A 108,107-nucleotide genomic window follows, 5' to 3' on the forward strand; every position below is an offset into this window, starting at 1 on the left:
GTGGATTTGAGCTTGGACAGCTGACGCCAGTCGAGGATTTTGCCTGCGATCTCCGCACCCTGGGCCTTTAGCTGCTCCAATATGGTGACGTCGGTGGAATAAGCGCCGGACTTGCCCTTCTTCCCCCCCTTATAGCCCATCTTGTCGAACAGGATCGCCCCCAATTGCTGCGTCGATCCGATGGCGAAGGGCTGGCCCGCGATTTCGTGGATCTGGCCTTCCAGCTTGGCGATTTCAGCGGTGAATTCGGCGGAAAGGCGGGAAAGGGCCTCGCGATCGACCTTGATGCCTTCATGCTCCATGCGCGCAATGACGGAGACGAGCGGGCGATCGACCAGTTCATAGACGCGGGTCGCGCCTTCATTGGCGATGCGGTTCTTGTAGATTTTCCACAGGCGCAGCGTCACGTCCGCGTCCTCGGCGGCATATTCGGTGGCCTTGTCGAGCAGCACTTCGGCGAAGCTGATCTGGCTCTTGCCGGTGCCGCAGACATCCTTGAAGCTGATGCATGTGTGATTGAGGTGAACCTTCGCCGCCTCGTCCATACCGTGGCCGGCAAGGCTCTGCCCGGCGTCGAGGTCGAAGCTCATGACGATGGTGTCGTCATAGGGCGCGATTTCGATGCCGTGGCGGCGCATGACCGTCAGGTCATATTTGAGATTCTGGCCGATTTTAAGGACGCTATCGTCCTCCAGCAGCGGTTTCAGCCTGGCGAGGACGAGGTCCTTGGGGAGCTGTTCGGGCTTTTCCGCAAACATGTCCTTCCCGCCATGACCCACCGGGATGTAGCAGGCGGCGTTCGGCCCCACGGCGAGGCTGACGCCGACCAGCGCGCAGGACACACAATCGAGCATGTCGGTTTCGGTATCGACCGCGACAAGGCCCTCCGCATGAGCGGCCGCGATCCAGCGGTCGAGCGCTTCCTCCGTCACGACCGTTTCATAGAGGCTGCGATCGATCGGCGGCTCTTCTTCCAAGACCGGCGCGGCGGGCGCAGTCGCCTCAGTGACGGCAGCGGCCGCCGTTGCGATCGCCACAGCGGCCGCGGGCGCACCCAGCCGGGCGAGCAGTGACTTGAAACCATGATGTTCGAGGAAATTCTGAAGCGGTTCGGACGGGATGCCCTTCAGCGTCAGTTCTTCAAGCGGCTCGGGCAGGTCCATGCCGTCGTGCAGCGCCACCAGCTTGCGCGACAGGCGGGCCATGTCGGCATGCTCGATCAGATTTTCCTGCATCTTCGATTTCTTCATGCATGGCGCGGCTTCGAGCGCGGCTTCCAGGCTGCCATATTCGGTGATGAGCTTGGCGGCGGTCTTGGGGCCGATACCCGGGATGCCGGGGACATTGTCGACACTGTCGCCCATGAGCGCGAGGACGTCGCCCAATTGCTCCGGCTGGACGCCGAACTTGGTCATCACATAGTCCGCGCCGCGCCGCTCATTCTTCATCGTGTCGTACATATCGACGCCGGGCTGGATGAGTTGCATCAGGTCCTTGTCGGAACTGACGATAGTGACATGCCATCCCGCCGCGACGGCGGCCTTGGTATAGCTGGCGATGATGTCGTCGGCCTCAAAGCCCGCTTCCTCGATGCAGGGGAGAGAGAAGGCGCGGGTCGCGTCGCGGATCATCGGGAATTGTGGGACCAGATCCTCCGGCGCAGGCGGGCGGTTCGCCTTATACTGGTCGTACATATCGTTGCGGAAGGTATGGCTGCCCTTGTCCAGCACGACCGCCAAATGAGTCGGCCCTTCCGCCTTGCCCAATTCGTCGGCCAGCTTCCATAGCATGGTGGTATAGCCATAGACTGCGCCCACCGGCTGGCCATGGCGGTTGGTGAGAGGCGGAAGCTGGTGATAGGCGCGGAAAATATAGCCGCTGCCGTCGACAAGGTAGAGATGATTCTGGGGCATGGCGGACGGGATAGCCGGTTATCCCGGAGCGCTCCAGTGCGGTTGTTGCACAGCAGCCACATGGCCCTGAAATGATAATCGAACCAATTGGCTTCTCTATCGTTTCCTAAGTCACCAATATGGAGACGAACCATGCGGAATGTAATTTTGCTTGTTGCAGGTTTGGCAGCTGCTGCCAGCGTAGGCGGCTGTTCGCGCGAAACGACGCGTGATGGCTTGCGTGGCGCCGGTATCGGTGCGGTCGGCGGTGCCGTTGCAGGGGCTATCGTTCCTGGTCTGGGCGTCGCAGAAGGCGCGGCGATCGGCGCGGCTGGTGGCGCAGCGGTCGGTGTCGCTACGTCGGACGGTGAACGCCGCTGGCATCGCGATAGCCGTGGACGCGAATATTATATCGATCGCAACGGCAACCGCGTTTACCGTTAAGCGGCAGGCCGCCGTGCCAGGTGCACGGACCTTATCGAAATGAGAAGTCATTGGGCGCAGCGATGGCCGGGGCGGGGTAAGATCGCTCCGGCGATCGCGGCGCTCTTTGTCAATCTCATCATCGGTTATGCGTTGATCATGGGACTGCGCGCCGCTCCGTTGTTGCGGGCGGTGGATGATGCGCGATTGACTCTGTTTAATCTCAAGCCGCCGGTGGAGGAGAAGCTTGAGCCCGTCAAACCGGAGCAAGCGCGCGTAGCGCGGGCCGAAGGTGGTGCTGCGCCTCCTTCGCCGCGTCGTCGTGGTTTCGAGGATGATGTCGTGAACAAACCGGTGGTCGCGCCCGCTCCGGCCATCGTTGTGCCCGCACCGGCCCTGCCCGCCGCAACGCTGCCGGTCGGGACCGTGGATGGCGTGGGCGGGACCGGAGAAGCTGGTGTTGGAAATGGTCGCGGTTCAGGCGGTACCGGCAATGGGACGGGCAGTGGCGCCGGTTCTGGAGCCGGTGCTGGCGACGGTGGCGCCTTTTCCCGCGCCAAGCAGACAGGCGGACGCTTTCGCAACTCGGACTTTCCGAATTGGCTGCGGGGGGTGGGGCGCGTGAAGATCGGCGTCCGTTACGCCATCGGCCCGTCAGGCCATGTCGACAATTGCGAGATCATCGAAAAGAGCGGCTATGCCGAGGTGGACGCTATGACCTGCCGCATCATCATGGAGCGTTACCGTTTTCGCCCCGCGCGCGACCCGGACGGATATGCGGTCACCGAGGTGCGGGAGGAGGATTATCGCTGGCGGGTGCGGTAAGGAGGCCGACACTTCCTTCTCTGCTTCGTCATCCCGGGCCCTTCGACAAGCTCAGGACCGGCTTGATCCGGCATCCCGCTGCTGGACCCTTGGATCAGATCCAGGGCGACGGTTCTCAGTTGAGAACTTCGCTCGCCCGCTCCGGTGGGCGGGCGATGACTGCGCCCTTTTCTGTAATGACGATGGCGCGCTCGATCAGGATCGGATGGGCGGCCATGGCGTCGAGCACAGCCTTGTCGTCGCTGACGTCCAGGCCGATCTCCTTGACGACCGCTTCACCCCTGCGGACGGCTTCGGATGGGCGGACGCCTGCCTTTGCCAGCACCGCTTCGATCTCGGCGCGGCTGGGCGGGGCCTTGAGATATTCGACGACCTCGACCTCAACCCCTGGAGCGGCTTCCAGTATCGCGAGCGCGGCCCGCGATTTGGAGCAGCGGGGATTGTGCCAGATGGTCGCCTTCATGACTGATCCTTACCGCGTCCGTTCAACCGGGTTGCCGGGCTGATACAGCTCGACTTCCATGTTCGAGAAGAAATATTTGAAGTTCCAGTATGCATAATAAGGCAGCGCAAGGCCGAATGTGATCACGCTTAGAAGAAGAAGGCCCAGCGACATGACGAAATATTCCATGAAGTGGCCGGTGAAGATGATCTTGCCCTTTTGCATCTGGTGTCCCCCCGTTGTTCTTTTCCAACCCGCAAGGTCATGCCCCCATGACCTTGTCTAGGCGTCGTCACGCTCCAACCATTCTTCCAGCCACTTGATGGTGTAATCGCCGTTCAGGAACTCAGGGTCCTTCAGCAGCTTCTGGTGGAGCGGGATCGTGGTCTTCATGCCTTCGATCACATATTCCTCCAGCGCGCGCTTCAGCCGCATGATCGCGCCTTCGCGGGTGCGGCCATAGACGATCAGCTTGCCGATCATGCTGTCATAGTAAGGCGGAACGCGGTAGCCCTGGTAGAGGCCGCTATCGACGCGGACATGCATGCCGCCCGGAACATGATAGCTGGTGACGGTGCCCGGCGACGGCGCGAAAGTGCGCGGGTCTTCGGCGTTGATGCGGCATTCGATGGCGTGGCCGTGGAACTCGATATCCTGCTGCTCGACCGAAAGCGGCTTGCCTTCCGCCACGCGGATCTGTTCGCGCACCAGGTCGACGCCCGTGATCATTTCCGTCACGGGATGCTCCACCTGCAGGCGGGTGTTCATCTCGATGAAGTAGAACTCGCCGTTTTCCCACAGGAACTCGATCGTGCCCGCGCCGCGATAGCCCATGTCGGCCATGGCCTTGCGCACCACTTCGCCCATCCGGTCGCGCTCGGCGGCGGACAGGACAGGGGAGGGGGCTTCCTCCAGCACCTTCTGGTGGCGGCGCTGGAGCGAGCAGTCGCGCTCGCCCAGGTGGATGGCGTTGCCGTTACCGTCGCCGAAGACCTGGAATTCGATATGCCGGGGGTTGCCCAGATATTTTTCCATGTAAACGGTGTCGTCGCCGAAAGCGGCCTTGGCCTCACTGCCAGCCTGCTTCATCAGCGTTTCGAGCTGGTCTTCGGACGGCACGACCTTCATGCCGCGACCGCCGCCGCCCGACGCTGCCTTGATGAGGACGGGGTAGCCGATCTTCGCGGCCACTTCCTTCGCTTCCTCCACGCTGGAGAGCGCGCCGTCGGAGCCGGGGACGAGCGGCAGGCCGAGCGCGCCTGCGGTGCGCTTTGCCTCGACCTTGTCGCCCATGATGCGGATATGTTCGGGCTTCGGACCGACGAAGGCGATATTATGCGCCTCCACGATTTCCGCGAACTGGGCGTTTTCCGACAGGAAGCCATAGCCAGGATGGATCGCGTCCGCGCCGGAGATTTCGGCGGCGGAAATGATCGCGGCGACGTTCAGATAGCTGTCCTTGGCCGCAGGCGGGCCGATGCAGATCGCTTCGTCGGCAAGGCGCACATGCATGGCATCGGCGTCGGCGGTCGAATGGACCGCCACCGTCTTGATGCCCATTTCATGGCAGGCGCGATGGATGCGCAGGGCGATTTCGCCCCGGTTCGCGATCAGCAGCTTTTCGATGGCCATGTGTCGCGCGGCCTTATTCGATGACGATCAGCGGCTGGTCATATTCGACCGGCTGGCCGTTATCGACCAGCACGGCCTTGACCGTGCCGGCGTTGGGCGCGGTGATGGCGTTCATGACCTTCATGGCTTCGACGATGATGACCGTGTCGCCCGCCTTCACGGTCGAACCGACCGGCGCGAAGGGCGCGGCGCCCGGCTCTGCGGCGAGATAGGCGGTGCCGACGATCGGCGAGCGCACGGCATTGGCGGCTGCGGCGGGCGCGGCCTCGGCTGGCGCTGCTGCGGCAGGAGCGGCGGCGACCGGGGCCGCTGCCACGGGGGCGGGCGCGTAGGCGATGGCGTTGCCGCCGCTGGCGGCCTTGCGCGCGACGCGGATCTTGCGATCGCCGTCCTCAACCTCGATTTCCGTCAGGTTGGTGTCGTCGAGCAGTGCGGCGAGATCCCGCACCAGTTGTACGTCGACCTGCATTGCGCCCTTTTCAGCCTTGTCGTTCATTTGAAGTCCCTGGACGGTGAATTATCGTTACTGTTGCCCGCGCCTATGCGCATTTGGGTCCAAGCGCAACTTTTGAGCGATGAGTTACAATTCGAGCGCGGCTTCGAGCGCGAGCATATAGGACATTGCGCCAAAGCCCGCTACCGTTCCCTTCGCAGCCATGCCGACATAGCTTTTATGGCGGAAAGGTTCGCGCGTGTGCGGATTGGACAGATGCACTTCGATCACCGGCACGCTGATGCCCTTGATCGCGTCGTGCAACGCGATGGACGTGTGGGTAAGGCCGCCCGGATTGATGATGACGGCATGCGCGCCTTCGGCATGTGCCTCCTGCAGCCAGTCGATCAGATGGCCTTCATGATTGGATTGGCGGAAATCTATTTCCACATGGGCGCGCTGCGCCGCATCCTCCATGCGCTCGGCAATGTCGTCCAGCGTGTCGTAACCGTAGATTTCCGGCTCCCGCGTGCCCAGCATGTTGAGGTTGGGGCCGTTCAGCACAAAGATTTTACGCGCGTCGGCCATGACAATCCCCCTTAGCATGTTGCGGCGGGGACGTGGCGGCCCCTATATGCGCGGTGATCTTTAGCCTTTCGTGTCGCGCCAAGTCGAGACACCTTCTTTGCCGGGAACAGAGCATTGCACGTCGACGGGACCCTATCCATCCACATCAATGGCGAGCACCGCAGGGTGCGCGCGGGCATCACGTTGGCGGAACTGGCCAGCGAATTGGGGTTCGTGCCCGAAAAGGTCGCGGTGGAACGCAATCTGGAGGTCGTGCCGCGATCGACGCTGGCGCAGGTTCTGGTCGAGGATGGCGACGAGCTGGAGATCGTGCATTTTGTCGGCGGTGGCGACCATCCTGTCGCGGGGGGCGGCGGCGATGTTTCCGCCGTGGATGACGACAGCTGGACGGTTGCGGGCAAGGCTTTCCGGTCGCGCCTGATCGTCGGCACCGGCAAATACAAGAATTTCGAGCAGAATGCGGCGGCGGTCGAAGCGTCGGGGGCGGAAATCGTCACCGTGGCTGTGCGGCGAGTGAACGTATCGGACCCCAAGGCGCCGATGTTGACCGACTTCATCGATCCCAAGAAGATCACTTATCTGCCCAATACAGCGGGCTGCTACACTGGCGAGGAAGCGATCCGCACCCTGCGGCTGGCGCGCGAGGCGGGCGGCTGGGACCTCGTCAAGCTTGAGGTGCTGGGCGAGGCGCGGACGCTCTATCCCGACATGGTGGAAACGCTGCGCGCGACGGAGATATTGGCCAAGGAAGGCTTCAAGCCGATGGTCTATTGCGTCGATGACCCGATCGCCACCAAGCGGCTGGAGGATGCGGGCGCGGTGGCGATCATGCCGCTGGGCGCGCCGATCGGGTCGGGGTTGGGCATCCAGAACCGGGTCACGATCCGGCTGATCGTCGAGGGTACGAAGCTGCCGGTGCTGGTCGATGCCGGCGTGGGAACCGCGTCCGAAGCTGCCGAAGCGATGGAGCTGGGCTGCACGGGCGTGCTGATGAACACCGCCATTGCCGAGGCGAAGGACCCGGTGCTGATGGCCGCGGCCATGAAGGCGGGGGTTGAGGCGGGCCGGATGGCCTATCGCGCCGGGCGGATGGGCAAGCGCATGTATGCTGATCCCTCCAGTCCGCTGGCTGGGTTGATCTGAACGAACGGAGTTCAGTAGAAGTCCATACTTTCGCCGCCGCAGCAAATTGACGCTGCGGCTGCTTCCTCTTATGGCCTAAGCCGGGTTCAGGAGGAGAAGTGCGATGGTGAAGAAGCTCTATCCCGATGCTGCATCTGCGTTGGAGGGCCTTCTTTTCGACGGCATGCACCTTTGCGCGGGTGGTTTCGGCCTGTGCGGTATTCCTGAACGGCTGATCGACGCCATCCGCGATTCAGGCGTCAAGGACCTGACCATCGCTTCGAACAATGCCGGTATCGACGGCGAGGGGCTGGGCAAGCTGCTGCGCACCCGGCAGGTCAAGAAGATGATCTCCTCCTATGTCGGCGAGAACAAGGAGTTCGAGCGGCAATATCTGAGCGGCGAACTGGAGGTGGAGTTTTCGCCTCAAGGCACGCTCGCCGAACGCTGCCGCGCTGGCGGGGCGGGCATTCCGGGCTTCTACACCAAGACGGGCGTCGGCACGGCCGTGGCGGAAGGCAAGGAGGTCAAGGTCTTCGACGGGCAGGAATATATATTGGAGCGCGGCATCTTCGCCGACCTGTCCATCATCAAGGGGTGGAAGGCGGACGAGAGCGGCAACCTGATCTTCCGCAAGACCGCCCGCAACTTCAACGCGCCGATGGCGACGGCCGCGAAGATCTGCGTGGCGGAAGTGGAAGAGGTGGTGCCTGTCGGCAGCCTGGACCCCGACACGATTCACCTGCCGGGCATTTATGTGAAGCGCATGATCGTCGGCGCGCCCTATGACAAGAAGATCGAATTCCGCACTGTGCGCCAGAGGGAGACCGCCTGATGCCCTGGACTCGTGACGAGATGGCCGCGCGGGCGGCGAAGGAGCTGAAGGACGGCTTCTACGTGAACCTTGGTATCGGCATTCCAACGCTGGTGGCGAACCATATTCCGGCAGGGGTGGAAGTTACGCTGCAGTCGGAAAACGGCATGCTCGGCATCGGCCCCTTCCCCTATGAGGGTGAGGAGGATGCCGACCTCATCAATGCGGGCAAGCAGACGATCAGCGAGCTGCCGAATACCGTCTATTTCTCCAGCGCCGACAGCTTCGCCATGATCCGCGGCGGGCATATCGACCTGACCGTGCTGGGCGCGATGGAAGTCGCGGAAAATGGCGACATCGCCAACTGGATGATCCCAGGCAAGATGATCAAGGGCATGGGCGGCGCGATGGACCTGGTCGCGGGCGTCAAGAAGATCATCGTCGTCATGGAACACACCTCCAAAAATGGCGATCCCAAGTTCATTCCGGGCTGCACCCTGCCGCTGACGGGCAGGAATGTGGTGGACATGATCGTCACCGACCTTTGCGTGTTCCAGCGGCCGGACCATGACAGCCCCTTCAAGCTCATCGAACTCGCGCCGGGCGTGACGGCGGAGGAAGTCGCCGCTAAGACTACGGCTCACTATCTGAGCTGAGGAACAGCGGCATGAGCCTGGACGGCACCTATGACGAAGCCAATGTCTTCGCCCTGATTCTTCAGGGGAAAATCCCTTCGACCAAGCTTTACGAGGATGAGCACACATATGCCTTCCTTGACATCCAGCCGCAGTCGAAGGGGCACAGCCTGGTCATTTCCAAATGGTCCAAGGCGCGCAACATTCTGGAAGTCGAGGATGAGGCGCTGGCGCAGGTGATGGCGACGGTGAAGAAGGTGTCGATTGCTCTGCGCAAGGCACTGGGACCCGACGGCATCCATGTCGCGCAGTTCAATGGGGCGCCCGCGGGACAGACCGTCTATCATCTGCATTTCCATATCGTGCCGCGATGGGTGGGCGGGCCGACCGGCTTTTCCGCCCATGCACAGGGCAATTTCGCCGACCCGGCGGCTCTGGAAGCGCTGGCGGAAGAGATTCGTGCCCAATTCTGAGCTGTCTGCTTCATTCCATGACCGGTCAGTTGCGAACCAAGGGGCTTTGACATGGCGCTGAAGCCGTTCAAGGCGCCCGGCGCGCGGCTGGCGCTGCGGTCCAAGCCCGCCAGCCAATATTTCGCTGCGGGAGAGGGCGAGGCGGAGGTCATCCTTGACATCTCGCGCCTGCTGTCGCGCAGCTTTCATGCCGCGCCGACCGGGATCGACCGGGTCGAATATGTCTATGCGCGCGAACTGCTGGAGCGGATGCCGGACAGGCTCGCCTTCGCGGCGGTGCATCCGGCCGGAGGCTATTATGGCCGGCTGAACGAGGCTGCGGTACGCCAATTCCTCGCCTTCACCGCCGCGCGCTGGCGCAACAGCAAAGTGAAGGATGAAGCGGCGAGCAGGGCGGCGGTGATCCGCCACCTGATTGCGCTGCGGCCGCGTCCGGTGCCCCGCGCAACGGGCCCCCGCGTCTATCTGCAGGTGTCGCCGCACCATCTGGACGATGCCGATCAGGTCGGTGCGATCCTGCGGGCCGAAGGCGCGCGCTTCGTGACGTTGGTGCATGATGTGATCCCGCTCACCCACCCGGAATTCGCGCGGCCGCAGGGGGCGGTGGAGCATCTGCGGCGCGTGCGCACTATTGATCGCTACGCGCATGGCATCATCGGCAACAGTCAGGCGACCATCGATGCGCTGGCCCCGCATATGGCGCGCGGGCTGGATGGACGGAGCCTCTGCGTCGCCCATTTCGGCGCGGACCCGCCCGACCTTGTGGGCGGCGAGAGCCATGCCGTGCCCTCGCGACCCTATTTCGTCTATATCTCCACCATCGAGCCGCGCAAAAATCACCTGCTGCTGCTGAATGTCTGGCGGCGGTTGATCGAGCGGCTGGGCGACGAGGCGCCGATGCTGGTACTGATCGGCCGGCGCGGATGGGAAAATGAAAATGTCGTCGATATGCTGGAGCGGGCCGAGATATTACGCGGCCATGTGATCGAGGCAGGCAGCGTGCCCGACACGGAGATGCACGCGCTGGTCGCGGGTGCGCGGGCGATGCTGATGCCCTCGTTCGAGGAAGGTTTTGGCATTCCGGTGATCGAGGCGCTTTCGGTCGGAGTGCCGGTGATCTGCAGCGATATCGTCGCCCATCGTGAAGTCGGCGGGGCAGCACCGGACTATCTTGATCCGCTCGACGGGCTCGGCTGGATGCGGATGATCGAAGCTTATCGCCGCGCGGATTCGCCTGAGCGTGCGGCGCAGATGGCGCGCATCGAAACATGGCGTGCGCCGCGATGGTCCGATTATTTCGACATCATCACGCGCCTGCTGGACGATGTGACGGCTTGCGCCTTCGCTTGACGTCCTTGTCGGGGGCAACCATGAAATCCTTGTGCATATCTGCTTCTCCGCTGCTTGTTGCGCGAGCTTCCTAGAATGAAGGCGCTGCCCTTTTTGCGGTCGCCGCCCTTTCCCGGCATTGCGCCATCGGTCGCGGCGGTGAGCGCCATGAGCAGCGCGGCTGTCGACGCAGCGGCCGTGCCTGACAGCCTGCTGGAACAGATCGCGCAGGCGCGGGTGGGCGGAGCGTTCTGGGGCCAGCGCCGCGAGGGCGTCAAACTGGTCGGGCGGGCGGGCTGTCCGGCGGATATCAAGGGGCTGGGCAAAGCGGAAGTCCTGATCCTCCCCACACGCGAGACGGCAAAACCTATCGATCCGTGGAGCGCGATTGCGGGAGCGCGGGCGGTTCATGCCGATGCGGATGATGAACTGGCCATCATCGCGGGTTTGCTGGGCGTGCCGGTCTATGGACCTGACAGCGCGCTGATCCCGCCGGAGCGGCTGCGCGACGCGGCGAAGCAGGCGATCGCTTCCGCCGCCTATCGCGACTGTTTCAGCGGCGCGCCCGCCACTGCGGACGCCGTGGTGGCGCATCTGGCCGATTGGCGGCGGCATCTGGACGGGAACCGCGACATTGCCGCGGCCAGCGGTATGGCCTTTTGGAAGAGGGAGGCGATGCGGCGCTTCCTGTGGGACGGGACGCGATCGCCGCCTTTTCTTTCACCATCCGCGGGGTTGCGCCGGGCGCGGCGCGCGGGTGGGTCGCTGGCGGTCTGGCCCTCGCGCGTGCCTGCCGCGCTGCTGGACGAGGCGGGGGAGACGGCCGTGCCAGTCGCTCGTGTAGAGGATGGCTTCCTCCGGTCCAAGGGGCTGGGTGCTGCGCTGACGCCGCCGGGATCGGTGGTGATCGATCGATCCGGCATCTATTATGACGCGTCGCGGCCAAGCGATCTGGAAAGCCTGATCGCCACGCATGATTTTTCGCCTGCGTTGCTTGATCGCGCGCGGCGGCTGCGCGCCATGATCCGGGCGTCCGGGGTCACCAAATATGGCCAGGAGGCGGGGCGGATGCTCGACCTTCCGACCGCCAGGCGGACGGTGCTGGTGGTGGGGCAGGTGGAGGACGACCTGTCTGTGCAACTCGGCGGGGCGGGCGTCACGGGTAATCTGGACCTGCTGAGCCGTGTGCGGCGGGCCGAGCCCGACGCCCATATCATCTATCGCCCGCATCCCGATGTGCATGCCGGGCTGCGGCGCGGGCACTTAAGCGATGCGGTGGTGCATCAGCATGCCGACGCGCTGGATAGCGGCGCGCCCCTCATGACGCTGGTCCAGGCGGTGGACGAGGTGCATGTGCTTTCCTCGCTCACCGGGTTCGAGGCGCTGCTGCGCGACCGGCCGGTGACGGTGCACGGCATGCCCTTTTACGCCGGTTGGGGACTGACGCGGGATCTGGCCGAACCTAACGCGCGGCGAAGGCGTCAGCTGACCATCGATCAGCTTGTCGCCGCCGCCTTGATTCTCTATCCTCGTTATCTGGACCCGGTAACCCGGTTGCCCTGCGGCCCTGAGATCATGGTGGGACGCCTGGGCAGCGGATCGACGTCACCTATTTCATGGCTCATCCGGCTACGGACGCTACAGGGGAAAATGCAAAGATTTATGACTTTGTCCGCCGAGTATCTCCATGGCTGACGGCCAGGCCAAAACCTTCCTTTTCCTCCAGGGTCCGCACGGACCGTTCTTCGCGATGCTGGCCGACGCGCTACGGGTGCGGGGGCATGAGGCGCTGCGGATCAACATCAACGGCGGCGACAAGGTCGATTGGCCTGGAGAGGCGGCCGATTATCGCGGCTCCTTCCGCAACTGGCCGCTCTTCTTCGATGATTTCATCGTCCAGCATGGCGTCACAGACCTGATCCTCTATGGCGACTGCCGCCCCTATCATGCCTCGGCGCACAAGATGGCGCGGTTGCGCGGCCTGCGGGTGCATGTGCTGGAGGAAGGCTATATCCGCCCGGACTTCATGACGTTGCAGGAAGATGGGGTGAACGGCAATTCCACCCTGCCGCTCGATCCGCAATGGTATCTGGATCAGGCGTGCAACCTGCCGCCGGAGGGCGGGCGGGAGCCGCAAATCCCTTCGACCTTCCGCCAGCGGGCGGTCAATACGACGAGGAACGGGTTGGCGTCGGCGATGATGTGGCCGATTTTCCCCTTCTACCGCACGCACCGGCCCCAAAGCTTCCTGCTGGAGGCCGCCGGATGGTTCAAGAAGCTGATGCTGCGCAAGCGCGATATCCGCGCGTCGCGGGTCGAATGGGAGCGGGTGAAGGACAAGCCCTATTTCACCCTGCCGCTGCAGCTCGATTCCGATTATCAGATCCGCGTCCATTCGCCCTTCGGCAACATGCGTGCGGCGTTGCGTTTCGTGATCAAGAGCTTCGCTCGCTACGCGCCGGAGGGCACGTCCCTGCTGGTGAAGCGGCATCCGCTCGATTCGGGGCTGGTCGCCTGGGAAAGGCTGACACGCCGTCTGGCCGCCCATTATGGTGTGGAGGACCGGATCTTCTACCTCGCCGACTGGGATATTGCCGAAGTGGTCGGCCGGTCGCTCGGCGTCGTCACGGTGAACAGCACGGTGGGAACGCTGGCCCTCAACCGGGATAAGCCGGTGCTGGTTCTGGGGCATGCCGTCTATAAGGTGCCGGGCGTCGTATATAAGGGCACGTTGGACGAATTCTGGCTCGATCCGGGGTCGCCGGACCAGACGCTATATGCCGCTTTCCGCCGGGTGCTGATCGATCGTTGCCTGATACGCGGCGGCCTGCTGAGCGATCAGGGTCTGGCGATGCTGGTGGGCAACGCTGTCGACCGCCTCTGCGCCCCACCGCATCGGGCCGAGGGCGCTTGGCACGGGCGTATGCGGCGGGGCAATCTGGCCAGCGTCAACTGAGCGTCGGGAGCCCGGCGGTGCGCAGAGCCTGATTGAGATAACGGTGAAAAGCGCGGCTGCGGACGGGTGGACGCGCACGAAGCCAGGCGAGCGCGACGACGGGTCGCCATAGGTTGAGTTCACTGATGCTGGTCCCACTTGCGTCCCGATAGGCGCGGCTCAGATGGCGCGCGGCCCAATCGCGCCACAGGGCCGTGATCGGGTCGGCAGGGCCTTCTCCGAAACGCATGAGCATTTCGCTGCGAACCACATCGGCTGCGGGAGCGCCCATGGCCGCCTTTGCCCAGTCGAGGATGATCAAATCGCCGTCACTCAAGAGGATGTTGTCGATGTGAAAATCGCCGTGCAGCAGATGATCCCCATCCGGCAGATGCGCCAGATATTCTATCGCCACCTTTTTGATCGCGTCGGGGGCAGGACCATAATCGATATCGGTCGCCAACACTGTCTTTACCTGGCGCAGGCCCGAAATGGTCGGACTATGTATAGTGCGAAGCAAGTCAGCCATTTTGGTAAGCAAGGTTGCAGCGGAAAACGGCTCCTTCCGGACAGCAGAGGCCACGGAGACGCCATATATTTCCGGGTATATGAGCGCGGACTTTTCCTTGACGCTTACACGGCTGCATGGCGCTACCGTCGGCAGGCCGAGCGATGCCGCCAGCCCTGCCGCCATCATTTCTCGCTGGATCATTTCTTCTGAAACGGCGGAATGATAAATTTTGATGATCTTCCCATTTCCGATGCTGAGCACCTCTGAACTTTTGCCGCGTCCAATCAGCGTCCAGCCCGGCTTTCCACCATCACCCCTATCGCCTTGCGCCTTTTGGTCAGGCGCATGGATTTGCCCTTCGGCAAATTGATGGTAGCTGCGGTGCACAAAATGCAAATCTACAATCCCTTGGAAAGTTTCGGGAGCTTGCCCCTATGAAAGAGTTGATCGCCTTTGATCTCGACGGAACGCTGGCGGAAAGCAAGCAGCCTCTTGGCGAAGAGATGGGCGAAGCGATGGCCGACCTGCTGACCGTGGCCCATGTCGCGGTGATTTCCGGTGGGGATTGGCCGCAGTTCGACAAGCAGGTGGCGAGCCGTCTTCCGGGCCGCGCGGATCGGTCGCGGCTGTGGCTGATGCCGACGACCGGGACCAAACTCTATACCCATCGCGAGGGCGGTTGGGCGCCGGTCTATGCTGAACTGTTCGATGATGGACAGAAGGAGAAGATTCTCGCGGCCTTTGACCAGGCGCTGGAAGCGACGGGCTTCGTTCCGGAGCAGACCTGGGGCGAACGGATCGAGGATCGTGGCAGCCAGATCACCTTTTCCGCGCTTGGGCAGCAGGCCCCCATCCATGCGAAGGAAGGGTGGGACCCGGACTTCGCCAAGCGCCGCATCATCCAGGCGGATTTGCGGGAGCGTCTGCCCGGCCTTTCCATCAACATGGGTGGCGCGACATCGATCGATATCACGCGAGAGGGTGTGGACAAGGCCTATGGCCTCAAGAAGCTGCGCGATGCGAGCGGTATCGCACTCGACGCGATGATGTTCATCGGAGACGCGATCTTCCCCGGTGGCAACGACTATCCGGCGAAACAACTCGGCCTGGACACGGTGCGCGTGCGCGATCCGCAGGAAACGCTTTCGGTGATCGCCGCAATCGTCTCCTGCCAGAAGTAACCTGTCCCGCTGATCCGTTTCATGGCGGTCATTCGAACGCTTTGTGGTCAGTGCGCGGTCGGGTGCGGTCTGCGCGCGGTAACCGGGGAGGGGCGGGATGTGTCCTTCACCGGCGATCCGGTGCACCCGGCGAATGCCGGACTGCTCTGTGCGCAGAGCGATGCGCTGACGGCGATGTTGCCCTTGGAGGGGCGGCTGCTTCATCCCTTGGCGGAGGGGCAGCGTGTGACTTGGCAGCGCATGATCGCGCTCACCGCCAAGCGGCTGAAGGATGTGCTTGCCCGGCACGGTCCGCGCAGCGTGGCGATGCACGTTGCAGGCGATCTGCTGACGGAAGATTATTATGTCGCCAACAAGCTGATGAAGGGATTCGTCGGCTCCGCGCATATCGACAGCCCGTGCTGGGACGATGACGGCATGGAAGCGGCCTATCGCGAGGCGCTGGGTGAGGACGTCATGGCTGGTGCCTATGAGGATTTGGAGCAGGCGGACCTGATCCTCGTCCTGGGCGCGTCCGCCCTTTCGCGCCACCCGGTCCTGGCGGAGCGGATTGAGATGGCGCGGGCGGAGAGAGGCGCGCGTCTCGTCCTTCTCGCCGAGCAAGATGATGCGCCTGAGTTGGGCGCTGACTTCCGCCTGAATATAGCGCCGGGGAGCGCGGCTGCGCTGCTGAATGGATTGCTGCTGCACGCCCATGACCGGAGCCTGCTGGCCGACGCCTACATGGCGCGGCATGTGAATGTGGCGGAGCAATTCTGGATAAGGCTACGACGAGACCATGACCTCTGGTCCGTCGCACGCCGCTGTGGTCTGTCCCATGGAGAGGTTCGCGCCTTTTACGACCTGTTCGCGCCGGCAGAGCGGGTGGTGACGCTCTTTGGCCCGGCTCCGGGTGAAGACCGTCCGGACCTGCCGCGGGCGATCCTCAATCTGCATCTGGCGATGGGCTGGATCGGCACGCCCGGCGCAGTGCCCATGGGCATTGCGCGCGTGCCTAACGCCATGGGTGCCCGAGAAGTCGGTAGCGATAACCAGCAACTCGCCGCGCACCGGGATTTTTCGGCCCAAGCCCTGGCGCAGACCGCGCGCTTTTGGGGAGCGCGGCAGATAGCGGGGGAGGCCGGTTTGGCTGGCGCCGCGCTGGCCGAGGCAATAGAGGACGGCCGGATCAAGGCGCTGTGGCTGCTGGGCGGCCTGCCGCCTGCAGGCCATCCCCTGCGCGCCGTGCTGGCGAAGGTGCCGCTCGTCATCCTGTCCACCGCCTGGCTTGAGCAAGGGCTCGCCCTGGATCATGTTCTTGCTCTACCTGCGCCCGTCTGGGTGGAGAAGGATGGGACTGTCACGAGCGCGGATCGCTTGATCAGCCGCCAGCGGCGCTTGTTCCCGCTACCCGGCGAAGCCAAGCCTGACTGGTGGAGCCTGACGCAGATTGCTCGCGCTATGGGGTGGCATGACGCCTTTCACTATGAGCGGCCCGCCGAGATTTACCGCGAGCATGTGCGCCTGACCGCTTATGAAAATGGCGGAGAGAGAGTGCTGAACCTCCGGCGGCACGCGCCGATTTCGAACCCGGCTTATGATGAACTGACGCCGTGGCGCTGGGGCGAAATCCCTTTCGATGGGGGACGTTTCCCAACCTGCGATGGCAAGGCTCGGCTGCTGATCTAGGGCATGTCCGATTGGATCGGATATGCCCCCATTCCCCTATGATCGCCGCATTTTCCCGGCCAGCAGATGATGCCATCTGCTTCGAACATGCTCTAGCCGCTGCGCGCAATGCCCTTCAGATGGTGAAGCAGCAGGTCGCCATTGGCTTCCCAGGTAAAGCGCAGAGCAGCGTCCCGCACCGCCTCGCGCTCGGGCGGGTGGGTGAGCAGGTCGCCGATGGCGGTAGCGATGGCGTCAGGATCGCGATCGACGATATGGCCTGCCTCGGGACGGTCGAGCAGTTCGCGCGCGCCGCCTACATCGCTGATGACGATCGGCGTCCCGCAAGCGAGCGATTCGACCCAGGCGTTGGCAAGCCCCTCCGATGAGGACGGAAGCGCCATCACATCGGCGGCGGCGTAGATGCGCGGCAGCCGATCGTGCGGGACGGAGCCCAGAAAGCCTATGCGGCGATCGACCCCCAGTTCTTCCGCCTGCTTTTCCAAGGCGCGGCGATATTGGCCCTGACCAGCGAAAAGAAGGGTGACGCCGGGAAGGCGGGGGAGCGCCTGCACCAGAAGTTCCTGGCCCTTGCGGGGGATGAGCGCGCCGACGCAGAGGATCAGCGGACCTTCAAAACCCAATGCTTCCTTGGCAGCGGCGCGATCGGCAATCTCGAACCGGTCGAGATCCACGCCGGTGTAATGGACGCGGATCTTGTCGGCCTCCATGCCCATCTTCACCATCGACCGGCGCATCGCGCTGGACACGGCGAGCAGACCTGCGGCGTCTTCACCGGCGCGTCGGACCATGCGGCGGGTGTCCCGGCGCTTGCCCCAATAATGAATGTCGGCGCCGCGTGCCTTCACCGAATAGGGGATACCGAGTGCGCGGGACAGGCGCTGCGCAACGGGGCCGTCGGGGAAGAAGAAGCTTGCGTCGATGACGTCGAAGGGCTGCTGTTCATGCAGATGCCGCACCAGCGGCAGGATGGCCCGCGTCATGCTGCCGACGTTGAAGCGCGCACCAATCTTCGGGATTGTAGAGAAGAGGGGGCGGTACACGGTCATGTCCTGCCACCTTTCCTTGCGCGGCAGCGCCCGGAGCGGAGCATAGCGGCTTGCAAGACCGATTGGCCAGATCGGTACGCCGAGCGGCGCGATTACCGTCACCTTCACATCCGGGCGGCTGGCCAATTCTCGAGCCTGCCGTTCGACGAACACCCCGAAATTGGGGCGGCTCATGTCGGGGAACAGGGTCGAGAGCGTAAGGACATTCAGCGTCATGCCGCCTCCCTTAAGGCATCGCGGTTAATCGAGAGTTAGGGGTGAAGCAGGGCCTTGGCTATAATTGTCTGACTAGCTGGACCGCGACGGCGCCCCAGGGTGGGTCACTGATCACTTGCTGGCGGCTACCGCTGCCCAGCGGCAGAATGTGCAGCCGATCCCCTTCGCGTCCGATCAGCCGGCCAAAGACGAAACGTCCGGCATGGCGGGGCAGCAGCATGTCCCGGTTGAGGGCGCTTGCAAATTCGTCCGGCCCGATGCGGCGGCACCAGATTTCGTCGCCGCTGCGGTAATCGCCAATGCTGGCCGACACCTGAACCCCAATCATGGCGTCCGCAGGCACGGGTGGCGGGAAGGAGAGGCTGCGCGTGGGGGCGCGCGCCCCTTCCGGCCCGAGCAGTGCGGCCACGGGCACGACGCTTTGGCCAGGCAGGGCCACAAGTTCGGACGATCCCACGCCCAGCGCCTCTGCGATACGATTAAGCCAGTTGACCGATACGGTTCGCGTGCCCGTTTCCAGCCTGCCAATGGTCTGCGCGGTGGTCGGGGGCTGGCAAAGGGCGGCCACCTGCTCCAGCGTCAACCCTTTGGCTTTGCGAACCTCTCTGATGCGGGTAATCATGCTTGTTCCAGATTTCACCTATTTGGTTTTTCTTCTTTCCTACAATTGGTTCGTCATGGCAAGGCCCTTCCTGAGGTTCATCCAAAAGGAGTCATCGATGCGAAACCAGTTTGTGGAGCAGAAGATCGAAGACCCAGCAGGCCATGTCCAGATAGTGGCGGTGAATATCGGCGAATCGCCGCTCTCCTGGCTCCATGCGCGCGGACATGTGACCGATCGGCAATATCGCGCGGGCGACCTGTTGCGGAGTGATTGGGAGAAGGCGGGGCTGGGGCCGAGGGTCACGATGCGGTGGGAGGCGGCGCCTGTGAGCGGCGGGCGCCGAGCTGGGGCGGCAGCGCCCGATCCCACCGTGATGCAATTGTCGGCGCGTGACCGCTTTCACGCCGCCATCGCGGCTGCAGGGCCGGGGCTCAGCGACATATTGTGGCGCGTTGCCTGCGCGGGCGAAGGACTGGTGTCTGCGGAGCGGGCGTTAGGTTGGCCCAGTCGTGCGGGCAAGCTGGTGTTGACGCTCGCCCTGGATCGGGTAGCGGATTGGTACAGGGTGGCGTAACAGCCTAACGAGCGAGTTCTCCACCCAGCAACAGCAGCAGCTTCACATCGATGGCGTAGCCTTCGGCCCGCCAGGCGGCGACCCGGCGGGGCACATCGTCGAAGGGCACGCGGTGGACGCGAATATCCTCGCCGTCAACGCCGCCGCCTTCGCCCGTCTTTTGCAGATCATGAGCACGGAAGAGGCAGAAGCTTTCCGACACCATGCCGGGCGAGCTGTAGAAGTCGCCTGCCGCTTCCATCCGCCCAGCGCGGTAGCCTGTCTCTTCCTCAAGTTCACGCGTGGCGGCGAGGACGGATTCCTCGCCTTCTTCATTGTCCCCGACGAGGCCCGCAGGCAGTTCGATGCAGCGTCGGCCCAACGGGACGCGGAATTGATCGACCAGCAGCACATGGCGCGTGCCGTCTGCATCCTCGTCGATCGCCAGGATGACGGCGGCATGGATTCCGCGCGCCCGTCCCACATATTCCCACCGGCCGCGGCGTTTAGCCGTGATGAAGCGGCCCGCCCACATGATTTCCTCTGCGGCGGCCATATCCTGTTCGCTCATAATTCGATCAGCCTGTCAGGCAATTCGTTGACGTCATCTTGCTCGCGCGGGAAATGCAGCGCCAGAACGGAGCCGACCTGGCGCACGGCCTGCGCAAGCCCTTCCCCGGCTTTTCCGGATCGGATGGAGTCGATCAGTGCCGCCATGGCGTCGCCCCAGGCTTCCGGTTTGACCTTCTCGTTGATCGCGCGGTCGGCCACGATTTCGGCGCGATGTTCATCAAGCGAGAGATAAATGAGGACGCCGGTGCGCCCGCGCGTTCGCGCTTCAGCGGCGGTGCGGAAAAGCAGGATCGCGCGGCGCCGGACGCGCCTGGCCTTGGTTGCGCGCGGTGTCACCAGCATCCGGAGCGGCATGATCGCGAGTAGGTAGCGCACCGCCAGGAATTTCAGGATGAGCAGGCCCGTAAGCCCCATCAGCAGTTTCCAGTCCGCCAGTTCATGTTCCCAGTCGAGCAACAGCGAGGACAGGAAGGCCCGAAGCTGAGCGGGAAACGCCGCCATCAGTGTCAGGGCGAGGAATATGGCCGCCGCCGCCCAGCTGAGGCCGACATCATGATAGCTGTCAGAACGCCGAGCCACGATGGTGACGATCTCACCGGATGTATGCGCTTCCGCTTCTGCCACCGCAGCGGACACGAGGTCATGATCGGCCTGACTAAGGAGCAGTTGCATCACCAGCTCCCCGACGCGCCGCCGCCGCCGAAGCTGCCGCCGCCTGAAAAGCCACCACCGCCACCGCCGTCGCTCCAGCCGCCGCCACCGCCGCTTCCCCAGCCCGAACCTAAACCGGGTCCCCACAGAATGACGGGAGCGCTTATTCCGCCGCGCCGATAGCGTCTGCCGCCGCGCGCCCGCGACATCAGCGGCAATATGATGAAGAACAGGAAGAACAGGATGATCCAGAAGCCGGCGATACCGTTGCCGCCATCGTCTTGCTGCCGCGCCTGCGCCTCCGCTTGGGCGGCGCGGGCCCTGGCCTCGTCAGGTGGGAGGGCGAGGATCGCCGCGATCTGGTCTATCCCTGCATTGACGCCGCCCGCCATATCGCCGGCCTTGAAACGAGGCGTGATCACGTTGCGAATTATCTGAGACGACAAGGCGTCCGTCAAAACGCCTTCGACGCCATAGCCTGCTTCGATCCTGACCTTCCGCTCATTGGGCGCAACGATCAGCAGGGCGCCTTGGTTATTCTTGTCGCCAATCGCCCAGGCTCGGCCGAGCCGATAGCCATAATCGGCGATGTCATAGCCTTGCAGATCGGGAATGGTCGCCACCACCAAGGCTCGCCCGCTCGCTTGCTTTTGCGCGATCAGCTTCTGGCTGAGCGCCTGTTCCTGAGCCGGATCGAGGATGTTGGCCGCATCCACCACGCCCTTTTCATCGAACTTCGGAAAGGTCTGCCCCTGCGCGGCGGGTATCCAGACCAGCAGCGCAAGGATCAGGAGCAGGCGGCGGAGCATGGCGCCTTAATTGCCGAAATCGACCTTCGGCGCTTCTTCTGCGCCGGGAGTCGTCGCCTGGAAGGGCGTCATCGGCTTGGCCCCATGAATGATCTTCGCGCCGATCGCGTCGGGGAAGGTGCGGATACGCGTGTTATAGGCGCGAACCGCCTCATTATAGTCGCGGATCGCCACGGCGATGCGATTTTCCGTGCCTTCCAGCTGCGACTGCAGGTCGAGGAAATTCTGGTTGGTCTTGAGGTCGGGATAGGCTTCCACCGATGCGAGCAAGCGGCCCAGCCCCTGGCTGAGTTGCGCCTGCGCCTGCTGGAACCGCTGCACCTTGGCCGGATCGGACAGATCCTCCGCATTGACCTGGACCGATGTGGCCTTTGCGCGCGCCTCGGTCACCTTGACCAGCGTGTCCTGCTCCTGCTTGCCAGCGGCCTTCACGGTCGCGACCAGATTGCCGACCAGATTGGCGCGGCGCTGATATTGCGCCTGAACATCGGCCCATTTGGCCTTGGCAACCTCCTCGGCGGCGGGGACGCTGTTGATACCGCACGCCGACAGCGCGAAGGCCGACAGCAGCGGAAGGAGAAAGGCAGGGAAAAAACGGCGCAGGATCGTCATGGAACATCCTCGGCTTTGTTACGAAGACGGAAATAGGTGGTTGTGGATGCAGGCGCAACGCCTCATCCTGTCAAACACGCAATCAGGACAAGGGGTTCGTAAATGGGGCTGATTTCTGAATTCAAGGCCTTCATCAACCGCGGCAATGTGATCGATCTGGCCGTCGGCGTGATCATCGGCGGGGCCTTTGCCACCATCACCAAGTCGTTGACCGACGATCTCATTATGCCGGTCATAGGCTTTCTGTTCGGGGGTGCTGACTTTTCCCGCTACTTCATCCGGCTTGGCGATATTCCGGCCGGGTTCAAAGGCAACCCGGAAAGCTATGCCGACCTGAAAACTGCTGGCGTCGCGATGCTGGGGTGGGGCGAGTTCCTGACGGTACTGGTCAATTTCCTGATCCTGGCCTTCATCATCTTCCTGTTGGTGAAGACTGTGAACAGGCTGATGCCCAAGCCCGAAGAAGGACCTGCCGCTACTCCGGAAGAGATAATGCTGCTGCGGGAAATCCGCGACAGCGTCAGAAAATAAGTCGTTTCTGCGACGAAAGGAGCGTGCGGTGGGAACCATCCGCCGTGCGACCAGTTGATCGCGGTCAGAGTTCCGGGCGCACTGTGCGGCCGGGCCTCTTGCCGAATGACGTCAGCCCCTGGGGGGCGCAACAGGAGAAAACGCCGTGAAAACCATCGTCTCAGTCCTTGGCCTTGCCAGCTTGATCGCGCTTGCTGCGTGCGATTCCAAGCAGGAAAACAAGGTCGAGAACGCATACGAGAATCAGGCGGACGCCATCGACAACCAGGCCGAGAATATGGAAGCGATGGCCGATAATCTGTCCGGCAATGCCGAAGCCGCTGCTGAAAACGCCGCCGACACCCTGGAGAACAAGGCTGACGCGACGCGTGAAGCTGGCGAGAAGGCGGCTGATGCTGCTGAAAAGAAGGCGGACCACTAAGCCTTCCGCTTTCCAGTTCGAAAAGGGCGTCGCGATGAGGGTCGCGGCGCCCTTTTTGCTGCGGCTTCAACGTCTTTAACGGGCCTTTAACCACGCCATCCCCATGGTGCCGTCGCGCGCATCCGTGAAGGCCAAGGGAATGGACGAACTACTTCAGGAATTCATAGCCGAGACGCAGGAAACGCTGGAGGCGCTGGCGGGCGAAGTTGTCGCCTGGGAAGCCGACCCCAGCGATCGCGACCGGCTGGACGCGATCTTCCGTTTCTTTCACACGGTCAAGGGCAGCTGCGGTTTCCTGAACCTGCCGCGCTTTGAACGGTTGAGCCATGCGGCAGAAGATGTGCTGTCTGAAATTCGCGCGGGCAACCGCAGCGCTGATCCGGCGACGGTCAGCGCCGTCCTCGGCATCATGGATCGCATCGCCGAACTGGCTGAAGCCGTCGCGATCGGTGCCGCGCTCCCCGACGAGAATGACGATTATCTGATAGGCGCGCTCGCCCAGCGCGATGAAGCAGCCGTGTCACAAGAAGCCGCCCCCGCCGTCGAGACGACGCGTCAGGGCGGGGTGCAGGCGGTGCCGCGCACCATCCGCCTGCCGCTGTCACTGATCGACCAGCTGATGAACGGCGTGTCGGACATGGTGCTGGCGCGCAACGAACTGTCGCGCAAGCTGCGCGAGCGGTCGGGTGATCCGGAACTGGAAAGCGCGTTCGAGCGGCTATCGACCTGCGTGGCGGACATGCGCGACGCGATCTCCAAAACCCGCATGCAGCGCGTCGATCGGCTGTTCACCGCCATCCCCCGCATGGTCCGCGACCTTGGCCGTGAACTGGGCAAGAGGATTGACCTGATCCTGGAAGGCGGCGACGTCGAAATGGATCGCGAAATGGTGGAGATGGTCGTTGATCCGCTCACCCATATCGTGCGCAACAGCATCGATCATGGCATCGAGACGCCTGAGCAGCGCCGCGCGCTGGGCAAGCCTGAAGCGGGCACGCTGAGGCTGCAGGCGCGCCAGTCCGGCAACCAGATCGTGATCGAGATCAGCGACGATGGCCGGGGCATAGATACCGGGCGGCTGGTGGAAAAGGCGGTTGCGGCAGGCAAGCTGTCCCGCGACGCAGCGGTCAAGATGAGCGAGGCCGAGAAGCTGGACCTCATCTTCCAGCCCGGATTGTCCACGGCGCAGGCCGTCACGGCGATTTCCGGCCGGGGCGTGGGCATGGACGTGGTCCGCGCCAATGTCGAACGGATCGGCGGCGTGATCGCGCTTCACAATCAGCCCGGCCGTGGTCTGCGGATCGTCCTGCGCGTGCCGTTGACGCTGACGATCATTCCGGGGCTCATCATACGATCGGGCGGATTGCACTTCGCCATCCCGCGTGCGGCGGTGGTCGAAATCCTGCACGACAATAATGAGACGCTGCATGTCGCCGAGGTGGGCGGCGCCAAGATCGCGACCATCCGGTCGGTCCGTCACTCCATGATCGATCTGGAAGATGTGCTGGGAATGGCCAAGCCGGACCAGGCTGGGCCGCGCGCCATCATGGTCGTGCGATCCGCCACCGGAGTGCCCTTCGCCCTGGGCGTCGCTGCTGTCGATAATCATGAGGAACTGGTTATTCGTCCCGCCTCTCCGCTCGTGATGGCCACTGGGGTCTATGCAGGGATGACGCTGCCCGACAATGGCAAGCCCATGCTGTTGCTGGACGCGGCGGGCCTCGCCAACGCCGCCTGCCTGCCAAACATCGCCGACGAGCGGGAAAGCCGCCAAGCGGAGGAAGAAGAGGAGCGTGCGGCGAGGATCGAAATGGTCCCGGCGCTCCGCTTTGAGGAATTGTCGGGCGAGAAACGGCTCATCAAGCTGTCGCTCGTCGAGAGAGTGGAGGATATCGACGTGGCGCTGTTCGGCCGGTCGGGGGCACAAGCGTTCGTGCGCCTCGACGGCAGGCTGGTTCCGGTCGCCAATGGGGCTCACAGCTTTGCCGCCGGACATGTCTCTGCGCTGCGCCTTCGCGATGGCAGGCAGGAAGCCTGCTACCCGGTGGCGGCCGTTCTCGACATCGTGGAAATGCCTGCCGTGCCGGATATGATCGCGATGCACGGCTTGTTGAGCGGCGTTGCCGTGATCGAGGGCGAACATCTGGAAGTCCTCAACCCCTTCGCCTTGTTCGCTGCCTTGCCGGACGGTCCGCTCAAAGAGCATACGCGCGGGCGGTGCGTGCTGGTCGACAGCCAGGATGGCTGGACGCGGGAGATTTTGGCGCCGCTGTTGCGGCAGGCGGGGCATGAGGTCGTTCTGGGTCTGCCCGAGGAGGCCGCCGTGGATCCTGCCGATGTAGTTCTATGTTCGGATGGCGACCTATCGCAGGCAGCCGAGATACTGGGTTGCCGCGTCGTACAGTTGCGCGCCTCACCACGTCCGGCAGGACCGCAGGACAGCAGCATCTATCGCTATGATCAGGACGCACTCATGGCGGCCATCAGCGGCGCCCGGCGTTAAGGAGACGGCCCATGGACCAGCTTTATCTTCTTGCGACACTGGCAGGCACTCGCGTCGCCGTCGCCGCTCAAGAGGTGGAGGCGGTGGTGAAGCTCGCCGACATTTCACCCGTTCCGGGCATGCCCGCGCATGTGGCGGGACTTTCGGCCCTGCGCAGCCGCGTGCTGACGATTATAGACGTTCCTGCCCTTATCCGTGGCACGCCGACGGCGCTGGCTGAGCGAGGATTGGCCATCATCGCGGACATTAGCGGGCACAGCTATGGCCTGATGGTCGATGCCGTGCACGACATCTGTCAGGTGCCGGAAGGCGACCTGCCCCTGCGCGGGCAGCTTGATCGCGCCTGGGCCCCTTACGCCTTGGCGATAGTCGAACAGGACGGGCAACCTCACCTGCTGGTGTCGCTCGCCAGCTTCATCGAAACCGGCCTGCTGGCGCAGGCTGCATAATTTTCCGACCCGTTTACGAATTACTCGGCTTTGGCGGCTAATCACTTCTTCACGGAAGAAAAATCTAAGGGACGCTTCATGAAAAACTGCCTGGTAGTGGATGATTCCAAGGTCATTCGCAAAGTTGCGCGACATATATTGGAATCGCTCGACCTTACGGTGAGCGAGGCGGTCGATGGGCAGGACGCGCTGACCCAGTGCGAAGCGGCCGCGCCTGATGTGGTTCTGCTCGACTGGAACATGCCGGTCATGAGCGGGATGGAATTTCTCCAGGCGCTGTCTACCGCAAAGGTGACTGCGCGACCCAAGATCATCTTCTGCACCACCGAAAATGGCATCAGCCACATCAAGGCGGCGGTGGAAGCGGGGGCCGACGAATATGTGATGAAGCCTTTCGATCGCGAGACGCTGGAGAGCAAGCTGGCCATCGTCGGCGTCATCTAGATCTCGCCTGCCTCTTCGCTTCTTTCCTTTTCATTCCGTTCGAAAGTCCCTCGATGACCGCCGTTACGCCGATCATGGCAAGCCACAGCAGACCGCAGGTCCGCGCGATGGTTGTCGATGATTCGGTTGTCGTGCGCACGGTCATCGAGCGGATATTGAACAGCGATCCCGCCTTTTCCGTGGTCCATAAGACCAACAGCGCTGAACATGCTCTAGGGTATCTGGCCGGGCATGAGGTCGATCTGGTCCTGCTCGATATCGAACTGCCGGGGCAGAGCGGTCTTTCGGCTCTGCCGGCCTTCCTGCGCGCCAATCCGCTCGGGAAAGTGGTCATCCTGTCGGGCAATTGTGAAGAGGGCAGCGCAGCGGCGATCGAGGCTTTGGCGCTTGGGGCCAGCGACATCTTCGCAAAGCCGGGCAGCGGCAGTTTCGGCGAAGCATTCCCCCGATCGCTGATCGATCGGCTGTCCCGCCTGTTTGGCGCCAATCCCGTGCCGGCTGAGGATGCGCCGCCCGTTTCTATGGCGACGGCTCAAGCAAGCGCTCCATTGGCTTGCCTGGGAATCGGCGCATCGACCGGTGGCATCCACGCGCTGGGACAGCTGTTTGCGGGCATGTCGGAACCTCCCGGTGTCCCCATTCTGCTGACCCAGCATCTGCCGCTCAGCTTCACTTCCTATTTCGTGCAGCAGCTTGCCCGCATGACCAGCCTGCGGGTGAAGGTGGGCGAGCAAGGCGAATTGCTGGCGCCCGACACGGTCTATGTCGCGCCCGGCGACGCCAATTTGCAGATCCGCCGCGGTCTTTACGGGCGAGTGATGGTGACGCTGAACCCTCAGCGCACGGCTGCGGGCAATCTGCCGGGCGTTGATCCGATGTTCAGCAGCATGGCCGAAGCTTATGGCCCGGGGGCGGCGGGCGTAGTTCTTACCGGAATGGGACGGGACGGAACGGCCGGCGGGCGTGACATCGTCGCGGCGGGTGGCTGGATCGTGGCGCAGAATGAAGCCAGCAGTGTCGTCTGGGGCATGCCCGGATCGGTGACTGCGGCAGGCCTGAGCTGCGCACTTCTGGACCCCTATGCCATCATGGATTTTGTCGCACGGCGCGGAAAGAGCAGAGGTTAAACACATTGACCCTTTCGACTGAATCATCCTCTCGCGGCGCAGCCCGCATCTTTTCCGCCCTGCTGGAAGCGCGCACCGGACAAATCTTGTCCGAAAGCCGAGCGTGGCGGATGGAAACCGCGCTGAAGCCCGTATTACGCGCAAATGGGCTTGCCGATATGGACGAACTGGCGTCCCGTCTGCTCGGCAATCGCGACTCTGCGCTGGAGGAAGAGGTGGTAAACGCGCTGCTCAATAATGAGAGCAGCTTCTTCCGCGACCTCCAGATTTTCGACCTAATCCATCGTCATATTCTGCCGACCTTCCACGCGGATCGGCGGGACAGGGTATTGCGCGTGTGGAGCGCTGGCTGCTCCACTGGTCAGGAAGTCTATTCCCTCGCGATCCAGCTGCGTAATGATATGGCCCGCTGGCGTGGCTGGCGCATCGAAGTTCTGGCGACCGACATTTCGACTGCCGCCATAGACCAGGCGCGTAACGGCATGTTTTCGCAGATGGACGTCCAGCGCGGCCTGGCCGTGGGCGATCTTATCAAATGGTTCGAGCCCGTCGGGGAGAATTGGCGCGCCAGCCCGGATCTGCGACGGATGATCGATTTTCGCACCGACAATCTGTTCGATCCCAAGGCTCCGTCGGGCGAGTATGACCTGCTGTTCTGCCGCAATGTGCTCCTCTATTTCACGCCCGAACGGCGGCAGCATGTGTTCCGCCTCCTGACCCGTCACAGCCATGAAAAGTCCGTGCTGCTGCTGGGCGCGGGCGAGACGGTGATCGGCCACAGCGACGATTTCATTCCCCATCCGGAGTTCCGCGGCGCCTACGCGCGCAGGCAGCAGCAGTGCGGAAACGAATATCTTCGCCGCGCCGTCTGACTCCGTTTGGACGGTGTGAACTTCGGGCGGTCTCATGCTTGATCGGCCGTCCGCTCTCGGCCATTGTCCACTCCAGCAGCCAAGTTGCGCTGCGGTGAGATAGACGGGTGATGTGACGGGCTTTCCGATGAGCGATATTCCGATAATCGACACCCCGTCGCCCAATTTCGACGACCGCAAGCTGCCCATATCGATGCTGGTGCTGCACTATACCGGCATGCCCGACGCGCCGAGCGCCATCAACTGGCTGGCGAGCGAAGAATCGAAAGTGTCGGCGCATTATGTCGTGACTGAAGAAGGCGACATCGTCCGCATGGTCGATGAAGCCAAACGCGCCTGGCACGCCGGCCGGTCGCACTGGCGGGGCATCGATGACGTGAATTCGGCGAGTATCGGGATCGAAATCGTCAATCCGGGCCACGAATGGGGCTATCGGCTGTTTCCCGACGCCCAGATCGGAGCGCTGATCCCGCTGATGCATGAGATCGTGCAACGCCATGGCATCACGCGCGGCAACATCGTCGGGCACAGCGACGTCGCGCCTGCACGCAAGCAGGATCCGGGTGAGCTTTTTCCCTGGGGACAGCTTGCCCGGTTGCGGCTGGCGCTGCCGCGTCCGACCAAGAATCTCATGGATCCGCTTTGGAGCGACAGCGCCTTCATGCTGGCGCTCGAACGCTTTGGCTACGACATTGCGGAGCCTGAGGCGGCAGTATTGGCCTTTCAGCGGCGCTTTCGTCCGGAACTCATCGACGGGGTCATCGATGGGGAGTGCAGGGCCATCCTGCTCGCCTTGTTGCTGCCAAAGCCGAGGGGGGATGACTGAAAGACAAAGAGTCTGTATAGCGCTCGGCGCCAGAGGGTCGGGCGGCCGCGGCGTGGCGGGTAACTTCCACGGCGAGGAAAGTCCGGGCTCCACGAAATAACGGTGCCGGCTAACGGCCGGCTGGAGTGATCCAAGGGACAGTGCAACAGAAAGCAGGTCGCTAAGGCTTAGGCCCAGCGAAATTGAAAGGGTGCGGTAAGAGCGCACCGCGTCTCCGGCAACGGAAGGCGGCACGGTAAACCCCACCGGGAGCAAGACCGAATAGGGGCGGCGCGCAGCATGACTGCTAGGTCTGTTTCGACTGAGACCGCCCGGGTTGGTTGCTTGAGGGTCGGAGCAATCCGTCCCCTAGAGGAATGGTCGCCACCCCTGCGCAAACAGGGGGACAGAACCCGGCTTACAGACCCTCTGGCATAGATACTGTTCTGACCTGATATAATTTTCATTCCTCGCCGGGGTGGCGTTCCGCCTACGGCCTGCCTAATTTGGAACGATGGCAAGAAGCAGCCGATCAAATGACTGGGGCTTTCCCCGCTGGCGCAGCTATGGCGCATCGCGTGAGGCGCAGAAGGTGCGCCTGTGCGACCGGCATGGCTGTGACAAGCCTGGCGAGTGCCCCGCGCCCAAGTCGCCCAACAGCCGTGAGCGCTGGTATTTCTGCACCGATCATGCGGCAGAATATAACCGCAACTGGGACTATTTTCAGGGCCTGGATCAGGAAGAGCGGGAGCAGCGCGAGCGGGCCGAGCGCCGCGATGCAAGTGGTTTTCAGAGCAGCGCCTATCATGGATGGGGCGGTCCAGGCGATGGCAGCCGCTCGCGTGACGAACTGCATGCGCTCAAGGCGCTGGAGCTGGAGGACGACGCGGACTTCGAAGCGGTGAAGAAGAGCTGGCGTCGTCTGGCGAAGGAAAATCATCCGGACGTGAAGCCGGGCGATACGGAGGCTGCCCTCCGTTTCCACACGATCCAGGCCGCCTATGAGGTGTTGCGCGCGGCCGAGGAACGACGCAGCTGGAAGCCGCGGGAGCCGGCGGATTGAAGGATCATGTCCGGTCCAACTGGCAGAACGCAGTGCTGGTCTGCCGCAAATGCTCCAAAAAGCTGGATGGTGGTTTCGGTCCGGATGGGGGCGAGCGACTGGCCAAGGCGCTGCGTAAGCAGTTGTCGCTGAAAAAGGGACGCAAGGCTGCGGCGGGCATTATCGAGGTGAATTGCCTGGGTGTCTGCCCCAAAGGCGCGGTGACCGTTGTCAACGGTGCGCAAGCGCGCGAATGGCTGTTGGTACGGCCGGATGCCGATCTGGAGGACCTTGCCCGCAGGCTGGACCTTCGAACCGGCGGTGAGGTCGGTTAGGGCGCCACACCGCTCAGCCAAAGGGTTCAGGCGGTATCGCTAATGGGCCTGTTAGCACCCGAGGCACGCTCCACGAGCGGGTACAAAAGGCGTTCCTCCTTGTCGATACGGCGAGTCAGAGCCTTCAGGATTTCGCGTGTTTCTGCGCAGAAGCTGAGCCATTCCTGTGCGATTCTTTCATCGGTCCAGCGTGCCATATAGGCGGAGAAGGCATCGGCCAAAGGCCCCATCTCTTCTTCCAGGCGCCGCGCCGTGTCGCGGATGTGTTTGTCGGCAAGGCGTTGAACGGCGGGATAGAAAATCTTGTCCTCCAGCGCGAGGTGCCCGATCAGTTGGCGGGCCATCTTCCATCGCAGCGGAGCCACGTTTTGGGCTGCTCTATCATCGGCGATCGCGGATGACAGCTCTGATACGGTTTGGCTTAGTTCCTCATGCTGCCTGCGAAGATTTCCGATATCCATATTATGTTCCTTGCAAACCCGAGGCTTAGGATGCCTGATGTGGATTAAGGAATCATTGTATCGGGGCTGCAACAATGGGGGCCGCCCACCGCCCGAGCCGAGCGGGGGCGGCAGTAGGATCAGCCCGGCTGGTCGGCGCGGCTCACGCCTTCACCATCCAGATTCTGGGCGACAAAGTCCCAATCGATTGCTTCCTTCAGCACTCGATCGGCATAGTTGGGGCGCAGATTGCGATAGTCGATATAATAGGCATGTTCCCACACATCGAGGATCAGCAGCGGCGTATGGCCATGCGCGACCGGCGTGTCGGCATCGTGATAGCTGGTCACCTCCAGCTTGCCTTCGTTCAGGATCAGGGCGGCCCAGCCGCTGGCGAAATGGCCGACAGCTTCAGCCTTCAGCTTTTCAAGCAGCGCATCGACCGAGCCGAAGCCTTCGTTAATGAGGTTGAGCAGCGTGCCGCTGGGCTGCTTCTTTTCGGGCGAAAGCGACAGCCAGTAAAAGGTGTGGTTCCAGATTTGCCCGACCTGGTTGAACAGCGCGCCCTTGCTGGTGCGGATCAGTTCGACCAGCGACTTGCCCTGGAGGGCAGGGTCGGCGGCGACCAATTCATTGGCCTTCGTCACATAGGCATTGTGGTGCTTACCATGATGGTAGTCGAAGGTTTCGGCCGAAAGAATGTCGCCAAAGGCGTCCTTGGCATAGGGAAGGTCAGGCAGAACAAAGGCCATGTCGAAACTCCTCGGGTTCTTGGATGGATGGCCGCTCAACGACGGGGCGGCCGGAAGGCTCCCCGCCACTAGCAGCCTTATTGCGCTGCGGAAAACAGGATATTTTCTTTAAACATCACGGAAATATCCATGTGACAGGGGCGTAATGATGACCTAGCATTACCGGTCAGGCCGACCCGGAAGCGGCGGCCCGAAATGGGGGTAGGATCAATGGCAAAATTCTTCGGTAACTTGCATCTTGTGCTGGTTGCGGGCCTTGTGCTCGCGCTGGTCGTGATTTTCGCAGTTCCTGCGAATACGATTCCGGAACAGGCCATTCTGCGCTGGCTTCACCTGTTTTTCGGCATCACCTGGATCGGCCTATTATACTATTTCAATTTCGTTCAGATCCCGACGATGCCCAAGGTGCCTGCGGAGTTGAAGCCCGGAGTATCCAAATTCATCGCGCCTTCGGCCCTTTTCTTCTTCCGTTGGGGTGCTGCGCTCACTGTGCTGACCGGCGTAATCATAGCCTGGCGTAGCGCCTATCTGCTGGAAGCGCTGACTTTCACCACCGGCTTCGTGTTGATCGGCATTGGGATGTGGCTGGCTCTGATCATGGCGTTCAACGTCTGGTTCATCATCTGGCCCAACCAGAAAAAGGCGCTCGGGATTGTGCCTGCGGAAGATGCGGTCAAGGCCAAGGCGGCCACCACTGCCATGATCTTTTCGCGCACTAATACGCTGCTTTCGCTGCCCATGCTCTACTGCATGATCAACTTCAACGGCGGCTGAAAAGCGGCTTCTCCATAGGACGGGCGGGGCCATCTTCGACTTCGCCCGTTCCTATGCGTTGGGTGTTTCTTAACCCTGCGGAGGGGTGGTTTCGCCGATTTCCTCGCTGTCGAGTGTCTTGCCGAGAGCGAGGCCGTGGCGCATCAGCATGGGGATATTCGCGGCGGCGAAGAGGATCGATACGATCGTGACGCCCCACACCTTGATCGCCAGCCAAGCGTCGAAGCTCATCGAGCGGCGCATTGCTTCATTTGCGATCGCCATCGCTATGAAGAAGAAGGCCCAATTGCGTGACAGCTTGCGCCAGCCTTCGTCCGTCAGGCCGTCATACGCCGCTTGCAACAGATATTTGAGCAGCGCCTTGCCGCGCAACAGGCCGCCGAACAGCATCAAGGCGAAGAAGCTGTAGATGATCGTCGGCTTGATCTGAATGAAGCGCTGGTCGTGAAAATAGATGGTGAGGCCGCCGAAAAAGAGGATCAGCATCGCCGACAGCCACAGCATCGGCGACACGCGGCCAAGCTTCACCTTGGAAATGATGACGGCGATGACAATCGCGGCCATGAAGGCTGCGGTGCCGATCGACATGGCCGTGATCGGATTATTGGCGCCCCAAAGCCAGCCTGCGCCCTTGTATGTCAGGAAGAAGACGAGGAGCGGACCGAAATCGAGCGCCAAGCTGAGGTTGCCGTTATGGGGGGGGCTAGTGTCGGCCATTTCGCGCTTACTCCGTCATCCCAGCACAAGCCGGGATCTCGTGCGGCAGGACAGTGCCCGGAAGGGACGAGCCACCAGCGTACGCTGGGGCGACGGAAATGGACTCAGCGGGCATATGCCGTCCCCGCGATCGCCCGTGCCATATCGCCGGGGTCGAAAGGCCGCAAATCCTCGATCTTTTCGCCAACGCCGATGGCGTGGATAGGCAAGCGATACTTCTCCGCCGCCGCGACCAGGACGCCGCCGCGCGCCGTGCCGTCCAGCTTGGTCATGACCAAACCCGTCACCTGCGCGACTTCCTTGAAAACTTCGATCTGGCTCAAGGCATTTTGTCCCGTGGTCGCATCCAGCACCAGGACAACGTCATGCGGTGCTGCCGGGTTCAACCGGCCGAGGACGCGGCGAATCTTCGCCAGTTCGTCCATCAACTCGGTCTTGTTCTGCAGGCGTCCCGCGGTATCGACGATGAGGACGTCGATACCGGTCGCGGTAGCCTGCTTCACCGCGTCGAACACGATACCGGCAGCATCGCCGCCTTCCTTGCCAGCGACAATCGGAATGCCGAGCCGCTCGGCCCAAATCTTGAGCTGACCGATTGCGGCCGCGCGGAAGGTGTCGCCCGCCGCGAGCATCACGCCATAATCCTGCTCAAGGAACAGGTTGGCGAGCTTTGCAATGGTCGTGGTCTTCCCCGATCCGTTGACACCGATGACCAGGATGACCTGGGGGCGGGGAAAGGCTTCGATTTCCAGGGGACGGGCTACGGGGGCGAGGACCTTCTCGATCTCCTCGGCTATGATTTCCCGCAGATAATCCTCAGTCAGTTCCCTGTTATAGCGGCCTTCCGACAGGCGATCGCGAACGCGTGCGGCCATTGCGGGGCCGAGGTCGCTGACGATAAGCGCTTCCTCGATCTCGTCCAATGTCTGGTCGTCGAGCGCCGCCTTGGTGAAAAGGCCGGTCAGATTTTCGCCGAGCTTGTCGGATGTGCGCTTCAACCCGCCGAAGAGGCGGTCGCGCCAGCTGGTGCTGGGTTCAGTCATTAGCGGCCTCTTGCGCGATCAGGACGCCATTCTCAAGGGCCGTGATGCGTGCTGAAATGATGGACGACGGGGATTGTGGCGCAACGAAACGCACTGGCGCGAAATTTTCGGCATGTCCCGAGAGGCCGTTCCGCTCCACCAGCACGGACTGCACTGAGCCGACGAGGCCCTCAAGCCAGCTTTGGCGCCGCGCCGCGCAAGCGGATCGCAGACGGGCGGCGCGGGCCTTTATGATAGTATGATCGACCTGCGGCATGCGTGCTGCAGGTGTGCCCTGGCGGGGTGAATAGGGAAAGATGTGGCCGTGCACGATCGAGCATTGCTCGACCAGCCTCAGGCTGTTTTCGAACATTGCTTCATCTTCCGTCGGGAAGCCTGCGATGATGTCCGCGCCGATGCTGATATCCGGACGGACGGCCTTCAGCCGCTCTACGACGCGGATGGCATCGGCCCGGCTGTGGCGACGCTTCATGCGTTTGAGGATCATGTCGTCGCCCGCCTGTAGCGACAGGTGCAGGTGCGGCATCATTCGCGGCTCATGCGCCAGCAGGTCGAAGAGCCGCTCATCGATTTCCACGCTGTCGAGCGAGGAGAGGCGCAGGCGCGGCAGCCCCGGCACGGCGTTCAGGATGCGCTCTATCAACAGGCCGAGCGAGGGCGATCCGGGCAGGTCGGGCCCATAGCTGGTGACATCCACGCCGGTCAGAACGATTTCCTGATAGCCTGCGTCCACCAGTTCGCGGGCCTTGTCGATCACGGCGCCTGCCGGGACAGAGCGGCTGTTCCCGCGTCCATAGGGGATGATGCAGAAGGTGCAGCGGTGATCGCAGCCATTCTGCACCTCTAGAAAGGCGCGGGCATGTTCGGCGAAGGCGCTTGCCATATGAGGGGCGGTTTCGCTGACGGCCATGATGTCGGAGACTTGGACTTTATCCGTGATCTCAAGGCCATTCGTTACTCCAGAGAAAGCTGGGGTCTCGTGTGAGGAGTCAAGAATTGCTGCCTGAAATCCGAGCTTTCGCTGGGATGACGAATAGTGATGGGGCTCCATCTTCTCCCGATTGCCGACAACCGCATCTACCTCGGCCATGTTGGCAAAGGTTTCCGGTTCCGTCTGCGCCGCGCAGCCTGTCACTATGACGCGGGCGTCGGGCCGCTCCCGTCGCGCGCGCCTGATCGCTTGGCGCGTCTGGCGTACGGCTTCGGCCGTGACGGCGCAGCTGTTGACGACGATCAGGTCATCCCTATCGCCCGCCATTTCGCGGATCGCCTCGCTTTCGGCGATGTTGAGGCGGCAGCCCAGGGTGATGATCTGCGGCCCGCCCATCTTCAAAAGCGCGCCCAGTCAGCCTCGCCATCGAAGACATGGGTGGCGGGACCCGTCATGCGGATCGTGCCGCCCGGAGCCCATTCGATCAGCAGATCGCCGCCAGGCAGGGTGACGCGAGTCGGCCCGCTCACGAGCTTCCGCCGAACGGCTGCCACGGCCGTCGCGCACGCGCCCGTGCCGCACGCGCGCGTCAATCCTGCACCACGTTCCCAGACGATAAGGCGGATGTGGTTCTCTCCGACGACCTGCGCGAAGTTCACATTCACACGTGCGGGGAAGAGCGGGTCGGTCTCGATCATCGGCCCCAAACGCTCGAAGTTCACACCGTTCATATCGTCAAAAAAGAAGATGACATGCGGGTTGCCGACATTGACTGCGACGGGGGCGGGAAGATCTTCCCAACTTACCGGCATGGTCAGCGTGTCCATCGCATAGGCGAGGGGGATGGCGTCCCATTCGAGCCGGGGCTGGCCCATATCGACGCTTGCGCCGCCATCTACTCCCTTGGCGTCGAGCAGCCCGGCCCTTGTTTCGATCAGCACATCGCGTCCGACGAACAGGGGGACGCAGCGGGTGGCGTTTCCACAGGCTTCCACTTCGCTGCCGTCGCTGTTGAAGATGCGCATCGACACATCCGCGCGATCCGACTGGCCGATGAGGATCAGCTGGTCGCAGCCGATCCCGGCATGGCGGTCGGCGATCGCCTGCGCGCGCGTGGGCGTCATTTCGACGGCTGCTTCCCGCGCGTCGATGACGACGAAATCATTGCCGAGGCCATGCATTTTGGAGAAACGTCCCATAGTCGCGCGCATGTAGGGCGTGTGTGGGGAAAAGGCTAGAGCGGCGCTCTTCATCCGTCATCCCGGCCTTGAGCCGGGATCCCGCTCTCTTGCGCGGCGTTGAGAAGCGGGACCCCGGATCAAGTCCGGGGTGACGAGTGAAGGGAAGTGGTTGCCATCATTGCATCCTGATCCCCTTTCCGCTAAAGGGCCCCTCGCAATCAGGCGGCTTGCCGTTTGATACCCTGACAAATCCATGGCGCCCGAGCGGGGCACCGGATGGACGCTGGCCGGCGAGGTTTCGCCCGTCGGCGATTTTGTCGTTTGGCGGGGTAGCAAGCTTTTCCGGGCTTTCGGGCCCAAATGAGGTGATGATGTTCGATTCGCTAAGCGATCGTCTCGGTGGGGTATTCGACAAGCTGCGTGGGCGCGGTGCGCTGACGGAGGACGATGTCCGCGCCGCGATGCGCGAGGTGCGAATCGCGCTGCTGGAGGCGGACGTCGCGCTTCCGGTCGTGCGCCAGTTCGTCGATCAGGCGACCGAGCGCGCGGTGGGCAGCGATGTGCTGCGCTCCGTCACGCCGGGACAGATGGTCGTCAAGATCGTCTCCGACACGCTCACTGAAACGCTGGGCGCTGAAACGTCCGAACTGCTGATCGACGTGACCCCGCCCGCCGTCATCATGATGGTCGGCCTGCAGGGGTCGGGTAAGACCACCTCCACCGCGAAAATCGCCAAGCGGCTGAAGGAAAAAGAGCGCAAGAAGGTGCTGATGGCGTCGCTGGACGTCCAGCGTCCGGCCGCGCAGGAGCAGTTGGCCGTGCTCGGTACGCAGACTGATGTTGCGACCCTGCCCATCGTGCCGGGGCAGCAGCCGGTCGAGATCGCCAAGCGCGCGCTTCAGGCGGCGAAGCTGCAGGGCTTCGATGTGGTGATGCTCGATACCGCGGGCCGTCTGCACGTCGATCAGGCGCTGATGGACGAGATGAAGGCGGTGGCCGAGGTCTCCAACCCTGCGGAAATCCTGCTGGTGGTCGACTCGCTGACTGGTCAGGACGCGGTGAATGTCGCGACCAGCTTTACGGCACAGGTTCCGCTGACCGGCGTGGTGCTGACCCGCATGGACGGCGATGCGCGCGGTGGCGCGGCGCTCTCGATGCGGGCCGTTACCGGCCGCCCGATCAAGTTCGCGGGCACCGGCGAAAAGCTCGACGCGATCGAGCCTTTCCATCCGGCGCGCGTGGCGCAGCGCATCCTTGGCATGGGCGACGTCGTGTCGCTGGTGGAGCGCGCGGCGGAAACCATTGACGCCGAGGAAGCCGACAAGCTCGCCAAGAAAATGGCGAAGGGTCAGTTCGACATGAACGACCTGCGTTCGCAGCTTAACCAGATGCGCCGTATGGGTGGCTTGGGCGCGCTGGCAGGCATGCTGCCGGGCCTCAAGAAGGCGCAGGCCGCGATGGCGGCAAGCGGCGCCAATGACAAGACGCTGATCCATCTCGACGCGATGATCGGATCGATGACGCCCAAGGAGCGGGAGAAGCCCGCGCTGATCAACGCCAAGCGCAAGATCCGTATCGCCAAGGGTTCCGGCCGTACCGTGCAGGAAGTCAACAAGCTCCTGAAAATGCATCAGGAGATGGAAACGGCGATGAAGAAGATCCGCAAGATGGGCGGCCTGAAAGGGCTGGCCAAGATGTTCACCGGCGGCGGCATGGACAAGATGCTCGGCGGCGCAGGCGGCACACCGGACCTTGGCGGTTTGGGTGGCCTGGGCGGGGGCGGCAACATGCCCAACCTGCCGCCCGGCTTTCAGAATTTCATGAAGAAGTGAAGTAGCCCGTCATCCCAGCGCAAGCTGGGATCTCACTTCTCTCCAGAGGGCAGAGAGATCCCAGCTTTCGCTGGGATGACGAAGTTGGAAAATATGTAGTTTAGTACAGAAAGGTAAGGTCAAGGTTCATGGCAACGTCCATTCGTCTTTCGCGCGGTGGTTCCAAGAAGCGTCCCTATTATCGCATCGTCGTGGCTGACAGCCGCGCACCGCGTGACGGCAAGTTCATCGAGCGCATCGGCAGCTACAACCCCGTCCTGCCCAAGGGCGATGAGAAGCGCGTCGTGATCGACGTCGAGCGCGCGAAGCACTGGGTTGCCGCTGGCGCCCAGCCGACCGACCGCGTCGCCCGCTTCCTCGACGCCGCTGGCGTGAAGGAACGCGCTGCGCGCAACAACCCCAAGAAGGCTGAGCCGGGTCAGAAGGCCAAGGATCGCGCCGAAGACCGCGCTGCCAAGGCAGCCGAAGCCGCTGAAGCTGCTGAAGCCGCCAAGGCTGCCGCTGCTGAAGCCGCTGCCGCTCCGGCCGAAGCGCCCGCTGAAGAAGCTGCTCCGGCTGAAGAATCGGCTGAAGGCTGATCGACTTGACCGACAAGCCCGTCACTCTCGCCGTCATCATCGGCGCGCATGGGGTGACGGGCGAAGTCCGTCTGAAGCTGTTTGGGGAAGGGGCTGAGGCCCTTAAATCCTATAAGAGCTTCGATGCGGCGGGGCGCGTTCTGACGTTAAAGTCGGTGCGCCCCGGTCCCAATGGAGCGGTAGCGCGGTTCGTCGAGATTGGCGATCGCGGCGCTGCCGAAGGCTTGCGCGGGACCGAACTCACCGTGCCCCGATCGGCCCTGCCTCCGTTGGAGGAGGGCGAATATTATCATGCTGATCTGATCGGTTTGCCCTGCTTCTCTACGGAGGGGGAAGGGCTAGGCAATATCGTCGCGGTCGAGAATTTCGGCGCAGGTGACATCATCGAGGTGGAGCGGCCGAATGGCAAACGCTTCATGGCGCCGATGCATGCGGTGACGATCGCTGATGAGCGCGCGGTTATCGATGCGGCGTTTGCGGTTTGATGCAATTGTCTTCCTGAACTTGTTTGGTCGCGCGGGCCATCGGCTCAAAATTCAGTGCCTCCAGGAAACTACGGTGCCTGAGGCGAAATAGATGCTGAAACAAGCTCAGCATGACGAAGTGGTGTGAGGCAGCGCTAATGCCCAAAATTCTTGCCGCTCTTTATTTGCTGCTGATGGTTGCCGCTGGCTGGCGGCTGTTCGGCATGGGATGGTCGCGGGGGCTCAAGATCGCGGCTGCGGTCGCTCTGGTCATTCCCATTCCGATGTTCTTCCTGCTCCCATCGCTGCTTCACCCCGACCGGCCCTTCGCGGACCTGCTGCGCGCCATCGGTATGGCGCTGATGGCGGGAGGCGCGGTGTCGCTGCTGGGCGGCATGGCGGGCGCCTGGCTCAAGGCGCGCAAGGCGTGAGCTTTCGCGCTCAGATATTGACGCTTTACCCTGAGATGTTTCCGGGACCGCTTGGGCTGTCGCTCGCCGGGCGAGCGCTGGCGGAGGGGAAATGGGCCTGCGATCCCATCCACATCCGCGACTTTGCCACGGACAAGCATCGCACCGTAGATGACACGCCTGCGGGCGGCGGCGCGGGCATGGTGCTGCGCGCAGATATTCTGGGCCTTGCCATCGACCATGCCGTGGAGAGGGCACCGGACCTGCCCCTGATTGCGATGACGCCGCGGGGCGCGCCGATCACGCAAGGGCGCATTCGCGAGCTTGCTGGCGGTCCTGGCGCGACCATCCTGTGCGGCCGGTTCGAAGGCTTTGACGAACGCATTTTCGAGGCCCGGCCGATTGAACAGATCAGCATGGGCGACATCATTCTTTCCGGCGGAGAGATGGGCGCGTTGATGCTGCTGGATGCTTGCATTCGCTTGCTTCCCGGAGTAATGGGCGCGGCTTCCAGTGGGGATGAAGAGAGCTTCGAAAGCGGCCTTCTTGAATATCCGCACTATACCCGACCCGCTGAGTGGGAAGGGCGCACGATCCCTGAAGTGTTGCGATCGGGGGATCATGCGAAGATCGCCGCCTGGCGGAAACAAAGGGCGGAAGAGGACACACGGCTAAGGCGGCCGGACCTTTGGGAACGTCATATCGGCGTTCGGGACCAGTCGCCCTCTGGTGCGCAACGCGAAAGTAAGGACTGAGTTAGATGAACTTGATCCAGCAGATCGAGGCCGAAAACATCGCGGCTCTCGCCAAGGATATTCCGGATTTCCGTCCGGGTGATACGCTGCGCGTCGGCGTGAAGGTCGTCGAAGGCGACCGCAGCCGCGTCCAGAACTATGAAGGCGTTTGCATCGCCCGCTCCAACAAGGGCATGGGCAGCAACTTCACCGTACGCAAGATTTCGTTCGGTGAAGGCGTGGAGCGTGTTTTCCCGCTCTACTCGCCGAACATCGATTCGATCACCGTCGTCCGCCGCGGCGTCGTGCGTCGTGCGAAGCTCTACTATCTGCGCGGCCGTACCGGCAAGCGCGCTCGTATTGCCGAGCGCCGCGACGTGCGCAGCGAGGATTGATTTTCCTCGCGGCTTGACGGCCGAGACAAAGAGAGGCGGCGTTCCGATGGGACGCCGCCTTTTTTCCTGCTTGATCCTCCTCAAGCCTGTTTGGGGAAGGGGCTGTCGGCCTGGCCCATGGTGAGCGGAAGGGGTGGCGTTGTGCTATTTCCCCTCCACCATGCTACGCATGGTCCCCCCTACCCCTGCGCCAATGGGGAGGATCTAGGCGGGGTTCCGGCTGGTAAACCAGAGCCCGCCAAGGCTGATCGCCGCTGCCGCCGACATGTAAAGCCCGACCAGTTCCACGCCCTGCACCTGGATGAGCCAGGTCGCGACGATGGGCGCCAGCGCGCCGCCGATGATGCCGCCGAGGTTGAAGGCGAAGGATGCGCCGGTATAGCGCAGCTGAACCGGGAAAAGATGCGGCAGATAGGCGCCCAGCGGGCCATAGACGAAACCCATGAGGAACAGGGCGAGGCTCAGGATCAGGAAGATCGGCAGCAACTGACCCGTGCCCATGGCAGGGCCAAAGATGATGCCCATCATCACCGTGCCGATGCAGCCGGCAACCAGTACGCGGGTTGGGCTGCTCTTGTCCGACCACCAGCCGGCGATGATGATGCTGAGCGCCATGAATAGGATCGCGCCCAGCTGAATGGCGAGGAATGTCTCGCGATCGATCTTGAGCGTGGTCGTGCCGTAGCCGAGCGCGAAGGCTGTCGCGATATAATAGACGGCGAAGCAGGCGACCACGGCGAATGTCCCGGCGACCGCCGCGCCAAGATGATTGGATAGCAAGGTCGCGAGTGGCAGCGCGGGCGGCGGCGCTTCGGCTTGAGCGGCCGCAAATTCGGGAGTCTCGGTGAGTTTCAGGCGGACCCAGAGGCCGAGGAACACCAGTACCGCGCTTCCCAGGAAGGGTAAGCGCCAGCCCCAGGCGAAGAAATCCTTGTCGGTGAGGAACGTGCCCAGGATCAGGAACAGGCCATTGGCGGCGAGGAAGCCGACCGGTGCGCCCAGTTGCGGGAACATGCCGAAACGCGCGCGCCATCCTGGCGGCGCATTCTCCACCGCCAGCAGCGCCGCGCCGCCCCATTCGCCTCCCAGGCCGAAGCCTTGGCCGAAGCGCAGGATGCACAGAATCAGCGGGGCCCACCAGCCGATCGACTGATAGGTGGGCAGGAAGCCGATGGCGAGCGTCGAACCGCCCATCAGCATGAGAGAGGTGACCAATGTCGCCTTGCGACCGATGCGGTCACCATAATGCCCGAACACCGCCGCACCCAGAGGTCGGGCGAAGAAAGCGAGGGCCAAGCTGCCATAGGCGGCGAGCAGCTGCGCGGAGGGAGACGAGGCGGGGAAGAAGAGGGGGCCGAATACCAGGCTCGCGGCGGTGGCGTAGATGTAGAAGTCGTAGAACTCGACCGCCGTGCCGATGAGGCTGGCCGCCAGCACCCGCTTGTGGCGCAGCATCGCGCCTATTCCTTCGTTCGCCATCGTCCTCTTTACCCCCTGCAAATCGGTCAGCCTGTTTATCCGCCGCTCGCCGCAAGGGCCGTCTTTTTCCATGGAAAGAGAGGGGGCTTCGACAAGCTCAGCCCGAACGGTTGAGATGCTCGGCCTTGCTCTATCGTTTCGCCCGTTTCTGGTTCAGCAGTTCATAGGCCATCACCGCGCAGGCGACGGCCGCGTTCAGGCTGTCGGCCTTGCCGAGCATCGGCATTTTCACCAGCAGATCGCATTCGGCCTCATAGGCTTCGGGCAGGCCCTGCGCTTCATTGCCGACCAGCAGGAAGCTGGGGCTTTGATAGCGTGGTTCCTGATAATCATGCGTTGCTTTGAGGCTGGTGCCGATCAGTTCGCCCGGCCCTTCGCGCAGCCAGTGCATGAACTCCCCCCAGCGGGCCTGGGTGATCGATTGCGTGAAGAGGGCGCCCATGGAGGCGCGCACGGATTCGACCGAAAAGGGGTCGACGCAATCGTCTATCAGGATGAGCCCGCCCGCGCCGACCGCGTCGCCGGTGCGCAGGATGGTGCCAAGATTGCCGGGATCGCGCAGCGATTGGGCGACGATCCAGATGTCCGCCTTGGTCCGGTCAAGCTTGGCGAGCGGGGTCAGCCGGTCGCGATAGACGCCCACAACCGCCTGTGGATTGTCCTTCCCCGATATCTTCGCAAGAATGTCGGGCGTCGTTTCGATCACATCTGCCCCGGCATCTTCCATCGCGGCGATCAGATCGGCGGCGAGGGGGTGGCTGGAGCCCGCATGGAACAGCATTTCGGGCAGCACGCCTTCCTCGCGCGCTTCAGTGAGGATGCGGAGCCCTTCGGCGAGGAAGAGCCCTTCAGCCTTGCGGAATTTCTTCTCACGCAAGCTGCGGACGCGCTTCACCAGCGGGTTGGAAAATCCGGTGATTTCGCGTGCCACTGCGCCTGCTTTCCTCCTGGAACGAGGCGGCCTCTCTATCGGGCTAGGGCGATGGGAGAAAGAGCTATTCTTCGCCGAACTTGTCTTCGACCAGCGTCACCAGCTTGCCCAGCGAATCCGCTGCGTCCGGCCCGGTCGCGCTGATGACGATGGAGTCGCCCAGCGCGGCGCCGAGCATCATCAGGCCCATGATGGACGTGCCTGTCACTTCGCTGCCATCCTTGCGCACGGTGATTTGTGCGGGAAGGCCACTTGCCAAGGTCACGAATTTCGCACTGGCGCGGGCATGGAGGCCGCGCTTGTTGCTGATCCGGACTTCCCGGCTGATTTCGCTCATGTGGTGCTACCCAATAGTTCCGATGCTACGCTGATATATTTCTGCCCCGCCTCTCGCGCCGCGGCTACTGCCTGACGCACGTCCATCACCTTGCGCGCGCTTTCCAGGCGGATGAGCATAGGGAGGTTGATGCCCGCGATCACTTCGATTTCGCCTGCCTTGAGCAGCGATATGGCGAGGTTCGACGGGGTGCCGCCGAACAGGTCGGTCAGCAGGATGACGCCCGATCCGTCATTCACGCGTGCGACGGCCGAGGCGATGTCCGCGCGGCGCACTTCCATATCGTCTTCCGGGCCGATGCAAATGGTTTCGATCTGCTGCTGCGGACCGACCACATGCTCCATCGCCACGACGAATTCCGTCGCCAGCGACCCATGGGTGACGAGTACCAGTCCAATCATCTACTTACCGGCCCAACTTGTTTCATGATTGTGCTTTCGGGCCTCCCGGTTCGCGCTTCTCCAGGCTGTCCTGCGGCGCTGATTCCATATTGCGGTGCGAGACCGTGGGCGAAAAGCCCGCATCTTGCAAGTATTTGGCTACGCGTTCGGCGACATGGACCGACCGGTGACGTCCGCCGGTACAGCCGAAAGCGACCGTGACATAGCTTTTTCCGCTCTCCGCATATCGCGGGAGAAGCAGGGCCAGCAGCTCCTCTATGCGGCGCAGCGATTCCTCATAGGCCGGGTCTTCCACGATATAGGCGGAAACGTCGGGGTCCAGCCCGGTTTTGGGACGAAGATCGGCCTCCCAATGCGGATTGCGCAAGAAGCGCATGTCAAAGACGAGGTCGGCGTTGAGCGGAACCCCGCGCGAAAAGCCGAACGACATGATCGTCAGCACCGGCGCGGAGAGGCCGTCGCGGGAGAATCGGTTGCGGATTTCCTGCTGCAGCCCGTTGCTGGTCAGGCTGGTGGTATCGATGACGTGGGTGGCCCAGCGGCGCAGGGGATCCGTAAGTTCGCGTTCGCGTGCAAGGCCGTGGGCGGCGGGCCGGTCCGACGCCAGTGGATGGCGGCGTCTTGTCTCGGCGAAGCGGCGCTCCAGTTCCATGTCGGAACAATCGAGGAAGAGCGTTTCGACATCATGGCCGCGACGGGAGCGCAAAGCCTTGATCCGCTGCACGATCGCCTGGGCGTCGAAGCCACGGGTGCGCGCATCGATGCCCAGTGCAAGCGGCCGGTCGTCAATATCCTCATGGCCGGCGGGCACCGGCGTGTCGAGCAGCCGTTCGAGGAGAAGGAGGGGGAGGTTGTCCACCACTTCCCAACCCATATCTTCCAGCGTCTTGAGCGCGGTCGTCTTGCCCGCGCCGGAAAGGCCGGAAACGAGCAGGATGGTCTTCGGCGTAGGCGCGTTCATGCAAGGCCCACAGTCTTGAGCGCCAATTCGACCTTGATGGGGGCTGAGGGTTCCAGCGCGGCGAGGCGAACCACCGGGACCCCTGCGCCTGCGATCAGCCGTTCTTGCGGGTCGGCGGGCATGCGGTCGATATCGTTGGATAGATCGATGATAAGGGCGACGCGGGCGTAATCGACGCAGGGCATGTCAACGACGCCAAGTCCGCGGACTTCCATCTTGCCGGTTATGGTTTGCGGAGCGGTCGCTTCCAGCCGTCCGTCGACCCATTTCACCACGGTGTAATCGTCGCTGATCAGGATAGCGCCGCGGTCGATGAGGCGCAGCGCCAGGTCGGACTTGCCCGCGCCGCTCGGCCCGCATAGCAACACCGCGCGTCCACCAATGGCGACGCTTGTCGCGTGCAATGTTTCGCTTTTTTCTTCCCGCACCATACCCGCTTCCTTCTTTAGACCTAGTGCGGGCCGGTGGGAAATGAATTGCAGTGATATGCCGGCTGCGGCGGCAAAAAACTTAGCGAAGACGTCCTATTCCGAGACAATGCCCGGATCACGCTCGACCGCCATGGGCAGGCGCAACATGAAGCAGGCGCCGCGTTGATTATCTTCGCGATCGGCGATGCTGATCTTGCCCTGATGCCCTTCGACGATGGATCGGGCGATGGCGAGGCCCAGGCCCGAATGCTTGCCGAAGCTTTCCGTCTCCGGACGGACGCTGTGGAAGCGGCGGAAGACATGTTCCCGCTGGGACTCAGGCACGCCAGGGCCTTCATCCTCGACGCTGACTAGCACTTCATTGTCGGCGACCGTGGCGAGGATCTGCACCAGGCCCCCATCGGGCGAAAAGGAGATGGCGTTGTCGATGAGGTTGTCGAGCACGCGCAGCAGGCGCTGTTCCTCGCCAAGGACGACCGCCACATTCTTGCGGGGGCGCGCAAAGGCGAGGCGGATGCCACGGGGAACGCCACGCGCCTCCCGGGCGACGACCATCTTTTCGATCAGCAACCCCAGATCGATCGGTTCGAAACGGGTGCGGGAAAGCTGGGCGTCGATGCGAGATGCTTCGGCAATGTCGGTGACGAGGCGGTCCAGGCGTCGCACATCATCCTGAGCGATCGCCATCAGCTGAGCGCGCAAATCCGGCTTGTCCACCCGGTCCAGTGCGTCGAGGGCGGATCGGAGCGAAGCGATCGGGTTCTTGAGTTCATGGCTCACATCGGCGGCGAAAGCATCGGTGGCGTCGATGCGCTGGCGGAGCGCATGGCTCATGTCGGAGAGCGCGCGCGCCAGCATGCCGATCTCGTCGCGGCGCTCTGGAAGGCGCGGCACCGTCACCTCGCGGGCGCGGCCTAGGCGGACACGCACGGCGGCGCGGGCGAGACGCTGAAGAGGCTGGACTATGGTGCGGGCGAGGAAGAGCGAGAGGAGTACCGACGCCAGCACGGCGGCGGCGATGACGATGCCCAGCCTCAGCCGCTCCGCCCTGACGATGCGGGTGATGTCGCGGGCATTTTCCGTCGCGAGCAGGCTGCTGCCGTCCTGCACATTGGCGGCGGCGGAAATCATGAAGGTGCGATCTGGCGCATAGCGGTTCATCGCCTGCGGCTGGCCGGTCTTGCGCGCCAATGTCAGTTCCGGCCAGGCGTCGGCCCGATCGTCCGCAGGCTCTTCAAAATTGGGCGGGCGGTCGGCGAATACGACGCGATCGACAGCCTTGTCGAGGAAGCGGGCGACATGGCGCTGCCAGCCTTCTTCCGACGGCAGGCGCAGGCGATAGCGCGGCGCGTCCATCGTGAAACTGTCCGCGATCAGCCGTCCATCGCGCCCGTAGCGACGGACGCGGTCGCCGGTCTGGCGCGCATAGGCGGCGATGAGGGCGTTATCACGGTCCGGCGGAGCTGTTTCGAGCCCAAGGGCGAGCAGCTTCAACTCCCGCGCAGATTGTTCGAGACGCGCATCCACGATGCGGGTGCGGTAGCTGTCCAGATAGAAGAAGCCGCCCGCCAGCAGCGCCAGCGCGAACACATTGACCGCCAGGATGCGTGGCGTCAGGCTGATACGGCCCGACCAACGCAATCCCGCGTCGCGCGGATCATTCTTCCGAAAAGCGATATCCGGCGCCATAGAGGGTGTCGATTGCATTGAATTCAGGGTCAACCTCGCGGAATTTGCGGCGGAGACGCTTGATGTGGCTGTCGATGGTGCGGTCGTCGACATAGACGTCATCCTGATACGCGGCGTCCATCAATTGGTTGCGGTTCTTCACCACGCCCGGGCGCGTCGCAAGCGTTTCGAGGATCAGAAATTCCGTCACGGTCAAGGTGACGTCCTGCCCCATCCATTTTACCCGATGGCGGGCAGGGTCCATTTCCAGACGGCCTCGAACGATCGGTTCGGCGGCTGGCTCGCTGGCGGAATCGGGGGTCCGGCTTGCTTCCGATCGGCGCAATATCGCGCGTATCCGCGCGATCAGCAGGCGCTGAGAGAAGGGCTTTGCGATATAGTCGTCCGCGCCCATGGCCAGCCCGAGCGCTTCATCCAGCTCGTCCGTCTTCGACGTCAGAAAGATGACGGGCATATGGCTCTTTTCCCGCAAGCGGCGGAGCAGTTCCAGCCCGTCCATGCCCGGCATCTTGATATCGAACACGGCAAGATCCGCCGGATTGTCGATAAGCGCCTTCAGCGCGGCCTCCGGGTCGGAATAGAGGCGCGTCAGGAAACCTTCGGCCTGCAGCGCGATCGACACGGAGGTCAGGATATTCTTGTCATCATCCACAAGGGCGATGGTCGGAGTCATGCGTCTTTCCAAAGGTCATGGCCACTAAATCAGGGCCTTCCTTCAAGCGTTAGACGATGCCCGCGCCGCCCGCAAGAAAGGGGTAGGAAGGTGCAAATGCGGTTTTTGCCTCCTAATTTGGGATAATCGGCTTGCCGCCGGGGTTTGACGCTGGGGGTGCAAAAGCTTATTGCCCCTCCAATCTGCAAGAATGACGCCGCGCAAAAGGGATCGCGGCGCTGAGGGGCGGATCGGTCGCGGGCGGTTGTTGCCGCGGTCCGGGATTATCACATCAGGAGCTAAGGCGTGCAGGCCAAATCCTATATCACCCTGGATCAGCAGGGCATTTCGACGAACGCTGAACAATATTGGAATCTGGGCACCGCGCCGCTCGTTGAAGCTGCAATCGCCAATGGCGAAGGCATCCTGTCGAAAGATGGCCCGCTGGTGGTCAAGACGGGCAAGCACACCGGCCGTTCGGCCAGCGACAAGTTCATCGTCAAGGACGCCGAAACCGAATCCACCGTCTGGTGGGGTAAGACCAACGTCCCCATGACCCCGGAACATTTCGCGGCACTGAAGGAAGATTTCCTGAAGGCGCTGGGTCAGAAGGCCAAGCTCTATGTCGCTGACCTGTTCGGCGGATCGCAGCCCGAACATCGCGTCAGGGTGCGGGTCATCAACGAACTGGCATGGCACAATCTGTTCATCCGCACGCTGCTGGTACGTCCCGGCCGGGAAGAGTTGAGCGGTTTCGCGCCCGAATATACGATCATCGACCTGCCCAGCTTCCAGGCTGATCCTGCCCGTCACGGCACGCGCAGCGAGACGGTGATCGCGGTCAATTTCAGCGAGAAGCTGATCCTGATCGGCGGCACCAAATATGCCGGCGAGATGAAGAAGTCGGTCTTTGGCATCCTGAACTATCTGCTGCCGACCAAGGGCGTCATGCCGATGCACTGCTCGGCAAATATCGGTCCCGATGGCGACACCGCGGTCTTCTTCGGCCTGTCGGGCACTGGCAAGACCACCCTTTCGGCCGACGCAAGCCGTACGCTGATCGGCGACGACGAGCATGGCTGGTCGGACACCGCCGTCTTCAATTTCGAAGGCGGTTGCTATGCCAAGATGATCAACCTGTCGGCCGAGGCCGAGCCGGAGATCTTCGCCACCACCAAGCGGTTCGGCACGGTGCTGGAAAATGTCGTGATCGACGAGGAAACGCGCGAGATCGACCTCGACGACAACAGCCTCGCTGAAAACAGCCGTGGTTCCTATCCGATCGACTTCATCCCGAATGCGTCGGAAAAGAATCTGGGTCCGGTGCCCAAGAACATTATCTTCCTGACCGCGGACGCCTATGGCGTGCTGCCGCCGATCGCGCGGCTGACGCCGGATCAGGCAATGTATCACTTCCTGTCGGGCTACACCGCGCGGGTGGCGGGCACGGAAATCGGCGTGACGGAGCCGACCGCGACCTTCTCCACCTGCTTTGGCGCGCCCTTCATGCCGCGTCACCCGTCGGTGTACGGCAATCTGCTGAAGGAGCGGATCAACAAGGGTGGCGTCACCTGCTGGCTGGTCAACACCGGCTGGACCGGCGGCAAATATGGCGTGGGCAAGCGCATGCCGATCAAGGTTACTCGCGCTCTGCTCAATGCGGCGCTGGACGGCAGCCTCAACAATGCCGAATTCCGGACCGATCCGAACTTCGGCTTCCAGGTGCCGGTGGCCGTGCCGGGCGTCGATACGACGATCCTCGATCCGCGCGCGACCTGGGACGACAAGGCAGGATATGACGAAACTGCCGCCAAGCTGGTGAAGCAGTTTGTCGATAATTTCGCGCAGTTCGAAGAGCATGTCGATGCTTCGGTACGCGAGGCTGCGCTGACGGCAGCCTGACTGGCGCGACAGCTTTCACGATAAACAGGAGCCGGCGGTGTACCCGCCGGCTCTTTTGCTTTCGGCTGGGGCGGCGGGATGCTATCCTGGCGCAAAGAGCAACGGGATCATGGCGATGTTTGACGAACTTCTGAATTCTGTAGGCGGGCTGGAAGCTGTCGCGGCCAAATTGGGCTTGTCAGCCGAGCAGATGCAGGCGCTCATGGCCGAGATCGGCGGCAAGATCGCAGCGGGTGAGACCGATGTGGCGGCGCTGGCGACCACCGCGGCGGAACATGGCGTATCGGCGGACAAGCTGCAGGAGCTGTTTGCGCAGTTCGGCGGCCCGGAAGCGGTGCTGAGCAAGATCGGCGGTCTGTTCGATCGGGACGGCGACGGCAATCCCTTCGGTGAGCTCAGTCGTCTGGCCAAGGGGCTTTTTGGCTGAACGTCCGTCTGGCGGCACCTGCATATGATCGTCAGCTATCGGGCCGAATAGTTTTTTCACCTTGCCTTCGGCGGGTCGAAAAGGCATTTCGCGCCCCATCACTTATTGCGAAAGCCACGCAACTAGCGTTCCTGCCGGGACGTTGGCGAATTGGATTTGGCAGGAGATAAAGGTTTTGAGCGACGTGACGATCGAAAAGCCGGTGCTGGAGCCGACCGGCGCCCTGAGCGTGGAAACCGTGCTGTCGGTCCGCCATTGGAACGAACATCTGTTCAGCTTCCGCATCAGCCGCCCGGCAAGCTTCCGCTTCCGTTCGGGCGAGTTCGTGATGATCGGCCTGCAGGGTGACAATGGCAAGCCGTTGCTGCGCGCCTATTCTGTGGCCAGCCCCGCCTGGGACGAGGAACTGGAGTTCCTGTCGATCAAGGTGCAGGACGGTCCGCTGACCTCCAAGCTGCAGCTGATCCAGCCCGGCGACCAGATATATCTCGGCCGCAAGCCGACCGGCACGCTCGTCACCGACGCGCTGCTGCCGGGCAAGCGGCTGTTCATGCTCTCGACCGGCACTGGTTTGGCCCCGTTCCTCAGCCTGGCGCGCGACCCGGACGTCTATGACTTTTACGAGGAAGTGGTTGTCGTTCATTCGGTGCGCCGTGTGAGCGACCTGGCTTTCCATGACGAACTGGAAGGCAAGCTGGCGGAGGACCCGCTGGTGTCCGAACAGGCGGCAAACCAGTTCCATTATGTCCCGACCGTCACCCGCGAGCCGTTCCGCAACAATGTGCGGATCGACAAGCTGGTCGAGAATGGCGCGCTGTTCGAAGGGATCGCGGGGGACAAGAAGTTCAACCCCGAGACCGACCGCATCATGATGTGCGGCAGCATGGAGATGATCAAGCAGTTCGCCGCCTATTTCGAAGGCGAAGGCTTTGTCGAAGGTTCCAATGCGGCGCCAGGCGCTTTCGTGATCGAGCGGGCGTTTGTCGGCTGATTGCTTGCATCAGGATTGAAGCAGAGGGCTGGCGGCGACGCTGGCCCTTTTGCTTTGTAGGGATGTGCAGAGGATTAGAGTGCGTCCAAACCCGAGTTCCTCTCCCGCCAGCGGGAGGGGAACAATCGGCGATCGTCTTGCGGCTTTTAAACCAGCTCCACCTTCAGCACTGACGCTTCGGCTCCCACGACGCGCACGCGGGCACCTGCTGGGGCGTCCGGTCCACGACAGGACCAGACGCTGTCGCCCACCTTCACTCGCCCCCGTCCGTTGTCGATCGGTTCGACCACGGTGACGATCTCGCCCACCAGCCTTGCGGTGCGGTCATTGAGCAGGGGGTCTTGGGAATCCACAGGATTGGCGGCATACCAGCGACGCCCGCCCCACACCGAAATCAGGCAGAGCAGGGCGAAGATCAGCAACTGGATCGATACTGAAACGGGCAGGAGGAGCGCGATGAGGCCCGTTACCGCCGCTGCCAGCGCCACCCAGATCAGGAACACGCCCGGGATCACAACTTCCGCCATGCCGAGCAATGCGGCGAAGACGAGCCAGGCCCAATGATCGTCCAGCATGCCAAACCAGTCCATCAGCCTTGGCCCTGTGCAAAGGGACTGCGGCGGGGCGGCGCGGGGGGAGAGGGCGGCGTGCCGTTATCGCCCAGCGCTTCCTTGGCCAGCGCGCCGATGCCGCCAAGCGTGCCGATAAGCTGCGTCGCTTCCACCGGGAAGAGGATGGTCTTGGCATTGGGCGAGCTGGCGAATTGGCTCACCGCTTCGACATATTTCTGGGCGACGAAATAGTTGATGGCCTGGGCGTTGCCGTTGGCGATGGCGTCGGACACCATCTGCGTCGCCTTCGCTTCAGCTTCGGCTTCACGTTCGCGTGCTTCGGCGTCGCGGAAGGCGGCTTCGCGGCGGCCTTCGGCTTCCAGGATTTGGCTTTGCTTTTGGCCTTCGGCTTTCAGGATTTCGGAGGCGCGCAGCCCTTCGGATTCGAGTATCAGCGCGCGCTTTTCACGCTCCGCCTTCATCTGACGGCCCATGGCGTTGACGATGTCGGCAGGCGGGCGGATGTCCTTCAGCTCCACGCGCGTGATCTTGATACCCCAGGCGTTGGTCGCATGATCGACCACCGAGAGCAGCCGTGCGTTGATTTCGTCGCGTTTGGACAGCGTCTCGTCCAGGTCCATCGACCCCATGACCGTGCGCAGGTTGGTGGTGGCAAGCTGCATGATGGCGACGTAGAGTTCGGACACTTCATAGGCCGCCTTGGCCGCGTCAAGCACCTGGAAGAAGACCACGCCGTCGACCGACACCATGGCGTTGTCCTTGGTGATGATTTCCTGCCCCGGAATATCGACCACCTGTTCCATCATGTTGATCTTGCGGCCGACCGCATAGAAAAAGGCGGGGTAGAAGTTGAGGCCGGGGCGCGCGACTTCGGTAAAGCGGCCGAAACGTTCTATGGTATATTGATAGCCCTGGCGCACTACCTTGACGCTTACGGCCAGGTAGAAGAGCACCAGGAACGTTACCGTCAGCGCAAAGGTCGTCAGCATCATTTTCTCCCCCTAAGAAGCTTGACTATGACGCGGAATCGTTAACGGGAAAAGTCAAACCGTCATAAGGCCATGCGGCCGATCCAGGAGACTTGCCATGTTGCTGCGCCACGCTCGATCGCTGCTGTTCCTGCCCGCTTCGAACAAGCGGGCAATCGCGAAGGCGCGCACGCTGCCGTGCGACATGGTGATACTGGACCTCGAAGATGCCGTGCCCAATGATCGCAAGGAAGAGGCGCGCGCCAACGCGATCGAAGCAGCGGCGGAAGGGTTTGGCGGGCGGCTGTGCGCGATCCGGATCAATGTGGAAGGCACGCCGTGGCACGGGCCGGAGATGGTCGCGATCAAGCGGTCGCGCGCTGACTATGTGGTGCTGCCCAAGGTCGAGAGCATGAAGCAGGTGAAGGACGTTTTCAGCGTCTGCCAGAGGCCCGTCATCGCCATGATCGAGAGCGCCGCCGGGGTGCTGGCCGCCACGTCGATTGCGGCGGAGGAGGGGACTGCGGGGCTCTTCATGGGCACCAACGATCTACGGCAGGATCTAGGCATACCGCCGTCGGCAGGCCGGGAAGGGCTGTCCTTTGCCCTGCAGTCGGTGATCCTGAGCGCTCGCGCCGCCCGCATTGCCGTGTTCGACGGCGTGTTCAATCGGCTGGATGACGAAGCGGGGTTCGAGGCCGAGTGCGCGGCGGGCCACGCGATCGGCTTCGATGGCAAGACGCTGATTCACCCAAGCCAGGTGCCGGTGGCGAACCAGGTGTTCGGACCCGATGCGCAGGCGGTGGCCGATGCACGGCGGCTGATCGAAGCGGCGACGGGCGGCGCTGAACGCTTTGAAGGACGCATGGTCGAGAGCATGCATGTCGAGGAAGCGAAGGCGCTGGTGGCGAGAGCTGACGCCGTTATTTCCTGACAGGGGCGGCAGTCTCAGACGCTATGGGAGGTTGCGTCCCAATGCGCCTGTACGAAGCGCTGCAACTCGCTCGACAGTTCGAGGTCTTCGGGCGCGCCGCCGCCAAAGCCGCCATGGGGCATGCCTTCGAAGATGTGCATTTCGACGGGCACATCGGCACGGAGCAGAGCGCGGTGCATCCTGACCGCATTGGACAGGAACAGGTCGCGCGTTCCCGCTTGCAGGAAGGTGGGAGGGAAGCCCGCTGAAAAATCGCCGAACAAAGGGGAGAGATAGGGGTGCGCCAGGTCGTGCCCGGCGGCATACAGCAAATTGGCGTTCATCAGCGGCCGTGGCAGCATGACGTCCACCAATTGATTAGTTTCGAAACTGTCGCCGGATTCGGTGAGGTCCAGCTCCGGCGTCAAAAGGATAAGGGCCGCTGGCAGAGGCAAGCCTTCGTCACGCGCTCGCAGCACCGCCGCCGCCGCCAGATTGCCGCCCGCCGATGCGCCGCCCAGGATGATGTTGTCCGGGGCATATTGGCTCAAAAGCTCTCGATAGACCGCGACGCAGTCGTCCAGCGCCGCGGGATAGGGATGTTCAGGGGGCATGCGATAATCCACCGCATAGCAGGTCACCCCATGTTGATCAGCAATGCGGCGCGCCCCCGTTCGGCAGAACTCGCCTTCGCCATGGACCAGGCCGCCACCATGGATGTCGAGATAGGCGCGATTGCCCGGCGCAGGATCGGCGGGGGTCGCCAGATAGACGCGAACGCCCGCGATTTCGATGGTGTCGACGCTTGATCGCAGATTGGGCGACAGGGCGGCGGAGAAGTCGGCCATGAACTTGCCAGCCGCTTCCTTGGACTTCGCCCAGCCCTCCAGATCGTCAGGTGCTGGTCGCGGCATGGCGTTCAGAGGCATGCCGTCAGGTCCCACCATGGATGCAAGGAAGGCGCGGGCCTGGGGGCTGATGGACTTGGGGAAAGGCACTGTTCGGCCGCTTATGCTTACGCCTCTGGCATCGTCCATCATGTCTCTCCTTGTCTATCGGGACATGATGAGCGGCCTATGGGCGGGAGGCAAGCGGTTGGTGGCCGGCTATGCGGGGATGTCCTGCGTCGGGGGTCAGCCAGCCGGGTGGCGGGCGGTCAGGAGATAGTTGATCGCCTTGTTCGAGGAAAGGATGAAGCCCTTGCGCGGATCGAAGGAAAGGCCGGTCGTATCCGTGATCTCCAGTCCGGCATCGGTGATGAAGCGGGAAAGCTCTTCGGGGGTGAGGAATTTGTCCCAGTCATGCGTGCCCTTGGGAATGCCGCCGATGCTTTCCCCGATACCGATCATCGCAAGGCGTGAAAGCGGCGTGCGGTTGGGGGTCGACATGATCAGCAAGCCGCCGGGCGCGAGTTTGGCCGCCAGCGCCCTTACGAACTGGGCCGGGTCGGCGACATGTTCGACCACCTCCATCGAGGTGATGAGATCAAAGCCGCTTGCGTCCAGCTGTTCGACGGGCGTCACCTGATAATCCACCAATAAACCCTGGCTTGCGGCATGGGCGCGGGCGACGGCGATATTTTCTTCCGCTGCGTCCAATCCGGTCGCCGTCGCCCCCAGCCGAGCCAAGGGCTCAGTCAGCAGGCCAGCCCCGCATCCGACGTCCAGCGCGCGCTTCCCTTCGAGCGGACGGAAGCTGCTTTCGTCGCCCAGCCAGCGGCGGTCGATCGCATCACGGATGTAGCGCAGTCGCACCGGGTTCAGCTTGTGCAGCATCGCGCTGCTGCCGTGGGGGTCCCACCAGTCTGCAGCCATGGCGCCGAAATGCGCCGCTTCGCGGGGGTCGATCGTGCTGGTAGCTGTGTTGGCCATGCGCCTGACTAACAATGTCCGCGCCACCGCGCCACGGACATTTACTTCTTGCGCGGCGGCGGACCATCGCCGTCCAGATATTTATCCTCAGCGTTGAGGTCGCGACGCAGTTCGCGCGTAGCTGCTTCGGTGCGGGCCATTTCTTCGGGCGATCTGTGCCGACGGTTGCTCATCATCACATAGATGAGGACCGCGGCGAGCAGGATCGGACCGCCGATCGTGAACAGCCCATAGAGAATGCCTTCCATTTCGTCCTCCATCCGTTCATGCCTTGAGGAATGAGCGGCTGGGGCAAGAGTTCCAAAACTTGCCATATCGGCGGGCGCTGCTATAGGGGCGCGGCTTCGCTCGCGGGTGTAGTCCCCGGGCGATTTTTCTACTCTTTCAGCAGGCGGGTTCGACAGGCAAATGGCGCGCATCGTGATGAAATTCGGCGGCACCTCCATGGCGGGGATGGAGCGAATTCGCAACGTGGCCGCGCGAGTCAAACATGTCGTCGAGCAGGGCCATGAAGTCGCCGTCGTCGTGTCCGCCATGGCGGGCGAGACGGACCGGCTGGTCGGTTTCTGCAAGGAAGCCTCGCCGCTGTACGATCCGGCAGAATATGACGTCGTGGTCGCGTCCGGCGAGCAGGTGACGAGCGGCCTGTTGGCCATGACGCTGAAGGCCATGGGCGTGGACGCGCGCAGCTGGCTCGGCTGGCAGCTTCCCATCCGCACCAATGAGGCCCATGCCAAGGCGCGGATCGGCGAGATCGACACGATCGATCTGCTCGCCTCCATGCGTTCCGGCACCGTGGCCGTCATCCCCGGCTTTCAGGGCATGATGGAGGATGGCCGCATCTCGACGCTGGGCCGTGGCGGCTCCGATACGTCGGCGGTCGCGGTTGCGGCGGCGCTGAAGGCGGATCGCTGCGACATCTATACCGACGTCGACGGCGTTTATACCACCGATCCCCGCATCGTGGCGCGGGCGCGCAAGCTCGACCTCGTCACCTATGAGGAAATGCTGGAACTGGCCTCGGTCGGTGCCAAGGTGCTCCAGACCCGCTCGGTCGGCCTCGCCATGAAGGAAGGCGTGGTCGTGCAGGTGCTTTCCTCCTTCGATGATCCCACCCAGACGGACCTCCCCGGCACGCTGATCGTCAGCGAAGAGGAACTGGAAGCCAAGCTCAAGGAAGACAAGATGGAACGTCAGCTCATCACCGGCATCGCCCATGACAAGAATGAGGCGAAGATCACCCTGACCCGCGTGCCGGATCGTCCGGGCGCCGTGGCGCACATCTTTGGCCCGCTGGCCGATGCGGCGATCAATGTTGATATGATCATCCAGAATGTCGGCCGCGACAAGGGTGAGACGGACGTGACCTTCACCGTGCCGGGCGCGGACCTCGCCCGCGCGCTGGATGTGCTGGAAAGCCAGAAGGAAGCCATCGGTTTCAACCGGGTAATCCCGGATACCAAGGTCGCGAAGATCAGCGTGGTCGGCGTTGGCATGAAGAGCCATGCAGGCGTGGCCTCGACCATGTTCAAGTCGCTGGCGGATCGTGGGATCAATATCCTCGCCATCTCGACTAGCGAGATCAAGGTTTCGGTGCTGATCGACGAGGATGAGACCGAACTGGCGGTGCGCGTGCTGCACACGGCCTATGGTCTGGACGCGCCGGTCGCTTGAGGACTGGCTGCCGTTTGGCCCATGCCGGGCTGCAAACGGCGCTTTTCTGCGCTTCCGGTGCTCACGTACTGAAGTACGCTGCGCGCCGGTTCTCGAAATGCACCATTTTCGCATCGGCCTGAGCCAAACGGCAGCCAGTCCTCGTCCAAGGGCCATTGCGGGAATGACGGAGTTATTATGACCAACGCCAAACTCACCTCCCTGATGGCTCGCGGCACCGAATTTCTGGGCTGCGACGTCGCGATCATGTGCGGCGCGATGAGTTGGGTGTCGGAGCGCAACCTGGTGGCGGCGATCTCCAACGCGGGCGGCTTTGGCGTGATCGCGTGCGGGGCGATGACGCCCGAACTGCTCGACAAGGAGATTGCGGCGACCAAGGCGCTCACCTCCAAGCCGTTCGGCGTCAACCTCATCACCATGCACCCGCAGCTGTTCGATTTGATCGAAGTCTGCGCCCGCCATGAGGTCGGCCATGTCGTGCTGGCGGGCGGTCTTCCGCCCAAGGGCAGCATCGAGGCGATCAAGGGAAAGGGCGCGAAGCTGATCTGCTTCGCTCCGGCGCTGAGCCTGGCGAAGAAGCTGGTGCGCTCCGGCGTGGACGCCCTGGTGATCGAGGGCATGGAAGCAGGCGGCCATATCGGCCCTGTTTCGACCAGCGTGCTGGCGCAGGAAATTCTTCCGGAGATGGCGAGCCAATTGCCGGTGTTCGTGGCTGGCGGCATCGGCCGTGGCGAGCTGATCGCGGGCTATCTGGAAATGGGCGCGGCGGGCGTGCAGCTTGGCACCCGCTTCGCCTGCGCGAGCGAGAGCATCGCGCATCCGAACTTCAAGAAGGCGTTCTTCCGCGCTTCGGCTCGTGATGCGATCGCCAGCGTGCAGATCGACCCGCGCCTGCCCGTGATCCCGGTCCGTGCGCTCAAGAATACGGGCACCGAAGCCTTTACCGCGAAGCAGCGCGAAGTCGCGAACCTGCTCGACAGCGGCGCGGTGGATATGGGTGAGGCGCAGTTGCAGATCGAACATTATTGGGCGGGTGCGCTGCGCCGGGCCGTGATCGATGGCGACGTCGAAGGTGGGTCGCTGATGGCGGGTCAGTCTGTCGGGATGGTCAGCAAGGAAGAGCCCGTTGCTGATATCATCACGCAGCTGATGGACGAGGCCGCTGTTGCACTGGAGCGGCGGGGCTGAGAGTGTCTGCTCCTGCCCGCGCAGGAGCAGTATTCAATGAGACGAGCCGAATCTTCCGGTCGTTGAATGGAGCGCCGTCTCCATCGTCAGGAACGCCCGGCTTTGCCATGAGTTTTCTGATCGATACTCATCGCAGAGGGACTTAGAGTTGCTGTCGCGTGCCGCTTACCGCCGTTCATGGCAGCTTGCTTGTTTGACCACATTGGTGCTGGTCGCAGGCTGTTCGACCCAGAAAAAGGCTCCCCCTACGCCACCGCCGCCGGTCGTGCGGACGATCAAGCCGCTGCCGCCGATGGGCGCTGTGGAGGGGATGAGCATTCCCGAGGTCGATACCACCAGCGGCAAATATCTGACGCCCAATCGCGGCGTCACCGCCAATACGGCGCTGTGGCATGTTCGGATGGCGCTGAACGTGGCGGCGCTATCCTGCCATGGCGTGAACGAGCCGGCGCGGCTGCAATATAATCGGATATTGCATGTGCATGAGGGCGTCCTTCGGGAAGCCAATGCGGCGGTCGATCGCAATTATACGGCCGCCTTTGGCAGTGGCGGCCTGCAGTCGCGGGAACTGTTGAACACGGTTGTCTATAATTTCTTCGCCTTGCCGCCCGTGACGAAAAGCTTCTGTCCCGTCGCGATCGAGGTCGGCGCGAAGATTTTGGCGATGCCGTCCAGTCAGTTGCTGGCCTATGCGCCCGAGGCGCTGACCGCGCTGGAAAAGCCGTTTCAGGATTTTTACGAAGCCTATGCGGATTATCTGCGGCGGCTGGCGGAATGGCAGTCCCGCTTTGGCGGCACGGTAACCGTGGTGGTGTCGCCCACGCCGTTGCCGCCTCCGCCCACGCCGCCGAAGGAGGTCAGCGCGGGCTTTGTGCCGCCGCCCAGCATCACGCCGTTCCCGAGGCCGCAGGAAGGAAGCGGCGCGCCACTGGTGCCACCGACCACGCGTGTGATCGTGCCGACATTTCCGCTGACGAAGCCGGTGAAGTAAGGGCCATGGAGGAGTCATTTCTGCAGAGAAGGGATCCGACAGACTCAGCCCGAACGGAGCCCGGGCGTCAGGTGGCTATGTAGGTCGACGGGGCCTTGGGGGGGAGGGGGAAGAGCTGGACAAAGCGTTTGGCGAGAGTTCGATCGCCTTCAACCTTGAGCGCAGGGTCCATATCCTCGAACTTTTGGCCGCCATAGACCACCGCAGCCAGCGCATTCTGGTCTCCGCTTATGATGACGTCCGCTCCATCGGCGGGACCACGATCCATCGTGAAGTCGCCATCTTTCAGCACGGCGCGGAATTCTTCTTCGCCGAAGCGGAAGCCGAGGGTGGCGTCCAGATCGCCGATGCGGCTGCGGTCGATCATCGTGCGCATGGACAGGACGACGGACACATTGCTCATCGGCATGCCTGGCTGCATCGTGGGGGAGCGGCAGGCCCATCTGCCAAGCACCTGGAACAGGATTTCCGACTCGCGGCCCCAATCGGTCAATTCGTAAATCTGGCTGGCGGCGGGCGGGGGCAGACGGCGGCGGATGAGGACGCTGGCTGCCTCCAGTTCCTCCAGCCGCTGGGTCAGCACATTGGCGCTGATTCCGGGCAGGCTGGCGCGCAAATCGGTGAAGCGCTTGGGACCTAGCATCAATTCCCGCATGATCGGCATCGCCCAGCGATCGCCGATAAGATCCAGCGCATGGGCGACGGCGCAGCCATCCTGATATGCCCGCTTTTTCACGTCCCGAGTCCTTGGTTATATTTTCTAACTTTGATGTTGCATAAGATAAGTTAGAGGTGCAGAAAGATCAAGCCGGTGAGTCGCTCCCTTCCTTTGCGGAGACGCCGCCGATGCAGAATCCCGAGGAGAAAAATCATGCCTCAAGCTGCTCCCAAGATGATTTTCGTGAACCTGCCGGTGAAGGATTTGCCAGCCGCAATCGCCTTTTATGAAGCGGTGGGCGCGGTGCGGAACAATGACTTCGCCGATGACAGCGCGCAGATGGTCAGCTTTTCCGAGGCGATCCATGTCATGCTGCTGACCCATGAGCGGTTCAGTAGTTTCACGCCGCGCAAAATCCCCAATGCGCATGAGACGGCGCAGGTGCTGCTGGCGCTGAGCGAGGCGAGCCGGGCGGATGTTGATGCGACCACGGAAAAGGCGCTGGCCGCCGGTGGAACCGAGCCCAATCCAAGCCAGGATCATGGCTTCATGTACGGGCGGAGCTTCGCGGATCTGGATGGCCATATCTGGGAAGTGACGTGGATGGATGTGGAAGCGGCCATGGCGGTCAACAAGGAATCCGCCGCCTGATCTCGACCTGGTGAAAAGAGGAGAGAGACGATGAGCTATATGGACGGTTTTGTGATCCCCGTGCCCAAGGGAAACAAGCAGCGCTACAAGGAAGTCGCGGCCTATGCCGCCCCCATCTTCATCGAACATGGCGCGCTAAGGGTCGTTGAATGCTGGGCGAACGACATCAAGCCGGGCAAGGTCAACGACTTCCGTACCGCCGTGATCGCGGAAGAGGATGAGGAGGTCGTCTTTTCCTGGATCGAGTGGCCCGACAAGGAAACGCGCGATGCAGGCGCGGAGAAGGTCATGAACGATCCCCGGATGCAGCCGAAGGAAGGGGAGGACATGCCGTTCTCCGGCGCGCGGCTCATTTACGGCGGTTTCGAGGTGCTGCTGGACGAGAAAGTCTGACCATAAGCATATAAGGAGACGGGCGATGACCGATCTAACCGGCAAATTCTTCTGGTATGAACTGATGACCAGCGATCCGGAGGGCGCTATCCGCTTCTATGGCGATGTGCTCGGCTGGACCACGAAGCCCTTTGGGGATGACCTGCAGGGTGACGTCTATCATGTGATCTCCGCCAGTGCGGGGCAGATGGGCGGCATCATGGCGATCCCGGCGGAGCTGAAAGATCATGGGATGCGGCCCTGGTGGGGCGGCTATATCGGGTCGGCGGATGTGGACGCCGATGCGAAGCGGCTGACCGATGCGGGCGGCAGTGTGAAGCGGGCGCCGGAGGACATTCCGGGCGTTGGCCGCTTCGCCGTCATGGGTGATCCGGGCGGCGCGATCTTTATGCTGCTGAAGGGCTTCAGTCCCGAAGGCATGGAAGCAGCGCCCCCGATGGCGAACGGCCATGTCGGCTGGCACGAACTGTATAGCGGCGATTTCGACAAGGATCTGGCCTTCTACACATCCCAGTTCGGCTGGGGGAAGGGGCAGGCGATGGATATGGGGCCCATGGGCAGCTACCAGCTTTTCTCCATGTCCGGCGCGACCGAGTTCAACGAAATGTCGGGCGGTATGATGGCGCGGCCGAAGGAGGTGCCGGTGCCGCTGTGGCTTTTCTATTTCGTGGTGCCCGACATCGATGAGGCCGTCGAACGAGTGAAGGCGGGCGGGGGCACCGTACTCAATGGGCCGGTGGAAGTGCCGGGCGGCGCCTGGATCATCCAGGGCAGCGACCCGCAGGGCGCAATGTTCGCGCTCGTCGGCATGCGCAACGGCTGAAGATAGGAGAGGACTTATGTCGAAGATTTCACCCTGCCTGTGGTTTGACGGGCAGGCAGAGGAAGCTGCGCGCTTCTATGTCTCGATCTTTGGCGGATCGGTGGACTTCATCAACCGCTTCCCCGACGATCAGCCCACGCCTGCGCCGTTCAAGGGCGGTGACGTGCTGATGGTCGAGTTCACCTTGTTCGGCGAGAGCTATCAGGGCCTGAACGGCGGGCCGAAATTCGGCTTCACCGAAGCGGTGTCGATGTCCGTCGCGTGCAAGGATCAGGCGGAGATTGACCGGTATTTCGATGCCCTGACAGCGGACGGCGGATCGCCGGGCCCATGCGGCTGGCTGAAGGATAAATATGGCCTGTCCTGGCAGCTGGTGACGCAGGAGATCATGGATCTTTACAAGACCGGCGATGGTCCCGGCATCCAGCGGATGATGAAGGAGATGATGACCATGCAGAAGCTGGATACCGCCAGGATGAAGGCCGCTTTTGATGGAGAGACGGTATGAGCGCCGCGCAATTCGAGCTGTCGGTCAGCTGCCACATCGCTGCCCCCCGCGGGATTGTGTGGAAGGTGTGGACGGACCTGAAGGATCAATGGTTCTGCCCCAAGCCTTGGCGGGCGGAAGTGATCGAAGAGGATTTGCGTCCCGGCGGCCGCAGCGCTGTGCGCATGTTCGGACCGGATGGCGAGGATACCGGCCCCATGGAAGGCATCATCCTGGAGGTGGTGCCGGGCGAGCTTGTAGTTTCGACCGACGCCTATGCCGCGGGCTGGGTGCCGCAGACGCCTTTCATGACGCATCTGTGGCGCTTCGATGATGAGGGAGAAGGCACGCGCTTCACCGCGACGGCGCGGCATTGGGATGCGGAAGCGATGAAGCGCCATGAGGAAATGGGCTTCCATCCGGGATGGGACCAGATGGCGGCCCAATTCAAGGCTTTGTGCGAGACTTCGGCGGCTATTGCGTGAAGGCGTGCGTCCTCTTTCATGACGAAAAGGGGCGCCCGGATCAGCGGGCGCCCCTTCATGAACCCGTCCGTGCAGGGACGAGGGTCAGGCCTTGATCACCTGTTCCACCGCAGCGCGGAACTTGGCCATGTCTTCGGACGACCCGACGGTAACGCGCGAAACCGTGGGCCAGATGGGCCAGGCGCGGCCGATCTGCACCTTTTCCGGCGTGGCGAGCAGGGCCGCCTGCATCTCCTTGGCGGGCTTTTTCCAGTCCATCATGAACATGTTGGCTTGGCTGCCCGGCTGGACATAGATGCCCTTTTTCGTGAGCCAGGCGATGGTTTCCGCGCGATTGGCGGCACATTCTGCGCGGCGGGCCTTGATGAGGCTGCTCTCCGTATAGACCGCGTTGCCGCAGGCCATGGCCGTGATCGACAGGCCGCCCGCGCTGGGCCCGAACAGCATGATGCGCTTCTGCACTTCGGGGTCGGCGAAGGTGAGGCCAAGGCGTACGCCCGCCATGCCGAACAGCTTGGAGAAGGTCCGCATGACGATGATGTCCTTGCGGCCCGCAATCAGGCTGACGGCGCTCGGCGCGTCGGAGAAATGGATATAGGCTTCGTCCACCAGCAGCATCGCGTCGGCGGGCTTGTTGTCCAGCAGCCATTTGATGTCCGCCAGCGGCGTGATGGTGCCGGTCGGATTATTGGGGGTGCAGACATAATAAAGGCCGGCATTGGGATTTGCCGCCAGCATAGCCTTCACATCGCTGCCCTTGCCGATCGGCTGGGCTGCCTTGGCGATCGGCGCTTTCATGTAGTCGGCCGTGCGCCAGGCGGATTCGAAGGTCGGGTCAGCGGTCACCAGCCCCTTGGTCGGCGAGCAATAGGCAGCGACGATGCTGACCAGCGGGCCACCGGAGCCTGGCCACAGCGCGACATGCGAGTCCGGAATGCCTTCGACCTTCGCGACGGTGGAGATGAGGTCGCCCTTGTAATTATCGGGATCATACCAGTTGCCCAGAGAGGCCGCGCGGGCTGCCGCTTCCACGCCGGACGGGAAAGGCCCGGTCCAACATTCGTTCGACCCGATCCGCACCGCGCCCTTGATGCCGCGCGCAGCCTGCTGCTGCGCGAAGGCGGGCTGCAGCAGCATCGAATTCACGGCCGCGCCTGCGCTCACCAGCGCGGCGATTTTGCCGATGTGACGGCGGGAATATCCGCGATCGAGCAGGTCTTCGCGGGCGTCCTTTTCCAACATCAACGTCATGTCGTCTGTCCCCTAGTTTGAACCAACCGCATGCATTTCTGACGGGAGAGACGAAGGCGGTTTCCATTTCCGCAATGTGTCTTGATGCTTTTTCACGATTTTGATGGATTTCCCCTCCGATTAACCCTGACTTCCCCTTGGAAAGGGGGGCTGCGATCTGATAGCGCTGGCATATGTCCACGACGCCCGCCGCCGCCGCCCGCCAGATCCTGATCCGCCTGCAGGAGGTGATGGCTGCGCGAACGAGCGCGCAGGCGAAGCTGAACAAGGTGGTGGACATCATCGGGCAGGCGCTTTCGAGCGAAGTCTGCTCCATCTATCTGGTGCGCGAGGGTGTGCTGGAACTGTTCGCGACCCGCGGCCTCAAACAGGAAGCTGTCCATGTCACCCGCATGGCGATGGGTGAGGGTCTTGTCGGCCTGATCGCGACCAATGTGGAAACGCTGAACCTGGACGAAGCGGCGGCGCATCCCGATTACAGCTACCGGCCAGAAACGGGCGAAGAACTGTTCCACAGCTTCGCGGGCGTGCCGATCGTACGGCGCGAGAGGGCGATCGGCGTCTTGTGCGTGCAGCATGTGGAGCCGCGCCGTTATGAAGAAGTCGAGATCGAGGCCCTGCAGACCGTGGCGATGGTGCTGTCGGAACTGATCGCCAATGCCGAACTGGCCGACGATGGCCCGGCGGATTCGCGGGTGCAGGATACCGGCACGATCATGTTGCAGGGCCTGCAACTGGTGATGGGCATGGCGCGTGGCCATGCCGTATTCCATCAGCCGCGCGTCCATGTCGAACATACGGTGGCGGAGGATACCGAAGCCGAGCGGCAGCGCGTCATTTCCGCCTTTGCCAAGATGCGCGAGCAGATCGACCGCATGACGGGGACGGCGGAGTTCGGCACCGAGGGCGAGCATCAGGAGGTGCTCGAAACCTACAAGATGTTCGCCTATGACGAAGGCTGGATCAGGCGCATCAACGAGGCGATCGACAGCGGCCTGACCGCCGAGGCGGCGATCGAGCGGGTGCAGCAGCGCACGCGGATGCGGATGCGGCAGATTGATGATCCGCTGCTGCAGGATCGCATGCACGATCTGGAGGACTTGGCAAACCGGCTGCTGCGCATCGTGTCGGGGCAGTTGGGGACGGCGGCGCAGCTCGGGCTGCGGCAGGACGCGATCCTGATCGCGCGCAACCTGGGGCCTGCGGAGCTGCTGGAATATGACCGGCGGCGGCTGAAGGGCGTGATCCTGGAGGAAGGATCGCTGACCGCCCATGTCACCATCGTGGCGCGCGCCATGGGCGTGCCGGTGCTAGGCCGCGTGCGGGAAATTCGGCATCAGGTGAATGAGGGCGACCTCATACTGATGGACGTCGCAGCCAACAACCTGCTCATCAGACCGACGCCCGACATGGACGAGGCGTTCGAGAATAAGCTGCATGTGACGCAGAAGCGCCGCGCGGAGTTTGCCGCGATGCGCGACCTGCCTTCGGTAACGGCCGACGGGCAGCGCATTGAACTCATGGTGAATGCCGGTCTGCGTGAGGATGCGCAGGCGCTGGATCTGGTTGGCGCCGATGGCATCGGGCTGTTCCGCACCGAGTTCCAGTTCCTTGTGTCGGCCACCCTGCCGCAGCGGGAGAAGCAGCAGCGGCTTTACAAAGACGTTCTGGACGCGGCCGGGGACCGCCCGGTCATCTTCCGCACCGTCGATATCGGCGGCGACAAGGCGCTGCCCTATATGCAGCGCGCCGAGGATGAGGAGCTGGAGGACAATCCGGCGATGGGCTGGCGCGCACTGCGGCTGGCGCTGGATCGCGATGGCCTGATGAAGGCGCAGGCGCGGGCGCTGTTGGAAGCGTCGGCGGGCAAGGTGCTCAACATCATGTTCCCGATGGTGTCGGAACCGTGGGAATATGAAGAAGCGCGCGCGCTGGTCGAACATCAGCGCGAATGGCTGCTGTCGCAGCGCAAGAAGGTGCCGGCTGGCGTGCGCTATGGTGCGATGCTGGAGGTGCCTGCGCTGGCCGAGGTGCTGGACTTGCTGCTGCCCCGGCTGGATTTCCTGTCGATCGGCACCAATGACCTGACGCAGTTCCTTTTTGCCGCGGATCGCGCGCATCCGCGCCTGGCGGAACGCTATGATTGGCTCAGCATCGCAATATTGCGCTTCCTCGACCGGGTGGTGCGGACCTGCGAAGCCTATCAGGTGCCGGTCGGCGTGTGCGGCGAGATGGGCGGGCGGACGCTGGAGGCGATGGCGTTGGTGGGCCTGGGCGTGCGGCGCTTGTCGATCACCCCGGCGTCGGTCGGGCCGGTCAAGGCGATGATCCGCGCGATCGATGCAGCCGAATTGCAGGGGCTGATGCGCGGCTTGCTGGATGATGGCGTCGTCGATGTTCGGGGCGCGCTGACCGATTGGGCCAACGAGCGGGGCATCGAACTGAATTGAACCGGAAAATGGGAATGACGCCGCCCCCATGGCGTTGACAATGGCTGTGCCGGAATGAGACAAGACCGGCTGATAAGATCGCGGAGCAGCATGGCAGAACAACCCGAATTGGACACCGGCGCAGCAGTGCCGGATGCGCAGCCCAGCACCCCCGGCGCGAAGTTGCGCGCCGCGCGTGAGGCGCAGGGCCTGTCGATGCAGGATGTGGCCACCCGCACCCGCATCGCTCAGCGTCAGCTGGAAGCGATCGAGCGTGACGATTATTCCGCGCTGCCGGGTATTCCCTATGCGGTGGGCTTTGCCCGCGCCTATGCGCGCGCCGTCGATCTGGACGAGGTGGAGATTGCCGCCGACGTCCGTAACGCCGTGCATGGGTCCCAGCTGGGGGCCAGCCGCTACGAAAGTTTCGAGCCTGCCGATCCGGCGCGGGTGCCTTCGCGCGTGCTGGCCTGGACGGCGGCGGCGATCGTCATCATCCTCGTGGCAGGATTCGCCATCTGGCGCACGCAATTGCTGACGCCGCCGACCGGGCAGGAAATCGCCGCCCAGCAGGCAAAGCCCGCCGCCGCGCCCAAACCCACCGCTGGCGTCCGTCCTGCTGCGCCGGTGGTGCAGACGGTGGTCTTTACCGCCAATGACGATGTCTGGCTGCGCATCTATGACGAGGCCGGCGAGCGGCTGAAAGATGGCCTGATGAAGAAGGGTGAGAGCTTCACCCTGCCTGCCAATGCGCGCAATCCCATGATCCTGACGGGACGGCCGCAGGCCTTGACGGTCACGGTGGGCGGCAAGCCGATCGCGCCATTGGGCGCGCCCGATCGCACGATTTCGGATGTGCCGGTTTCCGCCGCGGCGCTACTGTCCCGCGCTGCCCCCGCCGCCGCCCCTGGCTCCGCCGCGCCTGCTGCGCCATCTGCGGCGCAAACTCCTCCCGTCCGGCCTGTGACAGGAAGCGTCGCGCCTGCCATGCCAGCTGCCGCGCCCGCACCTGCCGCACCCCCAGCCGCCGAGTAATCCGGCGCTGCGTGCGGCCTTGAGCCGCCGCACGTCGCGCTTTACGGCGGCGAATATCGCCTTATGGTTAAAGGGAAGAGGTGCGGTCCTTTCGTGACCGCATTGTCGGGGAAATGTTCAAGTCGGGGATCATCATGCGTTACGCCTTATTTGCGACAACCGCCCTGCTGCTGGGGGCGCCAACGCTGGTTGCGCTTGCGCCATCCGCTGTGGCGCAGACTGTGGCGCTGGATGTGCGCGTGGACCGGCTGGAAAAGGAAATGCGCGCGGTGCAGCGCAAGGTGTTCCCGGCAGGCGCTCCACTTGAGGCGGAGATCAATCGCCCCGTGACCACCACGCCGCCGCCAGGCACTCCTTCTTCCTCGCCGATTGCCGATCTGACCGCGCGGGTGGGGGCGCTGGAATCGCAGCTTGCCTCCATGACCGGCCAAGTCGAAGAAAACAGCTTCAAAATCCGCCAGCTGGAGGATGCCTTCAACAAATATAAGGCGGAACAGCAGAGCCGCGCGGAAGTCGTGGCTCCGCCGCCGGTACGGCCGAGCGTGCCCGCCGATCCGGCCGTTGCCGCTCCCAAGCCGACCCCCGGCACCAATGGCGCGGCAAGTGAAGCGCGCAAGGCGGCGGTGGCCGCCATTGAGCGGCCCTCCACGGGAGATGCGGCGGCAGATGCCTATAATTATGGTTACCGCCTGTGGGACGCCAAATTCTATCCTGAAGCGCAGAGCCAGTTGAAGGCGACGGTTGATAAATATGGCACCGCTTCGGTCGCCAGCCGCGCTGCGAACCTGCTGGGTCGCGCCTATCTCGACGACGGCAAGCCCGCGCTCGCCTCCGTCACCTTCTATGAAAATTATCAGAAGCGGCCCAAGGGTGACCGCGCGGCCGACAGCCTTGCCTGGTTGGGTGAAGCGCTGATCCAGCTGAAGAAACCGGCGGATGCCTGCAAAGTATATGCGGAACTGGAGCAGGTCTATGGCGCGAGCCTGTCGGCCAGCCAGCGCAGCATGATGGACAAGGGCCGCGCCAAAGCCAAGTGCAGCTAAATCGGAATGGCCGAGCCGCCATCGGCTGAGGCTGGTCTGAAGACCCTGCTGGCGCAGCGCGTAAGCGCTCTGGTGGGCGACGTTGATGCGCAGCGTTTCGGCGTCGCGGTATCCGGCGGCCCGGACAGCATGGCTCTGCTCGACCTCGCCGCCAGCGTCTTTCCGGGGCGGGTGGAGGCGGCGACGGTCGATCACGGGCTACGGCCTGTTTCGGCGAGCGAGGCGGATATGGTGGCGGAATGGTGCCGCCAAAAGGGCGTTCCGCATGAGGTGCTGCACCCGGCAGAGCCGTTGACCGGCAATATCCAGCAGTGGGCGCGGACCCAGCGCTATATGGCGCTTGATGAATGGCGTGGCAGGCGCGGGATCGATTGGATCTTCACCGCCCATCATGCTGACGATCAGTTGGAAACCATGCTGATGCGGCTGAATCGCGGCGCTGGGGTCAATGGCTTGGCGGGCATCAGGGCGCGTCAGGGGCATGTCTTGCGGCCGCTGCTGGGTGCGCGCCGCGTGACGTTGCTTGAATATGCCCGGTCGCGACGGCTGCCCTTCGTCAACGATCCGTCGAACATCGATCCCCGCTTCGACCGGGCGGTGATTCGCCAGCATCTGGCTGCTGCCGATTGGATCGATTCGCAAGCGGCGGTGCGGAGTGCGGCCGCGCTGGCCGAGTGTGAAGAGGCTCTCGATTGGAGCGTGGATGTCCTGGAGACCCGGCATGTCAGGGCGGAAGGGGCAGGATGGGTGCTGAACCGCACTGATTTGCCGCGTGAATTGCTCCGACGCGTGCTGTTGCGGATGCTTACCAAAGCCGGGACCGAAGCACCGCGCGGGGACGCGCTCGATCGCGCGATTGCCGCTGCCGCGCAAGGGAGGCAGGTAAGCATCGGCGCAGCGCTGCTCAAAGGGGGACCGGAGTGGACGGTGCGATTGGCACCGCCGCGCCGTTGAAAGAAGCGGCTTCCAGATCGTTACGGAAAGGTTCCACGGGCTGACGCGGCTTAGCCTCGCTCCGTCGAAATGTTGCAGCGCAATGACCTTTCCTTAATAGCCTGCATGCTTATTGAGCCCGCCCTCTATCATGGAAAGTGAGTTATGTTCGAATTTGCGGCACTGACCTATGGTGTGCTCGCCAGCGTGATCCTTTCGGCAGCGCAACGTAACCGGAAATTGGCGAAACCGCATCCGCCGATGCTGCTGTACGCCGGTTATCTGCTGTGCGGCATTTCGGCGGGCGTCGCGGTGATCCTGGCTTATATCGCCCTGTCGCAATTCGCTGGCGGATGAACATCCGGCGGTTTGACCGCCCAACTTGCGATTTCGCCGGAGCATCCTATCTTGCCCGGTGAAAGAGAGTGATGATGAACGACGAGAAGGACCCGCAGGGTAATCCCTGGATCAAGAGCGCGATGATTTGGGCGGGCGTGATTATCGCCCTGCTGCTCTTCGTCTCCATGTTCGACAGCCGGACCGCATCGCAGGCGGGCTCCGGCATTGCTTATTCCGAATTCCGTTCGAAGGTGCAGGAAGGGCAGGTCAAGGACGTCGCCATCGCTCCGGACAAGATCACCGGCACGCTGTCGAGCGGGCAGCGCTTCAACACCGTGCCCGTCAACGATCCTGGTCTGACCGGGCTGCTGGACGACTATAATGTCAAATATTCCGGCCAGTCCGAAGAACAGCCGAGCTTCTGGATGATCCTAATCTATCAGTCGCTGCCGTTCCTGCTGATCCTGGGCATCGCCTTTTTCGTGCTGCGTCAGATGCAAAAGGGTGGCGGTGCGGGCGGCGCGATGGGCTTTGGCAAGTCGAAGGCCAAGCTGCTGACCGAGAAGCATGGCAAGGTGACCTTTGACGACGTCGCGGGCATCGATGAGGCGCGCGAGGAACTGCAGGAAATCGTCGAGTTCCTGAAGGACCCGAGCAAATTTGCGCGGTTGGGCGGCAAGATCCCCAAGGGCGCGCTGCTGGTCGGTTCGCCCGGCACCGGCAAGACGCTGCTCGCCCGTGCGATCGCGGGTGAGGCGGGCGTGCCCTTCTTCACCATTTCAGGTTCGGACTTCGTCGAGATGTTCGTCGGCGTCGGCGCAAGCCGCGTGCGCGACATGTTCGAGCAGGCGAAGAAGAACGCGCCCTGCATCGTCTTCATCGACGAAATCGACGCCGTTGGCCGGCATCGCGGCGCGGGCCTTGGCAACGGCAATGACGAGCGCGAGCAGACGTTGAACCAGCTGCTGGTCGAGATGGACGGCTTCGAGGCCAATGAGGGCATCATCATCGTCGCGGCGACCAACCGTCCCGACGTGCTGGACCCTGCCTTGCTGCGTCCGGGCCGTTTCGACCGTCAGGTCGTGGTGCCGCGCCCGGATATCGAGGGCCGCGAGAAGATCCTGGCCGTCCACATGAAGAAGGTGCCGCTGGCGCCGGACGTCAATCCGCGCACCATTGCGCGAGGCACGCCGGGCTTCTCGGGCGCTGATCTCGCGAACCTCGTCAACGAAGCGGCTCTGATGGCGGCCCGTCGCGGCAAGCGTCTGGTCGCCATGGACGAGTTCGAGGCGGCCAAGGACAAGGTCATGATGGGCAGCGAGCGCCGCTCCATGGTCATGACCGACGATGAAAAGAAGATGACCGCCTATCATGAGGCGGGCCATGCCATCGTTGCCGTCCATGAACCGGCGTCCGATCCGATCCACAAGGCGACGATCATCCCGCGCGGCCGCGCGCTGGGCATGGTGATGCGCCTGCCGGAGCGGGACAGCTACAGCTACCATCGCGACAAGATGCACGCGAACATGGCCGTCGCCATGGGTGGCCGCGTCGCCGAGGAGATCATCTTCGGCTATGACAAGGTGTCTTCGGGCGCTTCGGGCGATATCCAATATGCCACCAAGCTGGCCCGCGACATGGTCACGCAATGGGGCATGTCGGACAAGCTCGGCCCGCTGCAATATGAGGAGCAGCAGGGCGAAACCTTCCTCGGCTATTCGCAGAGCCAGCGCGTCCATATGTCGGACGAGACGGCGAAGCTGATCGACAAGGAAATTCGTGGTCTGGTCGAGCAGGGCTATGCGCGGGCGCAGGAAATTCTCAAAGGTCATGAGGATCAGCTGCACCTGCTCGCCAATGCGATGCTGGAATATGAAACGCTGTCCGGCGAAGAGATCAAGACGCTGCTGGACAAGGGTGAGATCACCCGGGACGACGGCACCATGATCAAGCCCTCCGCGGTTCCCGCGGCGGGGTCTTCCATCCCTAAGACGCGCAAGCGCAAGGGGCCGTTCGGAGAGCCTTCGCCGGCTGGGATCTGAACAGGCTGGAGGTTAAGAAGGGCGCTGCCGGAAGGCGGCGCCTTTTTTGTTTCATGCGCCTCGATTGCGGCGGTGGTTATGCTGCGATAAGGGCCGGACATGGCCAAAGCTGACCGACTTGAACGCATGGACGTCCGCCGTCTGCAGCTGGAGGCGGAATATCGCGCTGCCCTCCTCGCGGCATTGCGGTATACGGCATCGGGCAAATGGGGTCTTTTCGACCATAAAGGGGATCGTGCGACCCGGGCCGCGATCGCCCCCACTATCGCTCGTCTGGCGGAAATTGGCGAGGCGGTCGATGACCTGCGCGAACAGCTGATGATGGAGCCGTTCGAACTGCAACAGCAGTTTCTCGCGGCGCGCGGACCAGTCAGCGCGCATGCTGTCGGAGAGCCCAAGCAGGCTCAAGCCTGGCTTGACCGGCTCGGGGATGAACAGGAAAGTGCCAGCTAACACCCATTGCGGCGGGGCGCGGCACTCGTACTCGCCTTCGTGCAACAAAATCGGCGGCTAGGTCTGGCCGTTTCGCTGGTTAATGGTTACATGGGCCGCCACGAATCCCCAGCGGTCCTCGCCGACACGCGCAGCAGAAAGTGGCTTTCACATGGATATCCGCCTCGGCCTCACCTTTGACGACGTGCTGTTGCAGCCCGCCGAATCCGATGTGCTGCCGAGCCAAGCGGACACCAGCACTCATGTGACCAAGCAGATCAAGCTCAACATTCCCATTCTTTCGTCCGCGATGGATACGGTGACGGAAGCCGACATGGCCATCGTCATGGCGCAACTGGGCGGCATCGGCGTGCTGCATCGCAATCTGTCGGTGGAGGAGCAGGCGGCTGCGGTTCGGGCGGTGAAACGCTTTGAGAGCGGCATGGTGGTCAATCCCATCACCATCACGCCGCGCGCCACGCTGGCGGATGCGCAAATGCTGATGGAGCGGCACCGGATCAGCGGTATTCCGGTCGTCGAGGATTCGGGCAAGCTGGTCGGCATCCTCACCCATCGCGACACCCGCTTTGCCGAGAACCCGGCTCAGCCCGTCAGCGAGCTGATGACCAAGGATAATCTCGCGACCGTAAAGGCGGGCGTCGGCCAGGATGAGGCGATGCGCCTGCTGCACCAGCGTCGGATCGAGAAGCTGCTGGTGGTGGATGATGATTATCACTGCGTCGGCCTGATTACCGTCAAGGACATCGAAAAAGCCGTTACCTATCCGCAGGCGACCAAGGACGGTTCGGGCCGCCTGCGCGTGGCGGCCGCGACGACCGTGGGCGACAAGGGGCTGGAGCGTAGCGAGGCGCTGATCGACGCCGAATGCGATCTGATCGTCATCGATACGGCCCATGGCCATAGCAAGCAGGTATCTGCGGCGGTCGAGGCGGTGAAGCGGCTGTCCAATCATGTTCAGGTCGTGGCAGGCAATGTCGCGACCGCCGAGGCGACCAAGGCGCTGATCGACGCGGGCGCGGATTGCGTGAAGGTTGGCATCGGACCGGGTTCGATCTGCACCACGCGCGTAGTCGCAGGTGTCGGAGTGCCGCAGCTGACCGCCGTCATGGATTCGGCCAATGAAGCGGCCAAGCAGGGCATCCCGGTGATCGCGGACGGCGGCCTGCGCACCTCGGGCGATGTGGCGAAGGCGCTGGCGGCCGGTGCGGGCTGCGTCATGGTGGGATCGCTGCTGGCCGGAACGGCGGAAGCGCCGGGCGAAACCTTCCTGTATCAAGGCCGCGCCTATAAGAGCTATCGCGGCATGGGCAGCGTCGGTGCGATGGCGCGCGGCTCTGCAGACCGCTATTTTCAGGCCGACATCAAGGATCAGATGAAACTGGTGCCTGAAGGCATTGAAGGCCAGGTGCCGTTCAAGGGCCCGGCCAAGGACGTCATCCACCAACTGGTTGGCGGTGTGAAGGCGGCCATGGGCTACACCGGCAGCCGAACGATCCAGGACCTGAAGGAACGCGCACGCTTCGTGCAGATCACCAATGCGGGGCTTTCGGAAAGCCATGTGCATGATGTGACGATCACGCGAGAGGCCCCCAATTACCCGACACGCTAAGGGGCGGCGGGCGTGACGCCATCTGCTCGCGTCCAGGCAGCGATCGAACTGCTGGACGCCATCATCGCTTCGGCACGGGATGGCGGGCCAGCGGCGGACACGCTGATCGCGCGCTACTTCAAGGAACGGCGCTATGCCGGGTCGCGCGACAGGCGAGCGGTGCGGGACCATGTCTATGATGCGGTGCGGCGCGCGGCGGAGCGGCCCGAGAGCGGCCGCGCGGCGATGATCGGCCTCGCGCGCGAGCGGGAGGAGGTCGCTGCATTGTTCGACGGGTCGCCTCATGGTCCCGCGCCGATTGCGCCGGGCGAGACAGGTGCTGCCAGCGGAGCCGTGCCGGGTTGGCTTGCGCCTCTGCTTGCGGAGCCGGTGGAGCAACAGGAACTGCTTGGCAGGGCTCCTGTCGATCTGCGCGTAAACCGATTGAAGGCGGCCCCCGACAAGGTTGCGCCGCTCTTTCCCGAAGCTGCCACGATCGAGGGCCTGCCGGATGCGCTGCGCCTGCCTGAGGGCTGGCCGGTGGAGCAGAGCGATGCGTGGAAGCACGGGCTGGTCGAGGTTCAGGACGCGGGAAGTCAGCTGATCTCCGCCGCTTGTGCGGTTGAGCCGGGCATGACCGTCATTGATCTGTGTGCCGGGGCTGGGGGCAAGACGCTGGCGCTCGCGGCTGCGATGGCGGGCAAAGGGACGCTGATCGCGGCCGACACGATCCGGTCGCGCCTCGCCCGGCTGTCGCCGCGTGCGGAGCGGGCAGGGGCGACCTTCATCGAAACGCTGCTGCTGGACCAGGGGCATGAGGCGGGTGCATTGGAGAGCTTGCAGGGGCAGGCTAATGTCGTGCTGGTCGATGCGCCTTGTTCCGGCACCGGCACATGGCGGCGCAACCCCGAGGCCCGCTGGCGGCTGACCCCTGCGCGGCTTGATCGGTTGGTGCGGGAACAGGCGCGTATCCTGGATTTTGCCGCGCCACTGCTGGCGCCAGGGGGTGCGCTCATTTACGCGACCTGTGCACTGACGGACCGGGAGGGAGCGGGACAGGTGCGAAGCTTCCTTGAACGGCATCATGGATGGGAGGCCGAGCCGATCCTGATAAGGCAAGGCCGTGATCATGGTGATGGCCGCCTTCTGACGCCCGGCCATGATGCGACGGATGGTTTCTATTTCGCGCGGCTGCGGCGCATGGCATGAAAGAGGCGATGGACAAGCCCAGCCAAAATGACGACAGTTGGGCAGAATCAACGCCTGAAACATGGCTGGAGTTGTGCATGCGCTTTACCCCTGCTTCCATCGCCCTCGCCGCCGTGCTGACCACCGTGTCGAGCGTCGGTCTGACACAGCGGCCCGACACGCAGATTTCGCCGCTGTCGATCGAATGGCAGCATGCAGGCGCGGCAGCGCGCAAGGCGGGCAATTTCGATGCGGCGAACGATGCGCTGGAAACGGCGCTGGCCGTCGATCCGCGCAACCGATCCGCTTATGTCGAACTGGCGGAAGTCGCGCGGGCACAGGGTCTCCAGGGCAAGGCGATCCGCCTGTATCGAGAGGCGCTGCTGCTCGACCCGTCCGATGTAGGAGCGCTGGTCGGCCAGGGTGAGGCGATGGTCGAAAAGGGTGCCATCGCCAAGGCAAAGGAAAATCTCGTCCAGGCTCGCAATGCTTGCAAGTCGGACTGTGCAGCCGTTGGGCAACTGGCGGCGGCGATCGAGAAGGGGCCGCCTGCGACGGTATTGAGCGCCAAGGAAGGCGTGGCAGTGCCGAAGGCGCCGGCGACGGAGACGCCGTAACGCAGGCTGAGATACCGGCGTAAGAAAGCCTTGTGGGACATGACGCCGGGATGGCTCATCTCCGTTGAATCTTCGCGCAGAGGCGCAGAGGCGCAGAGGCGCAGAGTTCGCGGAGGTTGGTCGCGCCGTTGGGCGCTTTCTCTGGATTTTGCTTGAATCGCGAGACGGCGCGGAGTTGCCTGGGTAAGGCAAAGCCTGCGCCGTCGATGTGCGTTTTGGACAGACCGATGATTTGGGCGCTGCGGGCGCCGTTCATCTCCGCAATGACGGGGTGTTACGTTCCCATCACTCTGGCCAGTTCCACAAACTCCTCGACGCTGACTGTTTCTGCGCGCCGTTGCGGGTCGATGCCGACGGCTTGCAGGGCATCCAGCGCGCCCGGCAGCGCTTTGAGGCTTTGCCGGAGCATCTTGCGGCGCTGACCGAAGGCAGCGGCAGTGAGGCGTTCAAGATGCTTGAGTTGCACCCCCTCCGGCGCTGGCTTGGGCGTGATGTGCACCACGGCGGACATGACTTTTGGGGGCGGGGTGAAGGCGCTGCGATGGACCTTCATGGCGATGCGGGCTTCACTGCGCCATTGGGACAGGACGGCCAGACGGCCATAGTGATCGCCGTTCGGCTTGGCGACGATGCGCTCGGCGACTTCCATCTGGAACATGAGCGTAAGGGACGACCACCAGGGCAGCGGGTCCCAATCCGCCGAAAGCCAACCAACCAGTAGCGCGGTGCCCACATTATAGGGCAGGTTGGCGATGATGTGCGCCTTCTCGCCAGCCTCCGCCCGCGCATCCACCTGCATTGCGTCGCCCGAAATGACGCGTAACTGTCCTGGAAAGGCTTGCGATAGTTCGGCCAGGGCGGGCAGGCAGCGATCGTCTCGTTCGACGGCGACAAGCCGCGCGCCCGCCCGGAGGATGGCGCGCGTAAGGCCGCCGGGGCCGGGGCCGACTTCAAAGGCGGGTTGATCCTTCAGATCGCCTGGAATGGCGGCAATACGGTCCAGCAATTGCTCATCCAGCAGGAAGTTCTGCCCCAGCGCCTTGCTGGCCTGCAGACCGTGCGCAGCGATTACCTCACGCAGCGGCGGCAGGATCGGCCGCGCCTCAGACCCCATGCGTCAGCCGGGAACGGGCCGCTTCCGCCGCCATCTTGAGCGCCGCCATCATGGCGCCGGGATTGGCGCTGTCCTTGCCCGCGATGCCGAATGCGGTGCCATGATCAGGCGAAGTGCGGACGATCGGCAGGCCGAGCGTGATGTTGACGCCTTCGTCGAAATGCAGCGTCTTCAGTGGGATCAATGCCTGGTCATGATACATGCACAGCACGGCGTCGTAGGTTTCACGCGCACGGGTGTGGAAAAGGCCATCGGCGGACAGGGGGCCGACAATATCCATCCCTTCCTCTCGCAGCGATTCGATGGCGGGGCCGATAATCTCAATTTCTTCGCGGCCCAGTGCTCCACCCTCTCCCGCGTGGGGATTGAGCCCGGCGACGACAATGCGCGGCCGGGGCACGCCGAAATTGCGCTGCAGCCCCTTCACGGTCGTGATGGCGCGCGCCCGGATGAGGTCGATCGTCAGGACCGACGGCACCTCGGCAAGTGGGATGTGGATGGTGACCGGCACGACCTTCAAAGTCGGCCCCGCCAGCATCATGACGGCGTTGTGGGGCGCTACGCCACAGCGCTCAGCGACGAATTCCGTCTGGCCTGGGTGGGTGAAGCCGACGCCATATAGCTGCTCCTTGCCTACGGGAGCCGTGACGATCCCTGCCGCCGATCCTGTACGGGCCAGACCCACCGCGACTTCCAACGCCTGGAAAGCGGTGCGCGCGCCGTCGATGCTTGGCGTGCCCGGCACGATCTCGCCAGCTTCGGCGACCTGAAGGCAGGGGAGGGCAGTGTCGAAAACCTCAGCCGCTTCCTGCGGCGTCGCGATCGGTGCGACGGGGCCTTGCCAGACGCGGCGCAGGGATGCGGCATCACCCACGGCGAAGAAGGCGGGCAAGCCGCGTGCTTCGCGCATGGCCCAGCTTTTCGCAACGATTTCAGGACCGATCCCCGCCGGGTCGCCGAGCGGCACCGCAAAGGGCGCCAGCTCGTGACGAGCCGAGGCGGGGTCAGTTATAGTCGATGACGGCATCGCGGCGAAGATCGCGCAAGTAGATGCGGGCGCGCTTGTTGACCCGCTCTTCCTCCAACTGCGCCATGATCTGCTCGGCATTGGGCGCGGCCGCTCCGCTCGCTTCGTCACGGCCGCAGACGACCAGCACGCGTACGCCGTCATTGATCGATCCGAAGGGCGGCGTCGCCTGGCCGACCTGCAGCCCGAGCAGAATGTCCTGCAGCTGCGGGGGCAAGTCGCGCACCTTCACATTGTCGTTATCGACCACATCGGCGCCGATCTTCCCGCCCAGTTCATTGGCCTGGCCGCAACCCTTGATCGACTTGGTCTGTGCGGCAAAAGCCGCCGCCTTGGCGCTGGCCTGTTCCTTGGATGTGCCTGCCGGGAAGCTGACCGACAGCTGCTTCAGGCTGAGCAGTGCGTCGCGCGGATCGGCGGTCAGCACCTTGCGCTTGTCCATGACGTAGATAAGCGAGACGCCGCCTGGAACCGGGATGGGACCGGCGATCTGACCGACCTGCATCTCCGTCGCCGCCTTGGCCAATTCGTCGGGCAGCTGGGCCGGACGCACCCAGCCGAGATCGCCGCCGACCGCCGCCGTCGATGCCTCGGAGAATTGCCGCGCGTAAGCCGCGAAGCTGCCGCCCTGCTTGATCTGCTCGATGATGTTGCGCGCGTTGGCGACAATCTGCGCCTGATTTTCCGGCGTCGCCGACAGGTAGATTTCCCCGATGCGATATTCCTCGCTGCCCTTCGCCGCGTTCATGCGATCGACGACTGACTTCACTTCGTCGGCCGACACGTTGACGAATGGCTGGATGTTGCGGCGAAGCAGGCGGCTCCAGGCGAGTTCGCCCTCGATCTGCCGCTTGATACTGGCGGACGAGCTGCCCTGCGCACGCAGATATTGGTCGAACTGAGCAGGCGATTGGCGGAAATTGGCCGCGACGCGCTCGTAGCTCTGCTCGATCTCCGCCTTGTCGATCTTGATGTCGTGGGCGGCGGCTTCCTGGATCTGCAGCGTTTCGTCGATCAGGTTGCGGAGCACCTGGACGCGCAGGCGCTCCTTTTCCTCTGCCGACACCTTGCCACCATTGGCCGTGATGATCAGCGCGAGGCGTTGATCGACATCGGTCCCGGTGATGATGCGGCCGTTGACGATCGCGGTCGCTTTGCGGACATTGGGATCGCTCTTGCCAAAGATGGTCACGTCCTTGGGCAGGTTGAGCTGCTGCGTTGCGACTTTATCATCGTCACCCACGGTCTGCGCCGCGACATGATTGACGCTGGACCCGAGCAGGATCGAGGACAGAAGCAGGGCGCGCACGCTGGTCCTAAAGGACTGGCCAAGGCGGGAAGACTGGGAAACGACAGGCTGCATCGTCGGCAAAACTCTCCAATACGGTCCGGCGCTGATGCGCCGACCCGCCTTAACAGGTCCTGAGCGGCCAGAACCGATCCTGAACGGGAAGGGTGATCCTTATATTCCGATATTCCGAAAAGCCAGCCGTAGTTGGAAGCTGTTGCCCTTTCGCGCGTCGCCGGCGGCCAGATAATCGCGTCGCCAGGTGACGCCCAGGGTTAAACAATCATCCTCATAGGCGACGCCAAGCCGGTGGCGAACGGGTTCATAGCCGTCGGCAACGCTGAGCGGATCTTCCTTTTGGTCCGTCAAGTCGATGACGGTGGAACCGAATACGGACCAGAAGCGGGCGAACTGAACACGGCCACCCAGGCGCAGTTCCTCGCGGTCCTGCAGATCCTCCAGCCCCGGCGCGGCATTGCGGTTCAGGCGCAGATAACCAACCATAGCATAGGTTTTGCGGCTGCCGATGGTGGCATCGACCTCGTTGCGGCGCACCGCCAAGCCGTCCTTGTCCAGGCGGAAGCGGTGAATGAGGCTGACGAAATCCTTGTAGCGCACGGTGGTGCGGCCGACGACGTCGGACATGCGATCCGACAGGCCGGTGCCATCGGGCAGGATGCTTTCGCGATTGTTGAGGCGGTAGCTCTGGCCGACCACTGTCTCCAGGGAGAAATCGGGCAGCGAGAGGCTATATTCCAGGCCATAGGTGATGCGGCTGGAATCCTCTAACCGGTCATAGCCGGAGAAACGATTCAGTGCGAAGAGGTTGCTGTCCTCCAGGTCGATCGCGCGAGCATCCTCATTGGGGACGGAGAGGTTGGCGAGCCGCGGCGCCGCCACGATCTGTACCCGCGGGGCGATGCGCTGCACGCCGCCGAAGGCTTCGCCAATGAAGGGCCAGCGCACATCGATAGCGGCGGCAGCGATGCCGCGCGCCTTCCATCCTGGATCACCGGCATAGCGGGGAATGTTGTTCAGCAGATTGTCGCTGCTGTGATAGACGTCGCCGCGCAGATAGGTGGTGAAATTCACCTCCTGTCCCATGCCGGTCAGCTTGCGCAGGTTCCATTCGAACGCGGCGAACGCGCGCTGCGTGTCCTGGCCGTGGGTGCGGGTGATGGCGAGGCTGTTCGCCTGAAGCTGAATGCGGCCGCCCAACAGCGGATCGACAAGGCGCAGGCGGTAATCGATAACGGGAAGGGCGATCGGCGTCTGGCCCTGCGGATCGCCGCTGCGCAGCGTCTGGACCGCCCAGCCTGCGATCGAGAAATAGCTGTTTTCCCCGATGCGCTGCGCTCCGAGAGTCGAACGCAGGCGGTCGTCGCGGCTGATGTCATAGCGGCGCAGGAAGGTGCGGTCGCTGGCGACCCGGATCGATCCGTTGATGCTCCATTCCGGCGTCAGCTGCATGCCGCCGCTGGCGTCGAGATAGCCGCGGAAGTCCTTTTCCGTTCCCGCAGGAGTGGTTGATCCGGGCAGGGTGCTGCTGGCGGCCGAGCGGCTTGCATGGGTGGCATAGCCGGTAATCTGGTAGGCGCCCCGATCCCAACGGTGGCGGAAGTTCGCCTCCAGCATCGGCAGCGTGTCCGAATAGACATGCGGCGTGATCGTCAGGTCGCGGTTGGGCGCGAGCTTCAGATAATAGGGAAGAGCGACTTCCAGCCCGTTCGTCCGGTCGTAGCGGATGTTAGGCACCAGAAAACCGCTGCCGCCCGTATCGCCCACTGGATGGGAAAAGCCCGGCAGCGGGATCAGCGGCAGGCCGAACAGTTCGATACTTGCGTTGCGATATTTTACCCGGGCGGCGACCGGATCATAAACGACCTTCACCGCCTTGATCTGCCATGTCGGCTCCTTGGGACAGCCATGGCTATCCTCGACAGAGCAGCCGGTATAGGCCGCCTTGTGGAGCGTATAGACGCCGTTGACGCGCACGCCCTGCGCTGCCGCCAGCCGGCCCCCGGACTGCAGCACCAACAGCATATTTTCGACGGTGCCGTCCTTCAGCGTGTCGGTGACCTGAAAGCGGTCGCCATAGGCGATATTGCCTTCTGGATCGGTGGCCGAAACATTGCCGCGCGCTTCGACCTGTCCGGTGCTGCGGTTCCACACCACCTTGTCCGCGCGCAGCCTGTTGCCCTGCCGCAGCAGTTGGACATTGCCGCTGGCGGTCACGATCTCCGTATTGCTGTCATATTCCAGGCTGTCGGCGGCGAAGCCGATCTGTTCATCGCTGGCGGGCACAGGGGCGTCCTGCGCACCGGCGGGTGTCTGCGGTGCCTGCAACTCCTGCGCCAGCACATGCGGTATCCCGCCCATGCAGATGAGCGCGGCGCTGGCGGCCAGCATATGTTTCAGACGCAAGGAACGAGGATAAATCTGCAAAGGGATCGGGCCTCTTCAGGGGCGCTTTGTTGCTCGCCTATCGCATTGCTTTGCCTGCGCCGCAATCTTCGTCACGCTTCTTTTGCTGGAAATCGGTCGAACGGCTTTGCCAGATGACGCAAGCGACATTATCTGACTTGGCGCGTTTCTAGCGCTCGACGATCAGAAAAGAAGAAGGACCTTCGATGGAAATCGCGTTCAGCCCGGTGCGTCCCGACGCCGACACCCTGGTCTTTGCCGTGCCCAAGGGCGGCTTCGACGCTCTGCCGATTGCGGCGGCGGCGACTTTGGCGGCGGGCGCGGTGGCGGCGCGCTTCACGGGTGAGGCGGGTACAAGCTTCGAGAGCTTCGCGGAGGAAGGCGGCAAGGTGCTGCGCGTGGTGCTGGTCGGCACCGGCGCCGGCAGCGACACGGATATGGAGCGCGCTGGCGCGGCGCTCACCGCTCGCCTGCTGACGAGCGGTGCTGCCCATGCGGCGGTCGAGTTTTTCGGTGGCGCAAGCGGCGAGAAAGCGGCGCATTTCGCGTTCGGCGCCCTGCTGCGCGGCTGGCGGATCGATACCTATCGCACGCGCCAGCCGGAAAAGGCCAAGCCTACGCTGACGAAGATCAGCCTGGTCGCGAACGGCGCGGAGGCGGAATGGCAGCGGCTCGGGGCCGTGGCCGAAGGCGTCGCCTTCACACGCGAACTGGTGGCTGAGCCTGCGAACATCCTCTATCCCGAAAGCTTCGTCGAACGCTGCCGCCATTTGGAGCAATTGGGCGTCAAGATCACTGTCCTCGACAAGGCAGCCATGGCCGAACTCGGAATGGGCGCGCTACTGGGCGTGGCGCAGGGATCCGTGCGCGAGCCGCGTCTGCTGGCGATGGAGTGGGACGGCACCGGTGGTGCGGAAGCCAAGCCGGTGGTGTTCGTCGGGAAGGGCGTGACCTTCGACACGGGCGGTATTTCCCTGAAGCCCGGCGCGGGCATGGAGGACATGAAGTGGGACATGGGCGGCGCCGGGGCCGTCGCCGGCGCGATGAAGGCGCTTGCGGGCCGCAAGGCAAAGGCGCGCGTCGTGGGCATCTGCGGCCTGGTTGAGAATATGCCCGACGGCAATGCGCAGCGGCCCGGCGACATCGTCACCTCCATGTCCGGCCAGACGATCGAGGTTATCAACACCGACGCTGAAGGCCGCCTGGTGCTGTGCGATGTGATCACCTGGGCGCAGAAGACCTATGCGCCGGAGGTCATCGTTGATCTTGCGACGCTGACCGGCGCGATGATCGTGGCGCTGGGCGACCAATATGCGGGCCTCTTCGCCAATGACGAAGGTCTGGCCGAGGATCTGATCGCCGCGGGCAAGGCGGCGGGCGACCAGTTGTGGCGCTTCCCGCTATCCGATGCCTATAACAAGCTGATAGACAGCCCGATCGCAGACATGAAGAATATGGGCGCGCGCTATGCTGGGTCGATCACCGCTGCGCAGTTCATCAAGCGTTTCGTCGATGACGGCGTGAAGTGGGCGCATCTCGACATTGCCGGGATGGTGTGGGCGGACAAGCCTGGCGCTACGTGGGACAAGGGCGCAACCGGCTATGGCGTACGTCTGATCGACCGGCTGGTGGCCGACAAGTTCGAGCGCTGAAATCTGGCTTCTGTTCGGGCAGAGCCTGTCGAAGCCTTGCGCTTGCTCTTCGACAAGCTCAGGGCGAACGGAGTAAAGGATCTCCATGCAAGTCGATTTCTACCAGCTGAGCCGCGACCCGGTCGATCGGGTGCTGCCCGCCATCGCCGCGCGTGTGCTCGGGCTGGGGGAGCGGCTGCTGGTAGTGGCGCAGGAGGAGGCGCAGTTGGAGCGCATCTCTACCGGCCTTTGGGAAGGGCCGCCGGAGAGCTTCCTTGCCCATGGCCGTGCCGGAGAGGGCAAAGACTCGCTTCAGCCGGTGCTACTGGCCCATGATTGCGCTCCGGCGAATGGCGCGCGGCACATCGCGCTGGCGGATGGTCTTTGGCGCGAAGAGGCGCTCGATTTCGACCGTGCCTTCTATTTTTTCGACGCCGTCACCATTGATGCAGCGCGTGAAAGCTGGCGCGCCTTGTCGAAACGCGAGAACGTCACCCCCCGTTTCTGGCGGCAGGAGGAGGGGAAATGGGTGCAGGGGCCGTAACTCGGTCGGGTCGTCCACGCCCTCTTGCGGTGTGGGGCGGTGCGGTCTAAAGGGCCGCCAATTCCAACAATCCGGAGCTTTTGAGCCTCATGGCCGTGACCCGCACCTTTTCGATCATCAAGCCTGACGCCACGCGCCGCAACCTGACCGGCGCCGTGACCAAGAAGCTGGAAGAAGCGGGCCTGCGCGTCGTCGCCTCCAAGCGCATCCGCATGAGCCGCGAACAGGCTGAGGGCTTCTATGCCGTTCACAAGGAACGCCCTTTCTTCGCTGACCTGGTCGCCTTCATGATTTCCGGCCCCGTTGTCGTCCAGGTTCTGGAAGGCGAAGACGCCGTGAAGCGCAACCGCGACATCATGGGCGCCACCAATCCCGCCAATGCCGATGAAGGCACGATTCGCAAGGAATATGCCGAGTCGATCGAAGCGAACTCGGTCCATGGTTCGGACAGTGAGGAAAATGCCGCGATCGAGATCGCCTATTTCTTCAAGCCGGAAGAAATCGTCGGCTGATTTCGCGCGAGCGTTAGAGAAAAAGGGGCTGGTGGATCATTCCGCTGGCCCTTTTTTATGCGCGCGCATCAGGGGCGTTCCAGTTTAGCCCCGCCCTTTCAAGGGAGGGGTTGGGGTGGGTGCGAGCGCAGCGAGCTTTTGCCCTTCCCAACGGCGGCCTACCACCGTCCTTCTCTTGCAAGGGAGGGCTGATAAACGGCTCAACTTCAACCCTGCGACCAACTGTGACAGTCATGCCACGATCGCGGCAAAAAGCGTCCTACACGCCTCTTTTGTCGCTGTCCTACATGCGGCTGACCGGCCTACCCCGGCGTGGTCTTTCAAATGGTCGATCCACAGTCCCTCACGCCTACGCGCGCCTGCGTACGCGCGCGCATATGGTGTGAACTTCGGCCGAAAACCGCCGTTTTCAGTCCGTCATCCTACTTGTGGCGGCGCTTCGAAGCGATCGATCACCCATTCTTCCGCCTGCGCGCCGCCGATCCATTCTTGCATCCAGGGATGAGCGATGATCGCCTGCATATAGGCTTCGGCAAAGCGGGCGACGGGCAGTTGATAGGTGATGAAGCGCGTTACAACAGGCGCGAACATGACGTCGACTGCGCCGAACTCGCCGAACAGGAAATCGCCGGTGCCGCCATAGCGGGCACGCGCCTGCGCCCAAAGCTGCATGATCCGTGCAATGTCATGGGCGACTGCTTCGGAAGGCGGCACGGCTTCATAGATTTGGCGGATGTTCATGCTGTGCTCGCGGCGGAGCGCGGCGAAGCTGGAATGCATTTCCGCCGCCATCGAGCGCGCCATTGCTCGCGCGGCGGTGTCGGTGGGCCAGAATTTCTCGCCGCCAGTCTTCTCATTCAGATATTCGATGATCGCCAGGCTATCCCACACCACCGTGTCATCGCCATCCCACAGGATCGGCACCTTGCCCGAGGAAGGCGCGAATTCATCGCCTTCGCGCCTTTTCTCCCAAGCCTCGTCATAGAGCGGGACCACGACTTCCTCGAAGGGTAAGCCGCTGAGCTTGCAGGCAAGCCAGCCGCGCAGCGACCAGCTCGAATAAGCCTTATTGCCTATGAAAAGCTTCATCATCGCTCTTCTTTAGACGGGTGGGGGAAGGGAAGTCGAGCCCGCCCGGCGCGGGGAATCTGGTGATACGCCTCTTTTGCAGGTGAAAATTTCTCTCCGCTGGGGCTGGATGCACCGCGCGCACGGTCGTAAGCCGTCGCCTTCATCGACAAGCCCGGGGGCATGATATGGATTTGCTGCATGGGATCGCTGGCCTGTTCGTGGGACTGATGGTCGGCATGACTGGCGTGGGCGGCGGATCATTGATGGCGCCCATCCTCATCCTGCTGTTCGGAGTAGCGCCTGCGACGGCGGTCGGCACCGACCTATGGTTTGCGGCCATCACCAAGTCGGTCGGCGGCGCGATTCATCACCGCCATGGCGGCCCGGACGGCGGGCCTGATTATGAGGTGGTAAAGCGGCTTTGCCTGGGTAGCCTGCCTGCCTCGCTCATCATGCTGCTGATTTTATCCCAGACGCATGCCGGACAGGTAAAGAGTGGCATCGTTATCACGGCACTGGGCGTAGTGCTGATCGGCACTGCCTTTGCGACCCTGATGCGCGGGCGCTTTCACCGCTGGGCTCTGGCGCGCCGTGTCGGCACCGCCGACAGCTTTACACGCTGGCAGCCCGCCTTGACGGTCGCGGCGGGAGCGCTGCTGGGGGCGATGGTCACGTTGACGTCCGTTGGCGCAGGCGCGATCGGCGCGACCCTGCTGCTGGCGCTCTATCCCATTCGCATGCGGATGCAGAGGCTGGTAGCGACAGATATCGTCCATGCTGTGCCGCTCACCCTGGTCGCAGGCTTGGGGCATTTGTGGATAGGAAACGTCAACCCCGGCTTGCTGTTCAACCTGTTGATCGGGTCGATACCAGGTATCGTCATCGGCTCGCTGCTTGCGACACGCGCGTCTGACCGCGTGCTTCAGCCGCTGCTGGCACTGGTTCTGGTGGTGGTTGGTTGGCGCCTGATCGCCTGACAGCGAGTTGAGGCAATGTTTGGAGGCCCGAGCCGGAATCGAACCGGCGTATACGGATTTGCAGTCCGCTGCGTCACCACTCCGCCATCGGGCCTCGCGCATGTGGGACGCCGCAAATGTGAGGCTTTTGTCCCAAAGTCAAGCGCACCAGTGGCGCATCGCCTCAAGATTCTCGCTCATCGGCGTGGAAAGCCGCTTGGCGTTGTACGCCCTGTGATTTAGAGGTCCGATAATGTCATTACTGTATTGCCTTCCCAATACAGTTGCGCCAATCGAGGAAGTGTCGTGACCGAGCAGAATTTTTCATCGATGCGGGCCGCCATGGTCGAAAGCCAGCTTCGCACTAGCGATGTCGATGACCAGCGCGTGATTGCCGCCATGGCGCAGGTGCCGCGGGAGGATTTCGTCCCCGCCGAACGCCGGGCGATGGCCTATATCGATCGTCCCATTCCCCTTGGCGGTGGTCGCGCGCTTAACCCTCCGCTGGTCACCGGGCGCCTGCTCAAGGAAGCACATGTTCAGGAAGGCGATCGCGTCCTTTTGATCGGTGCGGCCACTGGCTATGCCGCGGCGCTGCTTTCCGCGCTTGGCGCTAAGGTGACGGCGGTCGAGACCGAAGATGGTCCGCAGGTACTGGGCACCACGGCCACGATCGTACGCGGCCCGTTGGCCGCTGGCGCTCCCGAAGGTGCGCCTTATGATCTGCTGTTCATTGACGGAGCAGTGGAGGAAGTGCCCGACACGCTCGTTCAGCAGCTTGCTGATGGCGCACGCGTCGTGACGGGTATTGTGGAGCGGGGCGTTACCCGCCTCTGTAGCGGGCGCGTGGTGTCGGGCGTGCTGGGCCTTGCAAGCCTTGCCGATCTGGAGATGGTAGTGCTGCCCGGTTTTTCTGCGCCGGAGCGTTTTGTCTTTTAACGGACCGGGGGGGTCATGACCGCAAAGCAGGTGTTTCTGAGGCACTCCGCCGTCACGGTTTTGCTGCTCCTCAATGCTGGAATAGCGAGCGCAGAGACACTTCAGGGTGCGCTCGCCAAGGCCTATCGTTCCAATCCGACGCTTACGGGCACCCGTGCGCAGCAGCGCGCGACGGATGAAAATGTGCCGCTGCGCAAGGCGGACGGGCGGCCGGACGTGGCCACCACAGCAGAGTTTCAAGAGCTGATCGTCAAACCGGCGCGATCCTTCCTGGCGCCAGACCGCTCGCTTGCGGGGACCGCTACCGTCAGCGTGCCGATCTACCAGGGCGGCGCTGTCCGCAACGGGGTGAAGGCGGCGAAGGTTCGCGTCGAAGCAGGACAGGCCAATTTGCGTGGGACCGAGGCTTCGATCTTCTCCCGCGTCGTTGCTGCCTATATGGACGTCATCCGCGATAGCGCCATCGTCTCGTTCAACATGGCCAATGTGAATGCGCTGGAGGTTAATCTTCAGGCATCCAGCGACCGGTTCGAGGTGGGCGACCTGACCCGCACCGACGTCGCCCAGTCCGAGTCGCGGCTCGCGCTCGCACGGTCGGATTTGCAGACCGCACAGGCCAATCTCATCGCCAGCCGGGAAAACTACATCGCACTGGTTGGCGACGCGCCAGATGATTTGCAGCCTCCGCCGCCCTTGCCAGGACTGCCTGCCTCGACTGAGACAGCGGTGCAGGTGGCGCTTGCGGACAATCCCGACATCATCGCCGCGCGCAAGCTGCGGGAAGCGGCTGGCTATGATGTGAAGGTCGCCAAGGCGGCCGTGCTGCCGACGCTTTCCGGTTTCGCGCAGGGCAGCTACACCCATTATCTGGGGTCACTGCACGAACAAGGCGTGTCTGATCCGTCGCAGACCAACAAGCAGGTGGTGGCGGGCGCAACACTGCGTCTCCCGCTCTATCAGGGCGGGCGTCCGGCAGCGCAGGTGCGCCAGAACCAGGCGCTGGAATCGCAGTCGATCGAGCAGGAAATAGAAGTCGAGCGCAGCATTATCGCGCAGACCCGGTCGGCCTATGCAAGCTGGCAGGCTTCGTTGCAGAGCATCCAGTCGAACCAGAAGGCGGTCGAAGCAGCGAACCTGTCGCTGGAAGGCGTCCGTGCCGAAAATTCCGTGGGCAGCCGTACGATCCTGGACATATTGAATGCCGAGCAGGAAGCCCTGAACGCCAAGGTTCAGTTGGTTTCAGCGCGTCGTAACGCCTATGTGGCTGGCTTCAGCCTGCTGGCCGCGATGGGCCATGCGGAGGCGGACGATCTGAGCCTTGAAACGGGCGCGTTGTATAACCCCATGGTTAATTATGAGCGGGTCAAGGGCAAGTGGTTCGATTGGGATTTCGATCCCGCACCCAAGCCGCAAGCGACGCGAACCGTTGACACGCCTCCACAAAATGCCAATGTGCCTGCGGGGTTGGCGCAACAACCTTAGGTTAACAGGGGCTATTCATGGGCGACATGAGCAAGGAACCCTCGATGGAGGACATCCTATCGTCCATCAAACGCATTATTGCGGAGGAAGGCGAGGAGGCCGCGCAGACTGTGTCGCGTCGTGGCAAGTCCGAGGCCGCGCCCAAGCAGGCAGCTGACGCTGCGGACCCGGCGGTTGAGGAAGTGCTGGAATTGACTGACGAGGTTGGAGCGGAGGAGCCGATGCCTGCCCATAAGACGTCCCGTGCGCCCCGGATTGAAGCGCCCGCGGAGGATGCTTCCATTCTGTCGGTCGAAAGCGAGGTCGCCGCGCGTCATTCGCTGTCCACCCTGTCCTCGATACTGGTGACGCCCAAGGACGGCGAGGACAATACGCTGGACGGGCTGGTCCGTTCGATGTTGAAGCCGATGCTCAAGGAATGGCTCGACGCCCGTCTGCCTGCGCTGGTCGAGGATATGGTGGCCAAGGAAATCGCGCGGATCACTGGCCGTTGAGCGCATGCCGGTGAAGCATGTCTGATTCTGAGCGACAGGAAGCGGTCTGGCGCAGAATGAAGCCGTAAAAGCGCTGGAATGGTCAGGGAAGGGGCATTAAGGCGCCTTCCCATGACCGAACTGCCCAAAACCTTTGATCCCACCGAAATCGAATCCCGTTGGTACGCCCATTGGGAAAGCAAGGGTCTGTTCCGGCCCGAGCGGCCGAGCGCGGAGCCCTTTACAATCGTGAATCCGCCGCCGAATGTGACGGGCAGCCTGCACATCGGCCATGCGCTCGATAATACCCTGCAGGACATCGTGATCCGTTACGAGCGGTTGCGCGGCAAGGATGCGCTGTGGGTGGTGGGCACCGATCATGCGGGCATCGCCACACAAATGGTCGTGGAGCGGCAGTTGAACGCTGCCGGCCAGAAGCGCACGGATTTCTCACGCGAGGATTTCGTCGCCAAGGTCTGGGAGTGGAAAGCGGAAAGCGGTGGCGCGATCACACGTCAGCTGCGGCGGCTCGGTTGCTCGATGGACTGGGCCAATGAGCGCTTCACCATGGACGAGGGCTTTTCGAAGGCTGTCGTGAAGGTCTTCGTGGAGCTGTACGAGCGTGGTCTACTCTATCGCGACAAGAGGCTGGTGAACTGGGACCCGCATTTCCGGTCGGCCATTTCGGACCTGGAGGTCGAGACCAAGGAAGTGAAGGGCGGCTTCTGGCACTTCCGCTACCCGCTCGCCGATGGGGTGAAGCTGGCGAACGGCGCGGACCATATCGTCGTCGCGACCACGCGTCCGGAAACGATGCTGGCGGACATGGCGGTCGCCGTGCACCCCGAAGATTCCCGCTACAAAGATGTTATCGGCAAGGACATCCTCCAGCCGATCACCGGCCGCCGGTTCAAGATCGTGGGGGATGAGTATGCCGATCCTGAACTCGGGTCGGGCGCGGTCAAGATCACGCCGGGGCATGACTTCAACGACTTTGAAGTGGGCAAGCGAGCGGGATTCAAGGCCGCCGACATGCTCAACATGTTCGATGCGGACGCCAATGTGATCCAGACCGCTGACAGATTAATCCCGGAGCGGTTCCTTGGCCTGCACCGCTTCAGGCGGGATGGCGTCGATGGCGCGCGCGAATTGGTCGTGGCCGAGATGAAAGCGCTCGGCATGCTGGTCCCGCACATCAGCAAGGCCAAGGATGGTGAGGAAGTCGAAGCCGACGCTGAGCCGCGGACGATCCAGACGCCGTTCGGCGATCGTTCGGGCGTGGTGATTGAACCTTGGCTGACCGACCAATGGTATGTCGATGCCGAGAAGCTGGCGGTCGCACCGATGCAGGCCGTGCGTGACGGCCGAATCGAGATCGTGCCCAAGACCTGGGAAAAGACTTTCTTCAACTGGATGGAGAATATCCAGCCCTGGTGCGTGTCGCGTCAGCTTTGGTGGGGGCATCAGATCCCCGCCTGGTATGACGAAGATGGCAATCCCTATGTCGCGGAGAGCGAGGAAGAGGCGCAGAGCCAAGCGGGCAACAAAAAACTGACCCGTGATCCTGATGTGCTCGACACCTGGTTTTCTTCGGCTCTCTGGCCTTTCGGTACGCTGGGCTGGCCGGAGCAGACCGAAACATTGAAGCGGCACTATCCCAATGACCTGCTGATTTCCGGCTTTGACATCCTTTTCTTCTGGGATGCGCGCATGGCAATGCAGGGGCTGGAGTTCATGGGCGACGTGCCCTGGCGCAAGCTCTATCTCCATGGCCTCGTCCGCGCGGCCGATGGGCAGAAAATGTCCAAGTCCAAAGGTAATGTTGTCGATCCGTTGGGCCTGATCGACAAGTTTGGCGCGGATGCCTTGCGCTTCTTCATGTCCGCCATGGAAAGCCAGGGCCGCGACGTGAAGATGGATGAGAAGCGGGTTGAGGGCTATCGCAACTTTGCGACCAAGCTGTGGAATGCGGCGCGCTTCCTGCAGTCGAACGGCGTTACCGCCTCGACCAGCCATGAAGCCCCGGCCGCTGAGGCGCCGGTCAATCGCTGGATCATCGCCGAAACGGTCGCGACCGTGCAGGCGATCGACATCGCCATGGCCGAATTGCGCTTCGACGCTGCAGCGAACGCGATCTACCACTTTGTCTGGGACCAGTATTGCGACTGGTATATCGAACTGACCAAAGGGGCGATGGACGATGAGACGCGCGCCGTCGCGGGCTGGGCATTCGACCAGATCCTCGTCATGCTGCATCCGTTCATGCCCTTCATTACCGAAGAGTTATGGAACCTCACCGGGGAGCGGGAGAGCGAACTGATCATCGCCCGCTGGCCGCAGGCGCTTTATGCCATCGATGCGGAAGCCCAAGCCGAAATCGACTGGCTGATCCGGCTGATCAGCGCGATGCGTACCGCGCGCACGGAATTGAACGTGCCGCCGGGGGCCAAACTGCGCGTTATTGCTCGCGATGCGTCTGAGGAGACCCGCCGCCGCATTGACCGGCAGGGCGCTGCGCTCGCCCGCTTGGGCCGTGTCGAAAGCCTGTCCTTCGGCGACACCGCAGAGGGCGGCGCGGCGCAGGTCGTGGTCGATGAGGCAACATTCATCTTGCCGTTGGAAGGCGTCATCGACATTGCGGCAGAGCAGGCCCGTCTCACCAAGGCGCTTGCCAGCGCGGAGAAGGAGCGTGACTCCCTAGCCGGCCGCCTTTCGAACCCGAGCTTCGTCGAAAAGGCAAAGCCTGAAGCGGTGGCCAAAGCGCGTGAGGATCATGCGGAGAAAGCCGCCGAAGCCGAAAGGCTGAAGGCGGCGCTGGACCGGCTCGCTTGATCGGCTAGTCTTCAAAGCCGACAACGGGAAGGGATGTAGATGGCGGCTGAAAAGCGCGGAGCGAAGGATTTGACGCAGGGGCCGATCGCGCCGGCGCTGCTTCTCTTCGCCATCCCGACGCTGGCGTCCAATATTCTCCAATCGTTGAACGGGTCGATCAACGCCATTTGGATTGGTCGTTTCCTTGGCGCGCAGGCGCTCGCGGCTACAGCGAACGCGAACATCACCATGTTCCTCATGTTTTCGATTGTCTTCGGCTTCGGCATGGCATCGACAGTCATGATTGCCCAAGCAGCCGGACGCGGAGACATGGATGCAGCGCGGCGGGCCTTTGGCTCAGCCGTTGGTTTCTGCACGCTGTTGGGCCTTGTGGTTGCGGTGGTAGGGTGGATCGGCGCACCTGCCATGTTGCGTATGCTGGCGACGCCGCCCGAGGCTTTTGGCCTGGCGCTTACCTATCTGCGCGTGATCTTCATCGCGATGCCGGCGACGCTGATCGGCGTTATGATTATGATGGGCCTGCGTGGAACGGGGGATGCCCGCACGCCGCTGATCTTCATGTTCGTGAGCGTGGGGGTGGATATTGTCCTCAATCCCCTGCTGATCCTGGGGCTGGGGCCAATCCCGGCGCTTGGTATCGGCGGGTCAGCGGCGGCAACCGCCACTGCGGGCGTTATCAGCATGATCGGGGTCATCTGGTATATCTATGCGAAAGACTTGCCTCTGCGCCTACGAGGCCCCGAATTAGCGTATCTCCGTCCGGAACTCGGACAGATACGCCTTCTTCTCGGCAAGGGTTTGCCGATGGGCCTCCAGATGATCGTTATGTCCGCGACGGGCCTGGTAATGATCGGCCTCGTTAATCGCGAGGGCTTCTTGGTTACCGCAGCCTATGGCGCGGCGCAGCAGATCTGGACCTATCTGCAGATGCCGGCGATGGCGATGGGCGGCGCGGTGAGCGCGATGGTGGCGCAGAATGTGGGCGCGGAACGCTGGGACCGGATAGGCCGCATCACGGCTTACGGCATGGGCTATCTGTTACTGATCACCGGCACGATGGTCGGCGTCATCCTGTTGTTTCACGCGCCGCTGCTGTCGCTTTTCCTGGGCAGTAATCAAGCGGCCATCGATGCTGCCTGGCACATGCAGTTGCTCTCAAGCTGGAGCTTCATGCTGTTTGGTTGCACCATGGTCCTGTTCGGGGTGATGCGTGCCAACGGGGTAGTGATGAAGCCCCTGCTGATCCTGCTCCTGACCCTTTTTGGCGTTCGGCTGGCCTTCTATCATTGGGGCTATCCGCATTGGGGTGCGGATGCCCTTTGGCTGAGCTTTCCGATTAGCTCGGGCTCGTCCCTGCTGCTCGCCGCTTTGGTTTATTGGCAGGGCGGCTGGCGCAAGGCGAAGCTGCTGGTGCCTGTGCATGAGGAAGAATGCCGCGAAAGCGTTAACGCCGAAAGTGAGCCCGCGGGGCGGCTGGCGCCTACGGGCTGACTCGTCAACGTCCCTGGCTGCGCCAGCGGGTGATGGTGCGGTCGAGAATATCGGCTTCGCCGCCGGACTGACGCCACAGTTTGGTGAAGCTGGGGTCGCCAGATGCGGGGCGTCGTTCTTCCTCGAGATTATCGAGCGCCACGCGGATCGGCACGGCAACGCCTTCGCCGCAGATGATCGCCTCGCGATTGCGCAGCGCGGGGATGGAGTCGAGGAAACCGCGAGCGCCTTCGGGCATCGCCGCCTTCACGAAGGCTTGGTCGCGATCGTTGTTAAGGCGCATCGAGATGATGGTGCCGCATTGCGACAGCACGCCTTCAGCAAGGTCGGACGGGCGCTGCGTGATGAGCCCCAGCGACACGCCATATTTGCGCCCTTCCTTCGCAATCCGTTCCAGGATTCGTCGGACGGCCTGGCCACCCCCTGTGGTGGTGCTGGGAATATAGCGGTGCGCTTCTTCGCAGACGAGCAGGATCGGCCGTTGCGCCTCGTCCCGAGCCCAGATGGCATAGTCGAAGACCAGTCGTGACAGGACAGAAACCACGACGGAGGTGATGTCGGATGGCATGGCCGACACGTCGATGATGGAGATCGGTTTTCCACCCGACGGCAGACGGAAGATCTTCGCTAGAAACTCCTGCATCGTGTCGGCGACAAGCATGCCGGAGAACATGAAGCTGTAGCGCGGGTCCGCCTTGATCTCGTCGATCTTGGTCTTGAGCCGCATATAGGGGAGGGCGCCGGTGCCCTTGTCGAGCTTGCCCATTTCATTCTGCAGGATGTTGGTCAGGTCCGACAGCAAATAGGGGATAGGAGAATCGACCGTCAGGCGGCCGATGCTTTCCGCCAGCCGGTTCTTCTGCCGGGCAGCGAGGAGGCATTTGGCGAGGATATCGCAATCCACCGTGCGGTCGGACCCTTCGGAGGTGACGAACACCTCGCAATGTTCCTCGAAATTCATCAGCCAATAGGGCAGGGCGAGATTGCTGACGTCGAACACCGCACCATTCTGAGCGAAGGCTGCGCCATATTCGCCGTGCGGGTCGATCATTACGATGTGGCCTTCGGGCGAAAGGTCGCAAATGCGGTGGAGGATGAGCGCCGCGCTGGTCGATTTACCCGTACCGGTCGAGCCCAGCAGGGCGAAATGCTTGCCCAGCATGGAGTCCACATAAAGCGCCGCTCGTGTGTCCGCGGTGGGATACACCGTGCCGATCTGCACATGCGGGCGATCATCCGCGGCATAGATTTGCTGCATGTCGGCGCTGGATACAGCGAAGATTTCAGTGCCCGGGGCGGGATAGCGCGTGACGCCGCGCCGGAAGCGATAGATGCGGCCCGTGAGCGCTTCCTCATCGCCTTCACCGAGGAAATCAACGTCGGCGACGATCATGCCGCTGTCCTGACGGTCGAGCGCCATTGACCGGACGCTGGCGATGAGCCAGCTGTGGCCGACGCGCATCTTTACTTGGCTGCCGACTTGTCCTGCCATGGCGATGCAAGGATCGGACTCATGAGCCAAGGCGGCGATGCAGCCAGCGTCGATCAGCACCTTTGAACTGGAACCGGCGATCTGGAACACGGCGCCCATGGCGGCCGCCGGGACGGGCTGCGTGTAAGCATGGCCCTGAGTGAATTCCGCTGCTCCTGGCATGTGACTCATACGCCCCTCTCGATCCACGTCACCAGCACGCATTGCCGGATGCTCCGCTGGGTGTAGCCGGTGAGAGGTAAAGAATTGGCTATCGCGCGTGCCATGCCACTCCCGATTTCCGCGCTGTTTCGACCTGCCTGCCCCGCGCGGGCCACTGTCCGCCGCGTGGGGCAGACCTGGCTCTGGCGCGAATCGTTGGTCATCCGTATCGGCCGATTGGTCCCGGCATCATCAGGATTTTCGTTTGTCCCATATCATGACGGCCAGTGCAGCGCGCAGATCGGATGCGATCTCCATCGCTCGCGTGATCTGCATTTTGGGCGTCGTCTATGTTCATGCGTGGACAGGCCTCAATGGCCATGATCTGGAAATCGCCCGTGGTACGCCGCAGGAGAATCTGCGCTGGCTGCTGATGGAAATTTTCGGGCGGAGCGCAGTGCCGCTGCTCGGCGTCATATCGGGCTGGCTGGTGGGCGGGTCGTCACGGACCCAAAACTGGTTTTCGCACGTCGTGCGCAAGGCGCGGACGATCCTGTTGCCAATGGTGTTATGGAACGGCCTGGGGATTCTGCTGGTCTCCGGCGCGGCGTGGCTGCTCGGCCTCTCGGCGCCCGTACCAGTATCCTTTGACTGGCTGTTCCAGGAACTGTTCATTGTCAGCCGCAATCCGGACATCAATGTGCAGATGCCGTTCCTGCGCGATCTGTTCCTGTGCATGTGCGCGGCACCCCTGCTGGTCCGTTCGCCGGCTTGGCTGTTGGTGAGCGTCGCTGGCGCCGCCGCACTGGCGCAGTTGATGGGTTGGGGCCCGCCGGTATTGATGCGGCCTGCAATCCTGCTATTTTTCGTGATCGGTATGATGGCGCGCAGAATTGGCCTGGCTGAACGGGTGGCGGCATGGAGCTGGCCGATCGCGGCCTTGCCCTTCCTGCTGCTCATGGTGGTGCAACTGCACTTCTCTCTGCAGGCCACTCAAGGGGCCGCGATCGAGGTGGGTCTGCTGGATCTCGCCGTCCGCGTCGCGGCCGCGGCGTGCTTCTGGCGCTTGTCCTGGACGCTGGCGGGTAGCCCGCTACGCGGCATGCTGCTGCGGATCGAGCCTTTCGCCTTTCTGCTCTTCTGTTCGCACCTCATCCTGATATGGTTGGGCGGGCCGGTGCTTGGGGCCCTGTTCGGTAAGCTGGGCTCGCCCCTTTATCCCGCATATCTGTTGATCCAGCCGCTACTGGTACTCGTTGCGGTGCTGCTGCTGGGATCAATGCTCAGCCGCGCTTGGCCGGGCATGGCAGAAGTGCTGAGCGGTGGACGATTGCAGCGGAGTTGAACCCCTAACCGGCGATCGCCTGTGCCGCTGCCATTGCGATCTCGACGCTGCGCTTACGCGCTTCGAAATCATAAATCTGGCCGCCGATGATCAATTCATCGACGCCCGTGCGTTCTATGAAGTCAGCCATGTCGCGCTCGACCTCGGCCTGACTGCCGATGCTGGTGGCGCTCAGGACGTCGGACAGCATCGCTTGCGCCCCAGGGGGCAGGCTTTCGAAATAGTCCTTAACCGGAGGCTGAAGTTTGCCGGGTTGGCCGGTCCGCAGGCGCACGAAGGCTTGCTGCATCGATGTCGCGAGCAGCCGGGCTTCTTCGGACGTGTCTGCGGCGAACACATTATAGCCTGCCATCACATAGGGTTGGTCTAATTGTGCCGAGGGGCGGAAATCGCGACGGTAGATGGCGATCGCATCGTCGAGAGCCGCGGGAGCGAAGTGCGACGCGAACGCATAGGGCAGGCCCAGCGCTGCGGCGAGTTGCGCACCATAAAGACTCGATCCAAGAATCCAGAGCGGAACCGTCTCGCCAGCCCCAGGCGTCGCCTGAAAGCCAAGCCGCTGATCGCCAGCCAAATAGGCCTGCAGTTCCATGACGTCTCGGGGGAATTCATCCGGTCCACCAGAGAGCGTCCGCCGCATCGCCTGAGCCACTCGTTGGTCGGAGCCCGGCGCCCGGCCGAGCCCCAGGTCCACGCGTCCGGGGAATAGCGCGGCGAGCGTGCCGAACTGCTCCGCGATCAGTAGCGGCGCGTGATTGGGTAGCATAATGCCGCCCGCTCCGATCCGGATGGTGGATGTGGCGTGTCCGATATGCGCCAGCACCACGGCTGTCGCGGCGGATGCGATGCCTGGCATGCCGTGATGCTCCGCCACCCAATAGCGGTGGAAACCAAGGCTTTCGGCATGAGCAGCAAAGGCAGCCGCATTGGCCAGCGCCTCGCTGACGCTGCTGCCTTCAATGACGGGGACGAGGTCCAGAACGGAAAAACGGATCATCGCCTGCATATGGGGCGATGATCCGTTTTATTTCAATACGTGATATGTGCCTGGATCAGATCGCCCGGCCAAATCCCTGGGGCGCTTCACCGCGGCGGCCAAAAGCGGGGCGGCGTGCGACCAGCGGATTGGAGTCGCGGTCGAGTACGGACATCGTCTCAGTAAAGCAGGGGCGCAGGCCAACGACGATCTCGATCAGTTCATCTGGTCCTTCACGCGTTTCCACGCAGCGCCGGGCGACCATCTCGATCCGCTCGGCCATGCTGCTGAGGCGGTGTGCGCCGAACTGGGCGGATTCGCCCTTCAACGTGTGCGCGGGCGTCACAAGCGCGACAGCGTTGCGTTCGCGAATCGCTTGTTCAATCGCGCCGATCGCTTTGTCGCCATCCTCGCGGAAATAGCCCAGGATGCGGAGAAAGGCGCTGCCCAGCTCCGATCGGGATTTGGCGAGATCGGCCTGATTGACCAGTTCTGCCTCTTGATATGACACCCTGCGACACTCCTTGTTTCGGCTCCACAATAGAAGCCAAGCGTAAACAGCAGGTTAAGCCGCGAGGTCATGATGGACCGGTCTTCAATATTCCCGCGTAAGTTCAAAGCGATGGGCCGCGGTTGCCGTCAATTTCCAGCCTTGCTGCTGCGTCAGCGCCGCCAGTTCGCGAGCCGCGTTGGGGTCGTCGGCCTCGACCGTCACCGCATCGGCCAAGCGCATCGCGCGGGCGGCGCGGAGGGCGGGCCAAGGGCATTTCATGCCTCTGGCGTCGACATGGACGGGGTCATTTGCTGGCATAAGGATTTTTGGCGCTGCGCAGCGTCAGGCGCACCGGTACGGCGCCGAAACCCAATTCCTTGCGGATGCCGTTGACGAGGTAGCGTCGATAGCTTTCCGGCAATTCGTCAAGGCGCGTGCCAAATAGCACGAAGGTCGGTGGGCGGGTCTTGTTCTGAGTGATGTAGCGCAGCTTGATCCGCTTGCCGCCCGGGGCGGGGGGCGGGTTGGCTTCCAGAGCGCGCTCGAACCAGCGGTTGAGTATGCCGGTGGACACGCGCTGCGACCAGGCGGTGCGGGTTTCGAAGGCGACGCGGATGAGGTCATCCAGCCCTTTGCCCGTCGCGGCCGACACGGTCATGATCGGCACGCCTCGGATTTGGGCGAGGCCATCGGACAGCGCCTGCTTGATACCCTGATAAAGAGCGGAGCCGTGTTCTACTGTGTCCCATTTGTTGAGTGCGACGACGAGGGCGCGTCCTTCCTCCAGCACCTTGTCTGCGATGCGCAGGTCCTGCGCCTCCAGACCACGCGTGGAATCTAGCAGAAGCACGACGACTTCGGCGAAGTTCACAGCGTTCAGGCCGTCCGAAACAGCCAGCTTTTCCAGCTTATCCTGCACCTTGGCGCGCTTGCGCATGCCGGCCGTATCGATCAGGCGGACGGGGCGTTCTTCGCCGTCGGGGCTCGTCCATTGCCAATCGACCGCGATGCTGTCTCGCGTGATGCCCGCTTCGGGGCCAGTGAGTAGGCGGTTTTCGCCGAGCAGGCGGTTGATGAGCGTCGATTTGCCTGCGTTAGGGCGCCCGACAATGGCGAGCTTGAGCGGCGCGGCTTCGAGGTCGGCCTCGCTAGGTTCGCCCTCCTCTTCATCCTCTTCCTCCTCGCGGTCGATATAGGGCAGGAGGGCCTGGAACAGGTCAGCCATGCCCTGGCCATGTTCGGCAGAAAATGGGATGGGGTCGCCAAGGCCCAGGCTAAAAGCTTCCAGCACGCCGTCGTCGCCGGCTTTGCCTTCGGCCTTGTTGGCCATCAATACGACAGGTGCGTCACCTTCGCGGAGCCAGCGGGCGATTTCCTCGTCCAGCGGGGTCACGCCAGCGCGAGCGTCGATGACAAACAGCGCGACATCGGCATTTTCCACGGCTGCCTGCGTCTGCATACGCATGCGGCCGGGGAGAGTCTGAGGATCTTCATCCTCATAGCCCGCGGTGTCGATGATGGTGAAATCGACGCCGAGCAGATTCGCCTGCCCCTCGCGCCGGTCGCGGGTGACGCCGGGCTGGTCATCGACCAGCGCCAGCTTTTTGCCGACGAGGCGATTGAAAAGGGTGGACTTGCCCACATTGGGCCGCCCGACAATGGCAACGGTGGGCAGCATGGTGGCCCGCTTCCTTTAAAATACTGGTGCTCCTGCGAAGGCAGAAGCCCAGTCCTTAACAGCGGAGCTGGACTTCTGCCTTCGCAGGAGCACGCTTATCTAACATTATCGTGGACGTTAACGAAGCGCCGTCAGGCGGCCGTCATCAGCCAGGATATAGAGTGTGTTGTTGGCGACTACCGGCGAGAGCGACATGGACTTGTGCATATCGACAGCGCTCTGCACCGCGCCGGTCGCCGGATCGACATAGTTGAGATCACCGTGGGTGGATACAAGGATCAGGCGTCCGCCCGCCAGGACGGGGCCGGTCCAGCGGATCGCATTCGCCTTCTTTTTTTCCTTTTCCCAGCGGCGCAGCTGGCTGATCCAGCGAATCTTGCCGGTCGCGCGGGCGACGCAGAGCAGTTTGGCGTCGCTGGTCACGACGAACACCCATTCACCCGCGACCCAAGGGGTCGAGATGCCGGCAACATTGATTTCCCACAGACGCTGACCGCTCACCAGTTCATAGGAGGCCATGCGGCCGCCCTGACCAATGGCGAAGACGCGGCCGCGGTCGATCACGGGATTAGCGTCGATGTCGGTGAGGCTGGCGACCGCTGTAGAAATGCTGGTGCGGGAAAGGGCGTCACCCCAGAGGGTGCGGCCATTTTCATAGCGATAGGCGGTCAATTCGCCCGAGCTGTAGCCCGCAATCACCGTGCCCTGCGCGGCGGCGGGCGCGGCAACGCCGAACACGCCGGTCACCTGCAGCGTGCCGCTGTCGGTCCACTGCACTTCGCCGTCCGTCTGGTTAAGGGCGAAGATCTGATTATCCTGGCCCATGACATAGACATGGCCGTTGGCGAGCGTCGGCGCGCCGCGCAGCGGGCCGCCGGGGCGCTTCTTCCACAGGATGGAGCCGTTGGCTGCGCTGAGTGCGGCAACGTCGCCGACGCCGGTGCTGGCATAGACCTTGTCATCGACGATGCTGACCCCGCCCCCGAAGAGGGCGCGGCCGCTGCCTTCGGCGGGGAGGGAGGTCTGCCACAGCTTTGCGCCGCTGTTGGCGTCAAAGGCGATGACATGCGCACCCGCATCAATGACGTAGAGCTTGCCATTGGCGATCACTGGCGAGGAGGCCAGGCGGGCGCGGGGCGTGCTGCCCTCGATCGAAGTGGTCCACGCCTGGCTGGGTGAGGCGCTCAGCGCCAGATGGCCCATTGCTTTGGAAGGGCCGCCGCCCGGCTGCGACCATTGGTCATTGGCATAGGCTTCGGGCAGCGATACGGGCACGTCGGCCAGGGTCGGATCGACCTCCACCCCCTGCTCGTTGGTGAGGATCGATACGCGGTTGCCGACCACAGGCGTCTTAGGTCCGCCCTTCTTGCCACCGATGATGCCGCAGCCCGCCAGCAGGGCGACCATCGCCGCCACGGTCAGGGCGCGGCGCGTGCCCGCAAATTTCGTCATGCTGTGCATCCCCATGCGCTTATCTTCATCCCTGTCCAGGCTCAGCCGGCGTTTCGACCGCATCTACCCCCAATAACCCTGCCATCTGTCGCGCGCGTGAACGGACTGACTGGGGCACGCTTGCATCCTTCGCCATGGCGGCGAACAGCGGCCCGGCAAGATCGGGCTTGCGCATCTTCATATAGGCGATGGCGACCAGTTCGCCCGCGCTGCCGAACCAGGGCGCGCCTTCCACCGCAAGCGGCTTCAGCCGATCGACAACCTGCTGAGGCTTCAGCGTCTCGAACTCCAATGTTGTCTGACGGATAAGGGCCAGGTCGCGATACGGCTGGTCGAGCGAACTGTCAGCGGCCATCGCCTGATAGGCGGCGATCGCGGCCTTGTTGTCGCCCTTGCGTGCGGCGGCGCCCGCCTTCACCAGGAGGGCGGAGGCGCGGAAGCCGGGCTGGCTCGCGTCGGTCAGGGCATCCAACTGCTTGGCGTCGGGCGTGCCGCCGCCTACGGCCGTCGCTATGACCTTGTCCATTTCTTCCGAAACGGCCTGGGACTTAGTGGCGCTGTAATGCTGCCAATAAAGCCAGCCGGCGAAGGCCACGAGCCCGATGACGACGGCCGCGACAATCCAGCGGCCAAAGCGCTGCCAGAAGGTCAGCAGCTGGTCTTGGCGAACGGCCTCATCGACCTCACGCATGAAGGCTTCGCTGTTTTGCGGCGTCAGGGCCACTTGGGTCTCCAGATAGGCGTCAGAAAAAGCTCGCGGAAGGCGCGATCAATAGCGGCGGCGGAGCTTAGCGCAAATCACTTTTTGGGCCGATAGACCTGATCTGCGGTTGGAAAGCTCCGGTTGCGCACTTCGGCGGCATAGCGTTCGGCCGCGCCGCTGATGGTGTCGGCGATATTCTCGTAGCGTTTGACGAAGCGAGGGGTGCGTTCGAACATGCCCAGCATGTCCTCCGCAACCAGCACCTGGCCGTCGCAATGGGCCGACGCGCCGATGCCGATGACCGGTATGTCGAGGCTGTCGGTGATGGCGACGGCAAGGTCTTCCATAACGCCTTCCAGCACTACCGCGAAGGCGCCCGCGCTGGCGACGGCACGGGCGTCGTCCATGATCTTGGCATGTTCTTCCTGGCTTTTGCCGCGCGCGCCATAGCCGCCGAGCGCGTTCACGGCCTGCGGCGTGAGCCCGACATGGGCCATGACGGGGATGCCGCGCTGGGTCAGGAAGGCGATGGTTTCGGCCATGGCCTGCCCGCCTTCCAGCTTGACCGCAGCGCAGCCGGTTTCGGCCATGACGCGGCTGGCGCTGGCGAAGGCGTGGGCGGGGGAAGCTTCATAGCTGCCGAAGGGCATGTCGACCAGGACGAGGCTGTGATAGCTGCCCCGGACCACGGCGGCGCCATGGGCGATCATCATGTCCAGCGTGACGGGCAGGGTTGAGGGCAGGCCGTAGATCACCTGACCGAGCGAATCGCCGACCAGCAGCATGTCGCAATGGGGATCGAGAAGCTGCGCCTGCCGTGCGGTGTAGGCGGTCAGCATCACCAGGGGCTCGTCCGTTTTCCCTTCGGCCTTGCGGCGCTGGATGGCGGGGACGGTGAGGCGCTTCATCGGCGCGGGCGTGGGATTGGCGCGGCTGGTGGACGTGTCGAGCGTGAAGGTGGTGGACATGAAAAGGGCTGTACCCCAGCGGGGTCGCGGGCGCAAATCGGGGGGCAGGCCAGTTTTGCCGAACCGGATTTCATGAAGGAAATAGCGAATTGAAAAAGAACGGGAGCGGCGGGCCTGTGCCGCTCCCGCAGGGGGTGAACATCGTTACGGGATCAGAACGAGAATTTGATCGTTCCGCCCCAGGTCCGCGGGTCGCCGGGCTGACCGGCGATCAGGCCGGTGTTGCCGGGTGCAACCTGCAGATTTTCGATATAGTTGACGTCGAAGGCGTTGCGGACCCAACCGAACACATCGAAGCCTTCGCCACGGAACCCGGCGCGGAAGTTGGTCAGGGCATAGCCCTTCACTTCGGTGTAGCGCGAGGGCGAAGCGTTGGAGTTCCAGTGCGAGCGGTAGTTGCCGTCCACGCCCACATAAAGCTGGCCGTCCTTGTCCAGCAGCGTCACCGGAATGTTATATTCCGCGCCGTAGGAGAAGGCCCATTTCGACACGCCGGGCAGACGCTCCCCGGAAATATCGACGAAGGGCGGGCTGACTTGGTTGGCCGTCGCTGCCGGTCCGGGCGTGCCGGTGTAGGTGCACTTGCCGGTCACGACGATCCCGGTGCTTGACCCGCCGCTCAGTTCCGGCGGCGGCGGTGCGTTGCAGAACTTCACATATTTGGCGTCGGTATAGGCGCCGTTGGCATAGGCGGTGAAGCGGTCGCTGGCGACGACCTTGAGGTCGGCCTCGATCCCCTGCGACCGCACCTTATCGGCATTGGCGAGATAGCCGCGCGTCGTGCCGAACTGGCCGCCATTTACCGTTGCCTGGAAATCCTTGATCTCAGTGCGGAAGGCAGTGAGATTGAAGGTCGCGCGGCGGTTCCAGAACTGGGTCTTGAGCCCCGCCTCGAAATGGTTGACCGATTCCGGCTTCACCGTGCCTGCAGCATAGTTGACCGTGTTGTCAGAGTTGAGCGGCAAGCCGTTCTGATTGATGCCCAGCGTCTTGAAGCTCTTGGCATAAGTCACATAGGCCAGAATGTCGGGCGCGATCTTGTAATTGACGTTGAAGTCATAGGTGAAGTTCCAGGCACTGTCGGAAGGCGCGCTGACCTGCGGCTGGTAGATGCCGCACTGCGCCGTCAGTACGGGGTTGCCTGCCGTCGCGGACGGAGCGCAGCTGGTGATAACCGCGCCGGAACCAGTGGTCACGACACGCTGGTAGAAGCCCGACTTCTTGTCATAGTTGAGGCGCGCGCCCGGCTGAATAGTCAGGGCATCCGTGACCTTCCAGCTCAGCTGGCCGAACAGGGCCGCACTCTCACTCTTGAGCCATTGGGTGTTGGTCGCGGTCAGGCCCTGGAGGATGCTCGGGTTGTTGGCATTGGCGCCGGTCAGGTTCCACTTGCTGGCTGCCGCACCCTGCTGTTCCGTACCCTGGGTGTCGATCCGCTGCTTGAAGCCGAAGAGGCCGACGACGAAGTCGATCTTCGGGCTTGAGTAATTATAGCGGAATTCCTGGCTATACTGGTCCTGCTGCGAGGGGTTCTGCGACTTGGAAACGATCGGCAGGCCGGTGAAATCGCGGTCGTTCGCAGGCTTCCAATCCCAGAAGCGCCAGGCGGTGACGGAGGTCAGCGTGCCAGGGCCGATATCCCATTTGATCCGCGCGGAGACGCCGCCGATCTTGTTGCCAGCATTTAGTTCGCTGTCGAGGTCGGTCAGCCGGTCATAGGGATTGCGGCTGGGCACGACATAGCCCTGCGCCGCGGCCAGAGCGTCATATTGGCGGGTGATGACGCGCTGCGTCGTGCCTACGCGGACGAAGACGGTGCCGCAGCATTCGGGGTCCTGCTTGCTGTAGTCGCCCGAAAGGGTGAGGCTGAAATCATCGTTCGGCTTGAACAGCAATTGGCCGCGAAGGCCGAGATTGTCCTGTTCGTTGATCCAGCGGCGGCTCGTCACATTATAGATCGTGCCACGGCGGCTGGTCGTGGCAACAGCGAGGCGCGCGGCGATCGTGTCCGACAGTGGACCGGAAATGGCAGCCTTGGCCTGCTTGTAGTTGAGGTTGCCGGCGGTCACCTCCGCGCGGCCTTCGAAATCGAAGGTCGGCTGGTTGGTCGTGATGTTGATCGCACCTGCCGTGGTGTTCTTGCCGTACAGCGTGCCTTGCGGGCCACGCAGAACTTCGACCTGGTTGACGTCCAGGAAGTCGAAGGTCGCGGCAGCGACGCGCGAATTGTAAACGTCATCGACATAGATGCCGACGCCCTGTTCAAAGCCGTCGCTGGTCAGACCGAAGGGCACGCCCAGACCGCGGATGTTGACCGAGGTATTGCGTGGGTTGGTCGTATAGACCTGCAGCGTCGGCGCAAGCTGTTGAAGCTTGACGACGTTGAAATTGCCGGTCGCTTCGATGCTGTCGCCGCGAATGACGGAGATCGCCAGCGGCACTTCCTGCGCCGTTTCCTGACGGCGGCGGGCGGTAACGATGATCACCTCGCCGCGCGGGCTGGATGCCTGATCGTCCGTCGTGTCGGCAGCTGCTGATTGAGTGGCGTCCTGCGCATAGGCATTGGACGCAATGAAGGATGCGCTCGCCACGGTGGCGAGCAACAGAGAACGCGCAATCATAAGATTCCCCTTCCGGATGTCCGGTGAATGTTGATCGCGGCCTTTCCGGTGCGTCCGGTCAAAGCCGATGGTCTGGGAATGGTATGGACAGTAAGCGGCCCACCCCCTGCCGCCTGTTATTCACCGCCTGTCCGGCGGCTTGGCATTACGACCCTTTGTTGCCCCCGCTATTTTGTCAGGCGGTGAGCCGAGTCTTTTCCGTCACGTCGATCTGAACGACGCGGGCATCATGCACGGTCAATGTGATCGACCCGAAACGCAGCGCTTCAAGCACGCCACGCACCTTTTCGATGCTTGCGGAAATATCGTGCCGCTGGCCGTCTGCACGGCCGTTGCGGGCGAATTCAATCGGTCGATGATCACTCATATGCACCTCTAAGCCGCCTTTTATCTCAACTAATTTAATAGACAAAAAAGCAAATATATAGGGCGCCCAAGTTTGTCTTGTAGCGCCCTCAATTCAGCTGATTACTCGCATTGCGCTCATTCTTCTTTCATTATGGGGTAATGGTATGGCGGGTCGCATTTGCCGCATGACAGACGCCTGTTCATGGGCATTGTCGATCAGCCGGTCCAGCAGCGCCTGGCCAAATTGCCATTCGCCCAGACCCGAATCGGCATTGATGTGACCGCTAAAGCCAGCATCGACGAAAGTGCTGCCCCAGTTCTTCGCGACGCTGTGCGCCCGTTCGAAGAAGATATAGGGGTCGTTGCGGCTGGCCACGACATAGGAGGGGAAGGGCAGCTGCGCGCGCGGCGTGGGGCCAAAGCCACCGATCGTCTCTGGCGTTTCCATCCTGTCGCAGTCGGGAGGGGCGACCAGTAGCGCGCCGGTCACCGGCCAGCCATAAGCCTGGCTCTGCAAAGCGCCCCACCAGGCGACGGCCAAGCACCCAAGGCTGTGCGCAGCCAGGATGATGGGGCCGTTCGCCTCCCGAATGGCGGCGTCAAGGCGCGTCACCCAGGCGTTGCGGTTAGGGCTGGCCCAACTGCCAAGATCAACCCGCTGGCAATCACCGCGGGCTTCTTCCCACAAGGTTTGCCAATGACCGGGCCCGCTATTGTTGAGACCCGGGATGGTCAAAACGACCGGAAGGCGCGCGTCACCGAGATGACCGAATCGATCCATGGCCTGATCCTCGTCCAATTACCCGACCAGACATAACTCTAGTTTTTGAATAGACAATAGTTCAGCGACCAAATGTGTTCAAATTTAGGCGACCGGATTCATCTGGGGTTCAGCTTCGGTGGCCCTCATGAAGGGTGGGCAGCGCCCTCTTACCAAGGGTATATCAGGCCGTAATAGGAGAAGACGTTCCGCCCATAGGCTTCGTCATAGTCGGGCTGCACGCCAGGTAGATGACGGGGGGCTTCGTCCAGCTTTTCCTTGTCCAGATCGACCACATAGCCGCCTTTGTCCGTGTCATAATTCAGCATGGACCAGGGCAGGGGATAGTGGTCATTGCCAAGGCCCAGGAACCCGCCGAAGGACAGGACGGCGTAGCGGACCTGCCCGCTGCGCTTATCCACCATGAAGTTGGAGATGTGGCCAAGCCTTTCGCCCTCGCGATTATAGACGGCCGTGCCTTCCACCCGGTCCGAAGCGATCAGGTCGCTGGGATTTTCTGTTGCTGGGCTGGTCATTGTCACGCTCCTGCACAGTTATGAGCTATATAGACGAAACCGGGGGGCTTCGGCGGGGTTCCCATTTCTTCAGGCAGGAGGATCATATGAAGATCAATCGTAGCGGATCGGCGGTTTGGAGTGGCGGCCTGAAGGACGGAAAGGGCGCGATTTCCACGCAGAGCGGCGCGCTGGACGCGCATCCCTATGGCTTTGCCATGCGGTTCGAGGGCGTGCCGGGCACCAACCCGGAAGAATTGATCGCGGCGGCCCATGCGTCCTGCTTCACCATGGCGCTGTCGCTGATCCTCGGCGAGGCCGGGCTGACGGCGGAGAAGATGGAGACGAACGCGGTCGTGACCCTGGAGCAGCAGGAAGGCGGCTTTGCGATCACCGCGAGCAAGTTGACGCTGAAGGCGAAGATTCCGGGGGCGTCCGACGAGCAGTTTCAGGAACTGGCGGCCAAGGCCAAGGCCAATTGCCCTGTGTCCAAACTGTTGAACGCGGAGATCAGCCTGGACGCGGAACTGCTAGGCTGACGCGAAACGGCGGGTGCGTACATGCTCCCGCCACGCGATATAGAGGCCGCTCGCAATGATGAGCGTCGCGCCGGTCCAGGTGGTGGCGATCGGCCATTCGCCCCAGATGACAAGGCCGAGCATCGTCGACCAGATGATGGTGCTGTAGTCCATCGACAAGACGACGGAGACGGGGGCGCAGCGCAGCGATCCGGTCATGCACAGTTGCGCGCAGCCGCCGGTAAGGCCGACACCGACGAGCAGTGCCCAGGTTAGCGGATCATGCGCCTGTCCGACGAACAGCATCAGCAGGGCGAGCGGCGGGATCGACAGGACGGTGAACCAGAAGACTATGACGCCCGCCCGTTCCGTTCGCCCCAGATCGCGCAAGACCAGGCTGATGCAGGCGGTCATGATCGAGCCGGAAAGGGCCACCGCCAGGCCCAACGGCGGGAAATGCGCGCTGTCCGGGCGGATCATGATCACTATGCCTGCGAAGCCGAGCAGGATAGCCGCCCAGCGGTGCGGGCCGGTTGCTTCCCGCAACAACAGAGCGGAGAGCAGGGTGGCGAAGATGGGCATGGTGAAGCCGATGGTGGTCGCCTCCGTCAACGGCAGCAGCATGTAGGAGCCGAAGTTGAGCGCCATGCCGGTGAGGCCAAGCGCCGTCCTGCTGACATGAGCGCCAAGCCGGTTGGTCCGTACGGAAGGCAATCCGTCGGTCAGCGCGACCCATGCGATGATGATCGGCAGGGCCAGAGCCTGTCGGT

114 protein-coding genes, 1 tRNA gene and 1 other RNA gene (2 of these 116 running past the window's edge) are annotated in these 108,107 nt (G+C 62.9%); 63 read left to right on the top strand and 53 right to left on the bottom strand.

Annotated elements, in window-relative coordinates; all coding sequences use genetic code 11:
* Positions 1–1,913, bottom strand: partial view of a DNA polymerase I gene (gene polA / locus ACZ5Y5_RS00850; protein ID WP_464809335.1) — the 5' portion only. It extends 874 nt beyond the left edge of the window; only the first 1,913 of its 2,787 coding nucleotides appear in the window; its start codon is at positions 1,911–1,913; its stop codon lies beyond the left edge, outside the window.
* A gap of 132 nt (positions 1,914–2,045) precedes the next feature.
* Here polA and ACZ5Y5_RS00855 point away from each other — a divergent pair, with 132 nt between their 5' ends.
* Positions 2,046–2,336 carry a hypothetical protein gene (locus tag ACZ5Y5_RS00855; protein WP_464809336.1) on the top strand — a complete coding sequence of 97 codons (291 nt, stop codon included), beginning with the start codon at positions 2,046–2,048 and terminating at the stop codon, positions 2,334–2,336.
* A gap of 39 nt (positions 2,337–2,375) precedes the next feature.
* Positions 2,376–3,140: an energy transducer TonB gene (locus tag ACZ5Y5_RS00860; protein WP_464809337.1), complete on the top strand. Its 765-nt coding sequence runs from the start codon at positions 2,376–2,378 to the stop codon at positions 3,138–3,140.
* 115 nt (positions 3,141–3,255) lie between these two features.
* On the opposite strand, the gene arsC is transcribed toward ACZ5Y5_RS00860, so the two are convergent.
* From arsC to aroQ, 5 genes are all read right to left on the bottom strand, one after another.
* The gene (gene arsC, locus ACZ5Y5_RS00865; RefSeq protein WP_464809338.1) at positions 3,256–3,603 is read right to left on the bottom strand and encodes an arsenate reductase (glutaredoxin); all 348 of its coding nucleotides are present in this window, start codon (positions 3,601–3,603) and stop codon (positions 3,256–3,258) included.
* Between the two features lie 9 nt (positions 3,604–3,612).
* A complete protein-coding gene (locus tag ACZ5Y5_RS00870; protein ID WP_464809339.1) occupies positions 3,613–3,807 on the bottom strand; it encodes a hypothetical protein in 195 nt (64 codons plus the stop codon).
* Between the two features lie 57 nt (positions 3,808–3,864).
* Positions 3,865–5,214, bottom strand: a complete 1,350-nt coding sequence (gene accC, locus ACZ5Y5_RS00875; protein ID WP_464809340.1) for an acetyl-CoA carboxylase biotin carboxylase subunit — start codon at positions 5,212–5,214, stop codon at positions 3,865–3,867.
* 13 nt (positions 5,215–5,227) lie between these two features.
* On the bottom strand, positions 5,228–5,710 hold the full coding sequence (gene accB, locus ACZ5Y5_RS00880; RefSeq protein WP_464809341.1) for an acetyl-CoA carboxylase biotin carboxyl carrier protein: 483 nt from the start codon (positions 5,708–5,710) through the stop codon (positions 5,228–5,230).
* An 84-nt stretch (positions 5,711–5,794) separates the two neighbouring features.
* Positions 5,795–6,235, bottom strand: coding sequence for a type II 3-dehydroquinate dehydratase (gene aroQ, locus ACZ5Y5_RS00885; RefSeq protein ID WP_464809342.1), 441 nt, complete (start codon positions 6,233–6,235; stop codon positions 5,795–5,797).
* Between the two features lie 114 nt (positions 6,236–6,349).
* On the opposite strand from aroQ, the gene thiS reads away from it, so the two are divergent.
* The 7 genes from thiS to ACZ5Y5_RS00920 all read left to right on the top strand — a co-directional run bounded on the left by thiS (position 6,350) and on the right by ACZ5Y5_RS00920 (position 13,564).
* Positions 6,350–7,378, top strand: a complete 1,029-nt coding sequence (gene thiS, locus ACZ5Y5_RS00890) for a sulfur carrier protein ThiS (protein WP_464809343.1) — start codon at positions 6,350–6,352, stop codon at positions 7,376–7,378.
* A gap of 103 nt (positions 7,379–7,481) precedes the next feature.
* Entirely contained in the window at positions 7,482–8,192 is a 711-nt protein-coding gene (locus ACZ5Y5_RS00895) for a CoA transferase subunit A (RefSeq protein WP_464809344.1), read from the top strand.
* Positions 8,192–8,827, top strand: coding sequence for a CoA transferase subunit B (locus tag ACZ5Y5_RS00900; protein WP_464809345.1), 636 nt, complete (start codon positions 8,192–8,194; stop codon positions 8,825–8,827). The genes ACZ5Y5_RS00895 and ACZ5Y5_RS00900 overlap by 1 nt, the downstream gene beginning before the upstream one ends.
* Before the next feature lie 11 nt (positions 8,828–8,838).
* Positions 8,839–9,279 (top strand): HIT family protein, encoded by a 441-nt coding sequence (locus tag ACZ5Y5_RS00905; protein WP_464809346.1) that lies wholly within the window; start codon positions 8,839–8,841, stop codon positions 9,277–9,279.
* 51 nt (positions 9,280–9,330) lie between these two features.
* A complete protein-coding gene (locus ACZ5Y5_RS00910) occupies positions 9,331–10,629 on the top strand; it encodes a glycosyltransferase family 4 protein (RefSeq protein WP_464809347.1) in 1,299 nt (432 codons plus the stop codon).
* 75 nt (positions 10,630–10,704) lie between these two features.
* Positions 10,705–12,303, top strand: coding sequence for a capsular polysaccharide export protein, LipB/KpsS family (locus ACZ5Y5_RS00915; RefSeq protein WP_464809348.1), 1,599 nt, complete (start codon positions 10,705–10,707; stop codon positions 12,301–12,303).
* A complete protein-coding gene (locus ACZ5Y5_RS00920; RefSeq protein ID WP_464809349.1) occupies positions 12,296–13,564 on the top strand; it encodes a capsule biosynthesis protein in 1,269 nt (422 codons plus the stop codon). Before ACZ5Y5_RS00915 ends, ACZ5Y5_RS00920 begins: the two co-directional genes overlap by 8 nt.
* On the opposite strand, the gene ACZ5Y5_RS00925 is transcribed toward ACZ5Y5_RS00920, so the two are convergent.
* Positions 13,557–14,441, bottom strand: a complete 885-nt coding sequence (locus ACZ5Y5_RS00925; protein ID WP_464809350.1) for a phosphotransferase family protein — start codon at positions 14,439–14,441, stop codon at positions 13,557–13,559. The two genes, ACZ5Y5_RS00920 and ACZ5Y5_RS00925, sit on opposite strands and share 8 nt — an antisense overlap.
* Positions 14,442–14,488: 47 nt before the next feature.
* Here ACZ5Y5_RS00925 and ACZ5Y5_RS00930 point away from each other — a divergent pair, with 47 nt between their 5' ends.
* Both ACZ5Y5_RS00930 and ACZ5Y5_RS00935 read left to right on the top strand, forming a co-directional pair.
* Complete coding sequence (locus ACZ5Y5_RS00930) at positions 14,489–15,235, top strand: HAD-IIB family hydrolase (protein WP_464809351.1); 747 nt, start codon at positions 14,489–14,491, stop codon at positions 15,233–15,235.
* A 21-nt stretch (positions 15,236–15,256) separates the two neighbouring features.
* Positions 15,257–16,903, top strand: a complete 1,647-nt coding sequence (locus ACZ5Y5_RS00935; protein WP_464809352.1) for a molybdopterin oxidoreductase family protein — start codon at positions 15,257–15,259, stop codon at positions 16,901–16,903.
* Between the two features lie 92 nt (positions 16,904–16,995).
* Here ACZ5Y5_RS00935 and ACZ5Y5_RS00940 read toward each other — a convergent pair whose 3' ends face one another.
* Both ACZ5Y5_RS00940 and ACZ5Y5_RS00945 read right to left on the bottom strand, forming a co-directional pair.
* On the bottom strand, positions 16,996–18,168 hold the full coding sequence (locus ACZ5Y5_RS00940) for a glycosyltransferase (RefSeq protein WP_464809353.1): 1,173 nt from the start codon (positions 18,166–18,168) through the stop codon (positions 16,996–16,998).
* A 58-nt stretch (positions 18,169–18,226) separates the two neighbouring features.
* The gene (locus tag ACZ5Y5_RS00945; RefSeq protein ID WP_464809354.1) at positions 18,227–18,790 is read right to left on the bottom strand and encodes a helix-turn-helix domain-containing protein; all 564 of its coding nucleotides are present in this window, start codon (positions 18,788–18,790) and stop codon (positions 18,227–18,229) included.
* 97 nt (positions 18,791–18,887) lie between these two features.
* Between ACZ5Y5_RS00945 and ACZ5Y5_RS00950 the strand changes: the two genes are divergently transcribed.
* Positions 18,888–19,346 carry a DUF6456 domain-containing protein gene (locus tag ACZ5Y5_RS00950; protein ID WP_464809355.1) on the top strand — a complete coding sequence of 153 codons (459 nt, stop codon included), beginning with the start codon at positions 18,888–18,890 and terminating at the stop codon, positions 19,344–19,346.
* Positions 19,347–19,350: 4 nt separating this feature from the next.
* On the opposite strand, the gene ACZ5Y5_RS00955 is transcribed toward ACZ5Y5_RS00950, so the two are convergent.
* The 4 genes from ACZ5Y5_RS00955 to ACZ5Y5_RS00970 are packed head-to-tail and all read right to left on the bottom strand — an operon-like array spanning position 19,351 to position 21,970.
* Positions 19,351–19,896 (bottom strand): NUDIX hydrolase, encoded by a 546-nt coding sequence (locus ACZ5Y5_RS00955; RefSeq protein ID WP_464809356.1) that lies wholly within the window; start codon positions 19,894–19,896, stop codon positions 19,351–19,353.
* Entirely contained in the window at positions 19,893–20,570 is a 678-nt protein-coding gene (locus ACZ5Y5_RS00960; RefSeq protein WP_464809357.1) for a TPM domain-containing protein, read from the bottom strand. Before ACZ5Y5_RS00960 ends, ACZ5Y5_RS00955 begins: the two co-directional genes overlap by 4 nt.
* Positions 20,570–21,358, bottom strand: coding sequence for a TPM domain-containing protein (locus tag ACZ5Y5_RS00965; RefSeq protein ID WP_464809358.1), 789 nt, complete (start codon positions 21,356–21,358; stop codon positions 20,570–20,572). Before ACZ5Y5_RS00965 ends, ACZ5Y5_RS00960 begins: the two co-directional genes overlap by 1 nt.
* 6 nt (positions 21,359–21,364) lie before the next feature.
* Positions 21,365–21,970, bottom strand: coding sequence for a LemA family protein (locus ACZ5Y5_RS00970; protein ID WP_464809359.1), 606 nt, complete (start codon positions 21,968–21,970; stop codon positions 21,365–21,367).
* Positions 21,971–22,072: 102 nt separating this feature from the next.
* On the opposite strand from ACZ5Y5_RS00970, the gene mscL reads away from it, so the two are divergent.
* From mscL to ACZ5Y5_RS01025, 11 genes are all read left to right on the top strand, one after another.
* Positions 22,073–22,501 carry a large conductance mechanosensitive channel protein MscL gene (gene mscL / locus ACZ5Y5_RS00975; RefSeq protein WP_464809360.1) on the top strand — a complete coding sequence of 143 codons (429 nt, stop codon included), beginning with the start codon at positions 22,073–22,075 and terminating at the stop codon, positions 22,499–22,501.
* Between the two features lie 145 nt (positions 22,502–22,646).
* Positions 22,647–22,922 carry a hypothetical protein gene (locus ACZ5Y5_RS00980; protein ID WP_066524755.1) on the top strand — a complete coding sequence of 92 codons (276 nt, stop codon included), beginning with the start codon at positions 22,647–22,649 and terminating at the stop codon, positions 22,920–22,922.
* A gap of 139 nt (positions 22,923–23,061) precedes the next feature.
* Positions 23,062–25,425 (top strand): chemotaxis protein CheA, encoded by a 2,364-nt coding sequence (locus ACZ5Y5_RS00985; RefSeq protein WP_464809361.1) that lies wholly within the window; start codon positions 23,062–23,064, stop codon positions 25,423–25,425.
* 11 nt (positions 25,426–25,436) lie between these two features.
* Positions 25,437–25,874: a chemotaxis protein CheW gene (locus ACZ5Y5_RS00990; protein WP_464809362.1), complete on the top strand. Its 438-nt coding sequence runs from the start codon at positions 25,437–25,439 to the stop codon at positions 25,872–25,874.
* Positions 25,875–25,952: 78 nt separating this feature from the next.
* The gene (locus ACZ5Y5_RS00995) at positions 25,953–26,318 is read left to right on the top strand and encodes a response regulator (protein ID WP_464809363.1); all 366 of its coding nucleotides are present in this window, start codon (positions 25,953–25,955) and stop codon (positions 26,316–26,318) included.
* A gap of 53 nt (positions 26,319–26,371) precedes the next feature.
* Positions 26,372–27,445, top strand: coding sequence for a chemotaxis protein CheB (locus ACZ5Y5_RS01000; protein ID WP_464809364.1), 1,074 nt, complete (start codon positions 26,372–26,374; stop codon positions 27,443–27,445).
* Positions 27,446–27,450: 5 nt separating this feature from the next.
* Positions 27,451–28,317: a CheR family methyltransferase gene (locus tag ACZ5Y5_RS01005; RefSeq protein WP_464809365.1), complete on the top strand. Its 867-nt coding sequence runs from the start codon at positions 27,451–27,453 to the stop codon at positions 28,315–28,317.
* Between the two features lie 127 nt (positions 28,318–28,444).
* Positions 28,445–29,143 (top strand): N-acetylmuramoyl-L-alanine amidase, encoded by a 699-nt coding sequence (locus tag ACZ5Y5_RS01010; protein WP_464809366.1) that lies wholly within the window; start codon positions 28,445–28,447, stop codon positions 29,141–29,143.
* A gap of 29 nt (positions 29,144–29,172) precedes the next feature.
* Positions 29,173–29,559: RNase P RNA component class A (gene rnpB / locus ACZ5Y5_RS01015), an RNA gene on the top strand.
* Between the two features lie 77 nt (positions 29,560–29,636).
* Complete coding sequence (locus tag ACZ5Y5_RS01020; RefSeq protein WP_464809367.1) at positions 29,637–30,185, top strand: J domain-containing protein; 549 nt, start codon at positions 29,637–29,639, stop codon at positions 30,183–30,185.
* A complete protein-coding gene (locus ACZ5Y5_RS01025) occupies positions 30,158–30,499 on the top strand; it encodes a (2Fe-2S) ferredoxin domain-containing protein (RefSeq protein ID WP_464810435.1) in 342 nt (113 codons plus the stop codon). Before ACZ5Y5_RS01020 ends, ACZ5Y5_RS01025 begins: the two co-directional genes overlap by 28 nt.
* A 26-nt stretch (positions 30,500–30,525) precedes the next feature.
* Here the strand turns inward: ACZ5Y5_RS01025 and ACZ5Y5_RS01030 are convergent, their stop codons facing one another.
* Positions 30,526–30,960, bottom strand: a complete 435-nt coding sequence (locus tag ACZ5Y5_RS01030; RefSeq protein WP_464809368.1) for a hemerythrin domain-containing protein — start codon at positions 30,958–30,960, stop codon at positions 30,526–30,528.
* A 119-nt stretch (positions 30,961–31,079) separates the two neighbouring features.
* The gene (locus tag ACZ5Y5_RS01035) at positions 31,080–31,691 is read right to left on the bottom strand and encodes a superoxide dismutase (protein WP_464809369.1); all 612 of its coding nucleotides are present in this window, start codon (positions 31,689–31,691) and stop codon (positions 31,080–31,082) included.
* Between the two features lie 210 nt (positions 31,692–31,901).
* Between ACZ5Y5_RS01035 and ACZ5Y5_RS01040 the strand changes: the two genes are divergently transcribed.
* A complete protein-coding gene (locus tag ACZ5Y5_RS01040) occupies positions 31,902–32,465 on the top strand; it encodes a urate hydroxylase PuuD (protein WP_464809370.1) in 564 nt (187 codons plus the stop codon).
* A 69-nt stretch (positions 32,466–32,534) separates the two neighbouring features.
* On the opposite strand, the gene ispZ is transcribed toward ACZ5Y5_RS01040, so the two are convergent.
* The 4 genes from ispZ to dapF all read right to left on the bottom strand — a co-directional run bounded on the left by ispZ (position 32,535) and on the right by dapF (position 36,355).
* Complete coding sequence (gene ispZ / locus ACZ5Y5_RS01045) at positions 32,535–33,182, bottom strand: septation protein IspZ (RefSeq protein WP_464809371.1); 648 nt, start codon at positions 33,180–33,182, stop codon at positions 32,535–32,537.
* Between the two features lie 104 nt (positions 33,183–33,286).
* Entirely contained in the window at positions 33,287–34,225 is a 939-nt protein-coding gene (gene ftsY, locus ACZ5Y5_RS01050) for a signal recognition particle-docking protein FtsY (RefSeq protein WP_464809372.1), read from the bottom strand.
* On the bottom strand, positions 34,218–35,552 hold the full coding sequence (mtaB, locus tag ACZ5Y5_RS01055) for a tRNA (N(6)-L-threonylcarbamoyladenosine(37)-C(2))-methylthiotransferase MtaB (RefSeq protein WP_464809373.1): 1,335 nt from the start codon (positions 35,550–35,552) through the stop codon (positions 34,218–34,220). Before mtaB ends, ftsY begins: the two co-directional genes overlap by 8 nt.
* A gap of 2 nt (positions 35,553–35,554) precedes the next feature.
* A complete protein-coding gene (gene dapF / locus ACZ5Y5_RS01060; protein ID WP_464810436.1) occupies positions 35,555–36,355 on the bottom strand; it encodes a diaminopimelate epimerase in 801 nt (266 codons plus the stop codon).
* Between the two features lie 350 nt (positions 36,356–36,705).
* Between dapF and ffh the strand changes: the two genes are divergently transcribed.
* From ffh to rplS, 6 genes are all read left to right on the top strand, one after another.
* Positions 36,706–38,169 carry a signal recognition particle protein gene (gene ffh, locus ACZ5Y5_RS01065; RefSeq protein WP_464809374.1) on the top strand — a complete coding sequence of 488 codons (1,464 nt, stop codon included), beginning with the start codon at positions 36,706–36,708 and terminating at the stop codon, positions 38,167–38,169.
* A 128-nt stretch (positions 38,170–38,297) separates the two neighbouring features.
* Complete coding sequence (gene rpsP, locus ACZ5Y5_RS01070) at positions 38,298–38,747, top strand: 30S ribosomal protein S16 (protein WP_464809375.1); 450 nt, start codon at positions 38,298–38,300, stop codon at positions 38,745–38,747.
* Positions 38,748–38,752: 5 nt separating this feature from the next.
* On the top strand, positions 38,753–39,232 hold the full coding sequence (gene rimM, locus ACZ5Y5_RS01075) for a ribosome maturation factor RimM (RefSeq protein WP_464809376.1): 480 nt from the start codon (positions 38,753–38,755) through the stop codon (positions 39,230–39,232).
* A gap of 137 nt (positions 39,233–39,369) precedes the next feature.
* A complete protein-coding gene (locus tag ACZ5Y5_RS01080; RefSeq protein ID WP_464809377.1) occupies positions 39,370–39,642 on the top strand; it encodes a hypothetical protein in 273 nt (90 codons plus the stop codon).
* Positions 39,639–40,376 (top strand): tRNA (guanosine(37)-N1)-methyltransferase TrmD, encoded by a 738-nt coding sequence (gene trmD, locus ACZ5Y5_RS01085; protein WP_464809378.1) that lies wholly within the window; start codon positions 39,639–39,641, stop codon positions 40,374–40,376. Before ACZ5Y5_RS01080 ends, trmD begins: the two co-directional genes overlap by 4 nt.
* Positions 40,377–40,381: 5 nt before the next feature.
* Positions 40,382–40,750 carry a 50S ribosomal protein L19 gene (rplS, locus tag ACZ5Y5_RS01090; protein ID WP_464809379.1) on the top strand — a complete coding sequence of 123 codons (369 nt, stop codon included), beginning with the start codon at positions 40,382–40,384 and terminating at the stop codon, positions 40,748–40,750.
* Positions 40,751–40,954: 204 nt separating this feature from the next.
* Here the strand turns inward: rplS and ACZ5Y5_RS01095 are convergent, their stop codons facing one another.
* The 8 genes from ACZ5Y5_RS01095 to ACZ5Y5_RS01130 form a co-directional block, all read right to left on the bottom strand.
* Positions 40,955–42,229, bottom strand: coding sequence for an MFS transporter (locus ACZ5Y5_RS01095; protein WP_464809380.1), 1,275 nt, complete (start codon positions 42,227–42,229; stop codon positions 40,955–40,957).
* A gap of 130 nt (positions 42,230–42,359) precedes the next feature.
* Complete coding sequence (locus ACZ5Y5_RS01100) at positions 42,360–43,160, bottom strand: TrmH family RNA methyltransferase (protein WP_464809381.1); 801 nt, start codon at positions 43,158–43,160, stop codon at positions 42,360–42,362.
* A 64-nt stretch (positions 43,161–43,224) separates the two neighbouring features.
* Positions 43,225–43,497 carry an HPr family phosphocarrier protein gene (locus tag ACZ5Y5_RS01105; RefSeq protein ID WP_464809382.1) on the bottom strand — a complete coding sequence of 91 codons (273 nt, stop codon included), beginning with the start codon at positions 43,495–43,497 and terminating at the stop codon, positions 43,225–43,227.
* Entirely contained in the window at positions 43,494–43,898 is a 405-nt protein-coding gene (locus ACZ5Y5_RS01110; protein ID WP_066524707.1) for a PTS sugar transporter subunit IIA, read from the bottom strand. The genes ACZ5Y5_RS01105 and ACZ5Y5_RS01110 overlap by 4 nt, the downstream gene beginning before the upstream one ends.
* A gap of 22 nt (positions 43,899–43,920) precedes the next feature.
* A complete protein-coding gene (gene rapZ / locus ACZ5Y5_RS01115) occupies positions 43,921–44,859 on the bottom strand; it encodes an RNase adapter RapZ (protein ID WP_464809383.1) in 939 nt (312 codons plus the stop codon).
* Positions 44,856–45,290: an HPr kinase/phosphorylase gene (locus ACZ5Y5_RS01120; RefSeq protein WP_464809384.1), complete on the bottom strand. Its 435-nt coding sequence runs from the start codon at positions 45,288–45,290 to the stop codon at positions 44,856–44,858. Before ACZ5Y5_RS01120 ends, rapZ begins: the two co-directional genes overlap by 4 nt.
* 93 nt (positions 45,291–45,383) lie before the next feature.
* Positions 45,384–46,979, bottom strand: coding sequence for an ATP-binding protein (locus ACZ5Y5_RS01125; protein WP_464809385.1), 1,596 nt, complete (start codon positions 46,977–46,979; stop codon positions 45,384–45,386).
* A complete protein-coding gene (locus tag ACZ5Y5_RS01130; RefSeq protein ID WP_464809386.1) occupies positions 46,948–47,652 on the bottom strand; it encodes a response regulator in 705 nt (234 codons plus the stop codon). Before ACZ5Y5_RS01130 ends, ACZ5Y5_RS01125 begins: the two co-directional genes overlap by 32 nt.
* Positions 47,653–47,937: 285 nt before the next feature.
* Here ACZ5Y5_RS01130 and ACZ5Y5_RS01135 point away from each other — a divergent pair, with 285 nt between their 5' ends.
* From ACZ5Y5_RS01135 to ACZ5Y5_RS01145, 3 genes are all read left to right on the top strand, one after another.
* Positions 47,938–49,533 carry a phosphoenolpyruvate carboxykinase gene (locus ACZ5Y5_RS01135; protein WP_464809387.1) on the top strand — a complete coding sequence of 532 codons (1,596 nt, stop codon included), beginning with the start codon at positions 47,938–47,940 and terminating at the stop codon, positions 49,531–49,533.
* A gap of 109 nt (positions 49,534–49,642) precedes the next feature.
* Entirely contained in the window at positions 49,643–49,960 is a 318-nt protein-coding gene (locus ACZ5Y5_RS01140) for a hypothetical protein (RefSeq protein WP_464809388.1), read from the top strand.
* A gap of 175 nt (positions 49,961–50,135) precedes the next feature.
* Entirely contained in the window at positions 50,136–50,951 is an 816-nt protein-coding gene (locus ACZ5Y5_RS01145; RefSeq protein ID WP_464809389.1) for a ferredoxin--NADP reductase, read from the top strand.
* Positions 50,952–51,097: 146 nt separating this feature from the next.
* Here the strand turns inward: ACZ5Y5_RS01145 and ACZ5Y5_RS01150 are convergent, their stop codons facing one another.
* Positions 51,098–51,541, bottom strand: coding sequence for an NfeD family protein (locus ACZ5Y5_RS01150; RefSeq protein ID WP_464809390.1), 444 nt, complete (start codon positions 51,539–51,541; stop codon positions 51,098–51,100).
* Positions 51,541–52,512 carry an SPFH domain-containing protein gene (locus ACZ5Y5_RS01155; protein WP_464809391.1) on the bottom strand — a complete coding sequence of 324 codons (972 nt, stop codon included), beginning with the start codon at positions 52,510–52,512 and terminating at the stop codon, positions 51,541–51,543. The genes ACZ5Y5_RS01150 and ACZ5Y5_RS01155 overlap by 1 nt, the downstream gene beginning before the upstream one ends.
* 97 nt (positions 52,513–52,609) lie before the next feature.
* Between ACZ5Y5_RS01155 and ACZ5Y5_RS01160 the strand changes: the two genes are divergently transcribed.
* Complete coding sequence (locus ACZ5Y5_RS01160) at positions 52,610–53,425, top strand: HpcH/HpaI aldolase/citrate lyase family protein (RefSeq protein WP_464809392.1); 816 nt, start codon at positions 52,610–52,612, stop codon at positions 53,423–53,425.
* Positions 53,426–53,439: 14 nt separating this feature from the next.
* Here ACZ5Y5_RS01160 and ACZ5Y5_RS01165 read toward each other — a convergent pair whose 3' ends face one another.
* From ACZ5Y5_RS01165 to ACZ5Y5_RS01175, 3 genes are all read right to left on the bottom strand, one after another.
* A complete protein-coding gene (locus ACZ5Y5_RS01165) occupies positions 53,440–54,441 on the bottom strand; it encodes an alpha/beta hydrolase (RefSeq protein WP_464809393.1) in 1,002 nt (333 codons plus the stop codon).
* Between the two features lie 96 nt (positions 54,442–54,537).
* On the bottom strand, positions 54,538–55,275 hold the full coding sequence (gene ubiG / locus ACZ5Y5_RS01170) for a bifunctional 2-polyprenyl-6-hydroxyphenol methylase/3-demethylubiquinol 3-O-methyltransferase UbiG (protein WP_464809394.1): 738 nt from the start codon (positions 55,273–55,275) through the stop codon (positions 54,538–54,540).
* 41 nt (positions 55,276–55,316) lie between these two features.
* Positions 55,317–55,535 carry a hypothetical protein gene (locus tag ACZ5Y5_RS01175; RefSeq protein WP_464809395.1) on the bottom strand — a complete coding sequence of 73 codons (219 nt, stop codon included), beginning with the start codon at positions 55,533–55,535 and terminating at the stop codon, positions 55,317–55,319.
* A 148-nt stretch (positions 55,536–55,683) separates the two neighbouring features.
* Between ACZ5Y5_RS01175 and ACZ5Y5_RS01180 the strand changes: the two genes are divergently transcribed.
* The 3 genes from ACZ5Y5_RS01180 (at position 55,684) to ACZ5Y5_RS01190 (ending at position 59,128) form a co-directional block, all read left to right on the top strand.
* Entirely contained in the window at positions 55,684–56,949 is a 1,266-nt protein-coding gene (locus tag ACZ5Y5_RS01180; protein WP_464809396.1) for an aspartate kinase, read from the top strand.
* A 177-nt stretch (positions 56,950–57,126) separates the two neighbouring features.
* The gene (locus tag ACZ5Y5_RS01185) at positions 57,127–58,137 is read left to right on the top strand and encodes an NAD(P)H-dependent flavin oxidoreductase (RefSeq protein WP_464809397.1); all 1,011 of its coding nucleotides are present in this window, start codon (positions 57,127–57,129) and stop codon (positions 58,135–58,137) included.
* Between the two features lie 193 nt (positions 58,138–58,330).
* Positions 58,331–59,128: a hypothetical protein gene (locus tag ACZ5Y5_RS01190; protein ID WP_464809398.1), complete on the top strand. Its 798-nt coding sequence runs from the start codon at positions 58,331–58,333 to the stop codon at positions 59,126–59,128.
* A gap of 67 nt (positions 59,129–59,195) precedes the next feature.
* Here ACZ5Y5_RS01190 and ACZ5Y5_RS01195 read toward each other — a convergent pair whose 3' ends face one another.
* On the bottom strand, positions 59,196–59,864 hold the full coding sequence (locus tag ACZ5Y5_RS01195) for a winged helix-turn-helix transcriptional regulator (RefSeq protein WP_464809399.1): 669 nt from the start codon (positions 59,862–59,864) through the stop codon (positions 59,196–59,198).
* Positions 59,865–59,999: 135 nt separating this feature from the next.
* Here ACZ5Y5_RS01195 and ACZ5Y5_RS01200 point away from each other — a divergent pair, with 135 nt between their 5' ends.
* The 5 genes from ACZ5Y5_RS01200 to ACZ5Y5_RS01220 are packed head-to-tail and all read left to right on the top strand — an operon-like array spanning position 60,000 to position 62,625.
* Positions 60,000–60,437 (top strand): VOC family protein, encoded by a 438-nt coding sequence (locus tag ACZ5Y5_RS01200; protein ID WP_464809400.1) that lies wholly within the window; start codon positions 60,000–60,002, stop codon positions 60,435–60,437.
* A 30-nt stretch (positions 60,438–60,467) separates the two neighbouring features.
* Complete coding sequence (locus ACZ5Y5_RS01205; RefSeq protein WP_464809401.1) at positions 60,468–60,830, top strand: DUF1428 domain-containing protein; 363 nt, start codon at positions 60,468–60,470, stop codon at positions 60,828–60,830.
* A 25-nt stretch (positions 60,831–60,855) separates the two neighbouring features.
* Positions 60,856–61,653: a VOC family protein gene (locus ACZ5Y5_RS01210; RefSeq protein ID WP_464809402.1), complete on the top strand. Its 798-nt coding sequence runs from the start codon at positions 60,856–60,858 to the stop codon at positions 61,651–61,653.
* 16 nt (positions 61,654–61,669) lie between these two features.
* Positions 61,670–62,161, top strand: coding sequence for a VOC family protein (locus ACZ5Y5_RS01215; protein ID WP_464809403.1), 492 nt, complete (start codon positions 61,670–61,672; stop codon positions 62,159–62,161).
* Positions 62,158–62,625 (top strand): SRPBCC domain-containing protein, encoded by a 468-nt coding sequence (locus ACZ5Y5_RS01220; protein ID WP_464809404.1) that lies wholly within the window; start codon positions 62,158–62,160, stop codon positions 62,623–62,625. The genes ACZ5Y5_RS01215 and ACZ5Y5_RS01220 overlap by 4 nt, the downstream gene beginning before the upstream one ends.
* An 84-nt stretch (positions 62,626–62,709) precedes the next feature.
* Here the strand turns inward: ACZ5Y5_RS01220 and ACZ5Y5_RS01225 are convergent, their stop codons facing one another.
* On the bottom strand, positions 62,710–63,876 hold the full coding sequence (locus ACZ5Y5_RS01225) for a pyridoxal phosphate-dependent aminotransferase (protein WP_464809405.1): 1,167 nt from the start codon (positions 63,874–63,876) through the stop codon (positions 62,710–62,712).
* Positions 63,877–64,049: 173 nt separating this feature from the next.
* On the opposite strand from ACZ5Y5_RS01225, the gene ptsP reads away from it, so the two are divergent.
* From ptsP to ACZ5Y5_RS01275, 10 genes are all read left to right on the top strand, one after another.
* On the top strand, positions 64,050–66,326 hold the full coding sequence (gene ptsP, locus ACZ5Y5_RS01230; RefSeq protein WP_464809406.1) for a phosphoenolpyruvate--protein phosphotransferase: 2,277 nt from the start codon (positions 64,050–64,052) through the stop codon (positions 66,324–66,326).
* A 90-nt stretch (positions 66,327–66,416) separates the two neighbouring features.
* The gene (locus ACZ5Y5_RS01235; protein ID WP_464809407.1) at positions 66,417–67,340 is read left to right on the top strand and encodes a helix-turn-helix domain-containing protein; all 924 of its coding nucleotides are present in this window, start codon (positions 66,417–66,419) and stop codon (positions 67,338–67,340) included.
* 134 nt (positions 67,341–67,474) lie between these two features.
* Positions 67,475–68,383, top strand: coding sequence for a tetratricopeptide repeat protein (locus tag ACZ5Y5_RS01240; protein ID WP_464809408.1), 909 nt, complete (start codon positions 67,475–67,477; stop codon positions 68,381–68,383).
* 6 nt (positions 68,384–68,389) lie between these two features.
* A complete protein-coding gene (gene tilS, locus ACZ5Y5_RS01245; protein ID WP_464809409.1) occupies positions 68,390–69,337 on the top strand; it encodes a tRNA lysidine(34) synthetase TilS in 948 nt (315 codons plus the stop codon).
* A gap of 144 nt (positions 69,338–69,481) precedes the next feature.
* Entirely contained in the window at positions 69,482–69,673 is a 192-nt protein-coding gene (locus tag ACZ5Y5_RS01250; RefSeq protein ID WP_464809410.1) for a hypothetical protein, read from the top strand.
* A gap of 74 nt (positions 69,674–69,747) precedes the next feature.
* Positions 69,748–71,697 (top strand): ATP-dependent zinc metalloprotease FtsH, encoded by a 1,950-nt coding sequence (gene ftsH, locus ACZ5Y5_RS01255; protein WP_464809411.1) that lies wholly within the window; start codon positions 69,748–69,750, stop codon positions 71,695–71,697.
* Positions 71,698–71,796: 99 nt separating this feature from the next.
* Positions 71,797–72,150: a hypothetical protein gene (locus ACZ5Y5_RS01260; RefSeq protein ID WP_464809412.1), complete on the top strand. Its 354-nt coding sequence runs from the start codon at positions 71,797–71,799 to the stop codon at positions 72,148–72,150.
* Between the two features lie 151 nt (positions 72,151–72,301).
* Positions 72,302–73,759: an IMP dehydrogenase gene (gene guaB, locus ACZ5Y5_RS01265; protein WP_464809413.1), complete on the top strand. Its 1,458-nt coding sequence runs from the start codon at positions 72,302–72,304 to the stop codon at positions 73,757–73,759.
* 12 nt (positions 73,760–73,771) lie between these two features.
* Positions 73,772–74,947 (top strand): RsmB/NOP family class I SAM-dependent RNA methyltransferase, encoded by a 1,176-nt coding sequence (locus ACZ5Y5_RS01270; protein WP_464809414.1) that lies wholly within the window; start codon positions 73,772–73,774, stop codon positions 74,945–74,947.
* Positions 74,948–75,024: 77 nt separating this feature from the next.
* The gene (locus tag ACZ5Y5_RS01275; protein ID WP_464809415.1) at positions 75,025–75,543 is read left to right on the top strand and encodes a tetratricopeptide repeat protein; all 519 of its coding nucleotides are present in this window, start codon (positions 75,025–75,027) and stop codon (positions 75,541–75,543) included.
* Positions 75,544–75,817: 274 nt separating this feature from the next.
* Here the strand turns inward: ACZ5Y5_RS01275 and rsmA are convergent, their stop codons facing one another.
* From rsmA to ACZ5Y5_RS01295, 4 genes are all read right to left on the bottom strand, one after another.
* Positions 75,818–76,657, bottom strand: a complete 840-nt coding sequence (rsmA, locus tag ACZ5Y5_RS01280) for a 16S rRNA (adenine(1518)-N(6)/adenine(1519)-N(6))-dimethyltransferase RsmA (protein WP_464809416.1) — start codon at positions 76,655–76,657, stop codon at positions 75,818–75,820.
* Positions 76,647–77,684: a 4-hydroxythreonine-4-phosphate dehydrogenase PdxA gene (gene pdxA / locus ACZ5Y5_RS01285; RefSeq protein WP_464809417.1), complete on the bottom strand. Its 1,038-nt coding sequence runs from the start codon at positions 77,682–77,684 to the stop codon at positions 76,647–76,649. Before pdxA ends, rsmA begins: the two co-directional genes overlap by 11 nt.
* Positions 77,662–79,047 (bottom strand): peptidylprolyl isomerase, encoded by a 1,386-nt coding sequence (locus tag ACZ5Y5_RS01290; RefSeq protein ID WP_464809418.1) that lies wholly within the window; start codon positions 79,045–79,047, stop codon positions 77,662–77,664. Before ACZ5Y5_RS01290 ends, pdxA begins: the two co-directional genes overlap by 23 nt.
* A 99-nt stretch (positions 79,048–79,146) precedes the next feature.
* Entirely contained in the window at positions 79,147–81,381 is a 2,235-nt protein-coding gene (locus tag ACZ5Y5_RS01295) for an LPS-assembly protein LptD (protein WP_464809419.1), read from the bottom strand.
* 221 nt (positions 81,382–81,602) lie between these two features.
* On the opposite strand from ACZ5Y5_RS01295, the gene ACZ5Y5_RS01300 reads away from it, so the two are divergent.
* The 3 genes from ACZ5Y5_RS01300 to ndk all read left to right on the top strand — a co-directional run bounded on the left by ACZ5Y5_RS01300 (position 81,603) and on the right by ndk (position 84,083).
* Positions 81,603–83,048, top strand: coding sequence for a leucyl aminopeptidase (locus tag ACZ5Y5_RS01300; RefSeq protein ID WP_464809420.1), 1,446 nt, complete (start codon positions 81,603–81,605; stop codon positions 83,046–83,048).
* 85 nt (positions 83,049–83,133) lie between these two features.
* Positions 83,134–83,571: a DNA polymerase III subunit chi gene (locus ACZ5Y5_RS01305; RefSeq protein ID WP_464809421.1), complete on the top strand. Its 438-nt coding sequence runs from the start codon at positions 83,134–83,136 to the stop codon at positions 83,569–83,571.
* A gap of 89 nt (positions 83,572–83,660) precedes the next feature.
* On the top strand, positions 83,661–84,083 hold the full coding sequence (gene ndk, locus ACZ5Y5_RS01310; protein WP_037461517.1) for a nucleoside-diphosphate kinase: 423 nt from the start codon (positions 83,661–83,663) through the stop codon (positions 84,081–84,083).
* 417 nt (positions 84,084–84,500) lie between these two features.
* Here ndk and ACZ5Y5_RS01315 read toward each other — a convergent pair whose 3' ends face one another.
* Entirely contained in the window at positions 84,501–85,175 is a 675-nt protein-coding gene (locus ACZ5Y5_RS01315; RefSeq protein ID WP_464809422.1) for a glutathione S-transferase N-terminal domain-containing protein, read from the bottom strand.
* Positions 85,176–85,339: 164 nt separating this feature from the next.
* Here ACZ5Y5_RS01315 and ACZ5Y5_RS01320 point away from each other — a divergent pair, with 164 nt between their 5' ends.
* Entirely contained in the window at positions 85,340–86,131 is a 792-nt protein-coding gene (locus ACZ5Y5_RS01320) for a sulfite exporter TauE/SafE family protein (RefSeq protein ID WP_464809423.1), read from the top strand.
* A 20-nt stretch (positions 86,132–86,151) separates the two neighbouring features.
* Here the strand turns inward: ACZ5Y5_RS01320 and ACZ5Y5_RS01325 are convergent.
* Positions 86,152–86,225, bottom strand: a tRNA-Cys gene (locus ACZ5Y5_RS01325).
* A 191-nt stretch (positions 86,226–86,416) separates the two neighbouring features.
* On the opposite strand from ACZ5Y5_RS01325, the gene ACZ5Y5_RS01330 reads away from it, so the two are divergent.
* The 5 genes from ACZ5Y5_RS01330 to ACZ5Y5_RS01350 all read left to right on the top strand — a co-directional run bounded on the left by ACZ5Y5_RS01330 (position 86,417) and on the right by ACZ5Y5_RS01350 (position 93,327).
* Positions 86,417–87,049 (top strand): protein-L-isoaspartate O-methyltransferase family protein, encoded by a 633-nt coding sequence (locus ACZ5Y5_RS01330; RefSeq protein WP_464809424.1) that lies wholly within the window; start codon positions 86,417–86,419, stop codon positions 87,047–87,049.
* 15 nt (positions 87,050–87,064) lie between these two features.
* Complete coding sequence (locus tag ACZ5Y5_RS01335; RefSeq protein WP_464809425.1) at positions 87,065–88,531, top strand: TolC family outer membrane protein; 1,467 nt, start codon at positions 87,065–87,067, stop codon at positions 88,529–88,531.
* 17 nt (positions 88,532–88,548) lie between these two features.
* Positions 88,549–89,025 (top strand): DUF2497 domain-containing protein, encoded by a 477-nt coding sequence (locus ACZ5Y5_RS01340; protein ID WP_464809426.1) that lies wholly within the window; start codon positions 88,549–88,551, stop codon positions 89,023–89,025.
* Positions 89,026–89,136: 111 nt separating this feature from the next.
* Positions 89,137–91,836 carry a valine--tRNA ligase gene (locus ACZ5Y5_RS01345; RefSeq protein WP_464809427.1) on the top strand — a complete coding sequence of 900 codons (2,700 nt, stop codon included), beginning with the start codon at positions 89,137–89,139 and terminating at the stop codon, positions 91,834–91,836.
* 39 nt (positions 91,837–91,875) lie between these two features.
* The gene (locus tag ACZ5Y5_RS01350) at positions 91,876–93,327 is read left to right on the top strand and encodes an MATE family efflux transporter (protein WP_464809428.1); all 1,452 of its coding nucleotides are present in this window, start codon (positions 91,876–91,878) and stop codon (positions 93,325–93,327) included.
* Between the two features lie 4 nt (positions 93,328–93,331).
* Here ACZ5Y5_RS01350 and ACZ5Y5_RS01355 read toward each other — a convergent pair whose 3' ends face one another.
* On the bottom strand, positions 93,332–94,990 hold the full coding sequence (locus ACZ5Y5_RS01355; RefSeq protein ID WP_464810437.1) for an ATP-binding protein: 1,659 nt from the start codon (positions 94,988–94,990) through the stop codon (positions 93,332–93,334).
* A 247-nt stretch (positions 94,991–95,237) separates the two neighbouring features.
* Between ACZ5Y5_RS01355 and ACZ5Y5_RS01360 the strand changes: the two genes are divergently transcribed.
* The gene (locus ACZ5Y5_RS01360; protein WP_464809429.1) at positions 95,238–96,305 is read left to right on the top strand and encodes an acyltransferase family protein; all 1,068 of its coding nucleotides are present in this window, start codon (positions 95,238–95,240) and stop codon (positions 96,303–96,305) included.
* Between the two features lie 4 nt (positions 96,306–96,309).
* Here the strand turns inward: ACZ5Y5_RS01360 and ACZ5Y5_RS01365 are convergent, their stop codons facing one another.
* The 11 genes from ACZ5Y5_RS01365 to ACZ5Y5_RS01415 form a co-directional block, all read right to left on the bottom strand.
* Positions 96,310–97,302, bottom strand: coding sequence for an LLM class flavin-dependent oxidoreductase (locus tag ACZ5Y5_RS01365; protein ID WP_464809430.1), 993 nt, complete (start codon positions 97,300–97,302; stop codon positions 96,310–96,312).
* Positions 97,303–97,357: 55 nt separating this feature from the next.
* Positions 97,358–97,792 carry an Hpt domain-containing protein gene (locus tag ACZ5Y5_RS01370; protein ID WP_464809431.1) on the bottom strand — a complete coding sequence of 145 codons (435 nt, stop codon included), beginning with the start codon at positions 97,790–97,792 and terminating at the stop codon, positions 97,358–97,360.
* Positions 97,793–97,876: 84 nt separating this feature from the next.
* Positions 97,877–98,092 carry a sulfurtransferase TusA family protein gene (locus ACZ5Y5_RS01375; RefSeq protein ID WP_464809432.1) on the bottom strand — a complete coding sequence of 72 codons (216 nt, stop codon included), beginning with the start codon at positions 98,090–98,092 and terminating at the stop codon, positions 97,877–97,879.
* Complete coding sequence (gene der, locus ACZ5Y5_RS01380) at positions 98,079–99,452, bottom strand: ribosome biogenesis GTPase Der (protein ID WP_464809433.1); 1,374 nt, start codon at positions 99,450–99,452, stop codon at positions 98,079–98,081. Before der ends, ACZ5Y5_RS01375 begins: the two co-directional genes overlap by 14 nt.
* Positions 99,453–99,569: 117 nt before the next feature.
* Positions 99,570–100,919, bottom strand: a complete 1,350-nt coding sequence (locus ACZ5Y5_RS01385; RefSeq protein WP_464809434.1) for a PQQ-binding-like beta-propeller repeat protein — start codon at positions 100,917–100,919, stop codon at positions 99,570–99,572.
* A 10-nt stretch (positions 100,920–100,929) separates the two neighbouring features.
* Positions 100,930–101,628, bottom strand: a complete 699-nt coding sequence (locus ACZ5Y5_RS01390; RefSeq protein ID WP_464809435.1) for a tetratricopeptide repeat protein — start codon at positions 101,626–101,628, stop codon at positions 100,930–100,932.
* A gap of 74 nt (positions 101,629–101,702) precedes the next feature.
* Positions 101,703–102,575, bottom strand: a complete 873-nt coding sequence (panB, locus tag ACZ5Y5_RS01395; protein WP_464809436.1) for a 3-methyl-2-oxobutanoate hydroxymethyltransferase — start codon at positions 102,573–102,575, stop codon at positions 101,703–101,705.
* Between the two features lie 152 nt (positions 102,576–102,727).
* Complete coding sequence (locus tag ACZ5Y5_RS01400; RefSeq protein WP_464809437.1) at positions 102,728–105,196, bottom strand: TonB-dependent receptor; 2,469 nt, start codon at positions 105,194–105,196, stop codon at positions 102,728–102,730.
* Between the two features lie 175 nt (positions 105,197–105,371).
* Positions 105,372–105,563 (bottom strand): YezD family protein, encoded by a 192-nt coding sequence (locus tag ACZ5Y5_RS01405; protein ID WP_464809438.1) that lies wholly within the window; start codon positions 105,561–105,563, stop codon positions 105,372–105,374.
* A gap of 93 nt (positions 105,564–105,656) precedes the next feature.
* Positions 105,657–106,325 carry an RBBP9/YdeN family alpha/beta hydrolase gene (locus tag ACZ5Y5_RS01410; RefSeq protein ID WP_464809439.1) on the bottom strand — a complete coding sequence of 223 codons (669 nt, stop codon included), beginning with the start codon at positions 106,323–106,325 and terminating at the stop codon, positions 105,657–105,659.
* Between the two features lie 149 nt (positions 106,326–106,474).
* Complete coding sequence (locus tag ACZ5Y5_RS01415) at positions 106,475–106,840, bottom strand: PRC-barrel domain-containing protein (protein ID WP_464809440.1); 366 nt, start codon at positions 106,838–106,840, stop codon at positions 106,475–106,477.
* An 86-nt stretch (positions 106,841–106,926) separates the two neighbouring features.
* On the opposite strand from ACZ5Y5_RS01415, the gene ACZ5Y5_RS01420 reads away from it, so the two are divergent.
* Positions 106,927–107,358, top strand: coding sequence for an OsmC family protein (locus tag ACZ5Y5_RS01420; protein WP_464809441.1), 432 nt, complete (start codon positions 106,927–106,929; stop codon positions 107,356–107,358).
* Here the strand turns inward: ACZ5Y5_RS01420 and ACZ5Y5_RS01425 are convergent.
* Positions 107,350–108,107 carry the 3' portion of a DMT family transporter gene (locus ACZ5Y5_RS01425; protein WP_464810438.1) on the bottom strand. The gene runs 79 nt beyond the window's last position, so only the last 758 of its 837 coding nucleotides appear in the window; its start codon lies off the right edge, out of view; it ends in the stop codon at positions 107,350–107,352. The genes ACZ5Y5_RS01420 and ACZ5Y5_RS01425 overlap by 9 nt on opposite strands.

It is taken from the genome of Sphingobium sp. TomTYG65 (assembly GCF_055395525.1).

What these genes read in the sequence shown, in the direction of transcription:
- ACZ5Y5_RS00855 (WP_464809336.1), top strand. Translation starts at nt 2,046, where the DNA reads ATGCGGAATGTAATTTTGCTTGTTGCAGGTTTGGCAGCTGCTGCCAGC.
- ACZ5Y5_RS00860 (WP_464809337.1), top strand. Translation starts at nt 2,376, where the DNA reads ATGAGAAGTCATTGGGCGCAGCGATGGCCGGGGCGGGGTAAGATCGCT.
- arsC (WP_464809338.1), bottom strand. Translation starts at nt 3,603, where the DNA reads ATGAAGGCGACCATCTGGCACAATCCCCGCTGCTCCAAATCGCGGGCC.
- ACZ5Y5_RS00870 (WP_464809339.1), bottom strand. Translation starts at nt 3,807, where the DNA reads ATGCAAAAGGGCAAGATCATCTTCACCGGCCACTTCATGGAATATTTC.
- accC (WP_464809340.1), bottom strand. Translation starts at nt 5,214, where the DNA reads ATGGCCATCGAAAAGCTGCTGATCGCGAACCGGGGCGAAATCGCCCTG.
- accB (WP_464809341.1), bottom strand. Translation starts at nt 5,710, where the DNA reads ATGAACGACAAGGCTGAAAAGGGCGCAATGCAGGTCGACGTACAACTG.
- aroQ (WP_464809342.1), bottom strand. Translation starts at nt 6,235, where the DNA reads ATGGCCGACGCGCGTAAAATCTTTGTGCTGAACGGCCCCAACCTCAAC.
- ACZ5Y5_RS00895 (WP_464809344.1), top strand. Translation starts at nt 7,482, where the DNA reads ATGGTGAAGAAGCTCTATCCCGATGCTGCATCTGCGTTGGAGGGCCTT.
- ACZ5Y5_RS00900 (WP_464809345.1), top strand. Translation starts at nt 8,192, where the DNA reads ATGCCCTGGACTCGTGACGAGATGGCCGCGCGGGCGGCGAAGGAGCTG.
- ACZ5Y5_RS00905 (WP_464809346.1), top strand. Translation starts at nt 8,839, where the DNA reads ATGAGCCTGGACGGCACCTATGACGAAGCCAATGTCTTCGCCCTGATT.
- ACZ5Y5_RS00910 (WP_464809347.1), top strand. Translation starts at nt 9,331, where the DNA reads ATGGCGCTGAAGCCGTTCAAGGCGCCCGGCGCGCGGCTGGCGCTGCGG.
- ACZ5Y5_RS00915 (WP_464809348.1), top strand. Translation starts at nt 10,705, where the DNA reads ATGAAGGCGCTGCCCTTTTTGCGGTCGCCGCCCTTTCCCGGCATTGCG.
- ACZ5Y5_RS00920 (WP_464809349.1), top strand. Translation starts at nt 12,296, where the DNA reads ATGGCTGACGGCCAGGCCAAAACCTTCCTTTTCCTCCAGGGTCCGCAC.
- ACZ5Y5_RS00930 (WP_464809351.1), top strand. Translation starts at nt 14,489, where the DNA reads ATGAAAGAGTTGATCGCCTTTGATCTCGACGGAACGCTGGCGGAAAGC.
- ACZ5Y5_RS00935 (WP_464809352.1), top strand. Translation starts at nt 15,257, where the DNA reads ATGGCGGTCATTCGAACGCTTTGTGGTCAGTGCGCGGTCGGGTGCGGT.
- ACZ5Y5_RS00940 (WP_464809353.1), bottom strand. Translation starts at nt 18,168, where the DNA reads ATGACGCTGAATGTCCTTACGCTCTCGACCCTGTTCCCCGACATGAGC.
- ACZ5Y5_RS00945 (WP_464809354.1), bottom strand. Translation starts at nt 18,790, where the DNA reads ATGATTACCCGCATCAGAGAGGTTCGCAAAGCCAAAGGGTTGACGCTG.
- ACZ5Y5_RS00950 (WP_464809355.1), top strand. Translation starts at nt 18,888, where the DNA reads ATGCGAAACCAGTTTGTGGAGCAGAAGATCGAAGACCCAGCAGGCCAT.
- ACZ5Y5_RS00955 (WP_464809356.1), bottom strand. Translation starts at nt 19,896, where the DNA reads ATGAGCGAACAGGATATGGCCGCCGCAGAGGAAATCATGTGGGCGGGC.
- ACZ5Y5_RS00960 (WP_464809357.1), bottom strand. Translation starts at nt 20,570, where the DNA reads ATGCAACTGCTCCTTAGTCAGGCCGATCATGACCTCGTGTCCGCTGCG.
- ACZ5Y5_RS00965 (WP_464809358.1), bottom strand. Translation starts at nt 21,358, where the DNA reads ATGCTCCGCCGCCTGCTCCTGATCCTTGCGCTGCTGGTCTGGATACCC.
- ACZ5Y5_RS00970 (WP_464809359.1), bottom strand. Translation starts at nt 21,970, where the DNA reads ATGACGATCCTGCGCCGTTTTTTCCCTGCCTTTCTCCTTCCGCTGCTG.
- mscL (WP_464809360.1), top strand. Translation starts at nt 22,073, where the DNA reads ATGGGGCTGATTTCTGAATTCAAGGCCTTCATCAACCGCGGCAATGTG.
- ACZ5Y5_RS00985 (WP_464809361.1), top strand. Translation starts at nt 23,062, where the DNA reads ATGGACGAACTACTTCAGGAATTCATAGCCGAGACGCAGGAAACGCTG.
- ACZ5Y5_RS00990 (WP_464809362.1), top strand. Translation starts at nt 25,437, where the DNA reads ATGGACCAGCTTTATCTTCTTGCGACACTGGCAGGCACTCGCGTCGCC.
- ACZ5Y5_RS00995 (WP_464809363.1), top strand. Translation starts at nt 25,953, where the DNA reads ATGAAAAACTGCCTGGTAGTGGATGATTCCAAGGTCATTCGCAAAGTT.
- ACZ5Y5_RS01000 (WP_464809364.1), top strand. Translation starts at nt 26,372, where the DNA reads ATGACCGCCGTTACGCCGATCATGGCAAGCCACAGCAGACCGCAGGTC.
- ACZ5Y5_RS01010 (WP_464809366.1), top strand. Translation starts at nt 28,445, where the DNA reads ATGAGCGATATTCCGATAATCGACACCCCGTCGCCCAATTTCGACGAC.
- ACZ5Y5_RS01020 (WP_464809367.1), top strand. Translation starts at nt 29,637, where the DNA reads ATGGCAAGAAGCAGCCGATCAAATGACTGGGGCTTTCCCCGCTGGCGC.
- ACZ5Y5_RS01030 (WP_464809368.1), bottom strand. Translation starts at nt 30,960, where the DNA reads ATGGATATCGGAAATCTTCGCAGGCAGCATGAGGAACTAAGCCAAACC.
- ACZ5Y5_RS01035 (WP_464809369.1), bottom strand. Translation starts at nt 31,691, where the DNA reads ATGGCCTTTGTTCTGCCTGACCTTCCCTATGCCAAGGACGCCTTTGGC.
- ACZ5Y5_RS01040 (WP_464809370.1), top strand. Translation starts at nt 31,902, where the DNA reads ATGGCAAAATTCTTCGGTAACTTGCATCTTGTGCTGGTTGCGGGCCTT.
- ispZ (WP_464809371.1), bottom strand. Translation starts at nt 33,182, where the DNA reads ATGGCCGACACTAGCCCCCCCCATAACGGCAACCTCAGCTTGGCGCTC.
- ftsY (WP_464809372.1), bottom strand. Translation starts at nt 34,225, where the DNA reads ATGACTGAACCCAGCACCAGCTGGCGCGACCGCCTCTTCGGCGGGTTG.
- mtaB (WP_464809373.1), bottom strand. Translation starts at nt 35,552, where the DNA reads ATGGGCGGGCCGCAGATCATCACCCTGGGCTGCCGCCTCAACATCGCC.
- dapF (WP_464810436.1), bottom strand. Translation starts at nt 36,355, where the DNA reads ATGGGACGTTTCTCCAAAATGCATGGCCTCGGCAATGATTTCGTCGTC.
- ffh (WP_464809374.1), top strand. Translation starts at nt 36,706, where the DNA reads ATGATGTTCGATTCGCTAAGCGATCGTCTCGGTGGGGTATTCGACAAG.
- rpsP (WP_464809375.1), top strand. Translation starts at nt 38,298, where the DNA reads ATGGCAACGTCCATTCGTCTTTCGCGCGGTGGTTCCAAGAAGCGTCCC.
- ACZ5Y5_RS01080 (WP_464809377.1), top strand. Translation starts at nt 39,370, where the DNA reads ATGCCCAAAATTCTTGCCGCTCTTTATTTGCTGCTGATGGTTGCCGCT.
- rplS (WP_464809379.1), top strand. Translation starts at nt 40,382, where the DNA reads ATGAACTTGATCCAGCAGATCGAGGCCGAAAACATCGCGGCTCTCGCC.
- ACZ5Y5_RS01095 (WP_464809380.1), bottom strand. Translation starts at nt 42,229, where the DNA reads ATGGCGAACGAAGGAATAGGCGCGATGCTGCGCCACAAGCGGGTGCTG.
- ACZ5Y5_RS01105 (WP_464809382.1), bottom strand. Translation starts at nt 43,497, where the DNA reads ATGAGCGAAATCAGCCGGGAAGTCCGGATCAGCAACAAGCGCGGCCTC.
- ACZ5Y5_RS01110 (WP_066524707.1), bottom strand. Translation starts at nt 43,898, where the DNA reads ATGATTGGACTGGTACTCGTCACCCATGGGTCGCTGGCGACGGAATTC.
- rapZ (WP_464809383.1), bottom strand. Translation starts at nt 44,859, where the DNA reads ATGAACGCGCCTACGCCGAAGACCATCCTGCTCGTTTCCGGCCTTTCC.
- ACZ5Y5_RS01120 (WP_464809384.1), bottom strand. Translation starts at nt 45,290, where the DNA reads ATGGTGCGGGAAGAAAAAAGCGAAACATTGCACGCGACAAGCGTCGCC.
- ACZ5Y5_RS01125 (WP_464809385.1), bottom strand. Translation starts at nt 46,979, where the DNA reads ATGGCGCCGGATATCGCTTTTCGGAAGAATGATCCGCGCGACGCGGGA.
- ACZ5Y5_RS01130 (WP_464809386.1), bottom strand. Translation starts at nt 47,652, where the DNA reads ATGACTCCGACCATCGCCCTTGTGGATGATGACAAGAATATCCTGACC.
- ACZ5Y5_RS01140 (WP_464809388.1), top strand. Translation starts at nt 49,643, where the DNA reads ATGGCGATGTTTGACGAACTTCTGAATTCTGTAGGCGGGCTGGAAGCT.
- ACZ5Y5_RS01150 (WP_464809390.1), bottom strand. Translation starts at nt 51,541, where the DNA reads ATGGACTGGTTTGGCATGCTGGACGATCATTGGGCCTGGCTCGTCTTC.
- ACZ5Y5_RS01155 (WP_464809391.1), bottom strand. Translation starts at nt 52,512, where the DNA reads ATGCTGACGACCTTTGCGCTGACGGTAACGTTCCTGGTGCTCTTCTAC.
- ACZ5Y5_RS01160 (WP_464809392.1), top strand. Translation starts at nt 52,610, where the DNA reads ATGTTGCTGCGCCACGCTCGATCGCTGCTGTTCCTGCCCGCTTCGAAC.
- ACZ5Y5_RS01165 (WP_464809393.1), bottom strand. Translation starts at nt 54,441, where the DNA reads ATGGACGATGCCAGAGGCGTAAGCATAAGCGGCCGAACAGTGCCTTTC.
- ubiG (WP_464809394.1), bottom strand. Translation starts at nt 55,275, where the DNA reads ATGGCCAACACAGCTACCAGCACGATCGACCCCCGCGAAGCGGCGCAT.
- ACZ5Y5_RS01175 (WP_464809395.1), bottom strand. Translation starts at nt 55,535, where the DNA reads ATGGAGGACGAAATGGAAGGCATTCTCTATGGGCTGTTCACGATCGGC.
- ACZ5Y5_RS01180 (WP_464809396.1), top strand. Translation starts at nt 55,684, where the DNA reads ATGGCGCGCATCGTGATGAAATTCGGCGGCACCTCCATGGCGGGGATG.
- ACZ5Y5_RS01185 (WP_464809397.1), top strand. Translation starts at nt 57,127, where the DNA reads ATGACCAACGCCAAACTCACCTCCCTGATGGCTCGCGGCACCGAATTT.
- ACZ5Y5_RS01200 (WP_464809400.1), top strand. Translation starts at nt 60,000, where the DNA reads ATGCCTCAAGCTGCTCCCAAGATGATTTTCGTGAACCTGCCGGTGAAG.
- ACZ5Y5_RS01205 (WP_464809401.1), top strand. Translation starts at nt 60,468, where the DNA reads ATGAGCTATATGGACGGTTTTGTGATCCCCGTGCCCAAGGGAAACAAG.
- ACZ5Y5_RS01210 (WP_464809402.1), top strand. Translation starts at nt 60,856, where the DNA reads ATGACCGATCTAACCGGCAAATTCTTCTGGTATGAACTGATGACCAGC.
- ACZ5Y5_RS01215 (WP_464809403.1), top strand. Translation starts at nt 61,670, where the DNA reads ATGTCGAAGATTTCACCCTGCCTGTGGTTTGACGGGCAGGCAGAGGAA.
- ACZ5Y5_RS01220 (WP_464809404.1), top strand. Translation starts at nt 62,158, where the DNA reads ATGAGCGCCGCGCAATTCGAGCTGTCGGTCAGCTGCCACATCGCTGCC.
- ACZ5Y5_RS01225 (WP_464809405.1), bottom strand. Translation starts at nt 63,876, where the DNA reads ATGACGTTGATGTTGGAAAAGGACGCCCGCGAAGACCTGCTCGATCGC.
- ptsP (WP_464809406.1), top strand. Translation starts at nt 64,050, where the DNA reads ATGTCCACGACGCCCGCCGCCGCCGCCCGCCAGATCCTGATCCGCCTG.
- ACZ5Y5_RS01235 (WP_464809407.1), top strand. Translation starts at nt 66,417, where the DNA reads ATGGCAGAACAACCCGAATTGGACACCGGCGCAGCAGTGCCGGATGCG.
- ACZ5Y5_RS01240 (WP_464809408.1), top strand. Translation starts at nt 67,475, where the DNA reads ATGCGTTACGCCTTATTTGCGACAACCGCCCTGCTGCTGGGGGCGCCA.
- tilS (WP_464809409.1), top strand. Translation starts at nt 68,390, where the DNA reads ATGGCCGAGCCGCCATCGGCTGAGGCTGGTCTGAAGACCCTGCTGGCG.
- ACZ5Y5_RS01250 (WP_464809410.1), top strand. Translation starts at nt 69,482, where the DNA reads ATGTTCGAATTTGCGGCACTGACCTATGGTGTGCTCGCCAGCGTGATC.
- ftsH (WP_464809411.1), top strand. Translation starts at nt 69,748, where the DNA reads ATGAACGACGAGAAGGACCCGCAGGGTAATCCCTGGATCAAGAGCGCG.
- ACZ5Y5_RS01260 (WP_464809412.1), top strand. Translation starts at nt 71,797, where the DNA reads ATGGCCAAAGCTGACCGACTTGAACGCATGGACGTCCGCCGTCTGCAG.
- guaB (WP_464809413.1), top strand. Translation starts at nt 72,302, where the DNA reads ATGGATATCCGCCTCGGCCTCACCTTTGACGACGTGCTGTTGCAGCCC.
- ACZ5Y5_RS01275 (WP_464809415.1), top strand. Translation starts at nt 75,025, where the DNA reads ATGCGCTTTACCCCTGCTTCCATCGCCCTCGCCGCCGTGCTGACCACC.
- rsmA (WP_464809416.1), bottom strand. Translation starts at nt 76,657, where the DNA reads ATGGGGTCTGAGGCGCGGCCGATCCTGCCGCCGCTGCGTGAGGTAATC.
- pdxA (WP_464809417.1), bottom strand. Translation starts at nt 77,684, where the DNA reads ATGCCGTCATCGACTATAACTGACCCCGCCTCGGCTCGTCACGAGCTG.
- ACZ5Y5_RS01290 (WP_464809418.1), bottom strand. Translation starts at nt 79,047, where the DNA reads ATGCAGCCTGTCGTTTCCCAGTCTTCCCGCCTTGGCCAGTCCTTTAGG.
- ACZ5Y5_RS01295 (WP_464809419.1), bottom strand. Translation starts at nt 81,381, where the DNA reads ATGCTGGCCGCCAGCGCCGCGCTCATCTGCATGGGCGGGATACCGCAT.
- ACZ5Y5_RS01300 (WP_464809420.1), top strand. Translation starts at nt 81,603, where the DNA reads ATGGAAATCGCGTTCAGCCCGGTGCGTCCCGACGCCGACACCCTGGTC.
- ACZ5Y5_RS01305 (WP_464809421.1), top strand. Translation starts at nt 83,134, where the DNA reads ATGCAAGTCGATTTCTACCAGCTGAGCCGCGACCCGGTCGATCGGGTG.
- ndk (WP_037461517.1), top strand. Translation starts at nt 83,661, where the DNA reads ATGGCCGTGACCCGCACCTTTTCGATCATCAAGCCTGACGCCACGCGC.
- ACZ5Y5_RS01315 (WP_464809422.1), bottom strand. Translation starts at nt 85,175, where the DNA reads ATGATGAAGCTTTTCATAGGCAATAAGGCTTATTCGAGCTGGTCGCTG.
- ACZ5Y5_RS01320 (WP_464809423.1), top strand. Translation starts at nt 85,340, where the DNA reads ATGGATTTGCTGCATGGGATCGCTGGCCTGTTCGTGGGACTGATGGTC.
- ACZ5Y5_RS01335 (WP_464809425.1), top strand. Translation starts at nt 87,065, where the DNA reads ATGACCGCAAAGCAGGTGTTTCTGAGGCACTCCGCCGTCACGGTTTTG.
- ACZ5Y5_RS01340 (WP_464809426.1), top strand. Translation starts at nt 88,549, where the DNA reads ATGGGCGACATGAGCAAGGAACCCTCGATGGAGGACATCCTATCGTCC.
- ACZ5Y5_RS01345 (WP_464809427.1), top strand. Translation starts at nt 89,137, where the DNA reads ATGACCGAACTGCCCAAAACCTTTGATCCCACCGAAATCGAATCCCGT.
- ACZ5Y5_RS01350 (WP_464809428.1), top strand. Translation starts at nt 91,876, where the DNA reads ATGGCGGCTGAAAAGCGCGGAGCGAAGGATTTGACGCAGGGGCCGATC.
- ACZ5Y5_RS01355 (WP_464810437.1), bottom strand. Translation starts at nt 94,990, where the DNA reads ATGAGTCACATGCCAGGAGCAGCGGAATTCACTCAGGGCCATGCTTAC.
- ACZ5Y5_RS01360 (WP_464809429.1), top strand. Translation starts at nt 95,238, where the DNA reads ATGACGGCCAGTGCAGCGCGCAGATCGGATGCGATCTCCATCGCTCGC.
- ACZ5Y5_RS01365 (WP_464809430.1), bottom strand. Translation starts at nt 97,302, where the DNA reads ATGATCCGTTTTTCCGTTCTGGACCTCGTCCCCGTCATTGAAGGCAGC.
- ACZ5Y5_RS01375 (WP_464809432.1), bottom strand. Translation starts at nt 98,092, where the DNA reads ATGCCAGCAAATGACCCCGTCCATGTCGACGCCAGAGGCATGAAATGC.
- der (WP_464809433.1), bottom strand. Translation starts at nt 99,452, where the DNA reads ATGCTGCCCACCGTTGCCATTGTCGGGCGGCCCAATGTGGGCAAGTCC.
- ACZ5Y5_RS01385 (WP_464809434.1), bottom strand. Translation starts at nt 100,919, where the DNA reads ATGGGGATGCACAGCATGACGAAATTTGCGGGCACGCGCCGCGCCCTG.
- panB (WP_464809436.1), bottom strand. Translation starts at nt 102,575, where the DNA reads ATGTCCACCACCTTCACGCTCGACACGTCCACCAGCCGCGCCAATCCC.
- ACZ5Y5_RS01400 (WP_464809437.1), bottom strand. Translation starts at nt 105,196, where the DNA reads ATGATTGCGCGTTCTCTGTTGCTCGCCACCGTGGCGAGCGCATCCTTC.
- ACZ5Y5_RS01405 (WP_464809438.1), bottom strand. Translation starts at nt 105,563, where the DNA reads ATGAGTGATCATCGACCGATTGAATTCGCCCGCAACGGCCGTGCAGAC.
- ACZ5Y5_RS01410 (WP_464809439.1), bottom strand. Translation starts at nt 106,325, where the DNA reads ATGGATCGATTCGGTCATCTCGGTGACGCGCGCCTTCCGGTCGTTTTG.
- ACZ5Y5_RS01415 (WP_464809440.1), bottom strand. Translation starts at nt 106,840, where the DNA reads ATGACCAGCCCAGCAACAGAAAATCCCAGCGACCTGATCGCTTCGGAC.
- ACZ5Y5_RS01420 (WP_464809441.1), top strand. Translation starts at nt 106,927, where the DNA reads ATGAAGATCAATCGTAGCGGATCGGCGGTTTGGAGTGGCGGCCTGAAG.